105 protein-coding genes and 1 pseudogene are annotated in these 101,782 nt (G+C 59.9%); 60 read left to right on the top strand and 46 right to left on the bottom strand.

All coding sequences use genetic code 11. The features are described 5' to 3' along the window. Positions 1–1,361: mannose-1-phosphate guanylyltransferase/mannose-6-phosphate isomerase (locus tag AS026_RS38280; RefSeq protein ID WP_062368902.1), on the bottom strand; the 1,361-nt coding region annotated here is incomplete at its 3' end. Positions 1,362–1,398: 37 nt separating this feature from the next. After that, the gene (locus AS026_RS38275) at positions 1,399–2,697 is read right to left on the bottom strand and encodes a phosphohexomutase domain-containing protein (RefSeq protein ID WP_082728688.1); all 1,299 of its coding nucleotides are present in this window, start codon (positions 2,695–2,697) and stop codon (positions 1,399–1,401) included. Positions 2,698–2,850: 153 nt separating this feature from the next. Here AS026_RS38275 and ung point away from each other — a divergent pair, with 153 nt between their 5' ends. The 7 genes from ung (at position 2,851) to AS026_RS38235 (ending at position 8,567) form a co-directional block, all read left to right on the top strand. Then, positions 2,851–3,561, top strand: a complete 711-nt coding sequence (gene ung, locus AS026_RS38270) for a uracil-DNA glycosylase (protein WP_018117268.1) — start codon at positions 2,851–2,853, stop codon at positions 3,559–3,561. 128 nt (positions 3,562–3,689) lie between these two features. Continuing rightward, the gene (locus AS026_RS38265; RefSeq protein WP_018117269.1) at positions 3,690–4,622 is read left to right on the top strand and encodes a VOC family protein; all 933 of its coding nucleotides are present in this window, start codon (positions 3,690–3,692) and stop codon (positions 4,620–4,622) included. Between the two features lie 12 nt (positions 4,623–4,634). Then, entirely contained in the window at positions 4,635–5,243 is a 609-nt protein-coding gene (locus AS026_RS38260; RefSeq protein WP_025662843.1) for an alpha/beta hydrolase, read from the top strand. Positions 5,244–5,412: 169 nt separating this feature from the next. Continuing rightward, entirely contained in the window at positions 5,413–5,802 is a 390-nt protein-coding gene (locus AS026_RS42175) for a Wzz/FepE/Etk N-terminal domain-containing protein (protein ID WP_062376301.1), read from the top strand. 335 nt (positions 5,803–6,137) lie between these two features. After that, complete coding sequence (locus AS026_RS40835; RefSeq protein WP_160330136.1) at positions 6,138–6,572, top strand: GNVR domain-containing protein; 435 nt, start codon at positions 6,138–6,140, stop codon at positions 6,570–6,572. Positions 6,573–6,948: 376 nt separating this feature from the next. Next, positions 6,949–7,431 (top strand): transcription elongation factor GreA, encoded by a 483-nt coding sequence (gene greA, locus AS026_RS38240; protein WP_018858200.1) that lies wholly within the window; start codon positions 6,949–6,951, stop codon positions 7,429–7,431. A 290-nt stretch (positions 7,432–7,721) separates the two neighbouring features. Next, complete coding sequence (locus AS026_RS38235; protein WP_025662846.1) at positions 7,722–8,567, top strand: GNAT family N-acetyltransferase; 846 nt, start codon at positions 7,722–7,724, stop codon at positions 8,565–8,567. Between the two features lie 212 nt (positions 8,568–8,779). Here the strand turns inward: AS026_RS38235 and AS026_RS38230 are convergent, their stop codons facing one another. After that, complete coding sequence (locus AS026_RS38230) at positions 8,780–9,697, bottom strand: DMT family transporter (protein WP_025660094.1); 918 nt, start codon at positions 9,695–9,697, stop codon at positions 8,780–8,782. Positions 9,698–9,894: 197 nt separating this feature from the next. On the opposite strand from AS026_RS38230, the gene AS026_RS38225 reads away from it, so the two are divergent. Together AS026_RS38225 and AS026_RS38220 are read left to right on the top strand one after the other, a co-directional pair. Continuing rightward, positions 9,895–11,190, top strand: a complete 1,296-nt coding sequence (locus tag AS026_RS38225) for an adenylosuccinate synthase (protein ID WP_025660095.1) — start codon at positions 9,895–9,897, stop codon at positions 11,188–11,190. A gap of 60 nt (positions 11,191–11,250) precedes the next feature. Then, positions 11,251–13,590, top strand: a complete 2,340-nt coding sequence (locus AS026_RS38220) for a hypothetical protein (protein ID WP_062376295.1) — start codon at positions 11,251–11,253, stop codon at positions 13,588–13,590. 73 nt (positions 13,591–13,663) lie between these two features. Here the strand turns inward: AS026_RS38220 and rpoH are convergent, their stop codons facing one another. Both rpoH and AS026_RS38210 read right to left on the bottom strand, forming a co-directional pair. Continuing rightward, positions 13,664–14,572 (bottom strand): RNA polymerase sigma factor RpoH, encoded by a 909-nt coding sequence (rpoH, locus tag AS026_RS38215; protein WP_018117284.1) that lies wholly within the window; start codon positions 14,570–14,572, stop codon positions 13,664–13,666. 160 nt (positions 14,573–14,732) lie between these two features. Further along, the gene (locus AS026_RS38210; protein ID WP_062376293.1) at positions 14,733–15,767 is read right to left on the bottom strand and encodes an RluA family pseudouridine synthase; all 1,035 of its coding nucleotides are present in this window, start codon (positions 15,765–15,767) and stop codon (positions 14,733–14,735) included. 42 nt (positions 15,768–15,809) lie between these two features. On the opposite strand from AS026_RS38210, the gene AS026_RS38205 reads away from it, so the two are divergent. Together AS026_RS38205 and AS026_RS38200 are read left to right on the top strand one after the other, a co-directional pair. Continuing rightward, entirely contained in the window at positions 15,810–16,196 is a 387-nt protein-coding gene (locus AS026_RS38205) for a hypothetical protein (protein ID WP_018117282.1), read from the top strand. A 4-nt stretch (positions 16,197–16,200) separates the two neighbouring features. Next, positions 16,201–17,019, top strand: a complete 819-nt coding sequence (locus tag AS026_RS38200) for a TrmH family RNA methyltransferase (protein WP_025660099.1) — start codon at positions 16,201–16,203, stop codon at positions 17,017–17,019. A gap of 2 nt (positions 17,020–17,021) precedes the next feature. Here AS026_RS38200 and AS026_RS38195 read toward each other — a convergent pair whose 3' ends face one another. Both AS026_RS38195 and AS026_RS38190 read right to left on the bottom strand, forming a co-directional pair. Beyond that, positions 17,022–18,182 (bottom strand): coiled-coil domain-containing protein, encoded by a 1,161-nt coding sequence (locus AS026_RS38195; RefSeq protein WP_062376291.1) that lies wholly within the window; start codon positions 18,180–18,182, stop codon positions 17,022–17,024. Positions 18,183–18,301: 119 nt separating this feature from the next. After that, positions 18,302–18,898, bottom strand: a complete 597-nt coding sequence (locus AS026_RS38190; protein ID WP_018117279.1) for a DUF1134 domain-containing protein — start codon at positions 18,896–18,898, stop codon at positions 18,302–18,304. Between the two features lie 192 nt (positions 18,899–19,090). Between AS026_RS38190 and chpT the strand changes: the two genes are divergently transcribed. Next, positions 19,091–19,738: a histidine phosphotransferase ChpT gene (gene chpT / locus AS026_RS38185; protein ID WP_018858208.1), complete on the top strand. Its 648-nt coding sequence runs from the start codon at positions 19,091–19,093 to the stop codon at positions 19,736–19,738. 113 nt (positions 19,739–19,851) lie between these two features. Further along, positions 19,852–20,214 carry a response regulator gene (locus AS026_RS38180; protein WP_025660102.1) on the top strand — a complete coding sequence of 121 codons (363 nt, stop codon included), beginning with the start codon at positions 19,852–19,854 and terminating at the stop codon, positions 20,212–20,214. A gap of 115 nt (positions 20,215–20,329) precedes the next feature. Here AS026_RS38180 and ctrA read toward each other — a convergent pair whose 3' ends face one another. Beyond that, positions 20,330–21,031: a response regulator transcription factor CtrA gene (ctrA, locus tag AS026_RS38175; RefSeq protein WP_003542362.1), complete on the bottom strand. Its 702-nt coding sequence runs from the start codon at positions 21,029–21,031 to the stop codon at positions 20,330–20,332. 440 nt (positions 21,032–21,471) lie between these two features. Between ctrA and AS026_RS38170 the strand changes: the two genes are divergently transcribed. After that, entirely contained in the window at positions 21,472–21,822 is a 351-nt protein-coding gene (locus AS026_RS38170) for a hypothetical protein (RefSeq protein ID WP_018117276.1), read from the top strand. A gap of 100 nt (positions 21,823–21,922) precedes the next feature. Here AS026_RS38170 and AS026_RS38165 read toward each other — a convergent pair whose 3' ends face one another. Together AS026_RS38165 and sciP are read right to left on the bottom strand one after the other, a co-directional pair. Further along, complete coding sequence (locus AS026_RS38165; protein ID WP_018117275.1) at positions 21,923–22,204, bottom strand: GNAT family N-acetyltransferase; 282 nt, start codon at positions 22,202–22,204, stop codon at positions 21,923–21,925. A 319-nt stretch (positions 22,205–22,523) separates the two neighbouring features. After that, positions 22,524–22,799 (bottom strand): CtrA inhibitor SciP, encoded by a 276-nt coding sequence (gene sciP, locus AS026_RS38160; RefSeq protein WP_007533628.1) that lies wholly within the window; start codon positions 22,797–22,799, stop codon positions 22,524–22,526. A gap of 398 nt (positions 22,800–23,197) precedes the next feature. On the opposite strand from sciP, the gene AS026_RS38155 reads away from it, so the two are divergent. After that, positions 23,198–23,938, top strand: a complete 741-nt coding sequence (locus AS026_RS38155) for a helix-turn-helix transcriptional regulator (protein ID WP_062376288.1) — start codon at positions 23,198–23,200, stop codon at positions 23,936–23,938. 17 nt (positions 23,939–23,955) lie between these two features. On the opposite strand, the gene AS026_RS43890 is transcribed toward AS026_RS38155, so the two are convergent. The 3 genes from AS026_RS43890 to cysQ form a co-directional block, all read right to left on the bottom strand. Beyond that, positions 23,956–24,336 (bottom strand): hypothetical protein, encoded by a 381-nt coding sequence (locus AS026_RS43890; RefSeq protein ID WP_245271670.1) that lies wholly within the window; start codon positions 24,334–24,336, stop codon positions 23,956–23,958. Between the two features lie 65 nt (positions 24,337–24,401). Next, positions 24,402–24,992 (bottom strand): DUF2793 domain-containing protein, encoded by a 591-nt coding sequence (locus AS026_RS43885; RefSeq protein WP_245307756.1) that lies wholly within the window; start codon positions 24,990–24,992, stop codon positions 24,402–24,404. 132 nt (positions 24,993–25,124) lie between these two features. Next, entirely contained in the window at positions 25,125–25,919 is a 795-nt protein-coding gene (gene cysQ, locus AS026_RS38145; RefSeq protein WP_025660104.1) for a 3'(2'),5'-bisphosphate nucleotidase CysQ, read from the bottom strand. Between the two features lie 400 nt (positions 25,920–26,319). On the opposite strand from cysQ, the gene AS026_RS38140 reads away from it, so the two are divergent. From AS026_RS38140 to AS026_RS38110, 7 genes are all read left to right on the top strand, one after another. Next, positions 26,320–27,222, top strand: a complete 903-nt coding sequence (locus AS026_RS38140) for a branched-chain amino acid ABC transporter permease (protein WP_018858215.1) — start codon at positions 26,320–26,322, stop codon at positions 27,220–27,222. A 4-nt stretch (positions 27,223–27,226) separates the two neighbouring features. Continuing rightward, complete coding sequence (livM, locus tag AS026_RS38135) at positions 27,227–28,621, top strand: high-affinity branched-chain amino acid ABC transporter permease LivM (protein WP_018858216.1); 1,395 nt, start codon at positions 27,227–27,229, stop codon at positions 28,619–28,621. A 20-nt stretch (positions 28,622–28,641) separates the two neighbouring features. Further along, the gene (locus AS026_RS38130; protein WP_018858217.1) at positions 28,642–29,496 is read left to right on the top strand and encodes an ABC transporter ATP-binding protein; all 855 of its coding nucleotides are present in this window, start codon (positions 28,642–28,644) and stop codon (positions 29,494–29,496) included. Then, positions 29,496–30,224 (top strand): ABC transporter ATP-binding protein, encoded by a 729-nt coding sequence (locus AS026_RS38125; RefSeq protein ID WP_025660106.1) that lies wholly within the window; start codon positions 29,496–29,498, stop codon positions 30,222–30,224. Before AS026_RS38130 ends, AS026_RS38125 begins: the two co-directional genes overlap by 1 nt. 24 nt (positions 30,225–30,248) lie before the next feature. Continuing rightward, a complete protein-coding gene (locus AS026_RS38120) occupies positions 30,249–30,602 on the top strand; it encodes a DUF6867 family protein (protein WP_018858219.1) in 354 nt (117 codons plus the stop codon). A gap of 118 nt (positions 30,603–30,720) precedes the next feature. Beyond that, positions 30,721–31,845 carry a branched-chain amino acid ABC transporter substrate-binding protein gene (locus tag AS026_RS38115; protein ID WP_018858220.1) on the top strand — a complete coding sequence of 375 codons (1,125 nt, stop codon included), beginning with the start codon at positions 30,721–30,723 and terminating at the stop codon, positions 31,843–31,845. A gap of 125 nt (positions 31,846–31,970) precedes the next feature. Then, positions 31,971–32,942 (top strand): 2-hydroxyacid dehydrogenase, encoded by a 972-nt coding sequence (locus tag AS026_RS38110; protein ID WP_018858221.1) that lies wholly within the window; start codon positions 31,971–31,973, stop codon positions 32,940–32,942. Between the two features lie 27 nt (positions 32,943–32,969). Here AS026_RS38110 and AS026_RS38105 read toward each other — a convergent pair whose 3' ends face one another. Genes AS026_RS38105 through AS026_RS38095 form a run of 3 tightly spaced genes read right to left on the bottom strand, consistent with a single transcriptional unit; the run spans position 32,970 to position 37,697 of the window. Further along, entirely contained in the window at positions 32,970–33,380 is a 411-nt protein-coding gene (locus AS026_RS38105; protein WP_062376286.1) for a GNAT family N-acetyltransferase, read from the bottom strand. 26 nt (positions 33,381–33,406) lie between these two features. Continuing rightward, the gene (locus tag AS026_RS38100) at positions 33,407–34,318 is read right to left on the bottom strand and encodes a response regulator (protein WP_025660109.1); all 912 of its coding nucleotides are present in this window, start codon (positions 34,316–34,318) and stop codon (positions 33,407–33,409) included. Further along, the gene (locus AS026_RS38095; protein WP_062376284.1) at positions 34,311–37,697 is read right to left on the bottom strand and encodes a hybrid sensor histidine kinase/response regulator; all 3,387 of its coding nucleotides are present in this window, start codon (positions 37,695–37,697) and stop codon (positions 34,311–34,313) included. Before AS026_RS38095 ends, AS026_RS38100 begins: the two co-directional genes overlap by 8 nt. A 217-nt stretch (positions 37,698–37,914) precedes the next feature. Here AS026_RS38095 and urtA point away from each other — a divergent pair, with 217 nt between their 5' ends. The 17 genes from urtA to ureG all read left to right on the top strand — a co-directional run bounded on the left by urtA (position 37,915) and on the right by ureG (position 53,355). Next, entirely contained in the window at positions 37,915–39,207 is a 1,293-nt protein-coding gene (gene urtA, locus AS026_RS38090; RefSeq protein ID WP_025660111.1) for an urea ABC transporter substrate-binding protein, read from the top strand. Positions 39,208–39,400: 193 nt separating this feature from the next. Beyond that, the gene (gene urtB, locus AS026_RS38085) at positions 39,401–41,020 is read left to right on the top strand and encodes an urea ABC transporter permease subunit UrtB (protein ID WP_062376282.1); all 1,620 of its coding nucleotides are present in this window, start codon (positions 39,401–39,403) and stop codon (positions 41,018–41,020) included. Further along, positions 41,017–42,180: an urea ABC transporter permease subunit UrtC gene (gene urtC, locus AS026_RS38080; RefSeq protein WP_062376280.1), complete on the top strand. Its 1,164-nt coding sequence runs from the start codon at positions 41,017–41,019 to the stop codon at positions 42,178–42,180. Before urtB ends, urtC begins: the two co-directional genes overlap by 4 nt. 6 nt (positions 42,181–42,186) lie before the next feature. Beyond that, a complete protein-coding gene (urtD, locus tag AS026_RS38075) occupies positions 42,187–42,942 on the top strand; it encodes an urea ABC transporter ATP-binding protein UrtD (protein ID WP_018858228.1) in 756 nt (251 codons plus the stop codon). A 1-nt stretch (position 42,943) separates the two neighbouring features. Further along, the gene (gene urtE, locus AS026_RS38070; RefSeq protein WP_018858229.1) at positions 42,944–43,639 is read left to right on the top strand and encodes an urea ABC transporter ATP-binding subunit UrtE; all 696 of its coding nucleotides are present in this window, start codon (positions 42,944–42,946) and stop codon (positions 43,637–43,639) included. Between the two features lie 180 nt (positions 43,640–43,819). Beyond that, positions 43,820–44,641, top strand: a complete 822-nt coding sequence (locus tag AS026_RS38065; RefSeq protein ID WP_062376278.1) for an urease accessory protein UreD — start codon at positions 43,820–43,822, stop codon at positions 44,639–44,641. Positions 44,642–44,661: 20 nt separating this feature from the next. Then, the gene (locus AS026_RS38060) at positions 44,662–44,964 is read left to right on the top strand and encodes an urease subunit gamma (protein WP_018858231.1); all 303 of its coding nucleotides are present in this window, start codon (positions 44,662–44,664) and stop codon (positions 44,962–44,964) included. A gap of 7 nt (positions 44,965–44,971) precedes the next feature. Further along, entirely contained in the window at positions 44,972–45,226 is a 255-nt protein-coding gene (locus AS026_RS38055; RefSeq protein WP_018858232.1) for a DUF1272 domain-containing protein, read from the top strand. Positions 45,227–45,236: 10 nt separating this feature from the next. Next, positions 45,237–45,542, top strand: a complete 306-nt coding sequence (locus AS026_RS38050; protein ID WP_025660116.1) for an urease subunit beta — start codon at positions 45,237–45,239, stop codon at positions 45,540–45,542. Positions 45,543–45,561: 19 nt separating this feature from the next. Further along, complete coding sequence (locus AS026_RS38045) at positions 45,562–45,972, top strand: lysozyme inhibitor LprI family protein (RefSeq protein WP_025660117.1); 411 nt, start codon at positions 45,562–45,564, stop codon at positions 45,970–45,972. 16 nt (positions 45,973–45,988) lie between these two features. Then, positions 45,989–46,612, top strand: a complete 624-nt coding sequence (locus AS026_RS38040; RefSeq protein WP_062376305.1) for a hypothetical protein — start codon at positions 45,989–45,991, stop codon at positions 46,610–46,612. A gap of 3 nt (positions 46,613–46,615) precedes the next feature. Continuing rightward, positions 46,616–48,325, top strand: a complete 1,710-nt coding sequence (gene ureC, locus AS026_RS38035; protein ID WP_062376276.1) for an urease subunit alpha — start codon at positions 46,616–46,618, stop codon at positions 48,323–48,325. Between the two features lie 340 nt (positions 48,326–48,665). Continuing rightward, complete coding sequence (locus tag AS026_RS38030; protein WP_062376274.1) at positions 48,666–49,517, top strand: GGDEF domain-containing protein; 852 nt, start codon at positions 48,666–48,668, stop codon at positions 49,515–49,517. Between the two features lie 99 nt (positions 49,518–49,616). Then, positions 49,617–51,374: an adenylate/guanylate cyclase domain-containing protein gene (locus AS026_RS38025; RefSeq protein ID WP_245307755.1), complete on the top strand. Its 1,758-nt coding sequence runs from the start codon at positions 49,617–49,619 to the stop codon at positions 51,372–51,374. 107 nt (positions 51,375–51,481) lie between these two features. After that, on the top strand, positions 51,482–51,964 hold the full coding sequence (ureE, locus tag AS026_RS38020; RefSeq protein ID WP_018858239.1) for an urease accessory protein UreE: 483 nt from the start codon (positions 51,482–51,484) through the stop codon (positions 51,962–51,964). 6 nt (positions 51,965–51,970) lie between these two features. Further along, positions 51,971–52,642 carry an urease accessory protein UreF gene (locus tag AS026_RS38015; RefSeq protein ID WP_062376270.1) on the top strand — a complete coding sequence of 224 codons (672 nt, stop codon included), beginning with the start codon at positions 51,971–51,973 and terminating at the stop codon, positions 52,640–52,642. A 101-nt stretch (positions 52,643–52,743) separates the two neighbouring features. Beyond that, positions 52,744–53,355 (top strand): urease accessory protein UreG, encoded by a 612-nt coding sequence (gene ureG / locus AS026_RS38010; protein ID WP_025660122.1) that lies wholly within the window; start codon positions 52,744–52,746, stop codon positions 53,353–53,355. Here ureG and AS026_RS38005 read toward each other — a convergent pair whose 3' ends face one another. From AS026_RS38005 to AS026_RS37975, 7 genes are all read right to left on the bottom strand, one after another. Next, complete coding sequence (locus AS026_RS38005) at positions 53,356–54,036, bottom strand: Crp/Fnr family transcriptional regulator (RefSeq protein ID WP_062376268.1); 681 nt, start codon at positions 54,034–54,036, stop codon at positions 53,356–53,358. Positions 54,037–54,180: 144 nt separating this feature from the next. Then, positions 54,181–57,471, bottom strand: a complete 3,291-nt coding sequence (locus tag AS026_RS38000) for an efflux RND transporter permease subunit (protein ID WP_018116917.1) — start codon at positions 57,469–57,471, stop codon at positions 54,181–54,183. A 10-nt stretch (positions 57,472–57,481) separates the two neighbouring features. Next, positions 57,482–58,672, bottom strand: coding sequence for an efflux RND transporter periplasmic adaptor subunit (locus tag AS026_RS37995; RefSeq protein WP_018116918.1), 1,191 nt, complete (start codon positions 58,670–58,672; stop codon positions 57,482–57,484). 401 nt (positions 58,673–59,073) lie between these two features. Next, on the bottom strand, positions 59,074–60,045 hold the full coding sequence (locus tag AS026_RS37990; RefSeq protein WP_018116919.1) for an ABC transporter substrate-binding protein: 972 nt from the start codon (positions 60,043–60,045) through the stop codon (positions 59,074–59,076). A 56-nt stretch (positions 60,046–60,101) separates the two neighbouring features. Continuing rightward, positions 60,102–61,229, bottom strand: a complete 1,128-nt coding sequence (locus AS026_RS37985) for an ABC transporter permease (RefSeq protein ID WP_025660124.1) — start codon at positions 61,227–61,229, stop codon at positions 60,102–60,104. After that, a complete protein-coding gene (locus tag AS026_RS37980; RefSeq protein WP_062376266.1) occupies positions 61,226–62,110 on the bottom strand; it encodes an ABC transporter permease in 885 nt (294 codons plus the stop codon). The genes AS026_RS37985 and AS026_RS37980 overlap by 4 nt, the downstream gene beginning before the upstream one ends. Positions 62,111–62,146: 36 nt before the next feature. Next, the gene (locus AS026_RS37975; protein WP_018116922.1) at positions 62,147–62,935 is read right to left on the bottom strand and encodes an ABC transporter ATP-binding protein; all 789 of its coding nucleotides are present in this window, start codon (positions 62,933–62,935) and stop codon (positions 62,147–62,149) included. Positions 62,936–63,030: 95 nt separating this feature from the next. On the opposite strand from AS026_RS37975, the gene AS026_RS37970 reads away from it, so the two are divergent. Continuing rightward, the gene (locus AS026_RS37970) at positions 63,031–63,444 is read left to right on the top strand and encodes a cupin domain-containing protein (RefSeq protein WP_018858244.1); all 414 of its coding nucleotides are present in this window, start codon (positions 63,031–63,033) and stop codon (positions 63,442–63,444) included. A 9-nt stretch (positions 63,445–63,453) separates the two neighbouring features. Here AS026_RS37970 and hydA read toward each other — a convergent pair whose 3' ends face one another. After that, positions 63,454–64,908: a dihydropyrimidinase gene (gene hydA / locus AS026_RS37965; protein WP_062376265.1), complete on the bottom strand. Its 1,455-nt coding sequence runs from the start codon at positions 64,906–64,908 to the stop codon at positions 63,454–63,456. A gap of 78 nt (positions 64,909–64,986) precedes the next feature. Beyond that, positions 64,987–66,240, bottom strand: a complete 1,254-nt coding sequence (locus AS026_RS37960) for a Zn-dependent hydrolase (protein ID WP_062376263.1) — start codon at positions 66,238–66,240, stop codon at positions 64,987–64,989. Between the two features lie 302 nt (positions 66,241–66,542). Between AS026_RS37960 and AS026_RS37955 the strand changes: the two genes are divergently transcribed. Next, entirely contained in the window at positions 66,543–67,199 is a 657-nt protein-coding gene (locus AS026_RS37955; RefSeq protein WP_018116926.1) for a TetR family transcriptional regulator C-terminal domain-containing protein, read from the top strand. 10 nt (positions 67,200–67,209) lie between these two features. Here the strand turns inward: AS026_RS37955 and AS026_RS37950 are convergent, their stop codons facing one another. Together AS026_RS37950 and AS026_RS37945 are read right to left on the bottom strand one after the other, a co-directional pair. Continuing rightward, positions 67,210–68,277, bottom strand: coding sequence for a glycosyltransferase family 4 protein (locus AS026_RS37950; RefSeq protein WP_062376261.1), 1,068 nt, complete (start codon positions 68,275–68,277; stop codon positions 67,210–67,212). A gap of 88 nt (positions 68,278–68,365) precedes the next feature. Further along, positions 68,366–68,779, bottom strand: a complete 414-nt coding sequence (locus AS026_RS37945; protein WP_062376259.1) for a rhodanese-like domain-containing protein — start codon at positions 68,777–68,779, stop codon at positions 68,366–68,368. A 68-nt stretch (positions 68,780–68,847) separates the two neighbouring features. On the opposite strand from AS026_RS37945, the gene ftrA reads away from it, so the two are divergent. Beyond that, the gene (gene ftrA, locus AS026_RS37940; RefSeq protein ID WP_062376257.1) at positions 68,848–69,837 is read left to right on the top strand and encodes a transcriptional regulator FtrA; all 990 of its coding nucleotides are present in this window, start codon (positions 68,848–68,850) and stop codon (positions 69,835–69,837) included. Between the two features lie 88 nt (positions 69,838–69,925). Here the strand turns inward: ftrA and AS026_RS37935 are convergent. From AS026_RS37935 to AS026_RS37915, 5 genes and pseudogenes are all read right to left on the bottom strand, one after another. Further along, positions 69,926–70,217: pseudogene (locus AS026_RS37935) on the bottom strand (GIY-YIG nuclease family protein). Positions 70,218–70,350: 133 nt separating this feature from the next. Continuing rightward, positions 70,351–71,664 (bottom strand): NAD-dependent dihydropyrimidine dehydrogenase subunit PreA, encoded by a 1,314-nt coding sequence (gene preA / locus AS026_RS37930; RefSeq protein ID WP_018116930.1) that lies wholly within the window; start codon positions 71,662–71,664, stop codon positions 70,351–70,353. Between the two features lie 14 nt (positions 71,665–71,678). Further along, positions 71,679–73,040 (bottom strand): NAD(P)-dependent oxidoreductase, encoded by a 1,362-nt coding sequence (locus AS026_RS37925; RefSeq protein ID WP_062376255.1) that lies wholly within the window; start codon positions 73,038–73,040, stop codon positions 71,679–71,681. Between the two features lie 366 nt (positions 73,041–73,406). Continuing rightward, complete coding sequence (locus AS026_RS37920) at positions 73,407–74,441, bottom strand: sensor histidine kinase (protein ID WP_342587581.1); 1,035 nt, start codon at positions 74,439–74,441, stop codon at positions 73,407–73,409. Positions 74,442–74,608: 167 nt separating this feature from the next. Continuing rightward, the gene (locus AS026_RS37915; RefSeq protein WP_018116933.1) at positions 74,609–75,403 is read right to left on the bottom strand and encodes a response regulator; all 795 of its coding nucleotides are present in this window, start codon (positions 75,401–75,403) and stop codon (positions 74,609–74,611) included. 301 nt (positions 75,404–75,704) lie between these two features. On the opposite strand from AS026_RS37915, the gene AS026_RS37910 reads away from it, so the two are divergent. Then, positions 75,705–75,866, top strand: a complete 162-nt coding sequence (locus AS026_RS37910) for a NepR family anti-sigma factor (RefSeq protein WP_245267976.1) — start codon at positions 75,705–75,707, stop codon at positions 75,864–75,866. A 9-nt stretch (positions 75,867–75,875) separates the two neighbouring features. Beyond that, the gene (locus tag AS026_RS37905; protein WP_007533712.1) at positions 75,876–76,430 is read left to right on the top strand and encodes an RNA polymerase sigma factor; all 555 of its coding nucleotides are present in this window, start codon (positions 75,876–75,878) and stop codon (positions 76,428–76,430) included. A gap of 86 nt (positions 76,431–76,516) precedes the next feature. Here AS026_RS37905 and AS026_RS37900 read toward each other — a convergent pair whose 3' ends face one another. The 7 genes from AS026_RS37900 to hemP all read right to left on the bottom strand — a co-directional run bounded on the left by AS026_RS37900 (position 76,517) and on the right by hemP (position 81,494). Beyond that, the gene (locus AS026_RS37900; protein ID WP_018116935.1) at positions 76,517–76,918 is read right to left on the bottom strand and encodes a hypothetical protein; all 402 of its coding nucleotides are present in this window, start codon (positions 76,916–76,918) and stop codon (positions 76,517–76,519) included. 9 nt (positions 76,919–76,927) lie between these two features. Continuing rightward, positions 76,928–77,287 (bottom strand): ElaB/YgaM/YqjD family protein, encoded by a 360-nt coding sequence (locus AS026_RS37895; protein WP_205634509.1) that lies wholly within the window; start codon positions 77,285–77,287, stop codon positions 76,928–76,930. A gap of 125 nt (positions 77,288–77,412) precedes the next feature. Continuing rightward, positions 77,413–78,219, bottom strand: a complete 807-nt coding sequence (locus AS026_RS37890) for a heme ABC transporter ATP-binding protein (RefSeq protein ID WP_025660160.1) — start codon at positions 78,217–78,219, stop codon at positions 77,413–77,415. Positions 78,220–78,229: 10 nt separating this feature from the next. Then, positions 78,230–79,342, bottom strand: a complete 1,113-nt coding sequence (locus AS026_RS37885) for a FecCD family ABC transporter permease (RefSeq protein ID WP_018858255.1) — start codon at positions 79,340–79,342, stop codon at positions 78,230–78,232. Positions 79,343–79,344: 2 nt separating this feature from the next. Further along, on the bottom strand, positions 79,345–80,241 hold the full coding sequence (locus AS026_RS37880; protein ID WP_062376303.1) for a heme/hemin ABC transporter substrate-binding protein: 897 nt from the start codon (positions 80,239–80,241) through the stop codon (positions 79,345–79,347). Positions 80,242–80,249: 8 nt separating this feature from the next. Beyond that, a complete protein-coding gene (locus AS026_RS37875) occupies positions 80,250–81,302 on the bottom strand; it encodes a hemin-degrading factor (protein WP_062376249.1) in 1,053 nt (350 codons plus the stop codon). Between the two features lie 9 nt (positions 81,303–81,311). Beyond that, entirely contained in the window at positions 81,312–81,494 is a 183-nt protein-coding gene (hemP, locus tag AS026_RS37870) for a hemin uptake protein HemP (protein WP_018116941.1), read from the bottom strand. Positions 81,495–81,635: 141 nt separating this feature from the next. Here hemP and AS026_RS37865 point away from each other — a divergent pair, with 141 nt between their 5' ends. The 6 genes from AS026_RS37865 to AS026_RS37840 all read left to right on the top strand — a co-directional run bounded on the left by AS026_RS37865 (position 81,636) and on the right by AS026_RS37840 (position 84,908). Then, positions 81,636–82,079 carry a hypothetical protein gene (locus AS026_RS37865; protein ID WP_025660163.1) on the top strand — a complete coding sequence of 148 codons (444 nt, stop codon included), beginning with the start codon at positions 81,636–81,638 and terminating at the stop codon, positions 82,077–82,079. A 59-nt stretch (positions 82,080–82,138) separates the two neighbouring features. Beyond that, positions 82,139–83,428 (top strand): cell envelope integrity protein TolA, encoded by a 1,290-nt coding sequence (tolA, locus tag AS026_RS37860; RefSeq protein WP_062376247.1) that lies wholly within the window; start codon positions 82,139–82,141, stop codon positions 83,426–83,428. Between the two features lie 112 nt (positions 83,429–83,540). Beyond that, complete coding sequence (locus tag AS026_RS37855) at positions 83,541–83,948, top strand: DUF2325 domain-containing protein (protein WP_018116944.1); 408 nt, start codon at positions 83,541–83,543, stop codon at positions 83,946–83,948. Next, positions 83,945–84,214 (top strand): hypothetical protein, encoded by a 270-nt coding sequence (locus tag AS026_RS37850; protein ID WP_025660165.1) that lies wholly within the window; start codon positions 83,945–83,947, stop codon positions 84,212–84,214. The genes AS026_RS37855 and AS026_RS37850 overlap by 4 nt, the downstream gene beginning before the upstream one ends. 9 nt (positions 84,215–84,223) lie before the next feature. Next, complete coding sequence (gene hmuQ / locus AS026_RS37845; protein WP_025660166.1) at positions 84,224–84,538, top strand: heme-degrading protein HmuQ; 315 nt, start codon at positions 84,224–84,226, stop codon at positions 84,536–84,538. A 1-nt stretch (position 84,539) separates the two neighbouring features. Then, positions 84,540–84,908, top strand: coding sequence for a bleomycin resistance protein (locus AS026_RS37840; RefSeq protein ID WP_062376244.1), 369 nt, complete (start codon positions 84,540–84,542; stop codon positions 84,906–84,908). Positions 84,909–84,912: 4 nt separating this feature from the next. On the opposite strand, the gene AS026_RS37835 is transcribed toward AS026_RS37840, so the two are convergent. Together AS026_RS37835 and AS026_RS37830 are read right to left on the bottom strand one after the other, a co-directional pair. After that, positions 84,913–85,281, bottom strand: a complete 369-nt coding sequence (locus tag AS026_RS37835) for a DUF423 domain-containing protein (protein ID WP_025660167.1) — start codon at positions 85,279–85,281, stop codon at positions 84,913–84,915. A 2-nt stretch (positions 85,282–85,283) separates the two neighbouring features. Then, a complete protein-coding gene (locus tag AS026_RS37830) occupies positions 85,284–85,679 on the bottom strand; it encodes a group II truncated hemoglobin (RefSeq protein ID WP_062376241.1) in 396 nt (131 codons plus the stop codon). 148 nt (positions 85,680–85,827) lie between these two features. Between AS026_RS37830 and AS026_RS37825 the strand changes: the two genes are divergently transcribed. The 10 genes from AS026_RS37825 (at position 85,828) to AS026_RS37775 (ending at position 95,615) form a co-directional block, all read left to right on the top strand. After that, the gene (locus AS026_RS37825; RefSeq protein WP_026371931.1) at positions 85,828–86,388 is read left to right on the top strand and encodes a TetR/AcrR family transcriptional regulator; all 561 of its coding nucleotides are present in this window, start codon (positions 85,828–85,830) and stop codon (positions 86,386–86,388) included. A 12-nt stretch (positions 86,389–86,400) separates the two neighbouring features. Continuing rightward, complete coding sequence (locus AS026_RS37820) at positions 86,401–86,742, top strand: DMT family transporter (protein ID WP_018116951.1); 342 nt, start codon at positions 86,401–86,403, stop codon at positions 86,740–86,742. A 161-nt stretch (positions 86,743–86,903) separates the two neighbouring features. Then, entirely contained in the window at positions 86,904–87,746 is an 843-nt protein-coding gene (olsC, locus tag AS026_RS37815; RefSeq protein WP_082728684.1) for an ornithine lipid ester-linked acyl 2-hydroxylase OlsC, read from the top strand. A 535-nt stretch (positions 87,747–88,281) separates the two neighbouring features. Then, positions 88,282–88,749, top strand: a complete 468-nt coding sequence (locus tag AS026_RS37805) for a MarR family winged helix-turn-helix transcriptional regulator (protein WP_018116954.1) — start codon at positions 88,282–88,284, stop codon at positions 88,747–88,749. Beyond that, on the top strand, positions 88,739–90,829 hold the full coding sequence (locus AS026_RS37800; RefSeq protein ID WP_062376239.1) for an FUSC family protein: 2,091 nt from the start codon (positions 88,739–88,741) through the stop codon (positions 90,827–90,829). The genes AS026_RS37805 and AS026_RS37800 overlap by 11 nt, the downstream gene beginning before the upstream one ends. Further along, positions 90,826–91,035 carry a DUF1656 domain-containing protein gene (locus AS026_RS37795; protein ID WP_018116956.1) on the top strand — a complete coding sequence of 70 codons (210 nt, stop codon included), beginning with the start codon at positions 90,826–90,828 and terminating at the stop codon, positions 91,033–91,035. Before AS026_RS37800 ends, AS026_RS37795 begins: the two co-directional genes overlap by 4 nt. Next, the gene (locus tag AS026_RS37790) at positions 91,032–91,901 is read left to right on the top strand and encodes an efflux RND transporter periplasmic adaptor subunit (RefSeq protein ID WP_062376237.1); all 870 of its coding nucleotides are present in this window, start codon (positions 91,032–91,034) and stop codon (positions 91,899–91,901) included. Before AS026_RS37795 ends, AS026_RS37790 begins: the two co-directional genes overlap by 4 nt. Positions 91,902–92,029: 128 nt before the next feature. Next, positions 92,030–93,238, top strand: a complete 1,209-nt coding sequence (locus tag AS026_RS37785) for an adenylate/guanylate cyclase domain-containing protein (RefSeq protein ID WP_062376234.1) — start codon at positions 92,030–92,032, stop codon at positions 93,236–93,238. 190 nt (positions 93,239–93,428) lie between these two features. Next, positions 93,429–93,737: a hypothetical protein gene (locus AS026_RS37780; RefSeq protein ID WP_037216317.1), complete on the top strand. Its 309-nt coding sequence runs from the start codon at positions 93,429–93,431 to the stop codon at positions 93,735–93,737. Positions 93,738–93,866: 129 nt separating this feature from the next. Further along, on the top strand, positions 93,867–95,615 hold the full coding sequence (locus tag AS026_RS37775) for a tetratricopeptide repeat protein (protein WP_062376232.1): 1,749 nt from the start codon (positions 93,867–93,869) through the stop codon (positions 95,613–95,615). A gap of 161 nt (positions 95,616–95,776) precedes the next feature. Here AS026_RS37775 and AS026_RS37770 read toward each other — a convergent pair whose 3' ends face one another. From AS026_RS37770 to AS026_RS37750, 5 genes are all read right to left on the bottom strand, one after another. Continuing rightward, positions 95,777–96,352 carry a DUF1269 domain-containing protein gene (locus tag AS026_RS37770; RefSeq protein ID WP_025660177.1) on the bottom strand — a complete coding sequence of 192 codons (576 nt, stop codon included), beginning with the start codon at positions 96,350–96,352 and terminating at the stop codon, positions 95,777–95,779. 68 nt (positions 96,353–96,420) lie between these two features. Then, on the bottom strand, positions 96,421–97,398 hold the full coding sequence (locus AS026_RS37765) for an HAD family hydrolase (RefSeq protein ID WP_025660178.1): 978 nt from the start codon (positions 97,396–97,398) through the stop codon (positions 96,421–96,423). 13 nt (positions 97,399–97,411) lie between these two features. Further along, entirely contained in the window at positions 97,412–98,386 is a 975-nt protein-coding gene (locus AS026_RS37760; RefSeq protein ID WP_062376230.1) for a formylglycine-generating enzyme family protein, read from the bottom strand. A gap of 367 nt (positions 98,387–98,753) precedes the next feature. Continuing rightward, positions 98,754–100,364, bottom strand: coding sequence for an arylsulfatase (locus AS026_RS37755; RefSeq protein ID WP_062376227.1), 1,611 nt, complete (start codon positions 100,362–100,364; stop codon positions 98,754–98,756). Positions 100,365–100,525: 161 nt separating this feature from the next. Next, positions 100,526–101,665, bottom strand: a complete 1,140-nt coding sequence (locus AS026_RS37750) for an alpha/beta hydrolase (protein WP_062376225.1) — start codon at positions 101,663–101,665, stop codon at positions 100,526–100,528. Between the last annotated feature and the right edge of the window lie 117 nt (positions 101,666–101,782).

The raw sequence follows: 101,782 nt of genomic DNA, 5'->3' as shown, positions 1-101,782 counted from the left end.
ACTTCGATCAGTTCGAGCATGATCTTGCCGGGATTGGCGAGACGGTGGACTTCGCCGAGCGGGATGTAGACGGACTCGTTTTCCCTGAGCATCTGCACGTTTTCGCCGATTGTCACTTCTGCCGTGCCCTTGACGACGATCCAGTGCTCGGAGCGGTGATGATGCTTCTGCAGCGACAGCTTCTTGCCCGGCGTGACGAAAATGCGCTTCACCTGGAAGCGGTCGCCGTTCAGCACCGATGTGTAGCCGCCCCAAGGCCGGTAAGAAGTCGGGTGCGTCTCGGTCAGTTGCGATGTCGTGGGGGCGGCGGCGAGCATCTTCACGAGGTTCCCGACGTCCTGGCTGTCCTGCAGCCGTCCGACATAAACGGCGTCCTCGCTGGCGATGACAGCGATGTCGTCCATGCCCTGGACGGCGAGGTGCACGCCATGGGTCATGATGAGCGAGTTCTTGGTGTTGACGACCGTCGTGTTGCCGGCTGCTAGATTGCCATTCTCGTCGCGGCTGCCGCTCTTCCAGACGGAATCCCAGCTGCCGAGGTCGGACCACTTGAACGGCGAGGGAACGACGGCTGCGTTGCTCGTCTTTTCCATGACGGCATAGTCGATCGAGATGTTCGGGCTGGTGGCGAACGCTGCCTTGTCGAGGCGGATGAAGTCTAGATCTCTGACGCCTTTTGCAATGGCGTCGGCCGCAGCCTTGAGGACCGGCGCGGCATAGCTCCGCATCTCGGCAAGCACGCCTGAGACCGAGAACATGAACATCCCGGAGTTCCAGTAGAAGCCGCCAGTCGCGACCATGTCTTCGGCCTTGGCGAGCGGCGGCTTCTCGACAAAGCGCGCGACCGTTCGTGCGCCCGTCGGGAGTGTCTTCCCGCCTTCGATGTAGCCATAGCCGGTTGCCGGCTCGGTCGGCTGGATGCCGAAGGTTACCAGCTTGCCCTGGGCGGCTGTGGCGGCAGCGATGCGAACGCACTCAAAATAGGTGTCGTCAGCGACGATCTCATAGTCGGAGCCGAGAACATGCATGACCGTGTCTTCATCAAAGCGATCACGCACGAGCGTTGCGGCCGCCGCAACTGCCGCCGCGGTGTTTCGAGCAACCGGTTCGAGCAGAATTGCCGCTAGACCGATGTCCAACTCGCGCGCCTGCTCGGCAACGAGAAAGCGAAACTCCTCGTTGGTCAGGATGACGGGTGCTTCGTAAAGCGTGGGATCGGACACGCGCAGCAGCGTTTCCTGGAACAATGTCTTGTCGCCGATAAAGCGGATGAACTGCTTGGGCGCTGCGGCGCGAGACAGCGGCCAGAGACGAGTGCCCTTGCCACCAGCCATTATCACGGGAACGATCTTCTGTGTCATATGGAGAGTCCTCGAATATCTATCTTTGCTTCGCCTATCAACTCGGATGCGCCAACCAGCGGATTCGCTCCAGACCGGCGCGCAGCAACGCCGCGGCGGCTGTTTCGGTTTCCGCCTCGGCGTAGCAGCGCATTTCAGGGGCATTGCCGGACGGGCGGAAATGGATGATGCGGCGATCCGCCAGCGTAACACGAAGGCCGTCAATATCGCTGGCGCTGCCAACCTCGCCGATCGGCTGCAGGAACGCCGCGAGATTGGCGGGTGCGGCGCGAAGATAGGCCATCAACCGGGCACTGATCTCAACCGGAAAATTCTCAAGCCGGTCGGCCGCGGCAAATGGCAGATTGAAGGACGCGGCGACCACCGAAAGAGGCTGCCGTTTGGAGGCAGCAAGGGAAAGCGCCGCCAGGATGGGGACGAAGCAGTCGCGTGTCGGAAGGGCCTTCAGCGTGTGACCGTTGACCTCGAATTCACTCGCGGTGAGCAGGCCGCCGTTCGCTTCGAAACCGGCAACACGGGTCCGGCCAGCCGCGAGTGCTTCTTGCATCCCCGATATGACGAACGGAGAGCCAACACGCGTGCGAATGACGCTGAAGCGACCGGCGGCTTCGATGCCGGAATTCGATGTCACGGGTGTCACGACCGATGTCGCACCGAGAAAGTTCGCGGCGATCAGGCCGAGCAAATCGCCGCGCAGCGGCGTCCCTGTTTCGTCCGCCACCAACGGGCGATCGCCATCACCATCCGCAGAGACCATGGCGTCGAGGCCATGCTGTCTTGCGACCTCCTTGAGCTTGGCGATCGTCTCCTCCGAAACCGCCTCGGTGTCGACGGGAATGAAAGTTTCCGAGCGGCCAAACGGCACGACCGTTGCGCCGAAGTGTTCCAGGAGATCTACCAGCAGATCACGGGCGACCGTGCTGTGCTGGTAGACGCCGACTTTCAGGCCCGCGAGCGCTTCCGTGGGAAGAATATTGGCATTCCGTTCGCGGAAGAGCGCCAGGCATTCGACGGATCGGTTTTGCATCCCGGCACTGCGGGGGACAAACGTAAAGCCGGCACGGTCGAGTTCTGTCGCGACAGTCGTGATCGCTGCTTCGTCCGTCTTGTCGATTTCTCCGTCCGGCCGGTAGAACTTGATGCCATTGCGATCGGCGGGGATGTGCGAGCCCGTCACCATGAGACCCGCGGCTTTTTTCTGAAGTCCGTAAAGCGCCAGCGCCGGTGTCGGCACCGTGCCGCAGTCGCGGACCTTGAATCCAAGGTGATCAAGGGCATCGGCACAGTTTGCAAGGTCGACAGATAGGCCGCGAAGCCCACTGGTTCCGAATTTCATTCTGAATAAGCCCCGGATGCGCTTGAATTCGCCAGCGATTCGACCTCAATCTACTAGGTGTCCGTAGATAGTGAACTCCGGTGAACAATAAAAAGTTTGCCAATTCCCGGCTCGAGACAAGCCGAAGGCGCCCAGCGCCGACGAGGATCGTCGATGAATGAACAATCAATCGCACTGGAGGAGGGCTGGAGGGACGCTCTCGCCGGCGAATTTTCCAGCCCCTATATGCAGCAGCTCAAGGCGTTCCTCGTCGCACAGAAGCAGGGAGGCAAACGGATATTTCCCAAGGGATCGGAATATTTCCGTGCGCTCGATCTGACGCCGCTGGCAAACGTCAAGGTCGTGATTCTGGGCCAGGATCCCTATCACGGGCTAGGACAGGCGCACGGCCTGTGTTTCAGTGTTCGACCAGGCGTTCGCATTCCGCCTTCACTCGTCAACATCTACAAGGAGATGCAGAGCGATCTGGGGATTACACCGGCGCGACACGGATTTCTGGAGCATTGGGCACGGCAGGGCGTCCTGTTGCTGAACAGCGTGCTCACTGTGGAGGAGGCCCAGGCCGCGTCGCACCAGGGCAAGGGCTGGGAGCGATTCACCGACGCCGTCATTGGCAAGGTCAACGATGAATGCGATGCCGTCGTCTTCATGCTCTGGGGCTCCTATGCCCAGCGCAAGGCAGCCTTCGTCGATATAAGACGTCACCTCGTGCTGAAGGCGCCACACCCGTCTCCGCTCTCCGCTCATAACGGCTTTTTCGGTTGCGGCCATTTCTCCAAGGCCAATGCGTTTTTGCAGACGCACGGTCGAGCGCCAATCGACTGGCAATTGCCCACGAACCCCGGCGACGCCCAACTCTTCTGAACGATTGGCTTTTGTCGTTCACTAAAAAGAGACAATGCGTTCCGGTCCTCGGGGCTATTCCAATTGGTCCGGAGCGATCATCTATACCCCATACGAAGCCCGCGAGGCGGGCAAGAAAGGGGTCTTAAATGCTCGATCAAATCAAGGGTCTGCACCACGTCACGTCCATGGCGGAGGATGCCCGCACAAACAACCAATTCTTCACTAACGCCCTCGGTCTGCGTCGCGTCAAGAAGACCGTGAATTTCGACGCGCCCGACGTTTATCACCTCTATTATGGTGACGAAACCGGTGCACCCGGCACGATCATGACGTACTTCCCATTTCCGAAGATGGCGCAAGGTCGTCCGGGAACCGGTGAAGTTGGAACCACCGTTTTCTCGGTCCCGCAGGGCTCGATCGGCTTCTGGAGCGATCGCCTGAACAAGTTGAATGTCACCGGCCTGAAGACTGAGGAGACATTCGGCGAGAAGCGTCTGAATTTTGCCGGTCCCGATGGTGATGGCTTTGCCCTTGTCGAAGTCAAGGATGACAGCCGCCAGCCTTGGACACACGGCGGTATCAGCGAGGATAACGCGATTCGTGGCTTCCATTCGGTGGCCATGCGTTTGCGTGACGATGGTGCCACGTCAGAACTGCTCAAGTTCATGGGCTACGAAGTCCAGGAAGAGCGTGATGGTGTCAAGCGCCTGACTATTCCGGGTGGGAATGGCGCGCATCTCGTCGATCTGGAAACCATGCCGAACGTTTCACGCGCTTTGCCAGGTGCAGGGTCCGTGCATCACGTGGCCTTTGCCGTAGAAAATCGTGCGAAACAGCTTGAGGTCCGCAAGGCGCTGATGGATACCGGCTACCAGGTCACGCCCGTCATCGACCGTGACTATTTCTGGGCGATCTACTTCCGGACCCCGGGCGGCATCCTGTTCGAGATTGCGACCAACGAGCCCGGCTTCAACCGGGACGAAGACACTGCGCATCTTGGCGAGGCACTGAAGCTGCCACAGCAGCACCAGCACTTGCGCGCTCTCATCGAGCAGCACTTGCAGCCGCTTGAGGTTTAAAGGGGACGCACAATGACCGATAACAGCTATGTGCACCGGCTGCAGGCCGGTGCACCGGGAAAGCCCATTCTGTTCGTGCTGCACGGAACGGGCGGGGATGAAAACCAGTTCTTTGATTTCGGGCGGCGCCTGCTGCCGGCGGCGACGATTGTCTCTCCGCGGGGGGACGTCTCGGAGTTTGGCGCCGCACGCTTCTTCAAGCGTACCGGCGAGGGCGTCTACGACATGGCGGACCTCGCCCGTGCAACCGAGAAGCTTGCATCCTTTGTCGCGGCGCTGGCGAAGCAACATGAGGCAAGCGACGTGCTCGGCCTGGGTTTCTCAAATGGGGCAAATATCCTCGCCAATGTGTTGATCGAGAAGGGATTGTTCGATGCATCGGTTCTGATGCATCCGTTGATCCCGTTCCAACCGATGGCAAATCCCGCCTTGAGCGGGCGCAAGATACTGATCACGGCAGGCGAACGCGACCCGATCAGCCCTGCGCCCGTGACGAAGGCCCTGGCGGATTACTTCGAGAGCCAACACGCTTCCGTCACGACGGAATGGCATGCAGGTGGTCACGATATCAGGCAGAATGAAATCGACGCCATCCACAGGCTCTTCGAGCCGTACCGGTAAGCCACTGCTGTCGGATGGTCATCGGCCATCCGACAGGGCACCTTCGAATGCAGAGGGTGATAATCCAATAGTCTTATTTTGGGTTGTGAAGTCTTTTTGTTGTGATAATTGTTCGCGCGATGAAACCTTAGCGAGTATTCGGCTGTACGAGTTGAAGGGTTGCATTCGCATGAACGATGTCGAAGACGTTCGAATGCTGATTGGATTGGCCCACCGACAGGCTCGGACAATATTGCTGGTGGGACTGCCGATCTTCCTGCTGAGCCTCGTCATCGTCTTCTCGTTCACACCTCGCTACACCGCCCAGTCGTTGGTTCTTGTCGATACAAGTTCGAAGAATCTGCTCGACCCGGACGCTGCCACGACTAGCGGCCCTACCGATAATTCCCGGGTGGAAGGCGAGGTTCGTATCATTCAATCCGATGCGGTGGTGCTGGAGGCAATCAGGGACGGCAAGCTTCTCTCCGATCCAGAGTTTGCTCTCAACCGTTTCAACGACCGATTACTCTCCGCCGCTGGGCTCGCTGCCGACGCCATCAGGCGATGCGGCGCCGGGTGAAGTGCTGTCGGCTTTCAAGGATGCCGTTCGGGTTCGCCGCGAAGGCTTGACCTATCTTATCAGTGTGGGCGTGACATCGGATGATGCGGACAAAGGGGCGCGTTTCGCGAATCTTGTGACGACCGTCTACATCAGGAAGCAGGTCGAAGCCAAAGTGGCGAACACCGTTTCAGCCGGGAAGATCCTTGAACATCAGGTGACGGCCGCCAGAGATGTGCTTGCGCAGAATAAACGCAATCTCTACCTTTTCGTCACATCCCATAGTGATCTCCAGGCAGCCGGTTCTCTCCCGCAACTACGGCTTGCGGATGCGCAGTTTGGCGAGACGACATCCGATGCGCACCAGGGGGTACGGGCGCGGTCTATCGGCGGAGGTCCTGAGACAATTCTACGCGCTCCAGCAGTCGGCACAGGTCGCGAGGGTGCAGTACCAGAACCATTTGACGCGATTGCAGGACTTTGAAGCCCAAGCCAGCCTCCAGGTGGCTGACAGTCGCGTGGTTTCCGCAGCCCTTGCCCAGATCGAGCCGTCCTATCCGCGGAAAGGTCTGGTGCTCGGCATCATGGCCATCGTGGCGTTCGGTGCGGGCGTCGGGGGTGCCCTGCTACGGGAGTTCTCCATCGGCGGCTTCACGAGCGAAGATCAGGTGAGTGCGGTCCTGAATGTCCCGCTTGCCTCGGTCACGCCCGATCAGGCGGGGAGTGAAGTTGAGAAGCCGCACGGTCGCGGTCTCTCCGACACGATCATCTCCGCCCCGCTCTCGGTCTGACGCGCCCGCGCCTGCTGTCAGGCTGTCCCCGAAGGCGACGATAGAACGCCGTTTTGGTATGGCGCGACGCGCGGCTTGCGTTGGATTGACACTGAGACCGAGAAACATAAAAGGCTCCACAGTAATGAATGGGAATGTGATCCTATTTCGGCTGGGGAAAGCGGGGATAATTCCACTCGGCGACCGACCTGTCTGCGGAAATCGACCGGGTGGTTTGTGGCAATCACTGGCTCAAATGGCTTGTTTGGAAGGGCGAAGGGCAGTCGTTCTTCAAGTGCGGCTGTGACCAGTGGAAGAGATGGTATAAGATCGACCGCGGTGGCGACCCATCGCCTATGCGCTGCGAGACCAGAGACCACAAAGCGGAGTTTTGAAATTGAGTGTAGCCTTCGTCAAAGAAGAAAGTGCCGAAGCTGCTTCGGAAACACTTTTGCCGGACCGTCCAATTTCGCCGCATCCGAACCTCGTTACGGAAGCGGGCTTCAAGGCCCTGGAATTGCAGCTGCAGCAAGCGCGCGAGGCCTACGATGCCGCGAACTCCATTGAAGACGTGAACGAACGGCGTCGACAGGCGGCAAATCCGTTGCGGGATCTGCGCTACTTTGCTGCCCGAGTCCGCACGGCGCAGGTCATCCCTGAGCCGATTTCGCTTGATGTCGTCGCCTTTGGAACCAGCGTGACCTTCAGCCGGGACGACGGACGCGTGCAGACCTACCGTATCGTCGGAGAGGATGAAGCCGATCCGAAAACCGGATCGATTTCCTTCGTATCCCCGGTGGCCAGGGCTCTCACCGGCAAGACGGTTGGAGATGTCGTCAGCGTCGGCGGTCAAGAACTCGAGGTCATCGCCATCGGTTAGGCGCTTTTTTCTTAGCTGATGCGAAAGCGATGGCTGTCTGATTTTCGAACAGCTTATGGCTCTTAACCCGTCTTCATGCTCTATTAAGTAATTATCTTGAGATTGTAATCTCCCTGTTCCATGATGGTTGCGATGCAAAGAATTTCGGCTCGTACTTCATGACGATCGCTGCAGATCGCTTCAGCCATGAACATGTTTCTTTGCCGTCGGGTGGCTTTACGGCTGTTAGACTTTGATCTTTATTTATCCCGCAGGCTCTCAACTGCGGTCGATCTGATTAGGGACGTTGCATGAATTCGGAGTTTACCGTTCGTCCGATGCGACCCGGTGAGTTGGAGCTAGTGCTCGAGTGGGCACGTCAGGAGGGATGGAATCCCGGCCTCGACGATTCGGTTGCCTTTCACGATGCGGACCCGTCGGGATTTTTCGTGGGCGTGATCGGGGAGGTGCCCGTCGCCTCGATCTCAGTCGTCAAATATGGCGAGGATTTTGCTTTCCTCGGTCTTTTTATCGTCCATCCGGATTTTCGGGGCAGGGGCTACGGCAAGGCCATTTGGAATGCCGGGATGATGTCCGCTGAGGGCCGTAGCATCGGTCTGGATGGTGTGCCCGCACAACAGGACAATTACCGAAAGGCCGGGTTCGAAGAGGCCTATCGGACGGTTCGCTATGGTGGCGTGATCTCTGCCTTGCCGGAATCAACACTGGTTGCCCACGCTGTCTCGGATAGACTCGACGGATTGCTGCGCTATGACGCGATGATCTTTCCGGCGCCGCGGCCAACCTTCGTGGCGTCATGGTGTGCTACTCGCAAGGACAGGCACTCGGCCGTGGTGCGCAAGAGTGGCAAGATTCGCGGCTACGGAACCATCCGCCGTTGCTACGAGGGCTACAAGATCGGCCCGCTGTTTGCAGGCGACAGGGATAGCGCGGCGGCTCTGATTTCGGTTCTGGCGCAGCATGCCAAGGGAGCGAAGGTCTTCATCGATGTTCCCACCAACAATGGCGAGGCCATTGAACTTGCCGAGAGCCTGGGCTTGGCGCCCGTCTTCGAAACGGCGCGGATGTATCGGGGCACAGCGCCGGTCGTTCCGCTCAGGAGCATTTTCGGCGTGACGACCCTGGAACTCGGCTAGAGCCTTTCGGGGTTAAATCGAAGCGTTCTGTTGGCTCAAACGGAGTCGGTCGGTCGATCAGGCGGCCCGTTTCAGCCAGCCCGTGAGGCCGGGCATCGATCCTCCAGGAACAGCGGCGACCGGCTCGGACGTACCTTGGGTATGTCCTTCATCAATCGTTCCTGCCCTGTCGAAAACCTGCTCCGGCAGAACGTTTCAATTTTCTGAAAGCTCTAGTCCATAGGCGAGGCGGGGACGGTCGAGACTGCGCGCTGGGGACGGCCTTTTTCGGCGATGGCAATGCCGCCCAAAGCGAGCGCAAGCGCGATCACATGGAAGGGCTGAAGATGCTCGCCAAGCAGCGCCACGGACAACAGCGTTCCGAAGACCGGCACGAGGTTGATGAAGAGCCCGGCGCGATTTGCGCCGATCGCCTCGACGCCCTTGATATAGAGGATCTGGGCAAGCAGGGACGCGAAGATGGCAGTGTAGAAGGCAATCAGCCAGCCCTTGTTGTCTGGCAATTGCACAGCACCTTGCGTGCCCTCCCAGATGAGAAGTGGCACTGCTGTCAGCGTCGCGCCGAGGGCGGGGATCGCCATCAGCGTGCGCCAATCAAGGGGCGGTTTCCAGCGTAGAAAAATCGTGTAGACAGAATAGGCGGCTACGGCGATCAGCATGAGGCCGTCGCCACGGTTGAGACCGAGCTGCAGCAGGGTCGTCAGGTCACCATGCGCGGCGGTCAATGCGACGCCGCCGAGCGTCATGGCGAAGCCGACTATCTGTGCTGCAGAAACGCCTGTGCGGAAGAAGACGAAGTTCAGCAGGAAGATCAGCATCGGGATCCCGGCCTGCTCGATCGCAACATTGATCACGGTTGTGTACTGGACGGCCGAGTAAAGCATCGCGTTGAAAAGCGTATAGCCGATGATGCCGTAGAAGAAGAGCAGCGGCAGGTTCTTGCGGACGATCGGCCAGTCGCGCTTCAATTGCGGTACGGAAACGGCGGCAATGAGTGCCGTCGCAAGGAACCAGCGCAGAAACGTCAGCGTCATCGGGCTGACGTGCCCGAGCGCGAGCTTGCCCGCCACCGCGTTTCCGCCCCAGCATAGTGCCGCGACGACGAGAGAAATATAAGCGGCGACCTGCACAGGCGATTCTTCCAGATGACGGCGATGTGGTTCTCAACCTTGGGATATGATTGGCCAATAGCCCGATGATGGCTGATTTGTCACGTAAAAAGCCGATTTCGTCGGCATAACAGGGTCGATTTCCCGGTGACAAACCTTTATAGATGCGCGGGTTTGAGAAGGGTGCGGTTAAATCCGCCTTTAACAGGAAGACGTGAATGACGAACGTAGTTGTAGTCGGTTCGCAATGGGGTGACGAAGGCAAAGGCAAGATTGTCGATTGGCTTTCGGAACGCGCCGATGTGATCGTGCGCTATCAGGGCGGACACAATGCGGGCCACACGCTGGTCATCGACGGTGTCAGCTACAAGCTTGCCCTTCTCCCATCCGGCCTCGTGCGCGGCAAACTCAGTGTCATCGGCAATGGCGTCGTCGTCGATCCGCATCATTTCGTCGCCGAAGTCGCGAAGCTGCGCGCGCAGGGTGTCAATGTAACGCCCGAGGTGCTGCGCATCGCGGACAACGCACCGCTGATCCTGTCGCTGCACCGCGACCTCGATGGCTTCCGCGAAGACGCGGCTTCCAACAGCGGAACCAAGATCGGTACCACTCGCCGCGGCATCGGCCCGGCTTATGAAGACAAGGTCGGTCGCCGCGCGATCCGCGCCATCGACCTGGCCGACAAGGAAGCGCTGCCGGCCAAGATCGACCGTCTTCTGACGCACCACAATGCGCTGCGCCGCGGCCTCGGACTGCCGGAGATTTCGGTGGAATCGCTCGAGAAGGAACTGAACGACGTCGCCGACCAGGTTCTGCCTTATGTCGACCAGGTCTGGCGTATCCTCGACGACCAGCGCAAGGCCGGTGCCCGCATCCTGTTCGAAGGTGCGCAGGGTGCGCTGCTCGACAACGACCACGGCACCTATCCCTTCGTCACCTCGTCGAACACGGTTGCCGGTCAGGCCGCCGCCGGCTCGGGTCTCGGCCCGACGGCAATCGGCTATGTTCTCGGCATCACCAAGGCTTACACGACGCGCGTGGGCGAAGGTCCGTTCCCGTGCGAACTGAACGATGAGATCGGCAAGCATCTTTCGACAGTTGGTCGCGAAGTCGGCGTCAATACCGGTCGTCCGCGCCGCTGCGGCTGGTTCGATTCGGTTCTGGTCCGCCAGACGGTGAAGACATCGGGCATCACGGGCATCGCGTTAACCAAGCTCGACGTTCTCGACGGTCTTGACGAACTGAAGATCTGCGTCGCCTACAAGCTTGACGGCAAAGAGATCGATTATCTTCCGGCTAGCCAGGCTGCCCAGGCCCGGGTAGAGCCGATCTACATCACGCTGGAAGGCTGGAAGGAATCGACTGTCGGCGCACGCAGCTGGGCTGATCTGCCGGCCCAGGCAATCAAGTATGTTCGCCAGGTCGAAGAACTGATCGGGGCGCCCGTCGCTCTCTTGTCTACAAGTCCTGAGCGCGACGACACGATACTTGTGACCGATCCGTTTGAGGACTAAGGTCGCGGGTCATTATTTGTGCGGTTCGCAGGGCGGACCGCACTCTTAGAGAAAGTACGAATGGCGGATTTTATCGCAGTTATCCGGCGGGCGGTTGACGGCCTGTCTGAAAATACTCCCGAGATGCGGGTGAAAGTCTACGAGCGTGCTCGCGGTGCTGTTCAGCGGCAGCTCGAGAATATGAAGCCGCGCCCACCGGAAGCGATGCTGCAACGGCAGCTTGAAAAACTCGAAGCTGCAATCCGCGAAGTCGAAGCCGAACACGCAGAAGCCGTTCTGGTCGACGATGCAGCGCTAGCCGCAGAGCCTGAGGTTGAGGCAAGCGCCGAAGCGGCCAACGAGCCGAATGCGGCCGTTCCCGAACCGGTTGCCAGCGAAGCTGTGGTCGACGAGCCGGCGCATGAAACGCCGGTTCACGAAGAGCAGATGGTAGCCGAAGAACCTGCGCCTGCCTACGAAGAGCCGGTCGAAGAGCCTGCGCCCTATCAAGAAGAACGTACGCCTCATTATGAGGAGCCTGTCGCTGCCGAGCCGGAACACACCGCGCAGCAGGACGCACATTGGGAGCATGAAGAGCCGCGCGCTCCTGTCGGGGAAGCCGAGCCTGTCGAGCATTGGCAGGCCGCTCATGAAGACGACGTCGCTCGCGAGGAGCAGTACGGTCACGAGGAGTATGTTGGCGCAGTCGAGGAGCCTGTTGTCGAGCCGACCGAGCCGCCCCACGAAGAGCCGGTTCTGCAGCCAATTGCTCGCGACTACGACCTGACCAATCGCCTTGTCGAGCCCGTCTATGGGCTGGATCGTCCGCCGGAAGAATTCGTGGATCGCAGCCAGGAGGAGCCGCTCCAAGCGGATGCCGCTGCGCATTTCGATCCTGTGTGGGCAGAGCCAGTAGAGGAAACGCCTGCACCTCCGGCCAAGGATGCGCAGACGGATTGGGCGCTCGAAGAACTCAGGCAGTTTTCGGAATCTGCGCCGGTTGCTCCGGCCAACGAAGCGGCGCGCGCGTTTGAAGACGTCATCACGGGATTCGACCATACGCCGGGCGGCGTGAAGATGCCTGCCGCGAATGAGGGCTTCTCCTGGGAGGCCGCAGCCTTCGACGATCTGCCACCGATCGAAAACGGCAAGAAAGTTCCGATCAACGCTCATTTCGATGACGGCGATCTCTTCTCCGAAATTCATGGGACGCCGGCAAAAGCTGTACCGGAAACCAATTGGCAGGAGGCAAAGCCGCTTCGCGGATACGACAACCGCGGCGTGGTTGCCGAAGATGATGATGGCATTCCGGCCGCCGATCTCGACAGTGCTGTTGCTGCTAAGTTCCAGGGTAAGAACCTGCGCATGGAGCCGAAGCGCCGTCGCTTCGGCATTGGCTCCATCGTGACGATCCTCATTGCGCTGGGCGTGGTCGGTGGTGGCGGATACGCTGCCTGGATCAATCAGGACGCGCTGTCGTCAATGGTGAAAAACCTCGTCAGCGCTGCTCCCTCGCAGAGCGCGAAGAACGAGCAGACGCCTGCCAAGCCGGATGCGGCGCCCCAGACGAGCGATGCGAAGCCAGCTGAGGCAAATAAGGAAGTTGCGTCCTTGAATGACGGCGCTTCCGTCAACAACAAGTTCAACCAGCGGCTTCTTGCCGATGGCACCGAAGTCGACAACGGTCCGGCCTCCGTTCCGGGAACGCCTACGGCGGAAGGAAAGTCGGTAGCCGAGCAGAACGTTGCTGCAGCGGATCCGACGCCGCCTGCGACCTCGACGACACCTGCCGTCCCGGCTGCCACCGCACCCGCGACGACGCCGCCGGCGGCTGGAGCCACGCAAGCTGCGCCTGTCGGCTCCTCCGAGAAGATGTTCCTGTACGAAGAGCGGATCGGTCAGAGTTCGCCGACCGCCATCCAGGGCTCGGTCGTCTGGAGTCTTCAGCACGAGACAGGCCCGGATGGCAGGCAGGAAGCGACCGTACAGGGGACCGTGACTGTTCCAGAACGCAATCTGTCGGCGCAGCTTACCTTCAAGCGCAATTCCGATGCGTCGCTGCCGGCCAGCCACATCGTCGAGGTGGTTTTCTCGCTGCCGCCGAACTTTGAAGGTGGCGCTATCGAGAGCGTTCAGCGTATCTCGATGAAGCGAACCGAACAGGATCGGGGCGACGCCCTGATTGCCGTTCCGGCAAAGATCACCGACGATTTCCACATGATCGCGCTGAACGACTATCCGGATGCGCGCAAGGCGAACCTCGATCTCCTTTCAAGCCGCGACTGGATCGATATTCCGATCACCTACCGCAATGGTCGCCGCGCGCTTCTGACGATGCAGAAGGGTACGACGGGCGGCGAGGCGTTCAACGCCGCGATCAAGGAATGGGCTGCTTTTGGCGATGTATCGACCAGCCAATAAGCGCCTGTCGAATGGATAAAAGAAAGGGCGGGACCATCGGTCCCGCCCTTTTTGATTTGAAATTGCAACGGCGCTACGCGGTCGCTTCGACCACGCGAACGGCCTTGGCGCGTTCGAGAGCGTCCTTACGGACGGCATCCTGGACCTTTTCGAAGGCGCGGACCTCGATCTGACGAACGCGTTCGCGGCTGATGTCGAATTCGGACGAGAGGTCTTCCAGGGTCACCGGATCTTCCGCGAGGCGACGTGCCTCGAAGATACGGCGCTCGCGGTCGTTCAGAACGCTCATCGCCTTCGCCAGCATGCGGCGGCGCGTGTCGAGCTCATCCTGTTCGATAAGAACCTCTTCCTGGCTGTCATGGTCGTCGACGAGCCAATCCTGCCATTGACCGGATTCGCCTTCCGAGGCCTTGATCGGTGCGTTCAGCGAGGCATCGCCGGAAAGGCGACGGTTCATCGAAACGACCTCCTCCTCGGAGACGTTCAGCTTGGTGGCGATCTCAGCAACGTGTTCCGGCTTCAGGTCGCCATCGTCAATGGCCTGGATACGGCCCTTGAGGCGACGCAGATTGAAGAACAGCCGCTTCTGGTTGGCGGTCGTACCCATCTTCACCAGAGACCACGAACGCAGGATGTATTCCTGGATTGAGGCCTTGATCCACCACATGGCATAGGTGGCAAGACGGAAGCCGCGCTCCGGATCGAACTTCTTGACGGCCTGCATCAGGCCGACATTGCCTTCAGAGACGACTTCGCCGATTGGCAGGCCATAGCCGCGGTAGCCCATTGCGATCTTCGCAACGAGGCGCAGGTGGCTGGTGACGAGTTTGTGTGCCGCTTCGCGATCGCCGTGTTCCGCATAGCGCTTCGCCAGCATGTATTCCTGCTGCGGCTCCAGCATCGGAAATTTGCGGATTTCGTCGAGATAGCGATTGAGACCGTTTTCGCCGGCGGTAATGGACGGCAAGTTATTTCGGGCCATAAAAGCACCCTCCTATCTGAATTCCGGTTCCCAATGGAACGCGCCCCTGCGTCGAAAGGCAAACCGGGACATGCGGCTTTATCCAAGCCCGCACTAAGTCAATGTACAGATAAGTATGGCGGAACAGGGGTTCAAGACCATACACCGCTTCACGAAGGCGTTACTCTCGCTCCGCACGCAGGGCGTCTGCCAACTCTTCCATGTCCTCGGGCAGAGGCACCTCGAAGTGCATGACCTCGCCGGTGCGAGGGTGCTCGAATTGCAGCATGTAGGCGTGGAGCGCCTGTCTTCCGAAGGCATTCACGGTCTTCCTGGCGGCATCCGGAAGCAGGTTTGCCTTTGTTTTGAAACCTGCTCCGTAGACGGTGTCGCCAAGTAGCGGATGGCCGATATGTGCCATGTGGACGCGGATCTGATGGGTGCGGCCGGTTTCGAGATGGCACTCGACCAGCGAGGCTAGCGACGTGGCATCAGGGTTCTCATGGAAGCGTTCGAGCACTTCGTAGTGGGTGATCGCCTCGTCGGCATCCTGCGTCTCGGATCGCTTGACGGCGCGACGCGTGCGGTCGCCGACGGCGCGGCCGAGCGGTGCATCGATCGTTCCAGTCAGCGTGCGAGGGCGGCCCCAGACAATCGCTTGGTAAGCCCGCTCCAGCGGCATGGTCCGCCCATGGTCGGCGAATTGCAGCGAGAGATGGCGATGGGATATGTCGTTCTTGGCGACGACCATGACACCTGTGGTGTCCTTGTCCAGCCTGTGGACGATGCCCGGACGGCGCACACCGCCGATACCGGAAAGACTGTCGCCGCAATGATAGATCAACGCGTTGACGAGCGTGCCCGTCCAATTGCCAGCCGCGGGGTGCACCACGAGACCGGCCGGCTTGGAAATGACGACGAGGTCATCGTCTTCATAAAGAATATCGAGCGGGATATTCTCGCCCTTGGGCGTCGGATCCTCCGGCTCGGGCAGCAGGATCTCGAAGGTGTCCCCTGAACGAACCTTTTTCTGCGGATCGGCGAGGATCTTGCCGCTCACGGAGACCCGGCCCTCCTTGATTAGCGCCTTCACGCGGCTGCGCGAAAACTCCTCGCCGAGCTGTCTGGTCATCCACGCGTCAAGACGGCCTTCGGCGTTCTCGTCGGCGGTGAGGACTTTTCTAATGCCGGCAGCTTGTTTAAAGGGGTCGCTCAAGACGCTTCTTCTCCGAATTATTTAAAGAACGGAACGCCACATATGACGAATATCCAGCCAGAAGACGATCAGGACGAAAAGCCCCTGGATCCGGCGATGGAACGTGTCCGGCGCAAGATGATCCGCCTGCAGATCGTCTCAGGCGTCATCATGTTCGTGAGCCTTATGGCTGTCTTCGGCGCGGTTGTCTACAAAGCGATGCGCGCGCCCGCGAAGGAACCGACAGCCGTAACTTCTGCCGGTGTACCATCCGATGCGCCGGTATCGGTCACTGCAACTTTGCCGTCGGGCTTCGTCATCCAGTCGTCGTCGCTCTCGGGAGGCCAGATCATGTTCTTTGGCGCGACAGCCGATGGAATCAAGAAGTCGCTCATCTTCGATATCAAGTCGGGGCGCATTGTTGCCGATGTGACGGTCAGCGGCGGCTAGGACAATGGCCTCTCGCCTCGTTGCCATCGAGAGCGCGGACGATCCTCGTATCGCTGACTTTCGCGACATCCGCGAGCGCGATCTGACCGGCCGGCAGAACCGCTTCATCGCGGAGGGCACGGTAGTCCTTCGCGTGCTTGTGGAAGCGAGCCACGGCGGTCGCTTTGCGACCGAAAAAGTGCTGCTTCTCAGGAACCGTGTCGACGGCGTCGCTGCAATCCTCGAGAGACTGCCTGATGACGTGCCGGTCTATGTCGCAGAGGCGGACGTCCTAGATCGGATCGTCGGGTTTCATCTCCATCGAGGCGTGTTGGCCCTTGGCAGGCGAGAGGTGGTCGGAACCGAGCTTGTCGACCGATTGCCCGAACGTTCGCTCGTCCTTGTCGGCTGCGGTATTTCCAACCATGACAATGCCGGGTCGATGTTCCGCAATGCGGCCGCCTTCAAGGCGGATGCCATCTTTCTCGATGAGACTTCGTGTGACCCGCTTTATCGCAAGGCGGTACGCGTTTCTGTCGGCTCCGTACTCAGTGTTCCCTATGAGCGGAAGGGCACGGCGCTCGACGTTCTAACACGGCTTGCTGCGAGTGGCTTTGCAATCTGGACGCTCTCGCCGCGCGGGGAGACCGACATTCGAGCCATACCGCCAACCGATCGCATGGCGCTGGTCGTGGGTACGGAAGGCGAGGGGCTGCCGCCTGCACTCCTGGAACGTTTTCAAAGCGCGCGGATCCCGCAGTCGGAGGGATTGGACAGCCTCAATGTGGCGACGGCGACCGGCATCGCCCTTTTTGCCATGTCATCGGCAGCGAAGCTGATCTGAGTTCAGCCCGGTTCGGACAGGATTGTCGCGGCGCGTTGCGCGAGGTTGATACGCTCGCCGTCCTGATTGTCGGTGCCATCCGGCAGAAGGTCGCGGATCGGTGAGGAGGGTCCTTCGTTGATAGCGGTCAATGCAACCATGCTTGCAGCAATGCCGGCGATCTCTTCACGTATCGCACCGTCGTGGCTGGTGTCGGATTTCGCTTTCAGAAGTTGTTCCGAGACGGCGGCGCTGCGCTTGCGCACTTCGTCGCTCAGGCGCGCTGCAATCGCTGCTGTGTCGAGCTCAGTCGGCATTGTTTCCTCGGTTGCCCGCTCCTCTGAAACCGCATCTGCGGCCACGGGCTGAAGTCCAGCGTTGCGCAATGCACGGTTTGCCTTGCGCAGCTCGGCATTCGCCGCCTTTATCTGTTCCTTCAGCTTGGTAATTTCCTGCTGGCGGCGTCCGAGAAGCGTATCCTTGTCGGCCGTTGACGCCGCATCGCGCCCCGCTTTGTCCTCGAGCCGGATGACTGCGTGCTCATGCTGGGCGAGCGCCTGCTCCGCGTCCTTGGCGCGCTTCTGCAGCAGGTTCACGTCCTGGCGAAGATTGTCGCGCTCGATGCGGACTGCGTTCGCCTTGAACGTCAGGCTCTCGATTTCGGTATCGCGCGCTGCGAGATCGATCTTGAGATTGTCGGACTGCTCCGCAAGCTTGTTAAGGCGCGTACGAAGAGCGTCGAGCTCGCCTTCCTTGGCGGCGCTTGCTTGCTCGGCGATGTGGAGGCTCGTCTTAAGCTGGCTGATGTAGTTCTCGTCCTTGCGCAGGTGCGAGCGCTGTTCCGCGGCCTCAACACTCATGTCGCTGATTTGCGCCTGTAGCCCCTCGATCTCGGCGGCAAACCGTCCTGCGTCGAGCGCCAGCGAGTCATGCTTCAGTTGCAGCGCCAGCGACTTTTCGCGCTCGCGCACGAGGTCCTGTGTCGTCTTGGCGTTCTCGGCAGCATAGAGGGCCCGGACCATATCCTTCTGCGCGCGCACTTCCTGTGGGCTGAGTGGCATGGTCGCGCGCATACGGTTTTCCGTATACCAGACGATGCGGCGGTGGACGGCAGGCGACACGAGAAAGACGAGAAACGCTGCCGCCAGGAAGCCCAATCCGAACAAGAGAGCATATTCGATCACGGCGCGGCCACGGCTTCCAGAAGTTGAGTTGCGTCAGGACCAATGATTAAGCGGACCTGACGCGTAGAGCAAGTGGCGGATAGGTCACGGCGAGCGAGAGTTCGCTGCGCCGATGGCAATCAGAAGGGATTCCAGGTCGGATTAGGGGTGACCTTGAGGTAGCCGACATTCAATCCGAGGCGAGCACCGACGCCTGTGCGGATCGGCACCACCAGTACGTTGTCGTTCTTGAGAAGCGTCATGCCGAAGCCGGCGATAACGAAGGCTTGACCACTGACGCCACCGAAGCGCGCGTAGATGGCGTCGGTCGAGGGCAGGTCGTAGACGAGCATCATGACGCGCGTGCCCTGACCGCCATAGTCGATCCCGAGCGACGGACCCTGCCAGTAGAGCGGATGCTCACCGGCATTCTTTGTATTCAACTGGCCTTCGCCGTAGGTGAGACCGGCGATGAAAGCTCCGGAACCTTCCTGGCCGAGGACATAGCCGTTGGGAAGGCCGTATTTCTGAAAGGCGGCTTCGATCACCTTGGCCAGCCCGCCACTGGTCGAGCCGAAGAACGAGTGCCCAGCGTCGACGATTTCCTGCATCGAATACTGGCCGCCGTTAGACTGCTGCGCCGATGCCTGCATTGGGACAAGCGCGAGGGGCGAAAATGTCAGCGCAACGAGAAGCCGCCAGATGGCGGAGAGTCTTCCGAAAAAATGGGCGCGCATGGTGTTATCCGTTCATCATGGTCGGTACGATGAGCCGTTTCCGGCGTTTCGTTCATTTTGCGCGTATGGTCTTAACAATCGGTTTACCAAATATGGTGTCATTATGGCGCTGAGTACGGCCGCAAACTTCGCGCAATTTAAATGACGCAAAAGAGGCGGCGGAATGAACCTGCCGCCCTCCTGGAGACTATGATGTCGAAGAATCCAAACCTCACCCTTGCTGGCCCCGACCTGGCCGCGCTTCTGTGCAGCCGCGTCTGCCATGACGTCATCTCGCCGGTTGGCGCAATCAACAATGGTCTGGAGCTTCTGGACGAGGGCGGCGCCGATGCCGACGCGATGGATCTTATCAGGACAAGCGCGCTCAACGCCTCTGTCCGTCTGAAGTTCGCCCGGCTTGCCTTCGGGGCCTCGGGATCGGTCGGGGCTTCGATCGATACCGGCGAAGCCGAACGTGCGGCGAAGGATTTTGCTGCCGCGGAGAAGAAGACCGAGGTTGTCTGGACTGGTCCGCGCGCGATTATCGCCAAGAACCGCGTCAAGTTGCTGCTCAATCTCTTCCTGGTAGCCTATTCGTCAATTCCACGTGGCGGTGTCATCGAAGTCACGCTTGAGAACCCCGAACTGGACGCAAAATTCAAGATTGTTGCGAAGGGCAAGCTGATGCGCCTGCCGCCGAAATTCGTGGAGATCTCTACGGGGGAAATCGAGGAAGCCATCGACGCCCACTCGATCCAGCCCTACTACACCGTGCTGCTTGCCGATGAATGCGGTATGGCGCTCGGGCATAGCGCGACCGCCGAAGAACTGACGTTTACCGCTGACGTTATCGCAGCTTGATGCAGGGACCTCGACGGCGACCCGACCGTCGAGGTAATAAATCCTTAGCCTAATGTTTCTATTCTTGGCCGGTAACACGCCAGCCGCATTAGAAGCTGGGGCAAGGAGCAGCCATGCAGAGGTTTATGATCGCCGACTCATCTGACGTCGTTCGGAAGGTGGGGAAGCGCATCCTTTCCGAACTCGACTTCATGGTCAGCGAAGCCTCCAACGTTGTCGAAGCTCTCTCCAGTTGCCAGGTGGAACTTCCAGAATACCTGATCGTCGATTCTGGCATGGACAGCGCGCTCGAGTTGATTTCGGCGATCCGCGGCATGGAAGGCGGCAAGGACGTCAAAATCTACTATTGCGTGGTTGAGGCCGACCTCAAGAAGCTGATGATGGGCAAGCGGGCAGGGGCGACGGATTTCCTCCTCAAACCTTTCGATCGCAAGATTCTGACGGCCGTATTCGGCCACCGCGCTATCGCAGCATAATTGCGACTGCCCGCCAACGATCGAAGCCGCCACGGGCGGCTTTTTCTATGTCACAACGAAAAAATCCCGCCACAGAGGACGGGATTTTCTCAGTCTTGGCAAAGGGGCTGACGTATCAGGCGGTCTCGGCGTACTCGGCGCCGTCCGGCTCGCGCAGAACATAGCCGCGGCCCCAGACGGTTTCGATGTAGTTTGCGCCACCGGCAGCATTTGCGAGCTTCTTGCGCAGTTTGCAGATGAAGACGTCGATGATCTTCAGTTCCGGCTCGTCCATGCCGCCATAGAGATGGTTCAGGAACATTTCCTTGGTGAGCGTGGTGCCCTTGCGGAGCGAAAGAAGCTCCAGCATCTGGTATTCCTTGCCCGTCAGGTGCACGCGCTGGCCACCAACTTCGACCGTCTTGGCGTCGAGGTTGACGATCAGTTCGCCAGTCATGATGACCGACTGGGCATGACCCTTGGAACGACGAACGATTGCGTGGATGCGCGCAACCAGTTCGTCCTTGTGGAACGGCTTGGTCATGTAGTCGTCGGCGCCAAAGCCGAGACCGCGAACCTTGTCCTCGATACCGGCCATGCCCGAGAGAATCAGGATGGGTGTCTTGACCTTGGACAGGCGGAGAGTGCGGAGCACTTCATATCCGGACATGTCGGGAAGGTTCAAATCGAGAAGGATGATGTCGTAATCATACAACTTCCCTAGGTCCACGCCTTCTTCACCCAGATCGGTGGTGTAGACGTTAAAACTTTCTGATTTGAGCATCAATTCGATGCTCTGCGCTGTCGCGCTGTCGTCTTCAATGAGTAGTACCCGCATTATTATCCCCTTTACCGCCGCCGAAAGGTGGTCTGGCCCCTACGCGATACCGAATACATCATTGCGTGATTTGGAAGCTGCCACGAAATGGTTAACAAATTCTGATTCACTCTGGCAAGAGGTAACGAATTTATTAAATATTTTGTCCATTCCGCTGTTTTCCAACGAGAATTCGCAAAGCCAGATCTTAACTTTTACATTAAGAACGGCCGGTAAGCGATTCATTCGACTCACCAATGAAACAGTATCGGAAATCGCGTAGTTGTGTTTACCGACCCTTAAATCATCGGGACTATCATTAACGATGCCCGTAAACGAAAGGTTACCAGCGGTAGGTTTTTGTTAATACCGACGGAAATTTTTTCGGCAGGCCGCGTCAAAGCGGCCGGCAAGGGCGATTTAAAGTGGAGCAGGGGTCTCGCATCACTGGAGTAATGCGTATGAAGTCGCGTGAGAGCCTAGTTCGCCTGAAGGAGTTTCAGGTGAACGAAAAACGTCGCCAACTGCAGCAATTGCAGATGATGATGTCCGAATTTGATAGGATGACGAAGGATCTGGAGAGCCAGATCGTCGTCGAGGAAAAGAAGTCCGGCATTTCCGACCCGAATCACTTCGCCTATCCGACCTTCGCAAAGGCAGCTCGCCAGCGCGCGGACAATCTTCAGGTCTCGATCAAGGAACTGAAGATGCAGGAAGAGGCGCTTGAACAGGCGCTCGAAGAGATACAGGCGGAATATGCACGTGCAGCCGCGCTCGAAGAGCGCGACGGCGCAGTCCGGGCAAGAGCCTAAGGCGGGAAACGGGTGCTGTTGGCACCTTGGGATCGCCTCGAAAAAAGCCATGCATGATGGGCCGTCGCGTCCGTCATACATGGCTTTTGGCGTTATTGGGCTAACCGTTAATGACGTCGCGCCACTCCTCGTGGCGTTGCGCTTGCGCTTTGAAGAAGGGACATAACGGGAAGATCTTCCATCCCCCTTTGCGTGCCTCCTCGACGGCATGAAGAGCAAGTGCCTGGCCAACGCCCTTGCCGCGCAGCGCATCGGGTACGCCGGTGTGGTCAATAATGACAAGCGCCGGCGATGCGCGGGAATAGGTCATTTCGGCCTGATGGCCCTCGACCTCTGCAACGTAGCGGCCGCCGGAGGGATTCTCTTCATTCCTGATGTTCATTGCCATTCCTCGTCAACATTCAGCTGTCGGTCGGAAATTGGCATGTCATCCCGGCCGCGCCAAGGCGGGCGATGTGGATACAGTGTTCGATGAGAAGAGGCGGGGACAATTGCTGCCGGTACGAGGCCGGCAGCAATTCCGGCTCACCGACCGATTTTCCTGCCGAGTGGTCTATGGAGCAGGGAACTCGTGGTGAGGCTTGTCGCAGCATAAAAGCAGGGCGTCTGCAGGCTGCGTTAATGATTGCGGGCCGTTTGTATATCCCCCTCAGGACATGCAAGCGGCCCGAATCTAAAAATCGTTGCCCAGGATGGGCTTGTCAGTGGCGATACTGCTGAATACGCGTGGTGCGCAAACCGGCAAGGCCATGGCTGTTAATGGAAGACTGCCAGGACAAGAACTCTTCGACAGTCAGCGTGTAACGCTCGCACGCTTCTTCCAAGCTCAACAGGCCACCGCGAACCGCCGCTACAACCTCTGCTTTGCGACGGATAACCCAGCGCCTGGTATTCGGCGGTGGCAAATCCGCAATCGTCAGCGGGCTGCCATCGGGGCCGATGACATATTTTACTCGGGGACGTATCATTTCGGTCATTGGACTCTCTACACAACTCAAGACCACGGCCGTCACTCTAGCTTGTCACATTTAAGAATTGCCTAAGCGCATAGTAACACTTTGATAAGAAGTTTAGGCGTCGACTTCCTGGAAGCGATTTGCGCGCCCTCGTAGCCTTCCCCTGCGTAAATTTGTGATGAGCGCATAGGAGCCATGCGCAATGGCTAGTGGGCAATTGACGAACGTCAATTTATAAGCGCCGCAACATAGTTGTTAGTGCAAGACCGCGTCTCCGTTCTTTTCGTGGTGCCCGGAATAACTAAGGTTTGCTTCGTGTCCTTTTGATACGTGCCTTTGCTTTTCCTTTGCGGCGCGTGGCCATTCTGGTCGACGAAATGAAGAAGCTGAGGCGAAGCTAGCCGCCGAGGGACAGGAAAATGAAGAAGCAAGAACGCGCCGTCCGCGACGGCGTGGGGGATGCTGTTTTTTCGCGGATCGCGTCCGGGCAGAAAATGTCCTCGGAACGATTCAACGATTGCGTGGCTGAGATGGCAGTCGAGGCGGGATTCAACCACTACTTGTTTGCGGAGTTTCCGCGCGGGGATCGCAGCGGCTTCGCCAGCAACTATCTCGCTAGCAACTGGCCGCAAGAGCTCATTGATCTCTATGAGGAGGTTGACCTCTTCTATTGCAGCAAGCTGGTCTCGGCTCTCAAGACGACAGCGATGCCTGTCTTCTGTGACAAGGCGCCATTCGAAAGCGCGGCTGCAAACCAGGGAAACGACCGGCTGACGGCGCACTTCAGGGGCCATGGCCTCAAGGACACATTTGCCTTTGCCTTGCATGACATGCATTTGCGGCACTTCATATTCGCATTCTCGGGTGAGCGCGTGCGTCTCGCTCGCGAGGAGGCAATGCGGCAGGTTTTCCGGGCGATGGAGTTTCTGGAGCTGTTTGCGCAGCAGAACCCTGTTGAGCAACCGATGGAGAACCTCAGCAGCCGGGAAATCGAGTGCCTGCGTTGGTCGGCCGCGGGAAAGAGCAGTGAAGAGATCGCGATTATTCTCGATCTCTCCGCACATACGGTCATCGGCTACCTGAAGAGCGCGATGCGAAAGCTCGACTCTGTTAACCGCATGCAGGCAATCGCCCGCGCACTTCGCTATCGGTTGCTCTAGGCGTTTATCGAACCGATCTAGAGCATTATTGCCGAAAGCTCGGTCTCTGCGGCTCCAAACTCATATTGTGCGCTTCCGTGATGCAGGAGCGCCAGCCAGTCTCCCTCGTTCAATGCGGCCACGGTGCAGGCAATATCGCGTACTGCGCTGGTCGACGCGGAACCGACGAGAGAGGCGAGTTCCGTCGTACCATTTACATCGATCGCAGTTTCGTGCCCGGAGGAGGAGAGGGTGCTTGCTGTCAATTGCAGGAGATAAAAGCCGGTCTCCGGGATAAGCAAGCGATTGCCAGCGCCTGTGGGCAGAGCCGAGCCAAGAGAAAAGCCGCCCTGCAGCAGATGGAAGTCGCTGAAGCCGGTTCGGCTGCCGTCTGCAGGCGTGGATGTTCCCGCGGCCAAGGACGTTCGGGCAGCAGGTCTCGCTGGGGTTCTCACCGTGCCTCGGGACGAAATTGTCAGAGCGGTCAGCCAATCGGCGCCATTGCCGCTGACCTTGATCGAAAAGTCGTCGTTGCCGCGAGGCCAATTTCCGCCCGGCCGGACCATGCTGTCTGAAAAAGCAGGGTTCCCGTCTCCGCGACGGCGGCTTTGTTCGCCTTCAACTGGTGCCCGTGGCCTGCATGGCCGAAGAGGCTCGCGTCCGAGGCCACTGCGAGGCGATTGACGGCGTCCGGCGACGTGTTGACGCCGATTATAGGAAGAGCACTGCGATCATCGAGCGATATCGCGCGCCACGCGCCGCTGCTGAAAACACGAAGTTGGCCCTGGGCGGCGACGAAGCCACGCCAGCCCGTCCTGGGTTGGATATAGATCCAGACGCCATTCTGGCGGAGCGCCAGCATGCCGTCCTTTCCGGACCACGAACCACCGGCTCCCTCAGCGACAAGATAGCACTGTCCCTCAGACGCGTCTGAGGCCGGAGCGGAGGATACTTCGACGATGCAGAGTTGGACAATGGCATCGAGACGCTGCAGCGCCTCGTTATGGGTCCCATGCTTCTGCGCTTGGGAGGGCAGGATGTAGGGGAGGGCGAGATTGTTGGTCTGGTCAGACACGGTTTTGCGGCTCCGGGATTGGCCGGACGGGCGCCCGGCGTGGTGTCATTCACCGAGAATCCTAGGCGCCACAAATGAGACGTGGACAGCGAAAGCCGCATCCCGCTGATTTTGCGTGTTTTTCCGACGAGGTTATGCCCGCTCCAAAGCGGATCTGGCGCCGCCCCAGGAAATGAAGTTCGGGTTGGCGAAGTCGCTGTCATGCATTTGAGACGTCTTGCCGTAGGTCAGCGGCAACCCGTCCAGCGTTACGGTGGAGCCGCCCGCAGCGCGCAGCACGGCATCCCCGGCGGCTGTATCCCACTCCATTGTCCGCGTGAAGCGCGGATAAACGTCGGCCAGGCCTTCAGCCAGCATGCAGAATTTCAGCGAGGAGCCAATGTTGGTGCAGTGGGAGATCGCGTTTGCGGCGAGAAAAACATCTGTCTGGGGGCTGTTGTGGGATCTGCTTGCCAAAGCCGTCCGGTCGGCCGGTTGCGGACGCACCCGGATGGGCGTCCGCCGTGTCACCTGAAAACGGTCGTCGACAAGGAGTTTCTCGGCCTTGCTGTCCTCGCCAGCGAAGGCGACGCCGAGGGCGGGGGCATAAACGATCCCTGCGAGAGGGCGTCCCTCGCTGATATAGGCAATGTTCACGGTGAACTCGCGTCGTCGGTCGACGAATTCCCGTGTGCCGTCGAGCGGATCCACAAGGAAGAAGGATCTGCCGATCGCAGGCACGTTTCCTGCTGCCACTGATTCTTCCGCGATAATCGGCGTATCGGGGAACGCGGCTTCAAGCTGTGCAATGATGATGCGCTCGGCACGCTCGTCGGCGATGGTGACCGGGCTGTTGTCTGCTTTCCTGGCGGTCGGGCATCCCTCCCGATAGACCTTCATAATCGCTTTGCCCGCTTCGAGAGCGGCGCGCTCAAATGTTTCGAGCATTGCTCGCCTTCCGGATCTTTTTGTTGCGCTCACCTGCAGCGTTTCACCTTTATATAAGCAATTCCCTCGGCCAAGTGAAACTTGCCAAATTCAAGCGACAGTTTCTGGGACAGAATGCAGCCTGCCCGTGCCGCGGCATTGTCCGAAAGCGGGATGGTGTTGCAGTTTGCACCATTCTAAAGTCAAAAAGCGCTTTCTGGGGCTTCACATGTTAAAAAAAGCGAATTGTTAGTCGCAAAAAAGTCATTTTCACCAAAACGGCAAAGAACTTTGGAGCTTTGCGATTTTGCGCTTCCCTTTTGGTTTGAAAGCGGTATGAAATCCTTAATCAAGGGCGCATCAAAAGCTCTAATAACAAGAGATGTTGGCTAAACCGGCTTGCATCCAGGGGAAATGGTATATGGAATATTTTGTCCAGCAGCTCGTTAATGGGCTGACTCTTGGATCCATCTATGGCCTTGTGGCTATTGGCTATACGATGGTTTACGGCATTATCGGCATGATCAACTTCGCCCATGGCGATATTTTCATGCTTGGCGGTTTCGCCGGCCTCATCGTTTTTCTCGTCCTCACCTCCATGTTTGCGGGTCTTCCGGTTGCAGTTTTGCTGCTGGTTATGCTCCTGATCGCAATGTTGATGACGAGCTTGTGGAACTGGACGATCGAGCGTGTTGCTTATCGTCCGCTACGCGGATCGTTCCGCCTGGCGCCGCTGATCACTGCGATCGGCATGTCGATCACGCTGTCGAACTTCATCCAGGTGACCCAGGGGCCGCGCAACAAGCCGATCCCGCCGCTGGTCAGCACTGTATACAACGTCGCCGGCATCTCCATCTCGCTGAAGCAGATCGTCATCATCCTTATCACGGTGGTGCTGCTGACGGTGTTCTGGTACCTCGTCAATCATACGTCGCTCGGGCGCGCTCAGCGTGCAACTGAGCAGGACCGCAAGATGGCGGCGCTGCTGGGCGTCAATGTCGATCAGACGATTTCCATCACCTTCATCATGGGCGCGGCGCTGGCTGCGGTCGCAGGTACCATGTATCTGATGTATTATGGTGTCGTGAACTTCAACGACGGCTTCGTACCGGGTGTGAAGGCGTTCACCGCGGCCGTTCTCGGCGGTATCGGTTCGCTTCCAGGCGCTGTCCTGGGTGGGCTGATGATCGGTTTGATCGAGTCGTTGTGGTCGGCCTACTTCACCATCGCGTACAAGGATGTGGCGACATTCGCCATCCTCGCTTTCGTGCTGATCTTCAAGCCGACAGGTATCCTGGGCCGGCCGGAAGTCGAGAAGGTTTAACGTCATGGAAAATGTTGTACGTTCCGCTGACAAGCCCGCCAAAGCCGGACTTGTTCAGACGGGTATTAAAGAAGCTCTGTTTGCTGCCCTGATCGCGTTCGGCATGTTCGTGCTGTACGTTGGCCTGAAGACCGATCAGAATATCAGCAACGAACTCATCATTGTTCAGCGCTGGGGCCTCCTAGCTATATTCGTAGCGATTGCAGCCGTCGGTCGCTTCCTGACCGTCGTCTTCCTGCGGCCGCACCTTGATGCACGCAAGTTGGCGAAGGCGCGTAGTGGCGAGCTGGATATCTCGGCCGAAAAGGGCTTTTTCCACACACATTTCTTGAAGATCGCGCTCGTCGCACTGCTGCTCTATCCGGTGTTCATCTATGCCGTCGCGGGTCCGCAGGGTTCGCTGAAGTGGGTGGATAACTTCGGTATCCAGATTCTGATCTACGTGATGCTGGCCTGGGGGCTGAACATCGTCGTTGGCCTCGCTGGCTTGCTCGATCTTGGCTACGTGGCGTTCTACGCGATCGGCGCCTACTCTTACGCGCTCCTGTCCAGCTATTTCGGCCTGTCGTTCTGGGTGCTCCTGCCTCTGTCCGGTATTCTGGCAGCGCTGTGGGGTGTGATTCTGGGCTTCCCGGTGCTGCGACTGCGCGGCGACTACCTCGCGATTGTCACGCTGGCCTTCGGTGAAATCATTCGCCTGGTCATCATCAACTGGACGGATCTCACCAAAGGCACGTTCGGTATCTCGGGCATTCCGAAGGCGACGCTTTTCGGCATCCCGTTCGATGCGAGCGCCGGTGGCTTTGCGAAGCTGTTCCACCTGCCGATGTCATCGGCCTACTACAAGATCTTCCTTTTCTACCTGATCCTGGCCCTCTGCATGCTGACCGCTTATGTGACGATCCGCCTGCGCCGGATGCCGATCGGCCGTGCATGGGAGGCCATGCGCGAAGACGAAATTGCCTGCCGCTCGCTCGGGATCAATACGGTGACGACGAAACTCACGGCCTTTGCGACGGGCGCTATGTTCGGTGGTTTCGCAGGCTCCTTCTTTGCCGCTCGTCAGGGCTTCGTTTCCCCGGAATCGTTCGTCTTCCTGGAATCGGCTGTTATCCTCGCCATCGTCGTTCTCGGCGGCATGGGCTCGCTGACCGGTATCGCGATCGCTGCGATCGTCATGGTTGGCGGCACGGAAATGCTGCGTGAAATGGCCTTCCTGAAGATGATTTTCGGACCGGACTTCACGCCTGAGCTTTACCGCATGCTGCTGTTCGGCCTGGCGATGGTCGTCGTGATGCTGATCAAGCCGCGCGGCTTCGTGGGGTCGCGTGAACCGACAGCCTTCCTCAAGGAGCGCAAGGCAGTTTCCGGCAGCTTTACCAAGGAGGGCCACGGTTGATGAGCCCTCAGGAAACAAACATGACCAGCGATACTTTGCTGAAGGTCGAGCATCTGTCGATGAAGTTCGGTGGCCTGATGGCGATCAACGACTTCTCATTTGAAGCCAAGCGTGGCGACATTACCGCACTCATCGGCCCGAACGGCGCCGGCAAGACGACGGTCTTCAACTGCATCACCGGCTTCTATAAGCCGACGATGGGCATGATCACGCTGAAGCAGAAGGACGGCAAGGAGTTCTTGCTGGAGCGCCTTCCGGACTTCCGGATCACCAAGGAAGCCAAGGTTGCCCGCACGTTCCAGAACATCCGGCTGTTTTCCGGCCTGACGGTTCTCGAAAACCTGCTCGTCGCCCAGCACAACAAGCTGATGAAGGCGTCCGGGTTCACCGTGATGGGTCTCGTGGGCATCGGGCCGTATCGGGCAGAGGCGAAGAATGCCGTTGAACTGGCACGCCACTGGCTAGAGAAGGCTGATCTGATTGATCGCGCCGATGACCCGGCTGGTGATCTGCCTTATGGCGCACAGCGCCGGCTTGAGATCGCGCGCGCCATGTGTACGGAGCCGGAACTTTTGTGCCTGGACGAGCCTGCTGCTGGCCTCAATCCCCGCGAGTCGGCCGCGCTGAACGCGCTGCTGCGCAGCATTCGCAGCGAAAGCGGCACGTCGATCCTGCTGATTGAGCACGATATGTCGGTGGTCATGGAAATTTCCGACCATGTCGTCGTGCTGGAATACGGTCAGAAGATTTCCGATGGCACGCCTGATGAAGTGAAGCAGGACCCGCGGGTTATCGCGGCCTATCTCGGTGTCGAGGACGAGGAAGTGGAAGAAGTGATTGCAGCCGTAGAGAACCTCGAAGGAGGCTCGCACTAATGACTGGCCAGCCACTTCTGAACGTTCAGGGCGTTGAAACCTACTATGGCAACATCCGGGCCCTGGCCGGAATCGATATCGAGGTCCATCGCGGCGAGATCGTCAGCCTGATCGGTGCCAACGGCGCCGGCAAGTCGACGCTGATGATGACGATTTGCGGAAGTCCGCAGGCGCGCAAGGGCTCGGTGGTTTTCGATGGCCAGGATATCACGCGTCTGCCGACGCATGAGATCGCCCGCCTTCGCATCGCGCAGTCGCCTGAAGGACGCCGTATCTTCCCGCGCATGACCGTCATGGAAAATCTCCAGATGGGCGCGGGTCTCGACAACCTGAAATATTTCAACGAGGACGTCGAGAAGGTCTTTACGATGTTCCCGCGCCTCAAGGAGCGCCAGGGCCAGCGCGGCGGTACGCTCTCGGGCGGCGAGCAGCAGATGCTGTCGATCGGTCGCGCGCTGATGGCGCGTCCAAAGCTGCTGTTGCTGGACGAGCCCTCGCTTGGTCTAGCACCGCTGATCGTCAAGGGCATTTTCGAGGCGATCAAGAAACTCAACAAGGAAGAAGGCCTGACTGTCTTCCTCGTGGAGCAGAACGCCTTCGCAGCTCTGCGCTTGTCGGACCGTGCCTATGTCATGGTCAACGGCAAGGTCACCATGAGCGGTTCCGGCATGGAACTTCTCGCGAATCCAGAAGTGCGTGCCGCCTATCTCGAAGGCGGACGTCATTGAGCATGACGAAGGGGAGACTTTGATATGCAGGGACTTTTCTTTGAGAGCGATACGGGCGTGCGCAGCGCCATTCGCTTGGTCGTCGTGCTGATTGGATTCTGGACGGCATGGAGGGCCGGCAGAGCCGCGGCCGAGAGCTGGAGCAACTATCCTCTGGTAATCGCCTATACTGTTCTGCTTGCTGGTGCGATGCAATTCCTGCATCACGCACTGTTCGATGGACCGGTTCTCAGCCTCTTTTACTATGTAATCGACCTGGTCTTGCTTCTGATCTTCTCGACGGCCGGCTATCGCTATCGCCGGACCAATCAGATGGTCAACAACTACTACTGGCTATACGAAAAGACGTCCCCCTTCTCTTGGAAGGCAAAACATTGACAGCCGGTTGAATCTAGGGACAGATGCCCCTCCGAGTGGAACAAGTTTCCTGGCGCAGTAAAGTGGGTAATGCGCTGGGTAGTGGAACGGAACCCGCTAAAAAATTGGGAGTAACAGAATGAAAAAGTCTCTCCTGTCGGCTGTGGCACTGACGGCGATGGTCGCCTTCAGCGGCAACGCATGGGCCGACATCATCGTTGGCGTTGCTGGTCCGCTGACTGGCCCGAACGCTGCGTTCGGCGCTCAGCTCCAGAAGGGCGCAGAGCAGGCCGCCGCTGACATCAACGCCGCTGGTGGCATCAACGGCGAGCAGGTCAAGATCGTGCTCGGCGACGACGTTTCCGACCCGAAGCAGGGCATCTCGGTCGCGAACAAGTTCGCTGCTGACGGTGTCAAGTTCGTAATCGGCCACTTCAACTCGGGCGTTTCGATCCCGGCTTCCGAAGTCTACGCTGAAAACGGCATGCTCGAAATCACCCCGGCCGCTACGAACCCGAAGTTCACCGAGCGCGGCCTCTGGAACACGTTCCGTACTTGCGGCCGTGACGACCAGCAGGGTGCAATCGCCGGCAAGTATCTTGCTGACCACTTCAAGGACGCCAAGATCGCTGTCGTTCACGACAAGACGCCTTACGGCCAGGGTCTCGCTGACGAAACCAAGAAGGCTCTGAACGCTGCTGGCACGACGGAAGCCCTCTACGAAGGTATCAACGTTGGCGACAAGGACTTCTCGGCTCTCATCGCCAAGATGAAGGAAGCCGGCGTCACGATCATCTACTGGGGTGGCCTCCACACCGAAGCTGGTCTGATCATCCGTCAGGCAGCCGACCAGGGCCTCAAAGCTACGCTGGTTTCCGGTGACGGTATCGTTTCGAACGAATTGGCATCGATCGCTGGCGACGCAGTTGCCGGTACGCTGAACACCTTCGGCCCCGATCCGACGCTGAACCCGGCCAACAAGGATCTCGTTGCGAAGTTCAAGGCTGCAGGCTTCAACCCGGAAGCTTACACGCTCTACTCCTACGCTGCGCTGCAGTCGATCGCTGGCGGTGCAAAGGCTGCCGGTTCCAACGACGCTGAAGCCGTTGCTGCTGCAATGAAGGCAAAGGGCCCGTTCCCGACCGTTCTCGGCGACATGTCATTCGACGAAAAGGGTGACCCGAAGCTTCCCGGCTACATCATGTACGAGTGGAAGAAGGGTCCAGACGGCAAGTACAGCTACTTCCCGCAGGAAGCCAAGTAAGGGTTCATCCCCCGCTTGTGCGGATTTTGGAAGCCCGGTCGCAAGACCGGGCTTCTTCTGTTTGGCCCATCGGGCTTTTTGGGCTACTGGCTAGAAAGCCAACCAAGCATTCGGAACAGGTCACCATGTCCAAACCACGCATTCTCGTTACGCGCCGCTGGCCGTCAGCCGTCGAACGCATCCTTTCGGAACGGTTCGATGTAACATTGAACCTGCGCGATGAAGCGATGAGCGTGGAGGCATTGCGCCAAGCGATGGATGAGTACGATGCCATCTTGCCGACGGTCTCCGACAAGTTGCCTGCAGCCGTTTTCGATGTCGTGACGCCGCGCACGCGCATACTCGGCAATTTCGGGGTCGGCTACAATCATATCGACACCAATGCCGCCAAGGGCCGCGGGATCGTCGTGACGAATACGCCCGACGTGCTGACCGATTGCACGGCTGACATCGCCATGCTGCTGCTACTGACAGTGGCCCGGCGCGGCGGCGAGGGCGAGCGTCAGGTCCGCTCCGGCGAGTGGGCCGGGTGGTGCCCGACGCACATGATCGGGACGAAGGTCACCGGCAAAACCGTCGGCATCATCGGCTTCGGGCGCATCGGCAGGGCGTTCGCACAACGTTGCCATTTCGGTTTTGGCATGGACGTGGTTTTCTACAACAGATCACCGGTCGATCCGTCGGAAGCGGCGCGCTACGGGGCACGGCAATTGCCGACGATTGAGGAGGTATTGGCGCTATCCGACTTCGTGTCCCTGCATTGCCCAGGTGGTGCGGTAAACCGACACCTGATGAATGTGGGTCGACTTGCGGCAATGAAGCCCGGCGCGTTCCTGATCAATACTGCACGCGGCGATGTCGTTGACGAGGTGGCTTTGATCGCCGCGCTGAAGGACGGCGTCATTCGTGGTGCCGGGCTCGACGTATATGCGGCCGAGCCGCACGTACCGGATGCGCTGAAAGTCATGGAGAATGTTGTTCTGCTGCCGCATCTCGGCAGCGCGACCGAGGAAACCCGCACGGCCATGGGGATAAAGGTGGTGGACAACGTCACTGCCTTCTTCGAGGGGCGGTCGCCGCCCGACCGCGTTGTTTGATCTGCCTCTTCCTCCGCGAGAGTTTTGCTAGAGGCTGAGTTCGAAGAGTAGCTCGCCGTCTCGATGGCCGATCAGGCGCCAGCCGGCGCGTCGGTAAAGCCTTTCGGCTCTCGTCGCGGGATCCGTCGTCGAGCGAATCCGCTCGAAGCCGGCGGATTTCAACGTTTGACACGCGCGTTCAAGCAGGGCACGCCCGATCCCGCGACCGCTGTACTGCTCGTCCACGAACAATGCCCAGATGAAGCCGTCGCGGGTGTCCGCCGCCGAGAAGCCGGCGACTTCGCCATTTTCTTCCCCGACAAAGATGCCGGGATTGGCAATGAACCAATTGATATCGTCCAGGGTAACCTTGGAGGGATCGGACAGGATGTTCTCCGATACCCCGGCGCGGATTTCGACGATCCGGGCAGTATCCTGATTTGTCGCCCTACGGATCAATGCTGCGCTCTCCGACTCTAGATCGTTCACGTCTCATGCAAGACGTGAGCGGCCTTGACCGCCGCCGAGGCACGGTTTTCGACGCCGAGCTTCACATAGATCTGTTCGAGATGCTTGTTCACGGTGCGCGCCGACAGGCCGAGAATCTCGCCGATATCGCGGTTGGCCTTGCCTTTCGCAATCCATAACAACACTTCGGATTCCCTCTGTGTCAGCGAGAAATGCCGGCGCAGCACCTCGTCGTCGGCCCGCGCGTTGTTTGCCGTCAGGCGAAACAGATATTCATCCGGACCGATCGCGCCCAGGAAGGCCAGCTGAAGCACGTCCTTGCCGGCATGCGAAAGCGAGATCGCGCCCTCGCGCGCCGAGGCCGGGCGGGTCTTCATCCACTCGGCAATCCTGCTGACCACCGTGTCCATGGCATCATCTCGATTCATCGCAGCGTTGGCGAGGCGTGTTGCCTGTGGCGTCGACCAATGAATATCGCCGTCGCCCTTGACGGCGAGCAAATGTCGGCCGGCAGCGTCCAGCGCAACGCGCGCGCTCTGTGTGGAACGGGCGTTGCGCAGATGGACGCCGATCCGCGCTCGCAGCTCGTCGATATTGATCGGTTTCGTCAGGTAGTCGACGCCTCCGGATTCGAGTGCACGAACGACATGCTCGGTTTCTGTCAGGCCGGTCATGAAGATGACCGGTATCTGGCTGATTGCCGGGTTGGCTTTCAGTCTCCTACAAGTCTCAAAGCCGTCCATGGAGGGCATGACAGCATCCAGCAGAATGAGATCGGGCGTAATGCGCTCCACAATATTCAGGGCAGCCGAGCCTGACGTGGCGATCAGGACCGAGAATCCGGACTGCTCCAGAGCATCGGTCAGGAACCCCAAAGCCTCCGGCGAGTCATCCACCAGCAGAACGATGTCGCGCGGGAGCTCAGCCAAGGGTTTCTACCTTCTCGTCAAAACGGTGCAGGAAATTCATGAGGCCGTTCAGATCGAAGGAGGCCGCATAGGAGCGAAGTTCTTCTGTAAATGGCTGATTTGCTTCTACCTTGGCAAGGTCGCCGAGCTTTGCCTCGATGCCTCTGATGTAGCCGATTTCGGCGAGCCGCAACAATTCCTGAACATGGGAGTGTCCTGGACTGACCAGCGGCCGGTCGTGCTTGGCGGGGGCGGGCGGGATCGCCTCCGCATAGATCCACCTCAAACCCAGATGGAGCGCAAGCTTGTCACGCAGTTGCTTGATGTCGACAGGCTTGCCGATGGCATCATTGTGGCTGTCATCGCTATCGCGGTGTGCGGCGGCGTCGCCGATATTGGCGGACAGCATGACGATCGGGGCAGTCTGGCCGTTCGCGCGCAGGCGCGAAACGAGTTGCCAGCCATTCATGCCCGGCATCGAGATATCGGCCAGGAAGAGATCGGGCTGAATGCCTTCGATCAAAGTCAGGCAATCGGCTCCGCTTGCCGCCGTCAGCACGACGAAATCAAGTGGGGCGAGCACCTCGCGCATCATCTCGCGGTGGTCCTCATTGTCGTCCACGACGACGATCGTGCGCCGAGGACCGTCGTAGCTGACGATCTTCTTCTCCTGTGGCGGGACCGTCATTTCGCGAAGCACGGCGGAAAGCATGAGGCGAACGCGGAAGACCGTTCCGCGATCCTTCTCGCTGCTCACCGAGATTTCGCCGCCCAGCGTGTTGGTCAAAAGCTGCGTGATCGTCAGACCGAGGCCAAGGCCCGGCATCGGCCGGACGCTGTCGGCTTCGCCACGCTGGAACGGCTCGTAGATACGGCTCAAGTCCTTCTCGGCAATGCCGCGGCCGGTGTCGCTGACCGTGAAGGTGGCGACCTGGCTGCGATAGCCAACGTCGAAGATGACGCTGCCTTCGTCAGTGAACTTGATGGCGTTGGAGAGCAGATTGACGAGGATCTGGCGCAACCGCTTCTCGTCGGTGCGTACGAAGTGGGGCAGGGCGGGTGAGCGGTCGTGATGGAACGTCAATCCCTTGGCCTGGGCCTGAGGGCGGAACATGTCGACGATTTGATCCAGGAAATCCTGAATGTTGATCTCGTTGGAATAGACCTGCAGGCGCCCGGCTTCGATCTTGGAGATATCGAGGAGACCGTCGATAAGACCGGAGAGATGCTCGGCGCTGCGGCGGATGACCTTGATCGACGACTGTCGTGGAGTGGGAATGGTTTCGTCGCGCTCGAGAATCTGCGCGTAGCCGAGCACGGCGTTCAGCGGCGTGCGCAATTCGTGACTAAGGCCGACGACATAACGGCTCTTCGCACGGTTGGCGGCTTCAGCCGTTTCCTTGGCGGTCTGAAGGGCGGCGTCGGTCTTCTTGTGCGCGGCGATTTCCTTCAGCAGCAGCGTATTCTGGCGAGAGGATTCTTCCTCGGCAACGACCCGGCTGTCATGCGCGAGCACGTAAAACCAGCAGACGACTCCCGCAATCACCGCGAAGACGAAGAAGACTACCAGGATCGTTCCGTTGACGACGTCGGCGGTTTCGGGTGACGCCGAGGAAACCTGATGGGCGATCATCGCGAGGATGGTTCCGACGGCCGTCAGGGCGAGCACGACGGCGATGCCATAGCGACCGAGGCGTGTGGTCAGCTTCTCAACGACGCTCCCCGGCAGTACTGCCTTGGCGACCGTGCCAACCTGTGCGTTGAAGCGCGCCTTCGGCTTGCACATGTCGTGGCAGCGGCTGTCGAGCGAACAGCAGAGCGAGCAGATCGGTGCCGCATAGGCCGGGCACCAGGCCATATCTTCAGGCTCGAATGGATGCTCGCAGACGGAACAGGTGATGTTGGTAAGGTTCTTCCAGCTGTGGCGCGGCTTGCGAGCGAGATAGAACCTGCCCTTCGTACTCCAGGCGATCAGCGGCGAGGCGATCAGCGCGACAACAAGCGTGATGTAAGGCGCGAGGGAGGCTGCGATGGAGCCGAGGACGCCGAAATGCGCGACCAGCGCGATGCCGGCCGATAGCGTCATGGCGCCGAGGCCGACGGGGTTGATGTCGTAGAGGTGAGCGCGCTTGAATTCGATGCCGGGAGGCGCAAGGCCGAGCGGCTTGTTGATGAAAAGGTCCGCCGAGATCGTGCAGAGCCAGGCCATGGCGATGATCGAGAAGATGCCGAGCGTTTCCTCGAGCAGCCTATAGATGCCAAGTTCCATCAGCAGAAGGGCGATCGCCACGTTGAAGACGAGCCAGATGACGCGGCCGGGATGGCTATGAGTGAGGCGGGAGAAGAAGTTCGACCAGGCGAGCGAGCCTGCATAGGCGTTCATCACATTGATCTTCAACTGCGATACGACCACGAAGGCAGCCATCAGCAGCAGGGCGGCGTTGTGCCAGGGGATCATGTATCCAAAGGCGGTCAGATACATCTGGGCCGGATCGGCGGCACGATCAACCGGCACGCCGGACGCGAACGTCAGCACGACGAGGAAGGAGCCGGCTAGCAGCTTCGGCGCCCCGATGATCACCCAGCCTGGGCCGGCGAGGAAGACCGCGAGGCGGTGGCGCCATTTCGTCTGCTTCTCCGGGGGTAGAAAGCGCAGAAAGTCGGCCTGTTCGCCGATCTGCGACATCAGCGCCAATATGACGGCTGAGGCGGCGCCGAATTCGACGAGATCGAAAGGTGCGACCGTGCCCGGCGGCCCCGAAGCATGGCGAATGCCGGCAAAGGCGCGCCACAGATCGAATTTCTCCCAGTCCATCACGGCGATGAAGAGGAAGGGCAGGACATTGAGGACGATCCAGAAAGGCTGGGTCAGCAACTGGAATCGGCTGATCAGCCGGACGCCGTGCGTCACCAGCGGAATGACCATGACGGCGCTGATGATGTAGCCGATCCACAGAGGGATGCCGAGCGTCAGCTCCAGCGCGCCGGACATGATCGAGGCTTCGATCGCAAACAGCATGAAGGTGAAACTGGCATAGATCAGGGACGTGACCGTGGAGCCGATATAGCCGAAGCTCGCACCGCGGGTCAGCAGGTCGATATCGACGCCGTGGCGGATCGCGTAGCGGCTGATCGGCAGGCCGATGGCGAGCATGGCGATCGAGGCGACGATGATGGCGTAGAAGGCGTTGGTCGTGCCGTAGGAGAGCGTGATGGCGCCACCGATCGCTTCCAGCGCCAGGAAGGAGATGGCACCGATTGCCGTCTGCGAGATGCGCTGCGAGGAGAACTGCCGGGCGCTCTTGGCGGTGAACCGCAGCGCATAGTCCTCCAGCGTCTGGTTCGCCACCCAGCGATTGTATTCGCGCCTGACCGGAATGATGCGTTGCCGCGCTGCCATGCGTTAGTGCCAGCCCCTTTGTTCCCCTTGTCATGCGTTCGTAACATGGAACCACGCGAGGCTTAAGAGTGCGGCGCAGCACAGAACTGCACATTTCGCCCCGTCACCTACGTCATATCACGTATACGCTTTCGCAGTGCAGCACCGGATAGTCCTTTAAGCAACAGTTAACTTCCGTTTTCGGCCTGTTGTCTAACAAGAAGAGGGGATCAACCAGATGAATCTCAAGTCCTATATCACGGGCGCCGCACTCGGCGCCGTCATGTCGGCCACGGCCGCATTCCACGGAGCCGTTGCGGCTGACGACACCATCAAGGTCGGCGTTCTGCACTCGCTGTCCGGCACGATGGCGATCTCCGAAACGACGCTGAAAGACGCCATGCTGATGCTCATCGACGAGCAGAACAAGAAGGGCGGCCTTCTCGGCAAGAAGCTCGAAGCTGTCGTCGTCGACCCGGCCTCCGACTGGCCGCTGTTTGCCGAAAAGGCACGCGAGCTGATCGAAAAGGACAAGGTCGCGGCCGTCTTCGGTTGCTGGACGTCCTCGTCGCGCAAGTCGGTCCTGCCGGTCTTCGAAGAGCTCAACTCGATCCTCTTCTACCCGGTTCAGTATGAAGGCGAAGAGTCCTCGCGCAACATCTTCTACACGGGTGCCGCTCCGAACCAGCAGGCGATTCCGGCCGTCGACTACCTGATGGAAAAGGAAGGCGTTAAGCGCTTCGTTCTCGAAGGCACCGACTACGTCTATCCGCGCACCACCAACAAGATCCTGGAAGCCTATCTCGTCTCGAAGGGCATTCCGAAGGAAGACATCATCATCAACTACACGCCGTTCGGCTTCTCCGACTGGCAGACGGAAGTGAAGAAGATCAAGGAATTCGGCGCGGCCGGCAAGAAGACGGCGGTGGTCTCGACCATCAACGGTGACGCCAACGTTCCGTTCTACAAGGAACTCGGCAACCAGGGCGTCAAGGCAACCGACATTCCCGTCGTCGCCTTCTCGGTCGGTGAAGAAGAGCTTGCCGGTCTCGACACCAAGCCGCTCGTCGGTCACCTCGCTGCCTGGAACTACTTCGAGTCGGTCGAAAGCCCGGCGAACAAGAAGTTCATCAAACAGTGGCACGAGTTCACCAAGAACGACAAGCGCGTGACCAACGACCCGATGGAAGCTGCCTATATCGGCTTCAACGCATGGGTTAAGGCTGTTCAGGCTGCCGGCACGACCGACACGGACAAGGTTCTCGACTCGATCATCGGCACCACGGTTCCGAACCTGTCGGGCGGCTATGCGACCGTCATGCCGAACCACCACATCACCAAGCCGGTTCTGATCGGTGAAATCCAGGCGAACGGCCAGTTCGAAATCGTTCAGCAGACCCCGGCGGTCGTTGGCGACGAATGGTCCGACTTCCTGCCGGACTCCAAGGACCTGATCTCCGATTGGCGCAAGCCCATGAACTGCGGCAACTTCAACGTTGCCTCGGGCAAGTGCGGCGGCAAGGGCTCCTGAGTGCGAACCACCCCGTCACTCTGACGCCTGAAGACTTCCGCCCGGTCTCTCCTGTCCGGGCGGAAGGTCCATCTCCGGAGCGCAGCCTTGATGCTTCGGACGGCGGCGGTTCCATGGTGGATCGATGCCGATTTAAGGGCTTATTTTTCCCGATTGCGCCGGAAGGCCAACGATAACCGAGGCAAGAGAGCCGATGTATCGCGCCATCAAGATTTTGCTTTTGACCCTATGCCTGGCCATGCCGGCTTTTGCGACCGCGCTCAAGGCACAGCAAGACATTCACCCCCTTATCGATGCGCTTGGCGTCGGCGATTTCCCTGAGCGCGAAGCCGCGATCAAGGCACTGGTCGCCTCCAAGGACCCGCGTGTCGGCGAGATCCTGCAGTTGCTGAGCGATGGTCAGCTTTACGTGAATTCCGAGACCGGCGGTCCTGTGCTGGTGCAGGGCGGCACCGAGGATGAGCCGACCTATGCCGACCCGATATCAGGCGCGGTCGTTTCCGACGTCGATCCGGACTATATGTCCAAGGTCAAGATCAACAACTCGCTGCGTACGGTGATTGCCACCGCCACCAGCCAGCTGACGCTCCTGAGCGCGGATCGGGGCGCGCGGCTTGCGGCAGCCCAAGGACTGCTCAAGGACGCCGATCCGTCAAATCTTGACCTCCTCACCTCGGCGCTGGCTGAAGAAAACGACGCCGAGGTCAAAAATGCGATGGAAGCGGCGCGCGCTGTCATGGTTCTGAAGAGCGATGTCAGCGCCGAAGAGAAGAAGGCCGCGATCGATACGGTCGCTGCGCGCGGCGGGCGCGATGCGCTGACCATCCTGAATTCCGCGATGGCGACCGCGCCTGAGGAACTGAAGGGTGCTATCCAGACCCATGTCAACGCGATCAACCGCAGCCTGGCGCTTTGGGATGTCGGGCAGAACGTCTGGTACGGGCTGTCGCTTGGCTCGGTGCTGCTGCTGGCCGCGATCGGCCTTGCCATTACCTTCGGCGTCATGGGCGTCATCAACATGGCGCATGGCGAAATGGTGATGATCGGCGCTTACACGACGTACGTCGTGCAGGAGTACATCAGCTCCGCATTTCCCGAACTCGGAAACTATTCGCTGGCCTTCTCCGTGCCGGCGGCTTTCGTCTTCACCGGCTTTGTCGGTCTTGTCATCGAGCGGGTCGTCATCCGTTATCTCTATGGCCGGCCGCTCGAAACGCTGCTCGCCACCTGGGGCGCGTCGCTGATCCTGCAGCAGGCGGTTCGCACGATCTTCGGCCCGACGAATCGCGAGGTGCGCAATCCAAGCTGGATGTCCGGCGCATTTGAACTGGGCGGGCTCTCGATCACCTGGAACCGCCTCTGGATCATCGTTTTCTCGATGGCTGTGTTCTTTGCGCTGCTCGTTCTCCTGAAGCGCTCGGCCTTCGGCCTGCAGATGCGCGCGGTTACGCAGAACCGCCGCATGGCCTCGTCGATGGGCATCCGCACCGGCTGGGTCGATGCATTCACCTTCGCGCTCGGCTCCGGCATTGCCGGCATAGCGGGCGTCGCGCTCAGCCAGATCGACAACGTGTCGCCTAACCTCGGGCAGAGCTACATCATCGACAGCTTCATGGTCGTGGTCTTCGGTGGCGTGGGCAATCTCTGGGGCACGCTCGTCGGTGCGCTGTCGCTCGGTGTCCTCAACAAGTTCCTCGAGCCCTTCGCCGGCGCCGTGCTCGGCAAGATACTGGTGCTCGTCCTCATCATTCTGTTCATCCAGAAGCGTCCGCGTGGGCTCTTCGCACTCAAAGGAAGGGCGGTGGAAGCATGATTACGGCCTTCCTGCTTCGGTCTCTCGACCATAAGATCGTCGCTGCGATCGTCATTCTGCTTGCAGTCGCCGTGCTGGTGCCGGTTCTCAACCTGATGACCGCGCCGACCAATCCGCTGCATATCCCGACCTATATCATGGCGCTGTTCGGCAAGTATCTCACCTACGCCCTGCTGGCGCTGGCGCTCGACCTTGTCTGGGGCTTCTGCGGCATTCTCTCACTCGGCCACGGCGCCTTTTTCGCGCTCGGCGGCTATGCGATGGGCATGTATCTGATGCGACAGATCGGCTCGCGCGGCGTCTATGGCGACCCGATCCTTCCGGATTTCATGGTGTTCCTGAACTGGAAGGAACTGCCGTGGTTCTGGTACGGCTTTGACAAGTTCTGGTTCGCGGCGCTGATGGTTCTGCTGGTGCCGGGACTGCTGGCCTTCGTGTTCGGCTGGTTCGCCTTCCGCTCACGCGTCAACGGCGTCTACCTGTCGATCATCACGCAGGCGATGACCTACGCGCTGCTGCTCGCCTTCTTCAGAAACGACATGGGCTTCGGCGGCAACAACGGCATGACCGACTTCAAGGAAATTCTCGGCTTTAACGTTCAGGCTGATGGCACGCGTGCTGCGCTGTTTGCAGCGACCGCCATCTTCCTTGCACTGTCGCTCATGATTGCCTCCGCCATCGTCCGCTCGAAGTTCGGCAAGGTGCTGGTCGGCGTGCGTGATGCGGAAAGCCGCACGCGCTTCCTCGGCTACCGCGTCGAGCACTTCAAGCTCTTCACCTTTGTCGTCTCCGCGATGATGGCGGGCATTGCCGGTGCGCTTTACGTGCCGCAGGTCGGCATCATCAACCCCGGCGAATTCGCGCCGGCCAACTCGATCGAAGTGGTCATCTGGACGGCAGTCGGCGGTCGCTCGACGCTGATCGGGCCGATCATCGGCGCCATTCTGGTCAACGGCGGCAAGACGATCTTCACGGGCCTTTTCCCCGAGTTCTGGCTGTTCGCGCTTGGCGGTCTCTTCGTGCTCGTCACGCTGTTCCTGCCAAAGGGGATCGTCGGGACCATCGGCCAGTACTTCACGCGCCGCAAGCCGAAGACGGAGGCGACCCCGCCCGCGCTTCAGGAAGAGGGTATCGATGCAAAAATCCAGCCGGCGGAGTAAGCGAACATGATCCCTGACGTCAAACCAAACAGCGTTCTCTATCTCAACAACGTCTCGGTTTCCTTCGACGGCTTCAAGGCACTGAACTCGCTCTCGATCGTCATCGAGCCCGGCGAACTTCGGGCCATCATCGGCCCGAATGGTGCCGGCAAGACAACGATGATGGACATCATCACCGGCAAGACGCGACCGGATGAAGGCGAGGTGTTCTTCAACGGGCAGACCGATCTCACCAAACTCGACGAGGCCGACATCGCGCAGCTCGGGATTGGTCGCAAGTTCCAGAAACCGACGGTCTTCGAAAGTCACACGGTGTGGGACAACCTCGAACTCGCCTTGAACCGCAAGCGCGATGTCTTCTCGACGCTGTTCTACCGGCTCTCCGCGGAAGACAGGGCTCGCATCGAGGAGATCCTTGAGACCGTGCGGCTGACGCATCGGCGCGACGAACTCGCCGCCAACCTCTCGCACGGCCAGAAGCAGTGGCTGGAGATCGGCATGCTTCTGGCGCAGGAACCGAAGCTTTTGTTGGTCGATGAGCCGGTCGCCGGCATGACGGACGCCGAAACCGCGGAAACGGCGATCCTCCTCAAGGAGATCGCCAAGACCCGCTCGGTCGTCGTCGTGGAGCATGACATGGGCTTCATCCGCGATCTCGGCGTCAAGGTGACCTGCCTTGCCGAAGGTTCGGTGCTGGCCGAAGGATCGATCGATTTCGTGAGCTCCGATCCGAAGGTGATCGAGAATTATCTGGGGCGCTGAGATGCTGACAGTCGAAAATGCAAACCTTCACTATGGCGCCGCCCAGGCGCTGCGCGGCATTTCCATCAAGGCGGAAATGGGCAAGATCACTTGCGTGCTAGGGCGTAACGGCGTGGGCAAGAGTTCTCTTCTCCGCGCCGTTACCGGCCAGCATCCGCTGTCGGCGGGAACGGTGACGTTCAACGACACCAGGCTCAACGGCCTGCCGCCCTATGCGCGCGCCAAGCAGGGCATCGGCTATGTGCCGCAGGGGCGTGAGATCTTTCCGTTGCTGACGGTAAAAGAAAATCTCGAGACCGGCTTTGCGCCGCTTTCACGGGGCAGCAAGAATATTCCCGACGATATCTTCAGCCTGTTTCCTGTGCTGCAGACCATGCTTGGACGTCGCGGCGGCGACCTTTCCGGCGGACAGCAGCAGCAGCTGGCGATCGGCCGGGCGATGGTAACGCGGCCGAAGATCCTCGTGCTCGACGAGCCGACCGAGGGCATCCAGCCGTCGATCATCAAGGACATCGGCCGGGCAATCCGGTATCTGCGCGACAGTGCCGGGATGGCGATCCTGCTGGTGGAACAGTATCTCGATTTCTGCCGCGAACTTGCCGATTACGTCTACATCATGGATCGCGGCGAGATCGTTCACGAGGGGCTTGCGGAAACGCTCGATACGCCGGAAGCGCGTCGTCATTTGACTGTATGATCCAGTGGTTATCTGTTGGGCAGATGCTGTTTTCCTCGGCAGTTTCTGAAGGATCTCGTTGCCGCCGGTCCGATCGTGGTGAGTGTGTCGGAGCGGCACGGGAATTGCTTGCTTTCTGCAAGTTAGTGACTTCAATGAAAACGGCCGGGGTCAACCGGCGGTCCATTGGGAAGGGACGGAATGACGAACGCGGCGGCAGCTACGAGACCGCAGAGAGCCGAGGGGCGCGGGCATCTGGCTGCGAGGATGCTCGACGGGCGTACGCGCCTGCAGGAACTCTACCAGGAAGGAGCGGGCAAGATCCGGCTTCCGGATACGTTCGATTCCTCCATGGAAGCCGTCATCATCAATACCGCGGGCGGCCTCACCGGCGGCGACCGAATGAACTGGAGCGTTACGGCTGGTCCCGGCGCCCGCATCGACGTCACCACGCAGGCCTGCGAGAAGATCTACAAGGCATCGGCAGGAACGGCTGAGGTCAACACTAGCATTACCGCGGGCGCAAACGCCCGGGTGGACTGGTTGCCGCAGGAAACCATCCTGTTCGATCGTTCATCGCTGTTTCGAAAGCTCGACGTTGATCTCGATGATGATGCCGAATTCCTGGCCGTCGAGGCCATCCTGCTTGGCCGGAAGGCGATGGGGGAGGCGGTGGAGAGCGGCCTCTTTCGCGACCGCTGGCGTATTCGCAAGGCAGGCCGGCTCTGCCACGCCGAGGACCTGGCGCTGCAGGGAAATGTTGCAATGTTTGCCGGTGCCGATGCCGTGCTGTCAGGCAAGGTCGCGTTTGCAACGCTGCTGTATGTAGGGCCGCGCGCCGAAGCCTACCTCGGTGCAGTGCGCCCGCTGCTTGAGGGCCATATGGGCGGCGCCAGCAGCTGGGCCGGCAAGCTTGTCGTGCGCCTTTCAGCGCCCGATGGTTTTGCCTTGAGAAAAATTCTCATCCCGATCATTTCGGCCTTGCGGGATGGAGCGCCGGTGCCGAAAGTCTGGAATCTCTAGTTGAAGCAGATGGATGCACGATGAACCTCACACCGAGAGAAAAAGACAAGCTGTTGATTTCGATGGCGGCGATGGTCGCGCGGCGGCGGCTGGAACGGGGCGTCAAGCTCAACCATCCCGAAGCGATCGCGTTGATCACCGATTTCGTCGTCGAAGGCGCGCGTGACGGGCGTCCGGTCGCCGAACTGATGGAGGCGGGGGCTCATGTCGTCGGCCGTGACCAAGTGATGGAAGGCATCGCGGAGATGATCCATGACGTCCAGGTCGAGGCAACCTTTCCTGATGGCACCAAGCTCGTCACCGTCCACGAACCGATCCGCTGAGGTTCCCATGCTGGAGCTGCGCCCCAATTGCGAATGCTGCGACAAGGATCTTCCGCCCGACAGTTCTGAGGCAATGATCTGCACATTCGAATGCACGTTCTGCGCCGATTGCGTTGCCGATGTTCTCGGCGGCATCTGCCCGAATTGCGGCGGCGAACTTGTGCGTCGCCCGGCGCGCCCCGCTGCCAAACTTGCCAAGTACCCGGCGTCAACAAAGCGCGTTCTGAAAGCCGAGGGCTGCGGGCCCATCAAGGCTGCGTGAGGAGAAGATCATGATCCCAGGAGAAATCATTGCCGCAAGCGGCGACATCGAGCTGAACTTCGGCGCGCCGACAGTGACGCTTGAGGTCTCGAACACCGGTGATCGCCCCGTGCAGGTCGGCAGCCACTATCATTTCGCGGAAACGAATGCCGGTCTCTCTTTCGATCGGGAGAAGGCACACGGCATGCGGCTCGATATCCCGGCCGGCACGGCCGTACGTTTCGAGCCCGGTCAGACGCGCTCGGTGACGCTCATCCCTCTCTCCGGCAAGCGCGAAGTCTACGGTTTCCGCCAGCTGGTCATGGGCAAGCTCTAGAGTGGGCCGGGAGCAGACGATGCGTGCGAGCCTGCACCTTCTGGCCGCCGGCGCTGCGACGGTCTTTGCCTTCGGCGCCAACGCCGAGGATCTTGATTGCAAAAATCCGGTCACGCAAGCTGACATGACGGCTTGTGAACAGGCGCGCCAGCAGACCGGCGACAAGGCACTGAACGCACAATACAAGATCACGCGCGCGGCTCTCGCAGCACTCGACAAGGATCTCGATGCGGATATGCGGGGTGCCGAAGAGGCACTGGTGAAGGCGCAGCGCGCATGGGTGAATTTCCGTGATGCGGAGTGTGAGGCGGCAGGCTTTCAGGCGCGTGGCGGCACGATGGAGCCGATGCTCGTAGCAGGCTGCATTGCAGAGTTGACGGACGCGCGCACCAAGCAGCTCAAGGAACTCGCAGAGACGATGGGCAACTGACATGGTTGGCAGGATCATGGTCGTCGGCAACGGAGAGATCGGCGCACAGGCGGCGGCCGCAGTGGCGGATGCTGCGTTCGTTATTCGCTTTAACGAATGCCGCTCCTACGAAGCGAGCCCGGGGCGCACCGACGTCGTCGCCGTCTGCAATACCGGGCGGCCGGGCAAGGCAATGCTTGCTTCCGAGGCGTGGCGGGAGCATCCAGCCGTGCGTGAGGCGGCGGCGATCTGGAGCGTGCGCGATCCGCAAAAGTTCGCGGAACTGCGAGCGCCGCTGGCCGTATCGCATCCCGAGCTCGACGATTTCTGCGACGACTACACGAGTCAATTCAATGCGTTCTGTGCTGATGTTGGCAAGATGCATGTGGTCGTTGACAAAGTGATTCATGAAGCGGTGGACAAGGCGCTCGCTGCCTACCACCCGGCGCCCTACGTCGTGCCGAGCAGCGGCATGATCGTGATCGCCGAAGTGATGAACAGATTTCCCGAGGCGACCATCGATCTCGCAGGCTTCGGCCACGCGGGATGGGAATGGCATCCTTTTGCTGCCGAGCGGCAGCTTGTCGATAGTTATGTCGCCGCTGGCCGCGTCACGCGGCTGCCGGCAAGCGCATCCCTTTCTTCCTCCCAAGGAGCCTGACATATGCCCTACAAGATTTCCCGCGCCGCCTATGCCGGCATGTTCGGCCCGACCACCGGCGACAAGGTGCGCCTCGCCGATACCGAGCTCTTCATCGAGATCGAGAAGGATTTCACCACATATGGCGAAGAGGTGAAATTTGGCGGCGGCAAGGTCATTCGCGACGGCATGGGCCAGAGCCAGGCGACGCGGGCGCAGGGTGCTGTCGATACCGTCATCACCAATGTCGTCATCATCGACCATACGGGCGTCGTCAAGGCCGATATAGGCCTAAAGAACGGCCGCATCGCGGCGATCGGCAAAGCCGGCAATCCGGATACGCAACCCGGCGTCAACATCATCGTCGGCCCCTCGACCGAGGCGATCGCTGGCGAAGGCAAGATCATCACTGCCGGCGGTATGGATGCGCATATTCACTACATCTGCCCGCAGCAGATCGAGGAAGCGCTGATGTCGGGCGTAACCTGCATGCTGGGCGGCGGCACCGGCCCGGCGCATGGCACGCTCGCCACGACCTGCACCGGTGCCTGGCACATCGAGCGGATGATCGAGAGCTTCGACGGCTTCCCGATGAACCTTGCGCTTGCCGGCAAGGGAAACGCCTCGCTGCCCGCCGCACTCGAAGAGATGGTGCTTGCGGGCGCATCGTCGCTGAAGCTCCACGAGGACTGGGGCACGACGCCGGCTGCGATCGACTGCTGCCTTTCGGTCGCCGACGACTATGACATCCAGGTGATGATCCACACCGACACGCTGAATGAAAGCGGCTTTGTCGAGGATACGATCGGCGCCATTAAGGGCCGCACCATCCACGCCTTCCACACGGAAGGAGCGGGCGGTGGCCACGCTCCTGACATTATCAAGATCTGCGGTCAGTCGAACGTCATCCCGTCGTCGACCAACCCGACGCGGCCCTACACGGTCAATACCGTCGCCGAGCATCTCGACATGCTGATGGTCTGCCACCATCTGTCACCGTCTATCCCCGAGGACATCGCATTTGCCGAAAGCCGCATCCGCAAGGAGACGATCGCGGCGGAAGACATCCTGCATGACATCGGCGCCTTCTCGATCATTTCGTCCGACAGCCAGGCCATGGGTCGTGTCGGGGAGGTAGCAATCCGTACTTGGCAGACTGCCGACAAGATGAAGCGTCAGCGCGGCCGCCTGAAGGAAGAGAAGGGCGAGAACGACAACTTCCGCGTCCGCCGCTATATTGCGAAATACACGATCAACCCGGCGATCGCGCAAGGTCTTTCACACGAAATCGGCTCGATCGAAGTCGGCAAGCGCGCCGATCTGGTTCTGTGGAACCCTGCCTTCTTCGGCGTCAAGCCTGAGATGGTATTGCTCGGCGGTTCGATTGCTGCGGCTCCCATGGGCGATCCGAATGCTTCGATCCCGACGCCGCAGCCGATGCATTACCGGCCGATGTTTGCCGCCCACGGCAAGCTGCGAACCAGTTCGTCTGTCACCTTCGTCTCGCAAGCGTCGCTCGATGCGGGTCTGAAGGGCCGTCTCGGCGTCGCTAAAAATCTTGTCGCTGTGAAGAACACCCGCGGCGGCCTTTCCAAGGCGTCGATGATTCACAACAGCCTGACGCCGCACATCGAGGTCGATCCGGAGACCTATGAGGTGCGGGCTGATGGCGAGTTGCTGACCTGCGAGCCGGCCACCGTCCTGCCGATGGCGCAGCGCTATTTCTTGTTTTGAGTGTTTGGGGCGGCCGCATGCGAGGTGGCGGCTCCTAAAGCCGCGTGTTAAGACTGAATCTCCTGTGGGTTGTTTTTTATTTTTGTATGTTCCACCTTTAGGCGTTCTTTCCGTAATAGGACATTCTCCTTGTTTGTGGTTATAAAACACAAGTAAAAACAAATTGTTACGCTTCAAAACTCACTGGATGATTGATCGCGGAAAGCGTCACGTTTTTGGGCAGCTTTCAACCGCCGCTCAATTCACCAAACTCGTTCGAACTTTAACAGTTCACTTAAGAACTCAGCAGGAGTTGACCTCTAAGCAATGTGCCTAGCGGCGGGCAAGAAGGTCGATTCGCATGAGAATTTCACTCCAGGCGGAGCTTGGCGATTTTCGTGATCGCCGCGCAATTTATGTGTTTGCTCTCAAGATGAGCTTCCTTGCGGTGACGCTCTCGTCGATCGTCATTGTCCTGCTATTGCCGCCGCTCGACTGGGCGGGACTGATGCCTGTTCCGCTCGCTCATGGTGTTGTCTACGGCGTGTTACTGTCGTGGCTTATTGGCGGGGCGGTCTCAAGCGTGCTGTCGCTGATAGCCGGTCACGCGATGCACCAGCTCAGCGTCTCGCGCGCGGAGTTCGAGCAGTTGAGCCGCACCGATGTGCTTTCAGGTCTTCTCAACCGACGTGCCTTTACAGAGGCATTGGAGCAGGTCGATGGAAATGCCTGTCTCGCGATCTTCGACGTCGACCGGTTCAAGGCCATAAACGATCGCTTCGGCCATGCCTGCGGCGATTCCGTCATCGTGGCAGTCTCCGCCATCCTCGCGGCTGCCTTCGGCGGGCACTCCGTCGCGGCGAGGCTGGGCGGTGAAGAGTTCGGCGCGATCGTTGTCGGTGGCTCACAAGAGCAGCGGATCGAGAGAGTGCAGTCGGTCTGCGCCCGCCTGGCCGGGCATCCGGTCGTTGCCGAAGATTGCGTGGTCGCACTGACTGTGTCGGCCGGTATTGCGGAGTTCGAGCCCGCACGGAGCAACGAGGCTGTTTATTCGGCGGCCGACAAGGCGCTCTACCTGGCAAAGGCGCTCGGTCGAAATCGCGTGGTGCATGAGAATGACGGGCTGCATCCTGGTTGGCGCAGACGTTTGCCGGAGGAGGCCGTGGCCGCGCACGCAATGAACATGGATTGCGATGAGGCGCGGCTGGCCTGACGAATTCGCGGAATTACACAGCGAATGCCTGCAACGACAAGTTGGAGCCGGCGGATAAGCGCCACGCGGCCTCGTTGGTCCCACGCGACCGCGGAAATCATGCTTCGCCGCGTCGTTCTGTGTTACGCTTGTCATTGTCGCTCATGCGATCGCTGGTTACTTGGAGAGCTTATGGCAAGGACGCCCCTCAAGCGACGGCTGGCAGCAATCATGGCCACCGACGTAGTCGGCTATTCTCGTCTCATGGAGGCTGACGAGGAGGCGACCCTAGCTTCAGTCAAAGCGATGCAGGAAGAGCTGATAAGGCCGAATGTCGAGCGCGAAGGCGGCAGGGTTTTCAAACTCATGGGCGACGGCACCTTGGCCGTATTTGATTCCGTGAACGGTGCAGTGGAGTGCGCGATTGCAATCCAGGGCGAACTTATGCGCCAGCGGGAAGGGTCGCGCCTAGTTCTTCGCATTGGAATCAATCTGGCCGATGTTTTGGTCGATGGTACCGACTTATTCGGCGACGGAGTGAACGTTGCCTCTCGCATTGAAGCAAGCGCATTCCCCGGCGGCATAAGCATCACGGATGGCGTCTATCACCAGATCGCCAAGAGGACTGGGACGGATTTTGTGGATGGCGGCGAAAGGGTTCTAAAGAATATCGATCGACCCGTGCGCGTTTGGCACTGGCAGCCACGTTACAACGGTTTCGTGGAAGAGGAGCGACCGCGCCCTGCTGACGGAGCAATCGCAAAGACCGCAGTTAGAATCACCGCCGCGCCGTCAACGGCCCCGCAGCAGCTGGACTTGGCGGAACTGGTTGTATCCTCCCTTGAAGACCTTCTTACCGAGCAGCGTTGGCTCGATGTCTCGCGTGTTGGATCCGCTTCCGCCGCACTGGATGGAAGTGCTATTCGCCCGTATGACTACACGGTCAAGATTGGTATTCATGGCGCAGGCCCGTTCCGGGTAAACGCCAAATTCCTGCATACGAACGCCACGCCTGTGATGTGGTCGCGAGCTTTCGATCTTCCGGAAAGTTACCATTTCGATGTCGTTGAACTGGTGGCGGCGGAGATAGGCTCGTTGGTTCAGGACAAGGTGCTGCTTGTAGCATCCGAGATGATCGCCAAGAAACCACAGTCGTCCTGGTCGGCCGACGAAAACTTCCTCTATGGCAGGATGCTTGATAGCAAGCATATGCTTCCCGAGGCGGAGGTTTTCTTCTTGAGGGCAACGGAACTGGATCCGGGGATGATTTATGCCCAGGCCAGCTATGCCATTGCCCTGACTTACAGTTTTGCCCAAACAGGCGACTTCGAGCACCTGCGCCGCGCCGACGAGATCGCACGGATCGCCTTGCGTATCGACAACAATGACGCCCTTTCCCACTATGCGGCAGCGCTGGTCCATCTGCTTTCACGCGACTACGACGGGGCCAGATCGCATTATGGCAAGGCGCGCGACCTTGCGCCCAGCGATCTGCAGATTCGCGCCGATCACGCGGAAATGCTCCACTACCTCGGCGACCTGGAACAAGCGGACGCCGAAATCGGTGAATGCTTCAGGTTGGCAAAATATCCCCCGGTGTGGTTCTGGGTGATCAGGGGAATTATCCGACTCCACCAGGGCCGCTTTGGTTCTGCAATTGAGGATTTTGAGAACATTCCATGGAGGTCGTGGCGAACGCTTATCTTGCTTGCTGCGGCCTATGCCCTGCACGGTGACGAAGTTCGATGTCGGCAGTACCAGACTGAGGCCTTGAGCCTTCAGCCCGCACTCGGACCTGAGCTTGTGCGAAACACCTTTCCCTATCGCGACCAGGACGCGCTTTCAAAACTTCTCTGTGCCTTTGTAGGAACTGCATAGGAATTCCGGGCGCAAACATCTGCTGCAGATGCCTTTCCGGCAGGTTCCTTCTTGCATCGCATCAGGCTATTTTGCATGGTCGCAGTCTCAAGCGAATTGGACACGTCATGCAACGCGTTACTTCCTACCTGCCTGCGGGCACGCCTTCCTCGAACCCCATCGGAAAAGTGGTTTTGCCGCACGACCTGAGGCATTTGCGGCGAAAGCTGCTTCACCTCGACAACGGCGAGATGGTCATGCTCGACCTCAAGGAGCCGGTGCTTTTTGCCAGTGGTGATATGTTGGTTCTCGAGGATGGCGAGCTCATCGAAATTGTAGCCGCAGACGAGAAGCTCTTCGAGGTGAGGGGCAGGGATCGCGTGCACCTGATCGAGCTCGCTTGGCATCTCGGCAATCGGCATCTCGGCGCCCAGATCGAGGAAGACCGCATCCTTATCCTTCGTGATCATGTGATCCGCTCCATGCTCGAAGGGCTCGGTGCGACGATCCGCGAAGTTGCAGAGCCGTTCCAGCCGGCACGTGGTGCGTATCATTCACATGGCCATGCGCACGGTCATGACCAAGCGCATCATCATCACTCGCACGACTGATCCGATATGACTGATGATGCCGACCTGCATGCGTTGTTGAGGATGATGACCTGGCTTTCGCCAGCTTTCCCCGTCGGGTCCTTCGCCTATTCAGGCGGTTTGGAGCGCGCCGTTCATGATCGGCTGGTCTCCGATGCTCATTCGCTTGCTGCGTGGGCGTCGAACCTGATGGAGCGTGGGCCTGTATGGAACGACGTGGTTCTCCTTGCCGAGAGCCACCGCTGTCACCGACAGTCGGAGCGGCTCGGCGAACTGGCGGAGCTCGCCGAAGCGCTTGCTGGCTCGCGCGAGCGTCATCAGGAGGCGATGCTGCTCGGCGATGCGTTCCTGTCCGCCGCCGGTGCGTGGCCAGACGAGGTTTTCGATCGATTGCCGCGACATGTGGCCTACCCGGTGGCGATCGGTGCCGTGGCGGGTGCCCATGGGGTGGCGTTGGAGAAGGCGATTGCGGCATTCCTGCATGCCTATCTCTCGCAGGCAGTTTCCGCAGGTATCCGTCTCGGCGTGGCCGGGCAGAAGGATGGCGTTGCCATTCTGTCGCGGCTTGAAGGCGACATAACCTCGGTTGTGAAGCGGGCGGCAGCTTCAACACTCGACGATCTCGGATCGGCGACCATCCAGGCCGACATCATGTCGCTGCGCCATGAAACGCAGTCGACCAGGCTCTTTCGATCGTGACTTGTCCGCAGACGCGCGGCCAGCCGTCGCCACCTGCGTCATTTGCCGGTGGTCGCCCTTCAGGCGGCACGCTATCATCGGCCGTTATTGGAGTTCAGAATATGAAATCAGGAAACGGACCCTTGCGCGTGGGCATCGGTGGGCCGGTCGGCTCCGGCAAGACGGCGCTGACCGAGAAGCTCTGCAAGGCCATGCGCGACGACTATTCGGTGGCTGTCGTCACGAACGACATCTACACGACCGAGGATGCCGAGGCGCTCATGCGCATGCAAGCTTTGCCATCGGATCGGATCGTTGGCGTGGAGACCGGCGGTTGCCCGCACACGGCGATCCGTGAGGACGCGACGATCAATCTGCAGGCCATCGCGGGCCTGAATGAGCGGATTCCCGATCTCGATGTAGTTTTCATCGAGTCGGGCGGTGACAATCTGGCCGCCACCTTCTCCCCTGATCTGGCTGATATCACGATCTACGTCATCTCGGTTTGCCAGGGCGAGGAAATCCCGCGCAAGGGTGGCCCAGGTATTACCAAATCGGACCTTCTCGTCATCAACAAGAAGGATCTGGCTCCCTATGTCGGCGCGGACCTCGAGGTCATGGACCGCGACGCGACACGGATGCGCCAGGCACGCCCCTTCGTATTCTCCGACATGAAGCGTGGCGATGGCGTTAGCTCCATCGTCAGCTTCCTGAAGGAACATGGCGGCCTGTAGTCAAACCTGCCTCAGCGCGTTGACATCCTCGATCGCGATGGCGCGGCCGCTGACGCGTACGCCTGATGTGCGCAAGGCGGAGAAGGCACGTGACAGCGCTTCCGGCGCAAGGCCGAGCTTTCGTGCCAGCAGGCGCTTTTGGAACGGCAGGCGCAGGGAAGCCCGCGCACCCTCACTCGTACAATGCGTCAGCAGATAGTGGGCGACGCGCTGCTGGCTGGTCTGCATGCGATCGCGCGCCAGACACTCCATGGTCGACAGCAAATGCCGCGAGAGGCTGCGCGCGATCGCGCTGCCAATCCGCGGGTGTTGAGCGAGCAACGCCTTGACCTCAGCGAGATTAAAGCGGGCGAGGATGACGTGCTCCATCGCCTGTGCGCTATAATTGTATGCGTCGCCGGCAAGCACCAGGCATTCACCGAAGCTGTCGCCCGGCTCGCAGATGCTGACATCCGCTTCGCGTTCCTCAGAGCCGCGATAGAGCCTGACGTAGCCACTTAGCACGCAATAGAAGTAGTGCGCCTTCTCGTGTTCACGGAAGAGAACATCCTGTGGACCGTAGCGCACCGCCACCGCGCAGGACAGCAGAGCGTCTCGCTCGTGTCGGTCAAGGTTGGAGGTGATCAACGCACCGCCAAGCATCGCCTGCTGCGCGCTGCTCAGTTTAAAAGCTCCGGACATCTGTTTCTCCCTGTGGCGCGGCGGGTGCCGTTCCCTACCTGATATTTGGAAGGATAACCGGGAGACGCGGTTCAGAACTTGAGCTTGATCAAATGTCAGCTAATAAAAAAGCCGGGGTGTTGCCCCGGCTCTTGGCTCGAGCGGCTACTCTGCCGCGAACGGCGGCAGGCGTACGACATTGCCAGATTTGCCGCGCTTGCTTTCCGGGGTCTCGATTGCCGTTACCCGGCCCTCGAGCGCACCCAGCGCTTGTGTGAGTTCTTCGCGGGACATGGCCAGATCTTCCTTGTCCTTCTTGCCCACGAGACGACCGAACATCCAGGCAAGCAAGCGGGACAGATCGTCCATGATCAGGAAGAACGAAGGCACGACGACCAGCGAAAGCACGGTCGACACGATAATGCCGCCGATCACCGCAATCGCCATCGGCGCACGGAACGAACCGCCTTCGCCGACGCCGAGCGCTGATGGGAGCATACCTGCTGACATGGCAATAGACGTCATGATGATCGGCCGGGCGCGCTTGCGACCTGCTTCGACCATGGCTTCGACACGCTCCATGCCGCGATGACGCATCTCGATGGCGAAGTCGACGAGCAGGATCGCGTTCTTCGTCACGATGCCCATCAGCATCAGGATGCCGATCATCACGGGCATCGAGAGCGGATTCTGGGTGACCAGCAGCCCGACTGCCACGCCGCCGATCGCAAGCGGCAGCGAGAACAGGATGGTGAAGGGCTGGATCACGTCCTTGAAGAGGAGGATCAGCACCGTCAGCACCAGCATCAGGCCCATCAACATGGCGTTGACGAAGCTCTGCTGCATTTCGGTCTGCACCTTCGTGTCGCCACTTTCGGCAAGCTGTACCGTCGGCGGAATGTTGGCTTCCTTGACGATCTGGCGGAACCGTGCCGAGGCAGTGTCGAGTGCCACGCCCTGCGGCAGGTCCGAGCCGATCGATACGACGCGGTAGCGGTTGTTGCGCTTGATCGAGCTGACGCCTTCCGAATAGTCGATATCGGCGACAGTGGAGAGCGGTACGGTGCTGCCGCTTGCCGTTTGGATCTTCATTGCCCGCAAGGCGGCAAGATCGCGACGCATGTCGAGCGAGGCCTGCACGCGGATCGGGATCTGGCGATCGTCCAGGTTGATCTTGGCGAGCGCCGCATCAATATCGCCGATGGTGGCAACGCGGATGGTTTCGGAGATCTGCTGCGGCGTGATGCCGAGGCGAGCCGCCTGATCCTTGCGCGGACGGATCTGGAGTTCCGGACGGGGCAGGGCGCCTTCGGCGCTGACGTTCGCCAGCAGCGGATCGGCTCGCAGTTTCGCTTCCAGGATACCGACAGCATCGTTCAGATCCTTCTCGTTCTTGGAGAGGAAGTTGAACGACAGGTCACGTTCGCCGCGATCGTTGAGCTTCAGGATGCGAACGTCTGGGATATCATGGAGTTTGGCAAAGACCTCCTTTTCGATATCCCACTGCGGACGAACGCGTCCCTTCGGTTCCACCTTGGGCAGATAGGATCCAATGACCGGGACCTTAACGAGCATGTCGTCCAGCTTCTTTAAAAGCCTCTGGTCAAGCTTGTGGAGCGTGAGCGTTACCGTCGCACGGCGCAGTTCGAGGTCGCCCTTCGGAGACGCGCCACCAAGCACGAAGACGCTTTCGACGCCGTCGATATCCTTCACGTCCTTGTAGATCGCGTTCGTGGTCGCTTCCGTGTCGTCGAGCGTCGCATTCGGCGGTAGCTCGACGGACAGGACGATGCGCGATGCGTCCTCCGGCGGCAGGAAGCTGCCGGGCACCTGCGCAAGCAACATCACGGAGCCGACAAGGAAGGCGATCGCCGCAATCAGTGTCGCATAGCGGGTCCACCACCGGCGGGTCGTAGCGCGCACGAGGCGCGTATATCCGCGGAAGAAGAGGCCGTCGTTGTCGTGATGGTCTTCGATGCCGTCTTCCGCGCGCATCAGATATGCGGCCATCATCGGCGTGATGAGGCGCGCCACCATGAGCGAGAAGAACACCGAGAAGGCAACTGTCAGGCCGAACTGAATGAAGTACTGACCGGGGATGCCAGGCATGAACGACACCGGCACGAACACAGCGATGATCGTGAAGGTCGTCGCGATAACCGCGAGGCCAATTTCGTCTGCCGCCTCGATCGCCGCGCGGTAGGGCGTCTTGCCCATCTTGATATGTCGGGCGATGTTCTCGATCTCGACGATCGCGTCATCGACGAGAATACCGGTCGCGAGCGTCAGGGCAAGGAAGCTGACAAGGTTCAGCGAGAAACCCATCAGGTCCATGATCCAGAAAGTCGGGATCGCCGACAACGGCAGCGCGATGGCCGAGATAAGCGTTGCACGCCAGTTCCGGAGGAAGAGGAAGACAACGATGATCGCAAGCAGCGCGCCCTCGATCAGCGTATCGATGGCCGCTTCATAGTTGCCATAGGTGAAATAAACGGAGTCGCTGATCAGCTCGATGCCGACGTTCGGGTTTTCCGCACGCACCTTGTCGAGGCTCTTTGCCACGGTTTCGGCGACGCTGACCTCACTGGCACCCTTCGAGCGGAAGACGCCGAAGGTCACGACAGGGGTATCATCGAAGCGCGAGAAGGATTTCGGCTCCTGATAGGTGTCCTTGATGACGCCGAGATCGGAAACCTTGACGAAGCGGCCGTTTGGCAATGCGATCGTGGTGTTGGCAAGTTCGGCGACATTGCGGGCGTCGCCGAGCACACGGATCGCCTGTTCGCTGCCTGCCACCTGGCCACGGCCGGAGCCGAGGTCGACGTTGGTGCCGCGCAGTTGTTGGTTCACGCTTGCCGCGGTAATGCCGTGGGCGTTCAGCTTGTCGGGATTGAGCTCGATACGCACTTCGCGGTCTGCACCGCCGTAACGGTCGACACGGCCGATGCCGGCCTGCCCCTGCAGGGCGCGCTTGACCGTATCATCGACGAACCAGGAGAGCTCTTCGAGCGTCATGTCGGGGGAGGAGACGGCAAAGGTCTGGATCGCCTGACCCTCGACGTCGATCTTCGAGACGATCGGTTCTTCGACGTTGGCAGGCAGGTCGCTGCGGATGCGGTCGATCGCGTCCTTGGTGTCCTGAACGGCCTGCTCGGTCGGCACTTCCATGCGGAACATGACGACCGTCTGCGACTGGCCGTCCGTCACCGTCGATTGGATTTCATCGATGCCGTTGATACTGGCGACGGCATCCTCGATCTCCTTCGTCACCTGCATCTCGAGCTCGGCCGGCGAAGCGCCGCTCTGCGTTACGACGATGGAGACGAGCGGAACGTCAATGTTCGGAAACCGCGTGATCGGCAGCCTATTGAAGGACTGGATGCCGACGAAAAGCAGAAGTGCGAACGCCAGAAGCGAGGCGACGGGATTTCGGATAGACCAGGCTGAAAAGTTCATCGGCCGTCTCTCAGTTGGAAACCGGTGGCTGTTCACGAACCGGCGTGATGCGGTCGCCGTCACGGACATAGGCGCCCGCTTTGGCTACGACCTCATCGCCAGCTTTCAATCCATTGACGATCTCGACATAGGCTCCGTCCTGGATGCCGGTTTCGACCTTGGCAAATTTGACGACGTTATTCTCGACCTTACGGGCCGAGGATCCTTCATTGCCCGACAGCACGGCCGAGACGGGGAGCGCCACGTTTTCCGTTGTGCGCACGACGATGTCGGCGCTGCCGTACATACCCGAACGCGCCTTGCTGGAATCGTCGATCAAAATGTGGACCAAACCGAGGCGCGTGAGCGGATCGACTGTCGGCGAGACCAGACGCACGGAGCCGCTAATCTTTTCGCGACTACCAGAGAGCAAGATGGTGGCCTTCTGGCCGGGTTGAACCTTCACAATCTCGCTCTCGCCCACTTCCGCCACAAGCTCGATCTCGTCATCGCGAATGACCGTGAAAAGCGGATCGCCGGTGGCGAGCGCAATCGCTCCGATCCTGGCGTTCTTGGCTGCGACAGTACCGGCGACCGGCGTCTTGACGTCGGTGCGTGCGAGCTTCAGATCAGCGTCCGCGATCTGGCTCTCCGTGACCTTGATCTCCGCGACGGCTACCTGGATTGCCTGCTTTGCCGAGTCAACACGGGCGTTGGCGGAAGCTGCAGCGGCATCCGCCTGTTCGACCGTTGCCGTCGAGACAGTGCCCTTCTTGCCCATTTCCTGGGCGCGGACCTGCTGCTGTCGTGCCTGCTCCGCATTAGCCTCTGCTTCAATCAGTTGTGCGCGAAGCTGGGCAAGGCTCGCCTCGTTCTTGGCTTTCGTGGCCTGCATCTGGCTTTTCTGCAGGATGATTGCGTCGTCGTTCAGGGTCGCCAGCGTGCTATCGGCCTGGACCCTGTCGCCGATATCCGCGTTGAGCGCACGGATCGACAAGCCTTCGACCTGCGGCTGGATATAGACTTCCTCGACTGGCTTAACCGTACCGGTCGCGACAACACGATCGACGAGCGTGCGGGTGGAGGCTTTCGTCACGACGATGGCCGGCAGGTTTTGTTGCGGCTTTGCGACCGGCTGTTCCTGGGCAAATGTCGTTGACGCTACAACCGCCGCGATCAGCAGAGTTGAGGCGCGAAGTATCTTAACAGGCGTACGTGCCATGCGTCGTCATCCAGTTTTGCTCGGCCTAGCTTGCGCGTTGTCATCAGCGCGCCCATGACCGGTTCCCGTATTGGTATTCTCAGAAGTATTTTCGTTCATTTGCCGACTCTTACTTAAGAAGTCCCTCATCCGGCAAACTCGGCTTGTACGTGGTAGCTATTTGCCCATCGCGCAAGTCCGGCAGAAAATAATTCCTCGTTCGAACACAATAATTACCAATGTGATGCAGATCAATCACTGTGCGGTTATGCAAGCATTCCGTTAGTTGATCCTGCGTCGTTGTTATGACGTGCGAGCACCGCTCGATGCGACATCGATCGCGAAATTTCTTCGATAAAAACAGCAAAAAAATGAAAAAACGCGCGGAGGGTCCGCGCGTTTCGTGTCTTGTCGTTACCGAATTACTTGGAAGCAGCGTCCGTTACGTCGTGCGTCCAGGCTCCGGTCGGTTCCTTGTTGATGATCTTTTGGTCAAGGAGTGCCTTGGCCGTGCGATCATAGAGGGTCGTGTCGAGCTTGCCGGTGCCATCGCCGATCAACTTGGCAACTTCGCCCATCATACGCTTCTGGTGGTTTTCGTCCTGGCCGCCGGCGTCAACGACGATTCCGGCAGCTTCATCCGGGTTCTCGGTTGCGTACTTCCAGCCCTTCATCGAAGCCTTGACGAACTTGACCATCTTTTCCTTGAAGGCCGGGTCCTTGAGCTTGTCTTCCATGGCATAGAGGCCGTCTTCGAGAAGGTCGTTGCCCATGGCGGTATAGTTGAAGACGATCAGGTCTTCGGGCTTGAAGCCGGCATCGATCGCCTGCCAGTATTCGTTATAGGTCATGACGGAGATGCAGTCGGCCTGCTTCTGCAGCAGCGGCTGCACGTCGAAGCTCTGCTTCAACACGGTCACGCCATCGGCACCGCCTTCGGTCTTCAGGCCAAGCTTGTTCATCCAGGCGAAGAACGGATATTCGTTGCCGAAGAACCAGACGCCGAGCGTATGGCCCTTGAAATCGGCTTCGGTCTTGATCGGGCCGTCCTTGCGGCAGACCATTTCCATGCCTGATTTCTGGTAGGGCTGGGCGATGTTGACGAGCGGAACGCCCTTCTCACGAGCAACAAGCGCGCCGCCCATCCAGTCGACGATGACGTCAGCGCCGCCGCCGGCGATCACCTGTTCCGGCGCAATGTCAGGGCCGCCCGGCTTGATGGTGACGTCGAGGCCTTCTTCCTCGTAGTAGCCCTTTTCCTTGGCGACGTAATAACCGGCGAACTGCGACTGCGTCACCCACTTGAGCTGCAGCGTCACCTTGTCGGCAGCCATCGCTTGGGTTGCCGCGAGCGACATCGCGCTCGCCATCATCGCAATAATCAGTTTTTTCATTTTCTTTTTTCCCTCTGAAGTTATGCCTAATCCCATTCGCGGGAATAAAGCGACGCCTAGCCACCACGGATAGACGGATGCCAGAAAGTCACCGCCCTTTCGGCGAGGGCGACGACGCCATAGAAGACCGAGCCTACCAGCGCCGCAATGGCGATTTCGGCCCAGACCATGTCGACATTCATGCGCCCGATCTCGGTGGAGATACGGAAGCCCATGCCGACGATCGGCGTACCAAAGAACTCCGCAACGATGGCACCGATCAGCGCCAGCGTCGAGTTGATCTTCAATGCATTGAAAATGAAGGGCATCGCCGCCGGAAGCCGGAGCTTCAGCAGCGTCTGCCAATAGTTGGAGGCATACGTCTGCATCAGGTCGCGCTCCATCGCGCCGGATGCGGTGAGGCCGGCGACGGTGTTCACCAACATCGGGAAGAACGTCATGATGATGACGACGGCTGCCTTCGACTGCCAGTCGAAGCCGAACCACATCACCATGATCGGCGCGACGCCGATAATCGGGAGCGCCGACACCATATTGCCGATCGGCAGAAGGCCCCGGCGCAGGAAACCGACGCGATCGGCGAGGATCGCGACGGCAAAGCCTGCGCTACAGCCGATGATGTAACCGGCGAATACTGCCTTGAAGATCGTCTGACGTACGTCGTCGGCCAGGATCGGCAGCGAGCCGGCGATCCTGGCTCCAATGGCGCTAGGTGGCGGCAGCAGGACGAAGGGAATGCCGGCGCCGCGCGTCAGCGCCTCCCAGAGTATCAGGATCCAGGCACCGAAGATTGCCGGGATCAGCAGCCGCAGGCACGAGCGGCCCAAATTCGAGGCCGGCGTCATGGCCGAAAGCTCGGTGACGCATCGCCAGGCAAGCAGCCAGCAGGCGGCCATCAGTAGGAAGAAGGATTTCGTCGCCAGGCCTTCGTTGCCGGTCACACCAGCGAGCAGGACCCATGCCGCCCAGTGCGCGCCGATCAGCAGAACGGCGGCGACATACAGCTTCGGCAATGGCGAGAAGGAAACGAGGGCGACCGCGACGATCAACGCGATCGTAAGGCCCGCGGTTATCGACGACACCGGGTCCGGTGCGCCCTCGGCCATGATCGGCAAGGTGATCATCGCAATCGCGGTCAGCACCAGGGCAAGAATACCCTGCCAGGAAAAAGCCATCTGCTTCATGCCGGCCTCCCGCCCATCGAACGATCGACGAACTTTGCGACAAGGCCGACGACGGCGACCAGGCTTGCGGCCAACACCGAGCCCGCGACAAGCGCTGCCCAGATGTCGATCGTCTGGCTGTAATAGGAGCCGGCGAGCAGTTTCGAGCCGATGCCGGCGACGGCGCCGGTCGGAAGCTCGCCGACAATGGCGCCGACAAGGCTTGCGGCGATCGCGACCTTCATCGAGGTGAAGAGGAACGGCACGGATGCCGGAACACGCAGCTTCCAGAATGTCTGGGCGGGTGTCGCGTTATAGGTTCGCATCAGGTCTAGGAACATGACCTCGGGCGACCGCAGGCCCTTCACCATGCCAACAGTGACCGGGAAGAAGGAGAGGTAGGTCGAGATCAGCGCCTTCGGGATCAGCCCGGTGATGTTGATGGCGCCGAGGACGACGATCACCATCGGTGCGATTGCCAGGATCGGTACGGTCTGCGAAGCAATGACCCACGGCATGAGGCTGCGGTCGAGCGCCTTGATATGAACGATCCCGACAGCGATCAGGATCCCGAGCAGCGTGCCGAAGCCGAAGCCAAGCAGCGTCGAGGAAAGCGTGACCCAGCTGTGGTAGACGAGGCTGCGGTTGCTCGAGAGCTTCCGCAGAAACGTGTTTTCGAAGACGTTTTGCACTACCTGATGGGGCGCGGGCAGCAACGGCTTCGGTTGCGAGAGCGTTTTCTCGATGAATTCGATGGTGTCAGGCGTCTGGTTGGCGCGCTGATCCATGTCCCGCTGGAAGGAGGCGTTCATCAGGACCGCCGCAACGTACCAGATCGCGATCAGGACCACGAGGATCGTGACGACGGGGACGATCCTGTCTTTGAGAGTGTCGGGCTTCATGAGCGCCCCCGCGCAACGGTTCCAACGCTAAGTGCCTTAGTGCTCATAGCTGTGCCCCGCTCTCAGGCCTTCGCGCACGCGGTGGGCGATTTCGAGGAACTCGGGCGCCTCGCGGATGTCCAGCGGTCGCTCCCTGGGAAGCGGCGAGTCGATGACATCAGTCACGCGGCCGGGGCGAGGCGACATCACGACAATCTTGGTGGAGAGGTAGACCGCCTCGGGGATCGAGTGGGTGACGAAGCAGATCGTCTTGTTGGTGCGCGCCCAGAGCTTCAGAAGCTCCTCGTTCAGGTGGTCGCGGACGATTTCGTCAAGCGCGCCGAAGGGTTCGTCCATCAGGAGCAAGTCGGCATCGAAGGCGAGCGCGCGGGCGATGGAGGCACGCTGCTGCATGCCGCCGGAAAGCTGCCAGGGGAACTTCTTCTCGAAGCCGGTAAGATTGACGAGATCGAGCGCATCGGCGATGCGCTTCTTCTGATCGGCCGACGCATAGCCCATGATCTCGAGCGGCAGGGCGATATTCTTCTCGATGGTCCGCCAGGGATAGAGCGCCGGCGCCTGGAAGACATAGCCGTAGGCGCGGGCCTTGCGGGCCTCCTCAGGCGTCATGCCGTTGACGGTGATTTCGCCCGATGTTTTCTTTTCCAGATCGGCAATAACGCGCAGAAATGTCGTCTTTCCGCAGCCGGAAGGGCCAATGAACGAGACGAAGTCGCCCTTGCGCACGTCGAGATTGACGTTGGTCAGCGCATGCACAGGAGCGTCGCTGGCATCGTAGGTCAGACAGAGGTCCTTGGCGGATACGACTGAGGTAGCTTGCGTCAACGCTTGTGTATCCTGTTTTCCCCGCGCTTCCGCGGTTTGCGTGATAGTATGAGTAGCTGTTTTCATTGTTCCGGCAAGGTCCATGGAGGATGACGATGGACGCGACATCAAAGCCCACCTGTCACATTGTGCACCCCAGTCATGCCTATGATGGCAAGCAGGGGCTCAGTTACTTCGAAGGCATCGCGGCCGAGACGGTCGGCGCCAAGGGTATCTGCATGCATTTGCTGACGATTCCGCCCGGCGTTCGCGCCAAGGCGCATCTGCACGAGTCGCATGAAACGGCGATCTACATGCTCTCCGGCGAGGCTCACACCTGGTACGGCGACGAGCTGGAGCATCATGTCGTCGTCCACGCCGGCGAGTTGTTCTACATCCCCGCCGGAGTGCCGCATCTGCCTGCCAACCTCAGCAGCACCCCTTGCACCGCGATCATCGCCCGCACCGACCCGAACGAGCAGGAAAGCGTCGTTTTGCTTCCGGAGCTTGATCGGCTGGTGAAGGAGTGATGCCAAGGATCAGACCCCCGTCGCCGGGATGCCTGACCGTTCGACCTTGCGCGGCGCCACGAGCTCCTTCCATGTCGACAGCGCCTTGTTAACCGCCTGGAACGGCTCGCGCTTCACGAACTGGCCGTGTCCTTCCTTCGTCTTGACGGTGCTTTCCTCGATCGCGACTTCGCCGCGCGTCAGCGTGTAGCGCGGCAGGCCGGTGACCTGCTTGCCTTCGAAGACGTTGTAGTCGATCGATGATTGCTGGGTCTTGGCCGAGATCGTCTTCGAGCGCTTGGGATCCCAGACGACGATATCGGCATCGGCGCCGACGAGGATCGCGCCCTTCTTCGGATAGACGTTGAGGATCTTGGCAATGTTGGTCGAGGTGACCGCAACGAACTCGTTCATCGTCAGGCGGCCGGTGTTGACGCCCTGGGTCCACAACATCGGCAGTCGGTCTTCGAGGCCGCCAGTGCCATTCGGGATCTTGGAGAAATCACCAACGCCGAAGCGCTTCTGATCGGTGGTGAAGGCGCAATGGTCCGTCGCCACGACCGAGAGCGATCCGGATTGCAGGCCGGCCCAGAGGCTGTCCTGATGCTGTTTGTTGCGGAAGGGCGGGGACATGACACGGCGGGCAGCATGGTCCCAGTCCTTGTTGAAATATTCGCTTTCATCGAGCGTCAGATGCTGGATCAGTGGTTCACCGTAGACGCGCATGCCCTTCTGGCGGGCGCGACGGATCGCTTCATGCGCCTGTTCGCAGGAGGTATGCACGACGTAGAGCGGCACGCCCGCCATGTCGGCCAGCATGATGGCGCGATTGGTTGCCTCGCCTTCGACCTCGGGCGGACGGGAGTAGGCGTGCGCCTCCGGACCGTTGTTGCCTTCGGCAAGAAGCTTTGCGGCCATCGAGGCAACGACGTCGCCGTTTTCGGCATGCACCAGCGGCAGCGCGCCGAGTTCGGCACAGCGCTGGAAGGAGGCGAACATTTCGTCGTCGTTCACCATCAGCGCGCCCTTGTAGGCCATGAAGTGCTTAAAGGTGTTGATGCCCTTGTCCTTGACCACTATCTCCATCTCGTTGAAGACGCGCTCGTTCCAGCCGGTGATCGCCATGTGGAACGAGTAGTCGGCGTTGGCGCGGCTCGTCTTGTTGTCCCACATCTGCAGCGCTTCGAGCAGCGATTGCTCCGGCCCCGGCAGGCAGAAATCGACGACCATGGTCGTGCCGCCGGCGAGACCGGCGCGCGTGCCGCTTTCGAAGTCGTCGGAGGAATAGGTGCCCATGAACGGCATTTCGAGGTGAACGTGCGGGTCGATGCCACCCGGCATCACGTAGCAGCCCGTCGCATCGAGCGTTTCGGTGCCGGAGAGGTTCGGGCCGATCTCGACGATCTTGCTGCCCTCGATCTTCACGTCCGCCTTGTAGGTCAGGTCGGCGGTGACGATGGTTCCGCCCTTGATGACTTTGCTCATGATCAGTTCCCTTGCATTGATTGCTCGCGGCTCTTCGTCCGCTGGTAAAAGAAAAGGCGGGAATGACCCCGCCCTTGATTATGCAACGATTTCAGCGGTCTCGACGACGGCGTGGAAGAGGACGTCAGCGCCGGCCGTCGCCCATTCCTTGGAGATGTCCTCCGCCTCGTTGTGCGAGAGGCCCCCGACGCAGGGGCACATGACCATCGTTGTAGGGGCCACCTTCGCGGCCCAGCAGGCGTCGTGGCCCGCACCCGAGATGAGGTTCATGTGGCTATAGCCGAGCCGTTCGGCAGCACCGCGCACGCGGGACACAAGCGTGGGATCGAAGGTGACGGGCGCGAAGTGGCCGATCGCCTCGATCGCGCAGCCGACGCCCAGCGCCTCGCAAATCTTGGGTGCTTCCGCCTCGATCCTGGTACGCATGCCGTCGAGTTTCGCCTGATCCGGCGAGCGGATGTCGACGGTGAAGACGACCTTGCCGGGCAGGACGTTGCGGGAGTTCGGCGTGAAAAACACCTGGCCGACGCCGCCGACGGCGCCCGGCTGGTTTTCCATCGCCACGGTCTGCACCATTTCCATGATGCGCGACATCGCAAGGCCGGCGTTGACGCGCATGTTCATCGGGGTCGAACCGGTATGGGCCTCCCTGCCGGTCAGCGTGAACTCCAGCCACCACAGGCCCTGACAGTGCGTGACCACGCCGATCTGCTTGTTCTCGACCTCAAGGATCGGACCCTGCTCGATGTGATACTCGAAATAGGCGTGCATCTTGCGCGCGCCGACCTCTTCGTCGCCAACCCAGCCGATGCGCTTCAGTTCCTCGCCGAACGTCTTGCCTTCGGGATCCTTGCGGTCATAGGCATATTCCAGCTTATGGGCGCCGGCGAAAACGCCGGAGGCGAGCATGGCGGGCGCAAAGCGGGCGCCTTCCTCGTTGGTCCAGTTGGTGACGACAACAGGGTGCTTGGTCTTGATGCCGAGGTCGTTCATGGTGCGGACGACCTCGAGTGCGCCAAGCACGCCGAGTACGCCGTCATACTTACCGCCGGTCGGCTGCGTGTCGAGGTGCGAGCCGACATAAACAGGCAGCGCGTCCGGATCGGTGCCCGGCCGGGTCGCGAACATCGTGCCCATCTTGTCGACGCCCAGCGTCATGCCTGCGTCGTCGCACCATGTCCGGAAGAGGCTGCGCCCTTCGGAATCGGAATCCGTTAAGGTCTGGCGATTGTTACCGCCAGCAATTCCCGGGCCGATCTTTGCCATCTCCATGAGGCTGTCCCAAAGACGGTCCCCGTTGACGCGCATGTTCTCGCCTGGTGCTGCCACCATGTCTAAAGTCCTCACCTGTTTTCTGCGGTCATGCAATGCACATGGCCGCCTGTTCCCGTGGTCAGTATCCGAGCGCCCTTGTTTGTTTTGTTAGCGCCGGAAAATCGCCAGTTGCCTTTGTTTAGCATCTGATCGATAATTTGACCGATTGGTAAACATTACAACTTCCGGCGCTGGGCTCAAGACGAAAATCAGGAAAAATACAGACAAAATTACCGGCATCTGCTCATTTTTGTAGCACGGTGCCGCGCCGGTTCAATCTTGAGTGAAACGGTTGAATTTGAAGGGAAAACAAGATCGACATGGCAATCCCGAGAGCAGCCAAGACCCAGCGCCGCACGCGCATTCAAGAAGAGAAGGAAGAGCAAATTCTTGAAGCCGCGCTCGATGTGTTTTCGGTCAACGGCTTTCGTGGCTCCACTATTGATCAGATTGCCGAAGTTGCCGGCATGTCGAAGCCGAACTTGCTTTATTACTTTCGCACCAAGGAAGCGATCCACCGGGCGCTGATCGACCGCGTGCTCTTTACCTGGCTGGAACCGTTGAGAGCCTTTGACGCCGATGGCAATCCGGAAAGCGAGATCCGCAGCTACATCAGACGCAAACTCGAAATGGCCCGCGATTTCCCGCGCGAGAGCCGGCTTTTCGCCAACGAGATGCTGCAGGGTGCACCGCATGTCGAAGACGAACTGAAGGGTCCGCTGAAGGAACTCGTCGACGAGAAGGCCGAGGTCATCCGAGCCTGGGCGAAAGCCGGGAAGATCGCCAGGTGTGATCCATACCACCTGATCTTCTCGATCTGGTCGACAACGCAGCACTATGCCGACTTCGATGTTCAGGTGCGGGCGGTGCTCGGGCAGGAGCATGCAGGTGCCGGCCGCTTCGAGGATGCCGCGCGCTTTCTTGAGCAGCTGTTCATCGACGGACTGAAGGTTAAGCCAGTGCCAGGCGCCTCCTGACGTCGCGCCATCATTCGTCGAAATCCAAGAGCGTGCCGATAGCGGCGCGTGCCTTGGCATGGCGGGTTCTATAGGCTTGCCGGATCGCCTTCCGTCTTGCTTCCAGGGCGGGCTCTGGCGACATGGCCGCCAACCACGCCAATGCGGTCGGTACAAACTCGCCGCCCGAGTGGATCAGCAGATCGTTTTCGTCGAGCTGTTTCCTGATGCAGCCGCGGTCGCTGGAGATGACCGCGTTTCCGGCGGCCTTTGCTTCAAAGATCACCAGCGGCTGGGCCTCGTTGTCATAGGCTGTGGGGAAGACGAAGACGTCAAGTTCGCGATGGAAGGCAGCCTTCGCGTCGTCATAGAGGGCGCCCCGATAATCCAGGGTATCGCCAAGTTCCGCGACGGCGGCATCGATGGCCACGCGCTCGCTAGCGCCAGCCGGCCCCGCAAGGATCGCCCTAATCGGCACGTTCTCGCTTCGCGCTTGCCTTGCGAGATGAAGAAACGTTTCGAGACCTTTCTCGGTGGTGAGATTGCTAAGCATGCCGATCACGAGATGCGCGCGGTCCTTCGGCTCGTCCCCTTCGTCTTGCGGGGTTACGTAGGCCGCATTGGAGATCAGGCTGCTACGGACGCGTCGGCCGTAAGTCTCGGTGAATCGCTCGAGCATGATGTCGCATAGGAAGATGTGTTGCAGTTGTCGGCCGCCGAGCGTCAGGATGGCCTGCATTAGTAAACTTGGCCTGTCGATGTAGCTGAAACTGTGATGGTGCAGGTAGATGGAGTAGGCGACCAGTCTCGCGACTAGAACAAGCAGCAAGGTGTAGACTAAACCCAGCCCTCCTTCGCAGGCGAGATAGCAGATCCTGTCGTGATGTTTGCGGTCGCGAAACAGCGGGAGGCAGGCACGGAGGACACGGCTGAACTTGATCGGATGCCTCAGCAGCGAGGGACTGCCGGCCGCTGGAGCGATGTTGCACACGGTGACGCTCATTGCTTCCGAAAGAAGCGCGATCATGCTCTTGGTCGCGAACGAGAAGCCGTTGAGCGGCGGAGGCAACTGACCGATCGCAACGATATGACGTGTCATGCGGGAGGCTACCTCTTTGCGCCTCCCGACTATCGCACCGGCGTTAGAAAATTCAATCTCCCGTGCAGGCCATGCAGCGAACGTTTCGTCAGGCCGCGGCTGTCGCCGGGCTGCTCTCGAAGGAAAACCCTTCGTCTGCCCAGCCGGTCATTCCGCCGATCATGACCTTCACGTGTAGCCCTAGCCGGGCAAGGCGCAGGGCTGCCTTGTCGGTCCCGTTGCAATGCGGGCCGGCGCAATAGACGACGAAGAGCGTATCTGCCGGCCATTTCGACATGTGATGGGCCGTCATTTTGCCGTGCGGGAGGTTGATCGCGCCCGGAATGTGGGCGGCGGCGTAATGGGTCGGAGAGCGGACATCCAACAGCACGAAGTCGCCGTGGCCGGCGGTGAGCGATGCGTGGACGTCCCAGCAATCGGTCTCGAAGGCGAGCTTGCGGGCATAGTAGGCGGCAGTGGCTTCGGGAGAGGCGGCAGGGACTTCGGCGACGAAGCTCGGCATGACGTTTCCTTTCGGTTCGAGTTGCCGCCAACCATCGCCGATGTTATGGCTTTGCGAAATTGGCCATAATGACGGGTAGCGTAAAGATCATGCCAAGTGCGTTGAGAGGACCCCATGTTGTTGTGCTCGCCTATGACGGGCTCTGCACCTTCGAATTCGGCATCGCTTACGAGGTTTTCGGCCTGCCGCGTCCGGAAATGGGCGAGGGCTGGTATCGCTATTCGGTCTGCGGGGTCGAGCCTGGGCCGCTTCGCGCTGCTGGCGGCTTGACCGTCTCCGTCGATCATGGACTGGACGTGCTGGAGAAGGCGGATCTGATCGTCGTGCCCGGCTGGCGCTCGATCGATGCGGAGGTTCCGGGTGCCCTGATCGATGCGCTGTGCGCGGCCCACCAGCGCGGTGCGCGGATCATGTCTCTCTGCTCGGGTGTCGCGGTGCTTGCCGCGACAGGGCTTCTTCGCCATCGCCGCGCCACCACGCATTGGCGATATGTCGCCTCGATCTCGAAACGCTATCCCGACATCAACTTCGATGCTGATGTGCTTTACATGGATGAGGGCCCCATCCTGACGGCAGCCGGGAGTGCTGCCGGTATTGATCTCTGCCTGCATGTGGTCCGTGGTGACTTCGGCGCCGAGGCCGCCAACGGTGTTGCGCGTCGCCTGGTTTTGCCGCCGCATCGCGAGGGCGGGCAGGCGCAGTTCATCCAGGCGCCGGTGCCGCTGGAGCGTGAAGGCATCCGGCTAAGCCCGCTCATGGACTGGATGCGGCAGCGGCTGGACGAGGAGCAGCCGATCAGCCTGCTTGCCGCGAAAGCTGGGATGAGCCACCGGACCTTTCAGCGCCGGTTCGAAAGCACGACCGGGCTCAGCGTCGGCGAATGGCTGCTCAAGGAGAGGCTTCGCCATGCACGCGAATTGCTGGAAAAGGAGATCAGCGGGTCTCTCGACGATATCGCGGTCGCCAGCGGCTTTGGAACGCTGGCGACGATGCGGCACCATTTTCGCAAACGGTTGGGCACGAGCCCTAGGGCATACCGGAAGACTTTTGCGGGGTAAAAGAGGTAGGTCGGGTGCCTCACCCGCCACCCTCATTCCTGTGCTTGTCACAGGAATCCAGCAGCCTTGCGTCGGCACGGCAAAAGACTCATAGGCTGTGCAGAAAAGATGAAATATCCTCCCGTTCGGGGTTCGTCGCTTCGATCAGGTTGAGTTTCCACTGCCCCGCGGCCATTTTTAATGGTCTTCTCCCGCGTGATCGCCGTCGTCAGCAGATCATGCTCCTCGAACCACACCAGCATCTTCACGCCATATCGAGACATGAAACCTCCTGGTAGCTCGCTCTGATGCCCGAAAAGCTGGGCTGAGAGATCGCGGGTCACGCCGGTATAAAGCGTGCCGTTTCGCGGGGATGCGAGAATATCGACGCAACCCTTCATGGTTGAAGAATGGCGAAAATGCCCGCATTGAGCAAGAGTCATTCACGGCGCCGACGCGCCGTGGCTGGATTCCTGTGACGAGCACAGGAATGAGGGAGGGGGTGCCGCACGGAGTTTTGCGGCACCCTTGATCTTACTCCGCTGCCTGGCGAGCCATCGGGTTGTTCGGGTGCGTCGTCCAGTTTGCATAATTCGGATCGACGATCTTTCCGGTGCGCTTGTCGAGGTCGCCGACGGGGAGCTGCTCCATGGTGATGCAATTCTCGACAGGGCAGACGTTGACGCAAAGATTGCAGCCGACGCATTCCTCTTCCATCACCTCGAAATGCCTGACGCCGTTGACGAACTGGGTGATCGCCTGGTGCGAGGTGTCCTCACAGGCGATGTGACAGCGACCGCACTTGATGCAGGCATCCTGATCGATCTTCGCCTTGGCGATGTAGTTCAGGTTGAGATACTGCCAGTCGGAAACATTCGGCACTGCGCGGCCGGTGATGTCGTCGAGGTTGCGGTGACCCTTGGCGTCCATCCAGTCGGAAAGCCCCGTGATCATCTCCTGGACGATCTTGAAGCCGTAGGTCATCGCCGCCGTGCAGACTTGCACGTTGCCGGCGCCGAGCGCCAGGAACTCAGCCGCATCGCGCCAGGTGGTGATGCCGCCGATACCTGATATCGGCAGGCCGTAGGTCTCCGGATCGCGGGCGATCTCGGCGACCATGTTGAGGGCGATCGGCTTCACCGCCGGGCCGCAATAGCCGCCGTGGCTGCCGCGCCCGTCGATCGACGGTTCCGGCGAGAAGGTGTCGAGATTGACCGAGGTGATCGAATTGATCGTGTTGATCAGCGACACGGCATCGGTGCCGCCGGCCTTGGCAGCACGGGCTGGCTTGCGGATATCAGTGATATTTGGTGTCAGCTTCGTGATGACGGGCATGCGCGTGTACTGCTTGCACCAGCGCACGACCATTTCGATATACTCAGGCACCTGTCCGACCGCGGAGCCCATACCGCGTTCCGACATGCCGTGCGGACAGCCGAAGTTGAGTTCGATGCCGTCGGCACCGGTCTCCTCGACCAGCGGCAGGATTGCCTTCCAGGCATTCTCCTCGCAGGGAACCATGATCGAAGCGATCAAGGCCCGGTCCGGCCAGTTCATCTTCACCTGCTTCATTTCGCGCAGGTTGGTGTAGAGGTCGCGGTCTGTGATGAGCTCGATGTTGTTCAAGCCGAGCAGGCGGCGGTCGGCGCCCCAGATCGCGCCGTAGCGCGGGCCGTTGACGTTCACGACCGGGGGGCCTTCCTCACCAAGCGTCTTCCAGACGACGCCGCCCCATCCGGCCTTGAAGGCACGTTCGACGTTGTAGGCCTTGTCGGTCGGCGGTGCCGAGGCCAGCCAGAACGGGTTGGGCGACTTGATGCCGACGAAATTATTGCGGAGATCAGCCATTGTTCATTCTCCCTTCACGCGACGGCAACGGCCGGCTGCGCACCGGCAGCAAGCATGCGGTTGATGGATTCAGCGGCATCGCGGCCCTGCGCGACCGCCGAGACGGTTAGGTCGTCACCGCCGAAGACGCAGTCGCCGCCGGCCCAGACGCCGTCGAGCGAGGTCTTGCCATCAGTATCGACGGCGATGCGGCCGGATTCCAAGCGCAGCGCGCCGAGGTTGGAGGTGTCGAGAGTCTGACCGATCGCCTTGAAGATCTGATCAGCGGCGATGACGCCAGTCTCGCCCGTCGTCGACAAGCGCCCGTCGACCAGCTTGGTGTATTCCACCTCGATCGCGGCGACTCTGCCGTCGTGCGCGAGAATGGATTTCGGCGCCAGCCAGTGACGAATGATGACGCCCCTGGAGGTCGCGAGATCCTGCTCGAATTCCGAGGCGTTCATATGCTCCTTGCCGCGGCGATAGCAGATCGTCACTTCCTCGGCGCCGAGCAGCTTGGCTTGCACGGCCGCGTCGATCGCCGTCATACCGCCGCCGAGAACGACGACGCGGCGACCGATCGCAATGTCGCCCTTGTCAGCAGCCTGCCGAAGGCCGGCGATGAAGTCCACGGCATCATCGACGCCCGGCAGGTTTTCGCCTTCGACCCGCAGCGCGTTGACGCCTGAAAGGCCGATGCCGAGGAAGACCGCATCATATTGCGACTGCAGATCGGCGAGGGAGAAATTACGGCCGAGCTGCTGGTTGTGGCGAACTTCAATGCCGCCGATGGCCAGGACGTAGTCCACTTCCTTTTGCGCGAAGTCGTCAACGGCCTTGTAGGTGGCGATGCCGTATTCGTTGAGGCCGCCAGACTTCGGCTTTGCGTCATAGATGACGACATCATGGCCCTTGACCGCGAGGCGATGGGCCGCGGCGAGGCCAGCCGGGCCGGCGCCCACGACGGCGATCTTCCTTCCGGTCGAGGCGGCGCGGCTGTAGAACTGCTTGTCCGCCTCCATGGCCGTATCGGTGGCATATCGCTGCAGGCGACCGATTTCGACAGGGCGTTCCTCTGCCGTGTTGCGCACGCAGGCTTGCTCGCACAGATCTTCGGTGGGACAGACGCGGGCGCACATGCCGCCCAGAATATTCTGGTCAAAGATCGTCTTCGCCGATCCGATCGGATTTCCGGTGGCGATCTGCCGGATGAAGAGCGGGATGTCGATGGAGGTGGGACAGGCCGTCATGCACGGCGCGTCGTAGCAGAAATAACAGCGGTCGGCTGCGACCAGCGCCTCGTGTTTGTCGAGGCGCGGATGAAGATCGGAGAAGTTCGAATCGTATTCGGCGGGCGAAAGCCGGCCAGCACGAATCCCAGTTCCCAGTCGTTCCATTGAAGTTCCCTCATTATTGGTAAACGGCCAGTAAGAGGAAGCGTAACTCAGCTTCAAAAATTTATCAAACGGTAAAATTTTTGCCTGATATCGCTGTTATCACATTGTTTTAATGGAATTAATTTCTGCGCGGCGGATGGCCGTGCACCGGTGACTTCGGCCTGAAAATAAAAAAGTAAAAAAATCGACTTTTTCTCACTGGTTCCCGGAACCATTCGGATACTTGCCCGTTACTGCGATATCCGAACGATGACCGCATCGACCCAACATGCGCGCCCCCAACCCATCGTTCGGACGTACTCACGGTCCCCTCCCGGTGAGTGAAAGAACAGCCGGTGCGCCGCCCTCGCACTGGCTGTTCTTCGTTTAGCGTGTAGCTGCCTTTTGAGAGGGGTGCCGGAGGATCTCGAACTCGGCGTCGGGGATAACCAGATGATATTCGATCCGTCCCGGCACCAGCGTCAGTTCGGCCTTGCCGTTGACCGACGAGGGAACGACGCGCTCAAGCACAGTCTTGCCAAAGCTGTTTTCACTGAATTCGTGAACCTCTGTCGGATCGCATAGCGTCTCCGCCCATGAAACCTCGATTGCCTTTCGCCCGGCAGCGGCCACTTCATGACAGCTCAGAGTGACCGCAGGCGTGCTGCCGGCAATCGCTCCGTAGGAGGCCGAGTTGACGATCAATTCATGCAGCGCGAGCCCGACGTGCACGGCGGCATTGGGTGTCAAGTGGACGTTTATCCCGGAGATCGGCAGCGGTCCCGCCGTCTCGGGCCAGTAGGGCGCGAATTGCTTTTCAGCGAGTTCGAACAGGAACGCACCGCGCCAGCTGGAATCGGTAATCAGGTCTTGTGAATTCGACAGGGATTGCAGTCGCCCGCGGAATTTCACCAGGAAGCTATTCAGCGATATGGTGTTGCGGGCTGTTTGTGTGGCGATTCCTTGAATAATGGCCAGAAGGTTCTTCGAGCGATGCGAGAGCTCGCGAAGAAGGGACTTCAGCACCTTTTCGCGATGCCGGGCCTCCGTCACCTCGGCGACCACGGAAAGGATGCCCATGGCGTGATCGGTACCGACGCGCTGGATCTTCAATTCGTAGGTGCGCATTTCTCCGTCGATCGAAATGTCGATCTCGGTTGTCGTCGGCCTTCCGGTTTCGAATACCTGCTGCTTCAGCTTCTCCAACTCGCGTCCATGCGCTTCGCCGAAGAGATCGACGTCAGTACCGCCCGGTATTGCAAGCGGCTGAAAATGAGGAGGAAGGTTGTCGGCATAGATGATCGATAGCCTAGGGTCCTGGTAGATCACGGAGATTCCGGCGCTCGCCAGTGCGCTCTCCAGCAACACCGCTCTGCCTTCCAGCGCGAAGGGCACTCCGGGCACTGGTCCGTTCCTGTTCACCTAGTCGCCTTTCCCATTTTTGATCTTTCCTCACGGGGAGGAAGGTGCCCATTCGGGAAGCTCATCCTAGAAGAAAGCACGAAAAAAAACCTTAAGGTCGGAATAGCGTTCCAGATTGACCGAAACGCATTTCCGCTCCCTTTGTTCCTAGGCGACCGCCATTTCCCTTAGGCAGCGGCCTTGGTGGATTCGTTGAAGAAAAGTGCCTGACTGATCAGTGCCTTGACCATGTCCGGATTGAACGGCTTCGTGACCAGGAATGTCGGCTCGGGCCGTTCGCCGGTCAGCAGCCTTTCGGGGAAGGCGGTGATGAAGATTACCGGCACGCTTGCGGTCTTGAGAATGTCGTTGACGGCATCGATGCCGGAGCTTCCATCCGCAAGCTGGATATCCGCAAGAACCATGCCTGGCCGGGTCCTGTTATAAAGTGCAACCGCTTCGGCGTGGGTACGGGCAATGCCGGTGACGCGATGGCCGAGGCTCTCCACCATCTGTTCGATGTCCATCGCGATCAGCGGTTCGTCTTCGATGATCATGACATCAGTGGCGACCTGGCGGGAGATCTCGCGTGATGCGTTGTCGAGCAGGCTGACGACTTCGTCCTCTTCCACGCCCAGGATCTCGGAAATTTCTCCCACCCGAAAGTTCTCGACGGAGGCGAGTATGAAAGCCTGGCGGGCACGCGGCGAAACCTTGGCAAGGTTCAGCGTTGCGCGCTGTTCCCATACGTAAGGCGAGGCCGGTTCCGGAATCTGGACGGTGACGGAACCAAAAAGCGTAGTGAAAAGTTTGTACAATGCGACGCGGTCATCCGCGGTATCCGGGAAAATGGATATGTCGGTAATGATCGCCTCGAGTACGGCGGCTACATAGGCGTCGCCTGAAGTCTGCGTTCCAGTAAGCGCGCGGGAATAGCGACGCAGGTAAGGAAGATGCGGCGCAATTCGAGTCGAAAGTGTCATGTAAAGCTCCCACTATAGGCCGGTGAACGGCCCCAATGGCGATTAAAACGCGACGGATTGTAAAAATGTTCCTCGCATGTAGGAACTTTTTTTTCTCAACGGCATTATCGTGGCTACCAACAGAGGGCTTATCGCATTTGTTCATGGCACGCGACGGGATGTTCGCCAATCGGCCGGGACAAGCGGCTGTTTTATTGAGGCGAACTGAATCAAGGCGACGTGGCAGAGCACGTGGATAACAAAAGCAAAGTGACGATTGATGACGACACGGAAGAATGAAAAGGATCGGCAGCGGCTGGAAATGCGCGCAAGCGATATCCTTGACCCCAACAGCCAGATCGGCGTGAAGTTACGATCGCTTTATGCTGCCGTGCAGGAAGAGGCGATTCCCGACCGCTTTCTCGATCTGCTCGAGAAGCTTGACCAGGCTGAGCTCGTCGCGTCGGCAAAAGCTGTGAAGTAAGGTGGCTCCATGGAAAAGCAGCAACCAAGCTTCAAGCGCGAGCTCCTCGCGTCGCTCCCTAGCCTCCGCGCCTTCGCCATCTCGCTGATTGGCCGGCACGACCGGGCGGATGATCTTGTCCAGGACACCATCATGAAAGCCTGGGCAAAGCAGGATCATTTCGAGATGGGCACGAACATGAAAGCTTGGCTCTTCACGATTCTGCGCAACGAACTCTACAGCCAGATGCGCAAGAGCGGGCGCGAGATTCAGGACAGCGATGGCCTGTTCACCGAGTCCATGGCTATGCACCCGGCCCAATACGGGGCGCTCGATCTTCAGGACTTCAAGAAGGCGCTCGATCAGCTGCCGCCGGACCAGCGTGAAGCGATCATCCTGGTCGGCGCTTCCGGTTTTTCCTACGAGGAAGCGGCGGAAATCTGCGGATGTGCAGTCGGAACGATCAAGAGCCGCGTCAATCGCGCTCGCCAGCGTCTCCAGGAACTGCTTCAGATATCCGGTGAAGCCGATTTTGGTCCGGATGCGACATCCTCGCCGCTGACGTCCAAGGCCTTCGCCTTCTGACATAATAGTCTCGTTCGATCTATAGGAGAGGCCGGCTGCCCAACAGGGCGCCGGCCTTTTCCTTGAGCTACGCGAAAATTGAGAGGTCAGTCGTCGCGCTTGGAACCGACGAGGTTGGCCGCCACGATTGCTGCAAGAACGCCAGCCGTCAACAAGGGCTGAGCTCGGACAAGACCAATGCCGACCGCTGCAAGCGATTCCAATGCCTGCTTGCGTTCTTTGGCACGGCGCGCCTCCTGGGCGTTGATCACCATCATGATGACGAGAACGACGATCGCCACCAGCAGGGCTGCGGCTGCCAGGAACAGCGCTGCGCCGATCGGACCGTAGATGCCTGAGAGCCAGATGGCACCGGCGACGACCGCGAGCGTATAAGCGGTCAACAAGAGCACGACGGCAATGGCAACGAAAATACCGTTGCGCTTCGTCCGCGCAACGGTTCGGTGAACACTCGTGCCTACCAAAAGGCTGAGGAGCGGGAAGAGCATTTAGCCTCCTTAACGGCGGGCAAGAAGGGCGAGGACGAGCCCAAAGGCTGCTGCCGCCCCGACGGTGGCGATTGGGTGACGGCGCACAGTATTGCGCACTTCGTTGGCGCCGCGAAGGTAGCTTTCCTGCAATTCATGCATCAGGTCTTCGCTGCGAGAGAGCAGATCGTCGTAGCTGGCGGCTGCCTGATAGCGCATGCGATCGCTCGACTTTCGTGACTGCTTTCCGGCAATCTTCGTCAGTGCTGCGATCTCTTCACGAAGAGACTCGATCTGTTCTTCGATGGTGGATTCGATGTTGTGAAGCGTGCCGCCATTGCGCCGGCTACGAATGAGGTGGAGGAGCGAAGAGGCCACGATTTTCTCCATCGGTGAGGCGCGCTCTTAGCGGCCTGATTCAACACAGGGCCGCTGCCGAAGTTTGCATGAAGATTATCGCCCGGCAATGACCCACATCATCAATTGCTTAACGCGGTCACCCTGCAAAAGTTCCGCTACGCTGGATTGTATCCGGTTTGGATCGCACTGTGCGCAAGCACGAAGGGCGTACCGTCGGCCGGAACCTGATTGATCCGCAGGGCACAGCCGAAGACAGATTCCATTGTCTCGTCGGTCAGCACATCGCGGACGCTACCACTTGCAGCCAGTTGGCCGGATTTCATGAGAATGATCCGGTCGGCGAAAAGCGCGGTCAGGTTGAGGTCGTGCATGACGGCGATGACGCCGCCACCGGCCTCGCAGAAATTGCGCGCCAGAGTCATGATCGTCAGCTGGTGGCTGATGTCGAGGCTGGATACCGGCTCGTCGAGCAGAAGCCAGCAGGGCTTGCCGTCGACGACCGGCTCGGCGATCTGGCAGAGCACGCGGGCGAGTTGAACGCGCTGCTGCTCGCCACCCGAAAGTTCCTGATAGAAGCGGCCTTCGAAGCCCCCCAGGTCGACGGAGGCCAGTGCATTCGCCGCGGTCTGCTCGGCTTTCTCAGGATTGCGATTGACGCCGGTGGTCAGGCCCATCCGCACCACTTCGCGCACCGTGAAGGGAAAGGAGATCGAGCTTGCCTGCGGCAGCACCGCCCGCATCGTCGCCAGCCGCCACGGCTGCAGCGCGTTCACTTCCTGACCATTGAGACGAATGGAGCCGGAGTAGGGGAGTTCGCCGGAGACCGCTTTCATCGTCGTTGTCTTGCCCGAGCCGTTCGGACCGGCAATCGCGGTCAACTGGCCTGCCTCGGCGGAGAAGCCGACCTGACTAACAATGGCCTTGCCGGAAAGGCGCACGGAAACGCCGGATACCTCAATCATTGCTCAATACTCAAAGGGCAAGGCGTGCGCGATGCCGCAACAGAATCCAAAGGAAGAACGGGCCGCCGACGGCGGCCGTAATGATGCCGATCGGCAGTTCGGCCGGCGCGACGATGGTCCTGGCAAGAACATCGGCAAAAATCAGCAGCGAGCCGCCGAGAAGCGCCGAAGCTGGCAGCAGGAAGCGGTGATCGGGGCCGATCGACATGCGCAGAACATGCGGAACGACGATGCCGACGAAGCCGATGCCGCCGCTGACTGCGACCGAAGCACCCGTCGCCCCGGCGACGGTGACGATGGCGATGTTCTTCAGCCGCTGAACAGGGACGCCCATGTGAAAGGCTGTAGCCTCACCGAGAGTGATGGCATTCAGGCCAGGGGCCATGAAGGGTATCGCCGCAAAGGAGAGAAGAATGATCGGGCCGGCGGCGGCGATCTTTGCCCATGTCGCCCCGGCAAGCGATCCCATCCCCCAGAAGGTGAGGTCGCGGAGTTGCTGATCGTTGGCCATGTAGATCAGGAGGCCCGTGAGCGCGCCGGCAAGCGAGCCGAGCGCGATGCCGGCAAGCAGCATCGTGGCAACTGAGGTCTGGCCGTTCCCGGTTGCGATCCGGTAGAGCAGCCACGTGCTGGCAAGTCCGCCGCAGAAGGCTGCGATCGGCAGCGCGTAGATGCCGAGCAGCGTGTAAAGCGGCGCGGCAAAGGTGCTGGCGAGCACGATGATCACCACGGCACCGAGGCTCGCGCCGGAGGACACGCCGACGAGCCCGGGATCCGCAAGCGGATTGCGGAACAAGCCCTGCATGATGGCGCCCGAGACGGCAAGCGAGCCGCCCACCAGGAAACCCAGGATCGCGCGGGGCATTCGGATATCGAAGATGATGATCCGGTCTCTTGCGTTCAGCGCATCGTCCGAGCCGGCCATGTTGGCGATGACGTCGAGGAACGAGGCGTTGGAAGCACCCGTTGTCACTGAGAATAACAGGGACAGGACGGACCCGACGGCAAGCAGAACGATTGCCAGCAGCGCGAGGCGACTGCGATCACCCGCCCTTTGAAGCTCCCGCAGACCTGTCAGCGAAAACATGGAGCGCTTCTGTCCGATGGCGTCCTGCAGAGCCATTATCAGCTTCCGTAGATCGCTGCGTTCAACTCACGGACGGCGCTCGCGGTGCGCGGGCCGAACCCAAGCAGGTGGAGGCCGTCCATGCGAATGATTGCCTTGTTTTGCGCCGCGGGTGTCAGGGCCAGCGCGGGCTGCTTCAGAAGATCTTCATCCTTGGTGGCTGACCCGTCGCCGCGGTTCATCATCAAGATGACGTCAGGCTTGGCTTCCACGATCGCCTCGTCGGTTAGCGGCTTGTAGCCCGGGAAATTGCCGACGGCATTGACGGAACCGGACAGCTTGATGATGCCATCGGCTGCCGTGCCGGTTCCGGAGGCCATGATCTTTCCTCCTTGCATACTCAGAATGAAGAGGATGCGCTTCCGCTCGCCTTCGGGGCGCTTGGCGGCGTCGGCGATTGCCACGTCAAGATCCGCACGCACCTTTTCCTCTAGCGCCTTTGCCTTGTCGGGCTGGCCGAGGAGATCGCCGACCCGGTCGATCTTGGCGAGGATGCCTTCGCGGGTATAGGCGTTGGGCACGGTCTCGAAGGGGACGCTCGCGCTCTTGAGCACGTTCATCGCTTCCGGTGGCCCGGATCCCTCGATGGCGATGATCGCCGTCGGGTTCATGGCGAGGATGCCCTCCGGCGATAGCGCGCGCATGTAGCCTACGTCGGGCAGCTTTGTTGCCGCTTCGGGATACAGGCTGGTCGTGTCGCGCGCGATCAACCGGTCCTGCTCACCGAGTGCGTAGATGATCTCTGTGACATCGCCGCCAACGGACACAAGGCGCGTCGTATTCAGTTTTTCAGCGGCCGGGGCATTCGAGACCGGAGCCAGCGACAGCCCAATAACCGTGGCTGAAAACGCCATTGCCCGAAGCCGCTTGCTGCGCGGTGCCTTACGCATCGTTATCCCCTTGCTCATGCCGCGACGCTGGTTCCTGCGCGCGGCAGGTTTTCCATGATCGAGCGCCAATCGTCGCGCTCATCGGTGCCTTCCTTGCGCTTGCCGAAGAACTGGATGATCATTTCGCCCTCGGCATTGTAGGCCTCGAGCGAGGTTACATGGCCGTCCTTTGTCGGCTTGCGTACCGCCCAGATCTCGGCGATGTGATCCTGCCGAAGATGCAGGTGGAAGGTCGGGTCGAAGATATTGATCCACGGACCCATCGGCTGCACGTTGAAGATCGGGCCGGAATGGATCTGCACGATGCCGTTGTTTGCCACGAAGCACATGACCGGCAGACCGGCCTTGACCGAAGCGTGCATCATCTCCGCCGTTGCCGTGTTGTCGAGTTGCCACGCGTAGTCGTCGCCGACGGTGCGAACGGCGGCTCGGCGGCCGATCTTCAGCTTGCGCAGCATGCCGAAGAACTCGTGCGTGTCGGTGAGCTTTCTCCAGTGCTCCCGCAGTTCATCGCGGGTGACCTCGCCGCTCTCATCCATCGATGAGGGCGTCGGATCAGCGTTGAATTCTTGCGACTGATCGTCGAGCGTCAGATCCCGGACGATGGCGCGATAGGCTTCGACATTCGAGTCCGGGCGAAGATGGATCTTGTGAACCGCGTTGCCTGCCTTGTCGAAATACTGCAGGCTGAGTCGCTCCTGGTCGCCGTCCTTCTTGGAGACGGCAAAAGCATGCGCCCAGCGGTTTGGAAAAATGCGCAGGTCGATGTTTTCCCCGAGCACGATCGAGGCGTGCGGCCCGGCGGTGATGTTCTCGTAAACGCCGATCTTTTCGTGAACGGCGCTTTCGTTACGGGAAAGGGCCATGACTTCGCCGAGTTCAGCGACCCGCTCCAGGAGCTTCACGGCGCTGCCGTCGATGCGGGTTGCGGTGATGCCGACTTCGGCCGCAACGAGAGCAGCTTCCGAAATCTGAAGCTGTGCGGCGATATCGCGCTCGCGCATCTTCGGATTCTCCGCGCGAAATGCGCGTATGTCGGCGGGAGCCGGTTTCGTGGTTTCAGTCATGTCCTAGCCCTACTTGTTGAGAATGAGTTTGCCCTGACGGGTGATTTTCATGCGGTAGACCACGCCGTCGTGACGGATCATGATCTCGGTCGCCCCGCGAAAAATGTCCGCACTTTCCAGAACGCGCATTTCTGCCGTTGGTTCGCGCTGCGGCGACGCGTGACTAAAGCTATCTGGCTTCTCAACCATCATTTCGGTCGGCTATTTCCGCTCGATCCGCGGCGTCCAAACGCCCGGAAAATCCATAATTATCTTGACTTTCATAGTCATCATTTTTTAATGACGCAATAGCGGAGTTTAGAAGTCAAGTTTTAGAGTTTATTGATGGAAGGAATGGCAGTGAGCAAGGTTGCAGCGCTTTTGACGAGCGGTCTGATCGTGGTTGCGAGCGCATCGCAGGTCTTTGCTCAGGACGCTGCTGCAGCGTCGCCGGCCAAGGGCCTTGAGGTCGAGTTGAACGGTCTGGCGCCATCACAGAAGGGCTGCATGATGACCTTCGTTGCGCTCAACAATCTTGCCGCGCCAATCAGCAAAATCTCCTTCGAGCTTGCTTTCTTCAACGACAAGAACGCGGTCGACCGGGTTACCGTGCTGGACTTCCGCGATCTGCCGCAAGGCAAGAAGCGTGTGCGCCAGTTCGACATGCCGAACGTCAACTGCGAGAGCGTGACGCGCTTGCTGATCAACGACGCGCCAGTCTGCGACGGGCCGGCCTCGGGAGAGTGCATGAAGGGCCTTGTCACTCGTTCACAGGTTTCCGTTCCCTTCGAGGGTTGAGTGGTTCGCCGGCATGACAGCCGACGGTTTTCTGTTTCAACTGGCCGAGGCAGGCACAAATGGCAGTTTCAGCAAAATCCAAATCGAGAGTCATTCTCGTCGAGGAACCGGTCGCTGACGGCGGAATGAACGACAACAATCCCGGCATGCATCCCGGACATGAATTGTCCGATCTTCGCAATGTGCCACGCCAGCCAGCCGCCGAAGCTTCCCTACACTACGCGCGCCTGGCGTTGATCGAATCCTTCCCGCAGGCTCCGCAGAGTGCGAGCAGCACCGTCGCAACCGCGCCGTCGCTGGAGGCGAGCGCCGAAAGGGAAGAGAACGCGAAACCACCTCAGCGCAATGTGGTGATGGCTTGCCTCAGTTCCTTTGCCTGCCATGCGGCCGTCATCGCGATGCTGGTGGTCGGATTTGTGGTCACACCGCACGATCCGGTCGAAGAGGCCGGCGAAGTCGTGAGCGTCATTATCCTTGGCGATTCGGAAGCGGACCAAGCGGCGGCGGGCGAGAAGGCTGAGGAGCAGCAGCCCGAGCAGATCGTAGCCGAGACCGCGCAGACTCAGACGGTCCAGCCGACGGCAGCGACGCCGACGGAAACGGTGACCACCGAGCCGGTAACCGTTGCGCCTACACAAGAGGTTACGCGCGTTTCACCGGAGAGCATCGTTGCCGCGGAACCGGAGGTTTTGACTTCGCTCTCATCGGCCGAGACGTCCTTCCTGCAGCCGATGGCGACAGAAGTGCCGCTCGAGGTGCCTGCGGAAACGCCTCCGGTTGCTCAAGCGGCGCCGGAAGAGATCAAGCCGGTTCAGCCGGTGGAAACGGCGGCGGTCGCTCCCGAGCCGGATAAACCAACACCGGAGCGCAAGCTGAAAGCGGAAAAGCCCGTCAAGAAGCCGATCGAGAAGAAGGAGCCGCCGAAGAAGGCTCAACCATCCGCAGGATCCGGCGGTGAAAACGAGCAGGATTCCAAGAGAGGGTCCGCCGACGGGACCGAGACGGCAACATCGAACCAGAATTCGCGTGGGGCTGGCAGCAGTGGCGGTGCGGGGAGCGCGGCCGTCGCCAATTATCCCGGCAAGGTACAATCCCGGATTCGTCGCTCGGTCAGGGTGCCGTCGGAGTACAAGCGCATGAGCACATCCATGAGCGTTCGCGTTCGCCTGACAATCGGCGCCAGCGGCGATCTGAGCGGTCTTTCGATCGCGCGCAGCTCCGGTATTCCGGAGCTGGATCAGGCTGTTGTCGAGGGCATCCGCCGCGCTGCTCCGTTCCCTCCGCTCCCTGTCGAGTGGGGCAAGCCGGTCTGGTCGTTCAGCCAGGACGTCCAGGTGACGGGCCATTGATAAAATATGACTTCTATAATCAACTTTATACTTTACTCTAAAAATCAAGTTTAATAAGGTCCCCCGGCACACGCAGGAATCGTGTGACGATCAACGAGCGAACGGGTGGGCAATGGCTCGAAAGACGAAGAAGGGTTCCAACCGCGAGATCCGCGTTAACGCTGATGCTCAGACGGTTCAGGAAACGTCGGGGCGGTCCAAACTTGATGGACGCAGTTTCCTGTATGTCGGCGGACGGGACTGCCAGGTGGCGCATCTTCGCCAGATCGCAAGCGATTTCGGGGCAGAGCTGATCCATCACGACGGCGGTTTGCGCGAGGCGGTCTCCCGCATCGACACCGTACTTCCCTCGGTCGACTGCGTCTTTTGCCCGATCGACTGTATCAGCCACGATGCCTGCCTGCGCGTGAAGACCGGCTGCAAGAAGTTCGGCAAGGCCTTCATCCCGCTTCGAAACGGCAGCAAGTCCAGTCTGGAACGTGCGTTGCAGACAATGAACGAACGAGACAATTCCCGATGAATGAAGAACGCCCCGGTGGGGTCATGATGATCGGCCTGCACAAGATCGCCGCCCAAAGAGGCGACGGCCTTGTGCCGGAGCTTTACGAACTGCTGCTCCGGAATGCCGAGCGGCGCAGGGACTATCCCAACGTATCGGAGTTTCCCCTCTGGGAGGCACGGTTGCCTGGCCAACAGCCTGAAAAGCCGCTTGGTCTGGAGGCCGCAAACGGCAATAATGTTGTAGCCTTCGCGCCTTCGCGCGTCGCTGCGAAAAGCAAAGCGTAGGGATCACCCATGTATATTGCAATGAACCGCTTCAAGGTTGCGATTGGATCCGAGGCAGACTTCGAGAATGTATGGCGCGACCGCGATTCCAGCCTCTCGCAGGTTCCTGGCTTTGTTGAATTCCGGCTGCTGCGGGGCAAGACGAATGCGGAAGAGGACTACACGCTGTTTTCCTCGCACACGCTCTGGCAAAGCGAGGACGACTTCCTGAACTGGACGAAGTCCGAAAACTTCCGCGCCGCGCACCGCAACGCTGGTGAACGCAAGGCAATGTATAAGGGGCCTCCGGTTTTTGAAGGCTTCACCGTGGTTGCTGGCATCTGAAATGACCGAACAGGATCCGGATCGTGTCGAAGTCCTGCCGGTCTTGCCATCGCTTGATCTCGATGAAACGCTGGCCTTTTATCGCGACCAGCTCGGCTTCGACCGGATCATCCACCAATCTCCGGACTATCTGATCCTCCGCCGGAACGAGATGGAGTTGCATTTCTGGCTGGCGCGCGACCGGGCGTTATGCGAAGCGACGTCCGTCTATCTGCGTGGCCGTCGGATCGCTGCGCTCCATGCAGAGTATCAGGCGAAGCGGGTGGCGCGTCTGACCGCACTTGAGCGACGGCCGTGGGGCATGGAAGAGTTCTATATCCATGACCCGCATGGCAACCTGCTGCGGTTTGGGCGCATCCCCGTCAGCTGATCGATCAGCCTCGGCGAATGAAAGCGCCCACGGCGATCGCCAGCCAGCCGAACATCATGGCAAATCCGCCGGAGGGGGCCGCCAGCGGAAACAGGCCGGAGCCAGCGTAGCGCAAAACAACGAGATCCCCGGCAAACAGAAGCGTGCCGACCCCTATCAGTATGCCGGCAAGCCACGCCGTCTTAAGTTTTTCGGCGCCGATCGCGAGGGCGAACAGGGTGGGGGCGTGCGCCAGGCACATTGCCGAAGCCGAAGCGAGAAGATGCGCGTCGCCGCCGCCATGCGCTGCGGCCGCGGCCAGCGCCACGCCGGCAAATCCGAACAAGCCGGCAAGCAGATAAAACAGCGGCGCAATACGCGCGTTCAGCGTCATGGTCATCCGTGTTCCTTGTTCTGCATGTGATATGCGAGGCGTTCGATGGGGGGCAGGATGATCTCGCGCAGCTTCGGATTGGCGATGGTTTCCTCGAGCGCGCGACGGAAGCAATGTAGCCACTCGTCGCGTTCCACCGGACCGATCTCGGCAACGAAATGCCGGCTCCTGAGGCGTGGGTGACCGCGCTTGTCGGTGTAGAGCGGCGGGCCGCCGAAATATCCAGTCAGGTATTCGTAGAATTTCTCCTCGCTGCCTTCCAGCGTCGGCGGATGGACGGCGCGAACGTGCTGTGCCTCCGGCAGCGTATCCATCAGCTCATAGAAGCGGCGACACAGGGCGCGGACGGCCTCGTCGCCGCCAATCGCCTCATAAAGCGTAATGACATTTTCCGTCACGGTTCCATTCCTCGAAATCGGACTCTTAATGCACTGCGGGGAGCGGGACTGCAACCGCTTGGATCAGCACGCGGCAATTCGCCATCCGCACAGACAGTCGAATATGAGTTGGCTTGACAAAACCGTCTGGACGGTATCTTCTGTTGGCATGTCACTCGCTCATCATCGCCGCAAACAGCCCCTTGTCGTGCGCCAGCAGCTGCTGGACGTGGCCGCTCGCCTCACGATGGAGCAGGGCATGGCCGCACTGACACTGGATGCCGTATCCGGCGCATCAGGCGTCAGCAAGGGTGGGCTACTGCACCATTTCCCGACGAAGAACGCGTTGCTGGACGCCCTTTTCGAAAGTCTCCTGGATCGCTTCGACGCCGATATTGACGAGCGCATGCGCGAAGACCCTACCCCGCATGGCCGCTTCAGCCGGGCCTATCTGCATGCCGTCGCCGATCTTAGGGATAAGCCCGACGAGGCCGCCCATTGGGCTCAGGTCACCATGGCGCTGCTCGCCGAGCCAAGGCTTCGGCAGCGCTGGCGTGAGTGGGTGCAGGAGCGGACGGAGGAATATGTCGGCACGGATTCGTCCGTCGATGCGCAGATCGTTCGATTTGCGGCCGATGGGCTCTGGCTTGCCGACATGCTCGGCAGTCATGACAGCGGCGGCGACCGCCAGGCGCTCATCTCCCGTCTCGTCGAATTGGCCAACAAGTAGGGTAGGTCCACCATGGCTCCAGCTGCCGTCTATGCGCTGCTCTTTGCTGCGATCGCGCTCGAGGTCATCGGCACGACGGCGCTGCAGTTGTCGCAGCAGTTCACCCGCGTAGGACCGACGCTCGTGGTGGTCGTCTGCTACGCGACAGCATTCTATTGCCTGTCTATGACCTTGAAGATCATCCCCGTCGGGATCGCCTATGCGATCTGGAGCGCGCTCGGCATCGTGCTGATATCCGGGGTCGGGCTCGTCTATTTCAAGCAGCGGCTCGATGCGCCGGCGATCGTAGGGCTCGGGCTGATTATCACCGGCGTGCTCGTGGTCAACCTCTTCTCGAAGTCCATCTCGCATTGATCTTGCCCGAAGGCGGGCAGATGCGGGTAAATGTCCTGCGCCGCGGGTCCCCTATATGTCGTCGCGACATTTGACCTCATCCTGCGCGATCTTGCGAAACATGCGGTCCTGTCCATATTTCTTTGAGCTTTGGGCCGCTTGTTCCACGCATTGGACCACTCATGACCGACCGCACCACCGATTCAGGTCTTTCCGGCAAACCTACCCAGTCCAGGGACCAATCCCTTAACACTGCCGGCATCACGCCGATGGGTCGACCAAGCGCAATTACGCGCTTCTTCATGGGTATCGTCGCGTGGGCGGAAAAGCTGAACTTCAAATATGCCAGGCTCGGCAACCCGCCGGTCTATGATAACGCGACATTCCCTTGGGTCGCCGAGGTTGAGAAGGCGTGGCCGGAGATACGGTCCGAGCTGGACCGCGTGCTCGTGCGGCAGAGTGAATTGCCGTCATTCCATGACATCTCGACTGATGTGAAGACGATCTCAAGCGATAGTGGCTGGAAGACCTTCTTCCTCGTCGGGTTTGGCGTGAGGTCGGAACAGAATATCAGGGCATGCCCGCAAACCTGGGAGGCGGTGCAGAAGATCCCGGGATTGAAAACCGCCATGTTCTCGATCTTCGAGCCCGGAAAGCATCTGCCGGCTCATCGCGGACCTTACAATGGCGTTCTTCGCCTGCATCTCGGGATGATCGTACCGGAGCCTGCCGACAAGCTTGCCATCCGGGTCAAGGATCAGATCTGCCGTTGGCAGGAAGGAAAGGCGCTGATCTTCGACGACGCCTACGAGCATGAGGCGTGGAACCATACCGACGAGACGCGCGTGGTGCTCTTTATCGATTTCGTGAAGCCGTTGAAGTTCCCGGCGCGCTTTGTGAACTGGACGCTGATGAACCTTGCCGTTTTCACGCCCTTCATTCGTGAGGGGTTGGACAATCACAAGGCATGGGAAAAGAAGTTCTACGCGGAAGCGGAAGCCTTCAGAAACACGCCGCAGAACTAACCTTTCGCCTGCATCGCCGATCAATTGAGCCGTAGAATTGCGCAGGCTTTGCTGCGGTGCCAAGCTTCGTTCAATTGTTGTTGGCTGCCATCAATCGGCGCTGCGCGCATTTCGGAGTGCGGATGTTTGTCATGGCTGCGACGTGCCACAATCCCCTGCGTTTTCAAGGGGATGCTAATGGAGTGGTTGGCCGGTAAGGTTAAGTGCAGTGCGGTTGCGTCAAAAAGAAAAACGGCGGCTTCGCATGCGCTAATATGGCACTTCCGGCGCTGCTAATATGTGCCGATTTCGAAATGCCGAATGAAGTTTGCTCCTCAGCGAGCGAGCCTAGCTCGCAAATGACATTTCCGTGTGAGCTACCTTGCCTAGCCTCCGGGCATGCAATGTCGGCGTCGCGGCAAATTATGATTGGTCGCCGGCAGTGTCGAACAGAAAGTCCCGCAATTGCTGGGCAAAAAAACGATCCGCTAACCACAATCGTCATGCGCCCAACAATATCATTGAATTCTAATCGATAGGATGTTATCTAATTTCCATGACAACGAATCAGACACAAACCTGGGCGGAGTTCGCACCATTGCTTATGATCTGCGGGCGCGGGTGGCGTCGCGCTTTGAACGCCATTCTGACCGAGCACAATCTATCCGATGCCAGCGCGGCGCCGTTGATTGCGCTGCTTCGGCATGGCGACCGGATCCCACAGGGTGTTCTGGCCGAACGGGTCGGTGTGGAAGGGCCGACGCTCGTGCGGGTTCTTGATAGTTTGGAAAATGACGGCTTGATCCGCCGGGTCCCCGATGAGGCGGACCGTCGCATCAAGCTGGTGCAACTCACCGGAGGAGGCACAGCGGTCGCCGAGCGCGCCGAAAGCTGTGCGGCGGAGCTGCGAGCACAGATCCTTGGCGACCTCGATCCTGAACAGGTCGGGGCCGCCCTGGAAGTCCTGCGCGCCATCGCGGCGAAAACCGCGGCCCTATCCGGAATACAGGAAAATGACGAGTAGCAAGAACGCGACCGATCCCAGTCTGGGAGACGTCGTTTTTTCCATCAAGACCTTCGCCGCCGCAATGCTGGCGCTTGGCCTTGCGCTTTGCTTCGACCTGCCAAACCCATACTGGGCGGTCGGCACGGTTTACATCGTGGCCCATCCGCTGTCCGGGGCGAGTACGTCGAAGGCGCTCTACCGACTGATTGGCACCGCACTCGGCGGTACGGTCACGGTGATCCTGATCCCCAACCTCGTCAATTCGCCTGAAATGCTGACGCTTGCGATTGCGCTGTGGATGGCCTTTTGCCTCGGCGTCAGTCTGCTCGACCGGACGCCACGGAGCTACAGCTTCATGCTGGCGGGCTACACGACCGCTCTCACCGGATTCCCGATCGTCGCAAATCCGGACACGGCCTTTACCTATGCAACTGCCCGCGTCGAGGAAATCGCGCTCGGCATCATCTGTGCGGCGGTTGTCAATCGTATCTTCTTTCCCCGGCATGCAGGGCCGGTTCTGGCCGCGCGCATCAATGCCTGGCTGCGAGACGGCGCCGAGCTCGCCATTGGCACGCTGGAGGGCAGGGGACGCGATCCTTCGCTTCTGGCGGCAGCCCGACGGCTGGCTGCCGACGCAGTCGACCTCCACAGCTTTACCACTCACGTGGCCTACGACACTTCGGCACTGCGCGATATGGTCGGTCGCACCCGAATGCTGCAGCAGCGCATGGTTGCTATGCTGCCTGTCGTTTCAGGGTTGGCTGACGTGCTGCACGCGCTCGACAAGGCGACGGCGGGCAAATTCACACCCGCCATCACTGCACTCGTAACCGAAGTCAGCGCGTTGCTCGAAAACGGTGCGCCTCTTGCCGAGGATAAGCGCCAGCACCTCCTTGCCCTGATAGCGAAGGCTGAGGAGGAGGGACGCGAGCAACAGGAGTGGAATGGGCTTCTTGCTCACAACTTCACCGCACGCATCCGCGATCTGGTGCAGATCTGGGGCGACTGTCTCAGTCTGCGCGAGGATATCCAATCCGGATCGCATCACGATCTTCGTTGGCGCCGCTTCGGCACGTCGTTCGATCGCGCGCCGATCCACAAGGACTACGGCATGGCCGTTCACTCCGGCCTATCCGTGATGCTGGCGACGTTCATTGCCACAGCCCTCTGGATCTATACCGGCTGGCCGCAAGGCAGCGCCGCCGCGATGATGGCAGGCGTGCTCTGCTGCATCTTTTCATCGATGGACGATCCCGCGCCGATGATGATCAAGTTCGTCAATGTGGCGATCGTCACCGTGATCGCAGCGTTTGTTTTCGAGTTCGGCCTGATGCCGTTGATCCATACCTATGTCGAGCTTGCCGCAGCACTTGGATTGGTCCTGGTGCCAGCGGGGTTGTTGATGACCAAGCCATCGCTCGCTCTCTACGGCATGGGCTTCTGCGTGAACCTGCCGAACATGCTGACGCTGCAGGATCGCTTGAGCCTGGATCTCGCCTCCTTCCTCAATTCGAACGCGGCCATGATCATCGGCATGGTGATCGCCTGCGGGACGACCGTTCTTGTTCGTTCTGTCGGTGCAGAATGGACCGCCTACCGGCTGCTGCGCTCGGGCTGGACCGATATCGTCACTGCGGCGCGTCGCCCTGAGGACGTCGACTTCACGAAGTTGCTTTACCGGATGGTCGACCGGTTTGGCCTGGTTGCCCCGCGCCTGGCGATGATCCCGGCCGAGTCCGCCGTCGCTCAGACCGATATCCTGCGGGATTTGCGGAACGGCCTCAATACGCTGGAGCTCCAACGCCACAAGCAGCTTGTCTCGCGCGACAAGCGCGAGCCGATCGAGAACGTGCTGTCGGGCGTTGCGGCTTATTATCAGCAGAAGCAGAAGAGCCGGGATGCTCAACCCGACGGAAACCTACTGACGACACTGGACCAGTCGCTCGCAGCACTGATTGAGGCCGGCCGGTCGTCGGCGATCGAGGGCGCGCGCCGCTCGATGACAGCGCTCAGATACACTCTCTACCCGGATGCAGCCTCCCTCGCTCAGGCTGTCACGGGCGCGACAGCCGGAACTGCAAAGGAACATGCGGCATGAGGCCGGATATCGATATTTACGGGGTCTTTCTCCCAACGCTCGGCGCGATCGCATTCGCCGCTTACCTCCTCAACGCCATCCTGCGGAGTGCACTGGCGTATGTCGGCTTCTATCGTTTGGTCTGGCATCGACCGCTCTTCGACACGGCCATGTATTTCTGCCTGCTCGGCGCCATCGCGCTATCTTTGAATAAGGTGTCACTATGAAATCGCTTCTCGCTCATTCCGGTCGCTTCCTGGTTACCGGCGTCATGGTCGCTTTGGCGGGAGTGCTCGGCTGGCATTTGTGGGACTACTACATGGACGAACCATGGACCCGCGACGGCAAAGTTCGCGCGGACGTCGTACGCCTAGCCGCCGATGTCTCCGGGATCGTCAGTGAAGTCGATGCAAAGGACAATCAGACTGTTCGCAAGGGCGACGTGATCTTCCGTATCGATCAGGCGCGTTTTACGCTCGCCTTGCGCCAGGCCGAAGCGCAGATGGAAAGCAGCAAGGCGGCACTCGACCTGGCGAGAAGCGACCTCGAGCTCTATCGCAAACTTGGCGAGAGCTCGGTGACACGGCAGAAGATCCAGCAGGCTGAGACGACAGTCCAGCAGGACGAGGCCGCCTACAACCAGGCCGTGATCAGCCGTGACACTGCTCAGCTCAATCTCGACCGTTCCGTGGTGCGGGCGCCGGTCAACGGCGTGCTCACCAACTTCTCCATGCAGCCGGGCAATTATGTTACTGCGGGCACCGCCGTTACCGCCCTGATCGACAGCGATTCCTACTACGTCGCCGGCTATTTCGAAGAAAACAAGCTGGACCGCATCAAGGTCGGCGATCCTGCGCTCGTCTATCTGATGGGCAGCAAAACGCCTCTTAAGGGGCATGTCGATGGCGTCGCGGGCGGCATAGAGGATCGCGAACGCAGCGATACCAGCAGCGCGCAGCTCGCTAACGTAACTCCGACTTTCACTTGGGTGCGGCTGGCTCAGCGCGTCCCCGTACGCGTGGCGCTCGATGCGCTGCCCGACGACACGGCGCTTGTCGCCGGTCGCACTGCAAGCGTCACCATCGTTAATTGACCCGAGGCGGCTTCAAGAGCCGCCTTCGCAAAACTGTAAGTTCACCGGTCTGGGCGTCCCGCGATGACCGGATACGAAGCCATTCGGCTTAAGAAAAGCAAAATGACGCCCGGTTCTAGGAGACAGCCGTGGACGACCGCCACGTCATAGAAATCACCACCTGGCTGATGCAGAGCGGGCTCAAGGGCATGGCCGAAGCGGACCTGCTCGCCGGCTTCTGTGAACGGTGTGGTGCGAACGGACTGCCGGTCGAGCGTTCCGTTGCCGTCATGGACACTCTGCATCCGGTCTATGAACGCCGAGCTTTCCGCTGGGACAGCCGAGAGCCGATCGAGCGGGTGTCGGAATACGGCTTTTCCGGTGCCGGAGCGATCGCCGACAACTGGCTCCGCTCCGCATTCCATCATTTGGAGACGACGGGGTCCGTCGAGGTCCGCAGAAGCCTGAGCAATGGTGACGCGACCGATTTCTACCTGCTGGACGATCTGAAGGCTGCTGGTTTCACAGACTTCATCGCCATTGCGCATCGCTTCGGCGATGGTGGTACGATCGGAGACATTGACTGCTTCTTCTCCCACTTTGCCACGCGAGCGAAGGATGGATTCTCCGATCGTGACGTCGCGGTATTGCGCGATCTGCTTCCCTGCCTGGCGCTGGCCGTCAAATGCGTGACGATTAGCGGCGTTGCCGGCACGATTGCCAAGGTCTATCTGGGGCAGGATGCGGCCAACCAGGTACTGCACGGCAAGATCACCCGCGGTCAAAGCGACCGCATATCGGCCGCGCTGTGGTTTTCCGACCTTGCCAACTTCACGCACATCTCGGACACAGTCGATCCGGAAGAGATTATTCCGATGCTCAACGACTATGCGGATGCAGTGATCTCGTCGGTGCAGGAAGCGGGCGGCGAAGTGCTCAAGCTGATGGGCGACGGCACGTTGGCGATTTTCAAGGGCAGGCGGCCAAACGAGGCCTGTTCGGCGGCGCTGAATGCCCGGTCGCTGCTCGACCGGCGCCTACTCGACCTCAATGCGCAGCGCCGTATCGAGGGGAGACCGGTGACTGACGTCTATCTCGGGCTCCATCTCGGCGAGGTCTTTTACGGCAACATCGGCAGTGAAGATCGCCTCGACTTTACGGTCATCGGACCTGCCGTCAACGAGGTCAGCCGAATTGTCTCGCTCTGTCGGTCGCTGCAGAGCCGCTTGCTGATGTCGGCGAGTTTTGCGGCAATCGTTGCACCCTCACAAATGGACAGCCTGCATTCGATCGGCCAGCATGTCTTGCGCGGCGTCAATCGTGCTCAGGAACTGTTCACGCTGATGCCGCTCATTTGAACTGATCCCGGCCGCGTGACCAAACAGGCCCAACTTGCAGCACTCTTGTTGCGTTCCACGCGGTACGCAACGTAAATGCCAAGGTAACAAGGCTTGGCGGCCGCTATTAACGCGGGTCTGTTACCGTTGCGTACTTCCGCCACGCCACTGGCTCGCTAAGATCGTTCAAACGAAGCCGACTGAGGCCGGGGTGGTCTTCATGGGCAAGGAACACGACGGGGCACGAACGCCTTCCGATGCCGAGCGGCGAGGGTTACACCGCTTGATGCTGAAGCTGCCCTCGGTCCGCGGGCGGCTTCAACTGATCGGGGAGAAGTCGGAATCTCTTGGCAGCCTCTGCGAGGCCTATGAGGATGCTAGCTCCACCCTCGACCGGCTGAGGAGCAGTGCCGGCGACATGAACCACGCGATGGTCCATGAGTATGAAATGGTCTGCGCAGAGATCGAGGCAGACGTGATCAAGTACTGTCGTGAGCGCGGAGGCGGCGGCCTGGAATAGGACCGACCAGCTCGCACCAATGTCGGTCACGTTTTGGTTTTGTTAGCGTTTTGTGTTGCAACCCCTTGTTTTCTGCGAGGCAAGCCCATCTGTTCTACTTGGCATTGAGCATTGCGTAGCGGGGCGGCAATGAAGGCTAAGGAATACGAAGGCTGGGCTCATGACGTTTCATGCTCGGAAGCCAGCGCAGAACTGGAGCGTCTGCTCGCCGACGAGCGGTTCAGGGCCACCGAAAGAAGCCGCAGCATCCTTAAATATATCGCGGAACAGCAATTCGCTGGGCGCGCCGAGGGCGTGAAGGCCTATTCTATCGCCATTGACGTGCTTGGCCGACAAAGCAATTTCGATCCGTCACTCGATCCCATTGTTCGCATCGAGCTCAGCCGATTGCGATCCTCGCTCAGCCAGTATTACGAGGCTTTCGGTGAAGATGGTGGGGTCACGGTTCAATTGCCGAGAGGGCGCTATATTGCGATTTTCACGCGGTCCACCGGTGCATCCCCAGGCATCGATGATCGAGAGCATCCCGCAACGACCTGGGGCGAACCCGTAAAGCTGGTTCCCCCGTTGCCCGTTTCAGCGGTTGCGCCGAATATCCAAGCCGGCTCCTGGGCGACCTTGCGGCTCGCTGCAACCCTGGCGCTGCTGATGGTCGTGGTCGTAGGCACCGGTATCACCGTTTATGGCGCGCGCACCGTGACAACGGCCAAGCCTACAGTCACAGTCACGCTGACTGCGGTGGATGAAGGGTTGCGTGACGAGGCCGCTGTCACTCGCGATATGTTGCTGACCGCCCTTACCCAATTTCAGACTCTGACGGTTTCGCAAGCCGATCGGCGCGAAAGGCCGCTTGCCTCGGTGCTTCGCCCGGCCAGATCGAACGCCTACGCAATCGATATGAAATATTACGGTGATGGCGACGATCGCAGTATCTGGTGGCAGGTCGTCGACACGGCGACGGGCGATCTTCTCAAATCCGGTCTGGAGAGGGTCGATACCAGTGGCAGGACGGTTGCGTCGGTCCGGGAGGAATTGGTCGCGCAACTCTCGCGCCGCTTTGCTGCTACACGCGGGATCATCAACAATATCGAAGCACACGATATGGCTGAGGGCTCGCTTGGCAATGCATGCGTCCTTCAGGCCGAACACGAGTTGGACGACGGCCGGGCATCGGGTCTCGCACGTACGATCGATTGCCTGGAAAGAACGATTGCGGCAAACCGCTACGATGCCGACGCAACAGCAGCGCTGGCGATGCTGCTGGCGGCGGGGCAGGCGGAGATCACCGACAACAGCAAGCTTGCGCGTGCGCTCGAGCTTGCCAACCGGGCAGTCTCGTTGTCGCCGCTTTCGGACCGGGCGCACCTGGCGCTGATGTTGTCGCAATTCTACAGTGGAAGGATCGACGCGGCTATCGCCGCAGGCAACCGCGCACTCGCGCTCAATCCCAACAGCCCCGATGTAGCTGCAAAGCTTGGTCTTGCACTGTTCGCGCTGGGCTATTTTGATGCGGGCGTTTCTCTTGCGCGCGATGCCGGCAGATTAGTCGATGTCGTTCCGCGTGATGCGGTCCTGGTTCTCGCACTCGACGCTTACCGGCGAACAGATTGGTCGGAGGCTTCGCTGCTCGCCGAGCAGGCAAGTGACAGGAATTTCCTGATCAGCGTCTTGCGCGTTGCCGCACTCGGGCAACTCGGGTCGGATGAAGCGGCGCAGCGGCTTACAGAACTCCGGCAACTCACGCCGGATTTCGAGGCGACCTTCCGCGAGAGAATGGCGCAGCGACGCTATCAACCGCTGCTTTCCGCATCCATCGAAGAAGGCCTAACGAAAGCGGGCGCCCGCTTCACGGCGGAGGGGCTAGCGACTGCCTTTTAGCCGGCGCTGCAACGTGTAGCGAGTTCGCGCCGGCAGCGCAGCGAGTTCCGCGCGGGTATTTCGCAGCGTGTGACGGCGGCAAGGGCCACGCATTTGCGCGCGGCTCGCCCGGAGCCGATATTGCATGTAGATTTACAGTCGTGGCTGGTATCGATCGCCGTCTAACTTTGGTCGGCTGCCCCTTTAGCAGTCGTTCGGCGTTTGGCTGGCTTGGCGGGCGCTTCGTCTGAGCCTCCAGAGAGCGCCTTGCGCAGGTTCTCCTCCTGGTCCGGCGCCAACGAGGTTTTCAGTACGCGGCCACGCAGCCCCTGGAACTCTGCCAGGACTTTTTCCGGCTGCACCTTGCGTATGAGCACGAAGAGAGCGGAGGAGGAGTTCGGTATGGTTCCGCCAAGAGACTTGATGAATTCGTCGTTGATGCCATAGTCGGAAAGCGAACCGGAGATCGCGCCAGTGCCTGCACCGACGAGCCCGCCGATCGCAAAGCCTGCGAGCGGATTGAGGAACAGCAGACCAACCAGGGCGCCCCAGAGTGAGCCGGACAAGAGCCCCGATGTGGCCCCGATTGCTGCCAGGTTGAGGCTCTGCTTGAGATGGACCTTTCCGGCTTCATCTCTCACGACGACCACCGCATCCTCGAGGTCGACCAGATATTCCTTCTTCAGGTTGTGAAGTTTCAGCAACACCTTATCTGCTTCATCCATGGCATCGAAGCCGATCACAACGAGTTCCGACATTGTCCGTTCCTTTCGTTTGATAGCGGGGTACAGAGCGGTTGAGTGGCTGGAAAACGCCAGCCGGGAGGCTATTGATCAAACGCGTAAATCTTCTTCCAATCGGCTTTCATGTCGACGAGCAGCCAGTTGCGGCTCTCCGCCTCGTCGAGCGCCTTATCCAGCTTCCCGAAGTCCGATTTGCGATCATAGGCGTATTCGCGATCTGCGTCGGTATGATGAATGATCATTGCAAAGTGCGGTCCCTGGCCAGCCATTACCCAGCGCAGCATCTCGTAGTCACCGTCCGAATTGCCTGCGGCAAGGATCGGTCGCCTGCCTATGAATCTGTTGATGCCCACCGGCTTGCCGGGGCCATCGTCAACGAAGTCGACTTTCGGAAGGCGGTTTAGAACCGGGATGTCGCCGACGAGCGCGTATTGCGTCGTGATCGTGCTTCCGACGACTTGTTCAGGCGGAATGCCGTATGCTTTCTCGGTCATCGGGCGCATGAACTCGACGCCGCCACCCGAGACAATGAAGGTCTTGAAGCCATTGGCGCGCAGGTAATCCAGCAGCTCGCGCATGGGCAGAAATGTCATCTCGTTGTAAGGCTTGCCGGTCTTCGGGTGTCTCGCCGTGGCGAACCAGTCGATGACGATGTTGCGGAAATCGTCGGTCGTCAGACCGGCGTGGGTCTCCATCACAAGCTCGACGAGGCCTCGTTCGCCGCTCTTTGCGATACCCTTGAGATCACCGGCCAGAATCGATTTGAAGGGCTCCTTTTCCTTCCACTCGGGGTGCTGTGGAGCGAGCGTCTTAACCCGATCCAGTATGAAGCCAAGTTGGAAGTAGAACGGCTGCTCGGTCCAGAGCGTACCGTCGTTGTCGAATACGGCGATGCGGTCCTCGGGCGCCACGTAGTCGGCGCCGCCTTGCGTTGTCACTTTCTTGACGAAGTCGACGATTGCCTGCTTCGATTTGCCATCGTTCCAGGAGGGAAGCTCCTGCGCGAATGCGCTCACCGGGAGCAGCAGGAAAAGCAGGAGGAAGCGCACAGACGGGGACATCGGACACTCCTGATCATGTTGCAACGCGTTTGATGCAGCGAAAGCCGACGTGGCTAGTGGACGTGTCTTCCGGCTCGGCGTGGCGCGCTGCCGGACGATAGCGCCGGCAGTAGTTCGGGGCGCAAAGATGCGAGCCGCCCTTCAATACTCGCCTCGGGATAAGAATGTTCGGCTGATTGGGATCGTAACTTGCCTCTTTTCCGCCGCCGCGCGGGTTCTCGGGGATGCAGCACGCCTTTGCCGCAGGCTGCGGATGTCGCGTCGACCAATAGTCCTGCGTCCACTCCCAGACATTGCCGATCATGTCATAGGCGCCGTAACCGTTTGGCGCAAACGACCGCACGGGTGTCGTCCGGTCCTTGCCGTCAGGCTTCGTGCTGTGGGTCGGGAAGGTGCCCTGCCAGGTGTTGGCCATGGCAACACCACCGGGCATAAGCTCGTCGCCCCAGGCAAATTCAGTGTCGTCAAGCCCACCACGTGCGGCCAGTTCCCACTCGGCCTCTGTCGGCAGATCCATTCCGGCCCATTCGGCATAGGCCTTCGCGTCGGAGTAGGCGACATGGACAACCGGGTGATCGAGCTTGCCGCGGAGGTCGCTGAGGCCGCCATAGGGTCGCCGCCAGTTGGCCCCGAACTTGAATTTCCACCACTGAGCGATATCTGCGCCACTCACCGATTTGGGCGGTGTGAAGACAAGAGATCCGGCCCGAAGCATGTTCGGCAGGGCGCCCGGATAGTCCCTCGGGTCGGGCGCCTTCTCGGCCAATGTTACGTGGCCGGTCGCCTTGACGAATTCCTGGAATTTGCGGTTCGTGACAGGCGTCGCCTCGATCCAGAAGCCATCGACGGCAACAGGATGAGCCGGGGCCTCTTCCGGATAATGGTCGTTGGACCCCATCACGAAGGTCCGGCCGGCTATCCAGACTAGGTCGCCATTGCCGTCGCCCTGACGTTGCGGCCGGTGTTCTGCGTCAAATGCCAGTGCCATCGTCGCCTCCGAAAGCCTGCCCTTAATATTCCGCGTCTTGCCTTACCCGTAAGTACGTTACGGTAACACGGCTTCCACAAAACGTTACATCAGGCGTAAATCTGCTGCTGTGGGCCATGAATTCAACTCGGCCAATGGATTTCCGCGCGTCGAAGGGGGCGGGTGTTGCAGTGTTGGGCCGATGCGGCTGCCCGCGCCGCCAATCGAGTGCATCTTCAGGTGGCTGCAGGGCCGTTCGGCAGCTTTTGTTGCCACCTGACCTGACTGGAGAGTTCGCCACCGGAAGGCTGTCGCCAGGGGCTTGGCCGTCCGGTGAATCGCTGGCGCGGCGGCTGCTTGAAAAGCAAAGCCGCCCGCCGCCGCTTTGCTATTTTCCTGACGCTGGGCTCTCCAGCGAGCGCATCAAGGCGTCGACCATCTGATCGATGCTGAAGCTCGCGGAACGCTGGCTTGGAGGATAGTCCTTGAACGTCTGCAAGAAGGGGGCGACTCGGTAGACGCCGTACTGGATGAGATAGGCATTCTTCGCCAGCCAGTCATAATACTGGTCAGAGACGACGTCGGCGCGCTCGAAGGGGTCCATGCGCAGATTGAAGACCTTCGGCGCACGCAAACAAGTGAAGGGGTTTGCCCATACGACGAAGCCGCCCGGCTCCCTCTGTTCACAGAACACGATCTTCCAATTGCCATAGCGATAAGCGACGACCTCTCCATCATCGTTGAAATAGTAGAAATCTTCGCGTCCGGACTTCGGCTGCTGTCCTGTCAGGTAAGGAAGCTGGTTGTAACCGTCGAGATGGACCTTGAACTGATTGCCGTTGATGCTTGCGCCATTGAGGAGCTGTTCCTTGATGCCGGGATCGCCGGCTGCGGCAAGCAAGGTCGGAAACCAGTCAAGTCCGGACATCATCTCATTGGACACCTCGCCCGGCTTGATGTGGCCGGGCCAACGAACCATCGCCGGAACGCGGAAGGCGCCTTCCCAGTTGGTATCCTTCTCGCTTCGGAAAGAGGTCGTCGCCGCATCTGGCCAAGACCACTGGTTCGGGCCGTTGTCCGTCGTGTAGACGACGATCGTATTGTCGGCGATCTTGAGATCGTCCAACGCCTTGAGGAGCTTCCCGACATCGCCGTCATGCTCGATCATGCCATCGGCATATTCGTTGCCGGGCATGCCGCTTTGCCCCTGCATCGAATCCCGAACATGGGTAAAAGCGTGCATGCGCGTGGTATTCATCCAGGTGAAGAAGGGCTTTCCTTCCTTGGCCTGACGCTGGATGAAATCGATCGCCGCAGCGGTCGTTTCATCGTCGATCGTTTCCATACGCTTGCGATTAAGAGCGCCAGTATCTTGGACCCGTCCGTCAGCGAACGAATGCAAGACGCCGCGCGGCGAATTCGCTTTCACGAACGCCTGGTCGTTCTTTGGATAATAGGGACGCTCAGGCTCTTCTTCGGCATTCAAGTGATAGAGGTTGCCGAAGAACTCGTCGAAGCCATGCTGCGTTGGCAGGAACTCGTCGCGATCGCCGAGGTGGTTCTTGCCGAACTGGCCGGTTGCATAGCCGAGTGGCTTCAGCGCCTGCGCGATGGTAATGTCACGCGCCTGCAAGCCGACCGTTGCTCCGGGAATGCCGACCTTGCAGAGACCCGTACGGAGGCAGACCTGGCCGGTAATGAATGTCGAGCGGCCGGCAGTGCAGCTGTTTTCGGCGTAATAGTCGGTGAACAGCATGCCTTCCTTGGCAATACGATCAATATTGGGCGTCTTGTAGCCCACGACACCCATCGAATAGGCGCTGATGTTTGTCTGGCCGATGTCGTCACCGAAGATGACGAGTATATTCGGTTTGGTCGTATCTTGAGCCGGCGTCGCCTGTTGCGCATGGGCGATCCCATAGCTGAGGGATGTCGAGGCCAGCGCCAATGCCAAAGCTGCGCCGGCGTGCCGAAGCCGTTTTGAGAGAGATGCACTCATTGCGATCTCCCTTGTCCATGCAGGTGATTCAACATCTACGCTCTCCTGATTGTGGGTAGGCCAAACTCGGCCGTAGATTCCCACTGAAAAGCGTTGGTCGGTAAGTACGTTACGGTAACAAACGAGGGTCACGACGTAACAGCGCACAGAATGCCTGATTGCTACTCGGTCAACGGTTGCGGCTTGAGATCGCCTTGCAGGGTTTCGTCGACAGGGCGCTTCTTGGCCCGCATCGGCTGTTCAAGCACCGTGACCGGCGCGGCGACAGCCGTGGCTGCGACGTTACCGATGGTCGTCACTGTTCCGCCGACGACAGCGGTGAGTCCCTGGCCGAGCGTGACGTTGGAATCCGTCAGCGTCTGACCGGTGACGATCCGCTGGCCAATCAGCTGAACGATTTCAGGACTTTCGGCGAACTTGCCGTGGTTCAGGCCTTCGCCTTTGACCTTGGTGAGATCGATGGCCGTAATGCCGGCGGCTTCGAGTTTCGAGCGATAGGGCTCAACGGTCGGATCGATCGCGCCCAAACGCGAGACCTTTCCCGTGATGAAACTTGAAACCGCAAGCGCCTTGTCATCCTGAGACACGAAGATCGTGAATTTCGGCGTCGGCGTGCCCATCTCCGCGAACTGCTTGGCAAAGACCTGAATATCGATATCCGGGGACGCGAGAATGACGTTGTGAATCTTGCTGTTCACGTGTCCGTCGCGGATACCCATCTGCCGCAGGGATTCCATCGTCAGCCAGGTGCCCATTGAATGAGCGAGGATTGTGATGTCCTTGACGTCGGGGTCGGCGGCTAGCGTCCGCAGCGCCTGCTCGAGCGCCGTGCGTGAATAGTTGGTGCTCTCCTTGTCGTATTCATAGGCGGTAAGCTGCGCGCGTGACGGCCACGTGAAGAGGATAGGGGTCGCCTGCATCCCGGAATCGTGGACGATCTGGGCCAGACGGAAGACGGAATCCTCGTACTTGTTGTTGAAGCCGTGGACAAAGACCAGCGCATGCCCGCCCTGGATGTTCTGGTGGAACCAGGCGCGCCCCTCTGGAACGGTGTCGATCTCCTTGACGCTGGTCACCGCAAAATCGGTTGCGGGATTGGGCGGTAGACGCTTCGGCCATTGGACTGTGCCTGAGGCCCGTTTCGGCGGAATGGAGACGTCAACCGCCGTCAGGTAGGGCTTTGGGCTGCGTTCGCCGGTGAAGAGCGTCGCCGGGTCGCCGGAAGGTTCGCGCGTGGTTGCGACCAGCATGCTGACCTTTGAGGTATTCTGCGTTGCCGCCGATAGCGCAACAGGGGCCATGACTCCGCTTGGATGACCGCAGCTGGCAAGAACTGCCGCGACGAGCAAAGGTGCAAGTGTCCGAACAGTACGGGCAGCAATCACGTTCCGGTTCCCTCATTGAAACGCAAGCACCTT

Origin of the sequence: Rhizobium altiplani, from assembly GCF_001542405.1 — a bacterium.
Lineage (GTDB): Bacteria > Pseudomonadota > Alphaproteobacteria > Rhizobiales > Rhizobiaceae > Rhizobium > Rhizobium altiplani.
The sequence above is the reverse complement of the archived record's forward strand: the minus strand, read 5'-3'. Positions and strand labels throughout refer to the sequence as shown.

Excerpts from the sequence above, each read along its gene's own strand:
- AS026_RS38275 (WP_082728688.1), bottom strand. The coding sequence starts at position 2,697 with ATGAAATTCGGAACCAGTGGGCTTCGCGGCCTATCTGTCGACCTTGCA.
- ung (WP_018117268.1), top strand. The coding sequence starts at position 2,851 with ATGAATGAACAATCAATCGCACTGGAGGAGGGCTGGAGGGACGCTCTC.
- AS026_RS38265 (WP_018117269.1), top strand. The coding sequence starts at position 3,690 with ATGCTCGATCAAATCAAGGGTCTGCACCACGTCACGTCCATGGCGGAG.
- AS026_RS38260 (WP_025662843.1), top strand. The coding sequence starts at position 4,635 with ATGACCGATAACAGCTATGTGCACCGGCTGCAGGCCGGTGCACCGGGA.
- AS026_RS42175 (WP_062376301.1), top strand. The coding sequence starts at position 5,413 with ATGAACGATGTCGAAGACGTTCGAATGCTGATTGGATTGGCCCACCGA.
- AS026_RS40835 (WP_160330136.1), top strand. The coding sequence starts at position 6,138 with ATGCGCACCAGGGGGTACGGGCGCGGTCTATCGGCGGAGGTCCTGAGA.
- AS026_RS38235 (WP_025662846.1), top strand. The coding sequence starts at position 7,722 with ATGAATTCGGAGTTTACCGTTCGTCCGATGCGACCCGGTGAGTTGGAG.
- AS026_RS38225 (WP_025660095.1), top strand. The coding sequence starts at position 9,895 with ATGACGAACGTAGTTGTAGTCGGTTCGCAATGGGGTGACGAAGGCAAA.
- AS026_RS38220 (WP_062376295.1), top strand. The coding sequence starts at position 11,251 with ATGGCGGATTTTATCGCAGTTATCCGGCGGGCGGTTGACGGCCTGTCT.
- rpoH (WP_018117284.1), bottom strand. The coding sequence starts at position 14,572 with ATGGCCCGAAATAACTTGCCGTCCATTACCGCCGGCGAAAACGGTCTC.
- AS026_RS38205 (WP_018117282.1), top strand. The coding sequence starts at position 15,810 with ATGACGAATATCCAGCCAGAAGACGATCAGGACGAAAAGCCCCTGGAT.
- AS026_RS38200 (WP_025660099.1), top strand. The coding sequence starts at position 16,201 with ATGGCCTCTCGCCTCGTTGCCATCGAGAGCGCGGACGATCCTCGTATC.
- AS026_RS38190 (WP_018117279.1), bottom strand. The coding sequence starts at position 18,898 with ATGCGCGCCCATTTTTTCGGAAGACTCTCCGCCATCTGGCGGCTTCTC.
- chpT (WP_018858208.1), top strand. The coding sequence starts at position 19,091 with ATGTCGAAGAATCCAAACCTCACCCTTGCTGGCCCCGACCTGGCCGCG.
- AS026_RS38180 (WP_025660102.1), top strand. The coding sequence starts at position 19,852 with ATGCAGAGGTTTATGATCGCCGACTCATCTGACGTCGTTCGGAAGGTG.
- ctrA (WP_003542362.1), bottom strand. The coding sequence starts at position 21,031 with ATGCGGGTACTACTCATTGAAGACGACAGCGCGACAGCGCAGAGCATC.
- AS026_RS38170 (WP_018117276.1), top strand. The coding sequence starts at position 21,472 with ATGAAGTCGCGTGAGAGCCTAGTTCGCCTGAAGGAGTTTCAGGTGAAC.
- AS026_RS38165 (WP_018117275.1), bottom strand. The coding sequence starts at position 22,204 with ATGAACATCAGGAATGAAGAGAATCCCTCCGGCGGCCGCTACGTTGCA.
- sciP (WP_007533628.1), bottom strand. The coding sequence starts at position 22,799 with ATGACCGAAATGATACGTCCCCGAGTAAAATATGTCATCGGCCCCGAT.
- AS026_RS38155 (WP_062376288.1), top strand. The coding sequence starts at position 23,198 with ATGAAGAAGCAAGAACGCGCCGTCCGCGACGGCGTGGGGGATGCTGTT.
- cysQ (WP_025660104.1), bottom strand. The coding sequence starts at position 25,919 with ATGCTCGAAACATTTGAGCGCGCCGCTCTCGAAGCGGGCAAAGCGATT.
- AS026_RS38140 (WP_018858215.1), top strand. The coding sequence starts at position 26,320 with ATGGAATATTTTGTCCAGCAGCTCGTTAATGGGCTGACTCTTGGATCC.
- livM (WP_018858216.1), top strand. The coding sequence starts at position 27,227 with ATGGAAAATGTTGTACGTTCCGCTGACAAGCCCGCCAAAGCCGGACTT.
- AS026_RS38130 (WP_018858217.1), top strand. The coding sequence starts at position 28,642 with ATGACCAGCGATACTTTGCTGAAGGTCGAGCATCTGTCGATGAAGTTC.
- AS026_RS38125 (WP_025660106.1), top strand. The coding sequence starts at position 29,496 with ATGACTGGCCAGCCACTTCTGAACGTTCAGGGCGTTGAAACCTACTAT.
- AS026_RS38120 (WP_018858219.1), top strand. The coding sequence starts at position 30,249 with ATGCAGGGACTTTTCTTTGAGAGCGATACGGGCGTGCGCAGCGCCATT.
- AS026_RS38115 (WP_018858220.1), top strand. The coding sequence starts at position 30,721 with ATGAAAAAGTCTCTCCTGTCGGCTGTGGCACTGACGGCGATGGTCGCC.
- AS026_RS38110 (WP_018858221.1), top strand. The coding sequence starts at position 31,971 with ATGTCCAAACCACGCATTCTCGTTACGCGCCGCTGGCCGTCAGCCGTC.
- AS026_RS38095 (WP_062376284.1), bottom strand. The coding sequence starts at position 37,697 with ATGGCAGCGCGGCAACGCATCATTCCGGTCAGGCGCGAATACAATCGC.
- urtA (WP_025660111.1), top strand. The coding sequence starts at position 37,915 with ATGAATCTCAAGTCCTATATCACGGGCGCCGCACTCGGCGCCGTCATG.
- urtB (WP_062376282.1), top strand. The coding sequence starts at position 39,401 with ATGTATCGCGCCATCAAGATTTTGCTTTTGACCCTATGCCTGGCCATG.
- urtC (WP_062376280.1), top strand. The coding sequence starts at position 41,017 with ATGATTACGGCCTTCCTGCTTCGGTCTCTCGACCATAAGATCGTCGCT.
- urtD (WP_018858228.1), top strand. The coding sequence starts at position 42,187 with ATGATCCCTGACGTCAAACCAAACAGCGTTCTCTATCTCAACAACGTC.
- urtE (WP_018858229.1), top strand. The coding sequence starts at position 42,944 with ATGCTGACAGTCGAAAATGCAAACCTTCACTATGGCGCCGCCCAGGCG.
- AS026_RS38065 (WP_062376278.1), top strand. The coding sequence starts at position 43,820 with ATGACGAACGCGGCGGCAGCTACGAGACCGCAGAGAGCCGAGGGGCGC.
- AS026_RS38060 (WP_018858231.1), top strand. The coding sequence starts at position 44,662 with ATGAACCTCACACCGAGAGAAAAAGACAAGCTGTTGATTTCGATGGCG.
- AS026_RS38055 (WP_018858232.1), top strand. The coding sequence starts at position 44,972 with ATGCTGGAGCTGCGCCCCAATTGCGAATGCTGCGACAAGGATCTTCCG.
- AS026_RS38050 (WP_025660116.1), top strand. The coding sequence starts at position 45,237 with ATGATCCCAGGAGAAATCATTGCCGCAAGCGGCGACATCGAGCTGAAC.
- AS026_RS38045 (WP_025660117.1), top strand. The coding sequence starts at position 45,562 with ATGCGTGCGAGCCTGCACCTTCTGGCCGCCGGCGCTGCGACGGTCTTT.
- AS026_RS38040 (WP_062376305.1), top strand. The coding sequence starts at position 45,989 with ATGGTCGTCGGCAACGGAGAGATCGGCGCACAGGCGGCGGCCGCAGTG.
- ureC (WP_062376276.1), top strand. The coding sequence starts at position 46,616 with ATGCCCTACAAGATTTCCCGCGCCGCCTATGCCGGCATGTTCGGCCCG.
- AS026_RS38030 (WP_062376274.1), top strand. The coding sequence starts at position 48,666 with ATGAGAATTTCACTCCAGGCGGAGCTTGGCGATTTTCGTGATCGCCGC.
- AS026_RS38025 (WP_245307755.1), top strand. The coding sequence starts at position 49,617 with ATGCTTCGCCGCGTCGTTCTGTGTTACGCTTGTCATTGTCGCTCATGC.
- ureE (WP_018858239.1), top strand. The coding sequence starts at position 51,482 with ATGCAACGCGTTACTTCCTACCTGCCTGCGGGCACGCCTTCCTCGAAC.
- AS026_RS38015 (WP_062376270.1), top strand. The coding sequence starts at position 51,971 with ATGACTGATGATGCCGACCTGCATGCGTTGTTGAGGATGATGACCTGG.
- ureG (WP_025660122.1), top strand. The coding sequence starts at position 52,744 with ATGAAATCAGGAAACGGACCCTTGCGCGTGGGCATCGGTGGGCCGGTC.
- AS026_RS38005 (WP_062376268.1), bottom strand. The coding sequence starts at position 54,036 with ATGTCCGGAGCTTTTAAACTGAGCAGCGCGCAGCAGGCGATGCTTGGC.
- AS026_RS38000 (WP_018116917.1), bottom strand. The coding sequence starts at position 57,471 with ATGAACTTTTCAGCCTGGTCTATCCGAAATCCCGTCGCCTCGCTTCTG.
- AS026_RS37995 (WP_018116918.1), bottom strand. The coding sequence starts at position 58,672 with ATGGCACGTACGCCTGTTAAGATACTTCGCGCCTCAACTCTGCTGATC.
- AS026_RS37990 (WP_018116919.1), bottom strand. The coding sequence starts at position 60,045 with ATGAAAAAACTGATTATTGCGATGATGGCGAGCGCGATGTCGCTCGCG.
- AS026_RS37985 (WP_025660124.1), bottom strand. The coding sequence starts at position 61,229 with ATGAAGCAGATGGCTTTTTCCTGGCAGGGTATTCTTGCCCTGGTGCTG.
- AS026_RS37980 (WP_062376266.1), bottom strand. The coding sequence starts at position 62,110 with ATGAAGCCCGACACTCTCAAAGACAGGATCGTCCCCGTCGTCACGATC.
- AS026_RS37970 (WP_018858244.1), top strand. The coding sequence starts at position 63,031 with ATGGACGCGACATCAAAGCCCACCTGTCACATTGTGCACCCCAGTCAT.
- hydA (WP_062376265.1), bottom strand. The coding sequence starts at position 64,908 with ATGAGCAAAGTCATCAAGGGCGGAACCATCGTCACCGCCGACCTGACC.
- AS026_RS37960 (WP_062376263.1), bottom strand. The coding sequence starts at position 66,240 with ATGGTGGCAGCACCAGGCGAGAACATGCGCGTCAACGGGGACCGTCTT.
- AS026_RS37955 (WP_018116926.1), top strand. The coding sequence starts at position 66,543 with ATGGCAATCCCGAGAGCAGCCAAGACCCAGCGCCGCACGCGCATTCAA.
- AS026_RS37950 (WP_062376261.1), bottom strand. The coding sequence starts at position 68,277 with ATGACACGTCATATCGTTGCGATCGGTCAGTTGCCTCCGCCGCTCAAC.
- AS026_RS37945 (WP_062376259.1), bottom strand. The coding sequence starts at position 68,779 with ATGCCGAGCTTCGTCGCCGAAGTCCCTGCCGCCTCTCCCGAAGCCACT.
- ftrA (WP_062376257.1), top strand. The coding sequence starts at position 68,848 with ATGACGGGTAGCGTAAAGATCATGCCAAGTGCGTTGAGAGGACCCCAT.
- preA (WP_018116930.1), bottom strand. The coding sequence starts at position 71,664 with ATGGCTGATCTCCGCAATAATTTCGTCGGCATCAAGTCGCCCAACCCG.
- AS026_RS37925 (WP_062376255.1), bottom strand. The coding sequence starts at position 73,040 with ATGGAACGACTGGGAACTGGGATTCGTGCTGGCCGGCTTTCGCCCGCC.
- AS026_RS37915 (WP_018116933.1), bottom strand. The coding sequence starts at position 75,403 with ATGACACTTTCGACTCGAATTGCGCCGCATCTTCCTTACCTGCGTCGC.
- AS026_RS37910 (WP_245267976.1), top strand. The coding sequence starts at position 75,705 with ATGCGCGCAAGCGATATCCTTGACCCCAACAGCCAGATCGGCGTGAAG.
- AS026_RS37905 (WP_007533712.1), top strand. The coding sequence starts at position 75,876 with ATGGAAAAGCAGCAACCAAGCTTCAAGCGCGAGCTCCTCGCGTCGCTC.
- AS026_RS37900 (WP_018116935.1), bottom strand. The coding sequence starts at position 76,918 with ATGCTCTTCCCGCTCCTCAGCCTTTTGGTAGGCACGAGTGTTCACCGA.
- AS026_RS37895 (WP_205634509.1), bottom strand. The coding sequence starts at position 77,287 with ATGGAGAAAATCGTGGCCTCTTCGCTCCTCCACCTCATTCGTAGCCGG.
- AS026_RS37890 (WP_025660160.1), bottom strand. The coding sequence starts at position 78,219 with ATGATTGAGGTATCCGGCGTTTCCGTGCGCCTTTCCGGCAAGGCCATT.
- AS026_RS37885 (WP_018858255.1), bottom strand. The coding sequence starts at position 79,342 with ATGGCTCTGCAGGACGCCATCGGACAGAAGCGCTCCATGTTTTCGCTG.
- AS026_RS37875 (WP_062376249.1), bottom strand. The coding sequence starts at position 81,302 with ATGACTGAAACCACGAAACCGGCTCCCGCCGACATACGCGCATTTCGC.
- hemP (WP_018116941.1), bottom strand. The coding sequence starts at position 81,494 with ATGATGGTTGAGAAGCCAGATAGCTTTAGTCACGCGTCGCCGCAGCGC.
- AS026_RS37865 (WP_025660163.1), top strand. The coding sequence starts at position 81,636 with ATGGCAGTGAGCAAGGTTGCAGCGCTTTTGACGAGCGGTCTGATCGTG.
- tolA (WP_062376247.1), top strand. The coding sequence starts at position 82,139 with ATGGCAGTTTCAGCAAAATCCAAATCGAGAGTCATTCTCGTCGAGGAA.
- AS026_RS37855 (WP_018116944.1), top strand. The coding sequence starts at position 83,541 with ATGGCTCGAAAGACGAAGAAGGGTTCCAACCGCGAGATCCGCGTTAAC.
- AS026_RS37850 (WP_025660165.1), top strand. The coding sequence starts at position 83,945 with ATGAATGAAGAACGCCCCGGTGGGGTCATGATGATCGGCCTGCACAAG.
- hmuQ (WP_025660166.1), top strand. The coding sequence starts at position 84,224 with ATGTATATTGCAATGAACCGCTTCAAGGTTGCGATTGGATCCGAGGCA.
- AS026_RS37840 (WP_062376244.1), top strand. The coding sequence starts at position 84,540 with ATGACCGAACAGGATCCGGATCGTGTCGAAGTCCTGCCGGTCTTGCCA.
- AS026_RS37835 (WP_025660167.1), bottom strand. The coding sequence starts at position 85,281 with ATGACGCTGAACGCGCGTATTGCGCCGCTGTTTTATCTGCTTGCCGGC.
- AS026_RS37825 (WP_026371931.1), top strand. The coding sequence starts at position 85,828 with ATGTCACTCGCTCATCATCGCCGCAAACAGCCCCTTGTCGTGCGCCAG.
- AS026_RS37820 (WP_018116951.1), top strand. The coding sequence starts at position 86,401 with ATGGCTCCAGCTGCCGTCTATGCGCTGCTCTTTGCTGCGATCGCGCTC.
- olsC (WP_082728684.1), top strand. The coding sequence starts at position 86,904 with ATGACCGACCGCACCACCGATTCAGGTCTTTCCGGCAAACCTACCCAG.
- AS026_RS37805 (WP_018116954.1), top strand. The coding sequence starts at position 88,282 with ATGACAACGAATCAGACACAAACCTGGGCGGAGTTCGCACCATTGCTT.
- AS026_RS37800 (WP_062376239.1), top strand. The coding sequence starts at position 88,739 with ATGACGAGTAGCAAGAACGCGACCGATCCCAGTCTGGGAGACGTCGTT.
- AS026_RS37795 (WP_018116956.1), top strand. The coding sequence starts at position 90,826 with ATGAGGCCGGATATCGATATTTACGGGGTCTTTCTCCCAACGCTCGGC.
- AS026_RS37790 (WP_062376237.1), top strand. The coding sequence starts at position 91,032 with ATGAAATCGCTTCTCGCTCATTCCGGTCGCTTCCTGGTTACCGGCGTC.
- AS026_RS37775 (WP_062376232.1), top strand. The coding sequence starts at position 93,867 with ATGAAGGCTAAGGAATACGAAGGCTGGGCTCATGACGTTTCATGCTCG.
- AS026_RS37770 (WP_025660177.1), bottom strand. The coding sequence starts at position 96,352 with ATGTCGGAACTCGTTGTGATCGGCTTCGATGCCATGGATGAAGCAGAT.
- AS026_RS37765 (WP_025660178.1), bottom strand. The coding sequence starts at position 97,398 with ATGTCCCCGTCTGTGCGCTTCCTCCTGCTTTTCCTGCTGCTCCCGGTG.
- AS026_RS37760 (WP_062376230.1), bottom strand. The coding sequence starts at position 98,386 with ATGGCACTGGCATTTGACGCAGAACACCGGCCGCAACGTCAGGGCGAC.
- AS026_RS37755 (WP_062376227.1), bottom strand. The coding sequence starts at position 100,364 with ATGAGTGCATCTCTCTCAAAACGGCTTCGGCACGCCGGCGCAGCTTTG.
- AS026_RS37750 (WP_062376225.1), bottom strand. The coding sequence starts at position 101,665 with ATGGCCCCTGTTGCGCTATCGGCGGCAACGCAGAATACCTCAAAGGTC.